Annotated in this window: 124 protein-coding genes, 1 tRNA gene and 1 riboswitch (2 of these 126 cut by a window edge); of the genes, 53 read left to right on the top strand and 72 right to left on the bottom strand. The window is 56.1% G+C overall.

Annotation, left to right across the window (positions count from 1 at the left end; translation table 11 throughout):
• Positions 1 to 349: the start of a polyphosphate kinase 2 gene (gene ppk2, locus EV681_RS03705; protein ID WP_128395997.1), read on the bottom strand. Its footprint begins 848 nt before the window's first position; the window shows 349 of its 1,197 coding nt (coding positions 1-349); it begins with the start codon at positions 347 to 349; the stop codon falls past the left edge of the window.
• Positions 350 to 472: 123 nt separating this feature from the next.
• Here ppk2 and thiD point away from each other — a divergent pair, with 123 nt between their 5' ends.
• On the top strand, positions 473 to 1,285 hold the full coding sequence (gene thiD / locus EV681_RS03700; RefSeq protein WP_014749415.1) for a bifunctional hydroxymethylpyrimidine kinase/phosphomethylpyrimidine kinase: 813 nt from the start codon (positions 473 to 475) through the stop codon (positions 1,283 to 1,285).
• A gap of 77 nt (positions 1,286 to 1,362) precedes the next feature.
• Positions 1,363 to 2,040, top strand: coding sequence for a protein-L-isoaspartate O-methyltransferase family protein (locus EV681_RS03695; protein ID WP_014749414.1), 678 nt, complete (start codon positions 1,363 to 1,365; stop codon positions 2,038 to 2,040).
• 223 nt (positions 2,041 to 2,263) lie between these two features.
• On the opposite strand, the gene EV681_RS03690 is transcribed toward EV681_RS03695, so the two are convergent.
• Entirely contained in the window at positions 2,264 to 2,830 is a 567-nt protein-coding gene (locus EV681_RS03690) for a TetR/AcrR family transcriptional regulator (RefSeq protein WP_130303300.1), read from the bottom strand.
• Positions 2,831 to 2,909: 79 nt separating this feature from the next.
• Between EV681_RS03690 and EV681_RS03685 the strand changes: the two genes are divergently transcribed.
• On the top strand, positions 2,910 to 3,542 hold the full coding sequence (locus EV681_RS03685) for a glutathione S-transferase family protein (RefSeq protein WP_165392931.1): 633 nt from the start codon (positions 2,910 to 2,912) through the stop codon (positions 3,540 to 3,542).
• A gap of 98 nt (positions 3,543 to 3,640) precedes the next feature.
• Here EV681_RS03685 and EV681_RS03680 read toward each other — a convergent pair whose 3' ends face one another.
• The 9 genes from EV681_RS03680 to ubiE form a co-directional block, all read right to left on the bottom strand.
• On the bottom strand, positions 3,641 to 4,135 hold the full coding sequence (locus tag EV681_RS03680) for an adenylyltransferase/cytidyltransferase family protein (protein WP_130303299.1): 495 nt from the start codon (positions 4,133 to 4,135) through the stop codon (positions 3,641 to 3,643).
• Positions 4,135 to 5,706 (bottom strand): ubiquinone biosynthesis regulatory protein kinase UbiB, encoded by a 1,572-nt coding sequence (gene ubiB, locus EV681_RS03675; protein ID WP_207227001.1) that lies wholly within the window; start codon positions 5,704 to 5,706, stop codon positions 4,135 to 4,137. Before ubiB ends, EV681_RS03680 begins: the two co-directional genes overlap by 1 nt.
• On the bottom strand, positions 5,703 to 6,332 hold the full coding sequence (locus EV681_RS03670; RefSeq protein WP_128395993.1) for a ubiquinone biosynthesis accessory factor UbiJ: 630 nt from the start codon (positions 6,330 to 6,332) through the stop codon (positions 5,703 to 5,705). The genes ubiB and EV681_RS03670 overlap by 4 nt, the downstream gene beginning before the upstream one ends.
• A gap of 145 nt (positions 6,333 to 6,477) precedes the next feature.
• Positions 6,478 to 7,347, bottom strand: a complete 870-nt coding sequence (locus tag EV681_RS03665) for a type 2 periplasmic-binding domain-containing protein (RefSeq protein WP_242612127.1) — start codon at positions 7,345 to 7,347, stop codon at positions 6,478 to 6,480.
• A gap of 58 nt (positions 7,348 to 7,405) precedes the next feature.
• Complete coding sequence (locus EV681_RS03660) at positions 7,406 to 8,179, bottom strand: ABC transporter permease (protein ID WP_128395992.1); 774 nt, start codon at positions 8,177 to 8,179, stop codon at positions 7,406 to 7,408.
• A complete protein-coding gene (locus EV681_RS03655; RefSeq protein ID WP_130303298.1) occupies positions 8,176 to 9,174 on the bottom strand; it encodes an ABC transporter substrate-binding protein in 999 nt (332 codons plus the stop codon). The genes EV681_RS03660 and EV681_RS03655 overlap by 4 nt, the downstream gene beginning before the upstream one ends.
• Positions 9,175 to 9,365: 191 nt before the next feature.
• Positions 9,366 to 10,142 carry an ABC transporter ATP-binding protein gene (locus EV681_RS03650; protein ID WP_128395990.1) on the bottom strand — a complete coding sequence of 259 codons (777 nt, stop codon included), beginning with the start codon at positions 10,140 to 10,142 and terminating at the stop codon, positions 9,366 to 9,368.
• Positions 10,143 to 10,347: 205 nt separating this feature from the next.
• Positions 10,348 to 11,337, bottom strand: coding sequence for a Tim44 domain-containing protein (locus tag EV681_RS03645; RefSeq protein WP_128395989.1), 990 nt, complete (start codon positions 11,335 to 11,337; stop codon positions 10,348 to 10,350).
• A 172-nt stretch (positions 11,338 to 11,509) separates the two neighbouring features.
• Entirely contained in the window at positions 11,510 to 12,277 is a 768-nt protein-coding gene (gene ubiE, locus EV681_RS03640) for a bifunctional demethylmenaquinone methyltransferase/2-methoxy-6-polyprenyl-1,4-benzoquinol methylase UbiE (RefSeq protein ID WP_128395988.1), read from the bottom strand.
• Positions 12,278 to 12,395: 118 nt separating this feature from the next.
• Between ubiE and phoB the strand changes: the two genes are divergently transcribed.
• The gene (phoB, locus tag EV681_RS03635) at positions 12,396 to 13,091 is read left to right on the top strand and encodes a phosphate regulon transcriptional regulator PhoB (RefSeq protein WP_025371273.1); all 696 of its coding nucleotides are present in this window, start codon (positions 12,396 to 12,398) and stop codon (positions 13,089 to 13,091) included.
• Positions 13,092 to 13,217: 126 nt separating this feature from the next.
• A complete protein-coding gene (gene phoR / locus EV681_RS03630) occupies positions 13,218 to 14,558 on the top strand; it encodes a phosphate regulon sensor histidine kinase PhoR (RefSeq protein ID WP_130303297.1) in 1,341 nt (446 codons plus the stop codon).
• Positions 14,559 to 14,765: 207 nt separating this feature from the next.
• On the opposite strand, the gene EV681_RS03625 is transcribed toward phoR, so the two are convergent.
• The 8 genes from EV681_RS03625 to EV681_RS03590 all read right to left on the bottom strand — a co-directional run bounded on the left by EV681_RS03625 (position 14,766) and on the right by EV681_RS03590 (position 23,755).
• On the bottom strand, positions 14,766 to 15,371 hold the full coding sequence (locus EV681_RS03625) for a TetR/AcrR family transcriptional regulator (RefSeq protein ID WP_130303296.1): 606 nt from the start codon (positions 15,369 to 15,371) through the stop codon (positions 14,766 to 14,768).
• 38 nt (positions 15,372 to 15,409) lie between these two features.
• Entirely contained in the window at positions 15,410 to 17,530 is a 2,121-nt protein-coding gene (locus EV681_RS03620; protein ID WP_242612126.1) for an acetate--CoA ligase family protein, read from the bottom strand.
• Positions 17,527 to 18,618, bottom strand: coding sequence for an acyl-CoA dehydrogenase family protein (locus EV681_RS03615; protein ID WP_130303295.1), 1,092 nt, complete (start codon positions 18,616 to 18,618; stop codon positions 17,527 to 17,529). Before EV681_RS03615 ends, EV681_RS03620 begins: the two co-directional genes overlap by 4 nt.
• A gap of 4 nt (positions 18,619 to 18,622) precedes the next feature.
• A complete protein-coding gene (locus EV681_RS03610; RefSeq protein ID WP_130303294.1) occupies positions 18,623 to 19,837 on the bottom strand; it encodes an acyl-CoA dehydrogenase family protein in 1,215 nt (404 codons plus the stop codon).
• Between the two features lies 1 nt (position 19,838).
• Positions 19,839 to 20,615 (bottom strand): enoyl-CoA hydratase/isomerase family protein, encoded by a 777-nt coding sequence (locus EV681_RS03605; RefSeq protein ID WP_130303293.1) that lies wholly within the window; start codon positions 20,613 to 20,615, stop codon positions 19,839 to 19,841.
• A 32-nt stretch (positions 20,616 to 20,647) separates the two neighbouring features.
• Positions 20,648 to 21,616, bottom strand: coding sequence for a Bug family tripartite tricarboxylate transporter substrate binding protein (locus tag EV681_RS03600; RefSeq protein WP_165392930.1), 969 nt, complete (start codon positions 21,614 to 21,616; stop codon positions 20,648 to 20,650).
• Between the two features lie 32 nt (positions 21,617 to 21,648).
• Positions 21,649 to 22,524, bottom strand: coding sequence for a Bug family tripartite tricarboxylate transporter substrate binding protein (locus tag EV681_RS03595; protein WP_242612125.1), 876 nt, complete (start codon positions 22,522 to 22,524; stop codon positions 21,649 to 21,651).
• A 310-nt stretch (positions 22,525 to 22,834) separates the two neighbouring features.
• Positions 22,835 to 23,755 (bottom strand): LysR family transcriptional regulator, encoded by a 921-nt coding sequence (locus EV681_RS03590; RefSeq protein WP_165392929.1) that lies wholly within the window; start codon positions 23,753 to 23,755, stop codon positions 22,835 to 22,837.
• Between the two features lie 167 nt (positions 23,756 to 23,922).
• On the opposite strand from EV681_RS03590, the gene EV681_RS03585 reads away from it, so the two are divergent.
• From EV681_RS03585 to EV681_RS03565, 5 genes are all read left to right on the top strand, one after another.
• Positions 23,923 to 25,428: an AMP-binding protein gene (locus EV681_RS03585; protein ID WP_130303290.1), complete on the top strand. Its 1,506-nt coding sequence runs from the start codon at positions 23,923 to 23,925 to the stop codon at positions 25,426 to 25,428.
• Positions 25,429 to 25,467: 39 nt separating this feature from the next.
• Positions 25,468 to 26,433 carry a Bug family tripartite tricarboxylate transporter substrate binding protein gene (locus EV681_RS03580; RefSeq protein WP_242612124.1) on the top strand — a complete coding sequence of 322 codons (966 nt, stop codon included), beginning with the start codon at positions 25,468 to 25,470 and terminating at the stop codon, positions 26,431 to 26,433.
• Positions 26,434 to 26,539: 106 nt separating this feature from the next.
• Entirely contained in the window at positions 26,540 to 27,292 is a 753-nt protein-coding gene (gene pxpB, locus EV681_RS03575; protein WP_130303289.1) for a 5-oxoprolinase subunit PxpB, read from the top strand.
• A gap of 9 nt (positions 27,293 to 27,301) precedes the next feature.
• On the top strand, positions 27,302 to 28,324 hold the full coding sequence (locus EV681_RS03570) for a 5-oxoprolinase subunit C family protein (protein WP_130303288.1): 1,023 nt from the start codon (positions 27,302 to 27,304) through the stop codon (positions 28,322 to 28,324).
• A 119-nt stretch (positions 28,325 to 28,443) separates the two neighbouring features.
• Positions 28,444 to 29,196 carry a LamB/YcsF family protein gene (locus EV681_RS03565; RefSeq protein ID WP_128395976.1) on the top strand — a complete coding sequence of 251 codons (753 nt, stop codon included), beginning with the start codon at positions 28,444 to 28,446 and terminating at the stop codon, positions 29,194 to 29,196.
• Positions 29,197 to 29,369: 173 nt separating this feature from the next.
• Here the strand turns inward: EV681_RS03565 and EV681_RS03560 are convergent, their stop codons facing one another.
• A complete protein-coding gene (locus EV681_RS03560; protein ID WP_165392928.1) occupies positions 29,370 to 29,969 on the bottom strand; it encodes a YqaA family protein in 600 nt (199 codons plus the stop codon).
• 116 nt (positions 29,970 to 30,085) lie between these two features.
• Between EV681_RS03560 and ilvA the strand changes: the two genes are divergently transcribed.
• Complete coding sequence (ilvA, locus tag EV681_RS03555) at positions 30,086 to 31,594, top strand: threonine ammonia-lyase, biosynthetic (RefSeq protein WP_130303287.1); 1,509 nt, start codon at positions 30,086 to 30,088, stop codon at positions 31,592 to 31,594.
• Between the two features lie 248 nt (positions 31,595 to 31,842).
• On the opposite strand, the gene EV681_RS03550 is transcribed toward ilvA, so the two are convergent.
• Together EV681_RS03550 and purT are read right to left on the bottom strand one after the other, a co-directional pair.
• On the bottom strand, positions 31,843 to 32,382 hold the full coding sequence (locus tag EV681_RS03550; protein WP_207227000.1) for an adenine phosphoribosyltransferase: 540 nt from the start codon (positions 32,380 to 32,382) through the stop codon (positions 31,843 to 31,845).
• Positions 32,383 to 32,471: 89 nt separating this feature from the next.
• Entirely contained in the window at positions 32,472 to 33,698 is a 1,227-nt protein-coding gene (gene purT / locus EV681_RS03545; RefSeq protein WP_128396128.1) for a formate-dependent phosphoribosylglycinamide formyltransferase, read from the bottom strand.
• A gap of 497 nt (positions 33,699 to 34,195) precedes the next feature.
• On the opposite strand from purT, the gene EV681_RS03540 reads away from it, so the two are divergent.
• From EV681_RS03540 to EV681_RS22805, 10 genes are all read left to right on the top strand, one after another.
• Complete coding sequence (locus EV681_RS03540; protein ID WP_128395974.1) at positions 34,196 to 35,185, top strand: KpsF/GutQ family sugar-phosphate isomerase; 990 nt, start codon at positions 34,196 to 34,198, stop codon at positions 35,183 to 35,185.
• Between the two features lie 3 nt (positions 35,186 to 35,188).
• Positions 35,189 to 35,785 (top strand): KdsC family phosphatase, encoded by a 597-nt coding sequence (locus EV681_RS03535; RefSeq protein WP_128395973.1) that lies wholly within the window; start codon positions 35,189 to 35,191, stop codon positions 35,783 to 35,785.
• A 4-nt stretch (positions 35,786 to 35,789) separates the two neighbouring features.
• On the top strand, positions 35,790 to 36,416 hold the full coding sequence (gene lptC, locus EV681_RS03530; protein ID WP_128395972.1) for an LPS export ABC transporter periplasmic protein LptC: 627 nt from the start codon (positions 35,790 to 35,792) through the stop codon (positions 36,414 to 36,416).
• Entirely contained in the window at positions 36,413 to 37,111 is a 699-nt protein-coding gene (gene lptA / locus EV681_RS03525) for a lipopolysaccharide transport periplasmic protein LptA (protein ID WP_128395971.1), read from the top strand. Before lptC ends, lptA begins: the two co-directional genes overlap by 4 nt.
• 3 nt (positions 37,112 to 37,114) lie before the next feature.
• Positions 37,115 to 37,906 (top strand): LPS export ABC transporter ATP-binding protein, encoded by a 792-nt coding sequence (gene lptB, locus EV681_RS03520; protein ID WP_128395970.1) that lies wholly within the window; start codon positions 37,115 to 37,117, stop codon positions 37,904 to 37,906.
• A 227-nt stretch (positions 37,907 to 38,133) separates the two neighbouring features.
• Positions 38,134 to 38,454, top strand: coding sequence for a ribosome hibernation-promoting factor, HPF/YfiA family (gene hpf / locus EV681_RS03515; protein WP_014749390.1), 321 nt, complete (start codon positions 38,134 to 38,136; stop codon positions 38,452 to 38,454).
• A gap of 103 nt (positions 38,455 to 38,557) precedes the next feature.
• Positions 38,558 to 39,016, top strand: coding sequence for a PTS sugar transporter subunit IIA (locus EV681_RS03510; protein WP_128395969.1), 459 nt, complete (start codon positions 38,558 to 38,560; stop codon positions 39,014 to 39,016).
• 14 nt (positions 39,017 to 39,030) lie between these two features.
• Positions 39,031 to 39,963: an HPr(Ser) kinase/phosphatase gene (hprK, locus tag EV681_RS03505; protein WP_128395968.1), complete on the top strand. Its 933-nt coding sequence runs from the start codon at positions 39,031 to 39,033 to the stop codon at positions 39,961 to 39,963.
• 251 nt (positions 39,964 to 40,214) lie between these two features.
• Positions 40,215 to 41,081 carry an RNase adapter RapZ gene (gene rapZ, locus EV681_RS03500; protein ID WP_128395967.1) on the top strand — a complete coding sequence of 289 codons (867 nt, stop codon included), beginning with the start codon at positions 40,215 to 40,217 and terminating at the stop codon, positions 41,079 to 41,081.
• A gap of 1 nt (position 41,082) precedes the next feature.
• Entirely contained in the window at positions 41,083 to 42,297 is a 1,215-nt protein-coding gene (locus tag EV681_RS22805) for a septal ring lytic transglycosylase RlpA family protein (RefSeq protein ID WP_423191190.1), read from the top strand.
• A 141-nt stretch (positions 42,298 to 42,438) separates the two neighbouring features.
• Here EV681_RS22805 and rsmI read toward each other — a convergent pair whose 3' ends face one another.
• Positions 42,439 to 43,377, bottom strand: coding sequence for a 16S rRNA (cytidine(1402)-2'-O)-methyltransferase (rsmI, locus tag EV681_RS03490; RefSeq protein ID WP_130303286.1), 939 nt, complete (start codon positions 43,375 to 43,377; stop codon positions 42,439 to 42,441).
• Positions 43,378 to 43,450: 73 nt separating this feature from the next.
• On the opposite strand from rsmI, the gene EV681_RS03485 reads away from it, so the two are divergent.
• The 6 genes from EV681_RS03485 to EV681_RS03460 all read left to right on the top strand — a co-directional run bounded on the left by EV681_RS03485 (position 43,451) and on the right by EV681_RS03460 (position 47,612).
• Complete coding sequence (locus EV681_RS03485) at positions 43,451 to 43,990, top strand: YraN family protein (protein WP_242612123.1); 540 nt, start codon at positions 43,451 to 43,453, stop codon at positions 43,988 to 43,990.
• Positions 43,991 to 44,113: 123 nt separating this feature from the next.
• Positions 44,114 to 44,707, top strand: coding sequence for a phosphoheptose isomerase (locus EV681_RS03480; protein ID WP_130303285.1), 594 nt, complete (start codon positions 44,114 to 44,116; stop codon positions 44,705 to 44,707).
• Positions 44,704 to 45,408: a BON domain-containing protein gene (locus EV681_RS03475; RefSeq protein WP_128395964.1), complete on the top strand. Its 705-nt coding sequence runs from the start codon at positions 44,704 to 44,706 to the stop codon at positions 45,406 to 45,408. The genes EV681_RS03480 and EV681_RS03475 overlap by 4 nt, the downstream gene beginning before the upstream one ends.
• Before the next feature lie 12 nt (positions 45,409 to 45,420).
• Entirely contained in the window at positions 45,421 to 45,912 is a 492-nt protein-coding gene (locus tag EV681_RS03470) for a TlpA disulfide reductase family protein (protein WP_165392927.1), read from the top strand.
• A gap of 22 nt (positions 45,913 to 45,934) precedes the next feature.
• Positions 45,935 to 46,837, top strand: a complete 903-nt coding sequence (gene argB / locus EV681_RS03465) for an acetylglutamate kinase (RefSeq protein ID WP_128395963.1) — start codon at positions 45,935 to 45,937, stop codon at positions 46,835 to 46,837.
• A 46-nt stretch (positions 46,838 to 46,883) separates the two neighbouring features.
• Entirely contained in the window at positions 46,884 to 47,612 is a 729-nt protein-coding gene (locus tag EV681_RS03460) for a pyrimidine 5'-nucleotidase (RefSeq protein WP_128395962.1), read from the top strand.
• Between the two features lie 51 nt (positions 47,613 to 47,663).
• On the opposite strand, the gene EV681_RS03455 is transcribed toward EV681_RS03460, so the two are convergent.
• The 4 genes from EV681_RS03455 to apaG all read right to left on the bottom strand — a co-directional run bounded on the left by EV681_RS03455 (position 47,664) and on the right by apaG (position 51,493).
• Complete coding sequence (locus tag EV681_RS03455) at positions 47,664 to 48,425, bottom strand: DsbC family protein (protein ID WP_128395961.1); 762 nt, start codon at positions 48,423 to 48,425, stop codon at positions 47,664 to 47,666.
• A gap of 182 nt (positions 48,426 to 48,607) precedes the next feature.
• Entirely contained in the window at positions 48,608 to 49,777 is a 1,170-nt protein-coding gene (locus tag EV681_RS03450) for an FAD-dependent monooxygenase (RefSeq protein ID WP_128395960.1), read from the bottom strand.
• A complete protein-coding gene (gene mltA / locus EV681_RS03445) occupies positions 49,774 to 51,057 on the bottom strand; it encodes a murein transglycosylase A (protein WP_128395959.1) in 1,284 nt (427 codons plus the stop codon). The genes EV681_RS03450 and mltA overlap by 4 nt, the downstream gene beginning before the upstream one ends.
• 64 nt (positions 51,058 to 51,121) lie before the next feature.
• Positions 51,122 to 51,493 (bottom strand): Co2+/Mg2+ efflux protein ApaG, encoded by a 372-nt coding sequence (gene apaG / locus EV681_RS03440; RefSeq protein ID WP_128395958.1) that lies wholly within the window; start codon positions 51,491 to 51,493, stop codon positions 51,122 to 51,124.
• Positions 51,494 to 51,587: 94 nt separating this feature from the next.
• On the opposite strand from apaG, the gene rpe reads away from it, so the two are divergent.
• The 7 genes from rpe to EV681_RS03405 all read left to right on the top strand — a co-directional run bounded on the left by rpe (position 51,588) and on the right by EV681_RS03405 (position 57,697).
• Complete coding sequence (gene rpe / locus EV681_RS03435) at positions 51,588 to 52,283, top strand: ribulose-phosphate 3-epimerase (protein WP_128395957.1); 696 nt, start codon at positions 51,588 to 51,590, stop codon at positions 52,281 to 52,283.
• On the top strand, positions 52,280 to 52,984 hold the full coding sequence (locus EV681_RS03430) for a phosphoglycolate phosphatase (RefSeq protein ID WP_128395956.1): 705 nt from the start codon (positions 52,280 to 52,282) through the stop codon (positions 52,982 to 52,984). Before rpe ends, EV681_RS03430 begins: the two co-directional genes overlap by 4 nt.
• Before the next feature lie 227 nt (positions 52,985 to 53,211).
• Positions 53,212 to 54,732 carry an anthranilate synthase component I gene (trpE, locus tag EV681_RS03425; RefSeq protein WP_128396124.1) on the top strand — a complete coding sequence of 507 codons (1,521 nt, stop codon included), beginning with the start codon at positions 53,212 to 53,214 and terminating at the stop codon, positions 54,730 to 54,732.
• Between the two features lie 9 nt (positions 54,733 to 54,741).
• Positions 54,742 to 55,311: an anthranilate synthase component II gene (locus tag EV681_RS03420; protein WP_128395955.1), complete on the top strand. Its 570-nt coding sequence runs from the start codon at positions 54,742 to 54,744 to the stop codon at positions 55,309 to 55,311.
• Complete coding sequence (gene trpD / locus EV681_RS03415; protein ID WP_128395954.1) at positions 55,308 to 56,339, top strand: anthranilate phosphoribosyltransferase; 1,032 nt, start codon at positions 55,308 to 55,310, stop codon at positions 56,337 to 56,339. Before EV681_RS03420 ends, trpD begins: the two co-directional genes overlap by 4 nt.
• Positions 56,336 to 57,130: an indole-3-glycerol phosphate synthase TrpC gene (trpC, locus tag EV681_RS03410; protein WP_128395953.1), complete on the top strand. Its 795-nt coding sequence runs from the start codon at positions 56,336 to 56,338 to the stop codon at positions 57,128 to 57,130. The genes trpD and trpC overlap by 4 nt, the downstream gene beginning before the upstream one ends.
• A gap of 36 nt (positions 57,131 to 57,166) precedes the next feature.
• On the top strand, positions 57,167 to 57,697 hold the full coding sequence (locus tag EV681_RS03405) for an HIT family protein (RefSeq protein ID WP_130303284.1): 531 nt from the start codon (positions 57,167 to 57,169) through the stop codon (positions 57,695 to 57,697).
• 272 nt (positions 57,698 to 57,969) lie between these two features.
• Here the strand turns inward: EV681_RS03405 and EV681_RS03400 are convergent, their stop codons facing one another.
• On the bottom strand, positions 57,970 to 58,203 hold the full coding sequence (locus EV681_RS03400) for a hypothetical protein (protein ID WP_128395951.1): 234 nt from the start codon (positions 58,201 to 58,203) through the stop codon (positions 57,970 to 57,972).
• Between the two features lie 48 nt (positions 58,204 to 58,251).
• Between EV681_RS03400 and EV681_RS03395 the strand changes: the two genes are divergently transcribed.
• From EV681_RS03395 to EV681_RS03385, 3 genes are all read left to right on the top strand, one after another.
• Positions 58,252 to 59,892 (top strand): DEAD/DEAH box helicase, encoded by a 1,641-nt coding sequence (locus EV681_RS03395; RefSeq protein ID WP_128395950.1) that lies wholly within the window; start codon positions 58,252 to 58,254, stop codon positions 59,890 to 59,892.
• 40 nt (positions 59,893 to 59,932) lie between these two features.
• Positions 59,933 to 61,189: a class I SAM-dependent methyltransferase gene (locus EV681_RS03390; protein WP_128395949.1), complete on the top strand. Its 1,257-nt coding sequence runs from the start codon at positions 59,933 to 59,935 to the stop codon at positions 61,187 to 61,189.
• A 382-nt stretch (positions 61,190 to 61,571) separates the two neighbouring features.
• Positions 61,572 to 62,546: a cation diffusion facilitator family transporter gene (locus tag EV681_RS03385; RefSeq protein WP_128395948.1), complete on the top strand. Its 975-nt coding sequence runs from the start codon at positions 61,572 to 61,574 to the stop codon at positions 62,544 to 62,546.
• A gap of 172 nt (positions 62,547 to 62,718) precedes the next feature.
• On the opposite strand, the gene EV681_RS03380 is transcribed toward EV681_RS03385, so the two are convergent.
• Positions 62,719 to 62,988 (bottom strand): hypothetical protein, encoded by a 270-nt coding sequence (locus tag EV681_RS03380; protein ID WP_128395947.1) that lies wholly within the window; start codon positions 62,986 to 62,988, stop codon positions 62,719 to 62,721.
• 298 nt (positions 62,989 to 63,286) lie between these two features.
• Here EV681_RS03380 and EV681_RS03375 point away from each other — a divergent pair, with 298 nt between their 5' ends.
• Positions 63,287 to 63,658, top strand: a complete 372-nt coding sequence (locus EV681_RS03375; RefSeq protein WP_014749365.1) for a DUF4870 family protein — start codon at positions 63,287 to 63,289, stop codon at positions 63,656 to 63,658.
• Between the two features lie 83 nt (positions 63,659 to 63,741).
• Here EV681_RS03375 and EV681_RS03370 read toward each other — a convergent pair whose 3' ends face one another.
• Positions 63,742 to 64,485: a TIGR02444 family protein gene (locus EV681_RS03370; RefSeq protein WP_128395946.1), complete on the bottom strand. Its 744-nt coding sequence runs from the start codon at positions 64,483 to 64,485 to the stop codon at positions 63,742 to 63,744.
• A 222-nt stretch (positions 64,486 to 64,707) separates the two neighbouring features.
• Between EV681_RS03370 and EV681_RS03365 the strand changes: the two genes are divergently transcribed.
• The gene (locus tag EV681_RS03365) at positions 64,708 to 65,298 is read left to right on the top strand and encodes a UbiX family flavin prenyltransferase (RefSeq protein WP_128395945.1); all 591 of its coding nucleotides are present in this window, start codon (positions 64,708 to 64,710) and stop codon (positions 65,296 to 65,298) included.
• 66 nt (positions 65,299 to 65,364) lie between these two features.
• Here the strand turns inward: EV681_RS03365 and EV681_RS03360 are convergent, their stop codons facing one another.
• On the bottom strand, positions 65,365 to 66,534 hold the full coding sequence (locus tag EV681_RS03360) for a tRNA nucleotidyltransferase/poly(A) polymerase-related protein (protein ID WP_128395944.1): 1,170 nt from the start codon (positions 66,532 to 66,534) through the stop codon (positions 65,365 to 65,367).
• Positions 66,534 to 68,603 (bottom strand): lytic transglycosylase domain-containing protein, encoded by a 2,070-nt coding sequence (locus tag EV681_RS03355; RefSeq protein ID WP_128395943.1) that lies wholly within the window; start codon positions 68,601 to 68,603, stop codon positions 66,534 to 66,536. The genes EV681_RS03360 and EV681_RS03355 overlap by 1 nt, the downstream gene beginning before the upstream one ends.
• A gap of 53 nt (positions 68,604 to 68,656) precedes the next feature.
• Between EV681_RS03355 and EV681_RS03350 the strand changes: the two genes are divergently transcribed.
• The gene (locus tag EV681_RS03350; RefSeq protein WP_128395942.1) at positions 68,657 to 69,280 is read left to right on the top strand and encodes a 5-formyltetrahydrofolate cyclo-ligase; all 624 of its coding nucleotides are present in this window, start codon (positions 68,657 to 68,659) and stop codon (positions 69,278 to 69,280) included.
• 296 nt (positions 69,281 to 69,576) lie between these two features.
• Here EV681_RS03350 and metF read toward each other — a convergent pair whose 3' ends face one another.
• The 4 genes from metF to metK all read right to left on the bottom strand — a co-directional run bounded on the left by metF (position 69,577) and on the right by metK (position 73,760).
• Positions 69,577 to 70,419, bottom strand: a complete 843-nt coding sequence (metF, locus tag EV681_RS03345; protein WP_128395941.1) for a methylenetetrahydrofolate reductase [NAD(P)H] — start codon at positions 70,417 to 70,419, stop codon at positions 69,577 to 69,579.
• A 4-nt stretch (positions 70,420 to 70,423) separates the two neighbouring features.
• Positions 70,424 to 70,759, bottom strand: a complete 336-nt coding sequence (locus tag EV681_RS03340) for a phage holin family protein (RefSeq protein ID WP_014749358.1) — start codon at positions 70,757 to 70,759, stop codon at positions 70,424 to 70,426.
• A gap of 275 nt (positions 70,760 to 71,034) precedes the next feature.
• Positions 71,035 to 72,429, bottom strand: a complete 1,395-nt coding sequence (gene ahcY, locus EV681_RS03335) for an adenosylhomocysteinase (RefSeq protein WP_128395940.1) — start codon at positions 72,427 to 72,429, stop codon at positions 71,035 to 71,037.
• A gap of 69 nt (positions 72,430 to 72,498) precedes the next feature.
• Positions 72,499 to 72,580, bottom strand: a riboswitch (S-adenosyl-L-homocysteine riboswitch).
• 13 nt (positions 72,581 to 72,593) lie between these two features.
• Positions 72,594 to 73,760: a methionine adenosyltransferase gene (gene metK / locus EV681_RS03330; RefSeq protein ID WP_128395939.1), complete on the bottom strand. Its 1,167-nt coding sequence runs from the start codon at positions 73,758 to 73,760 to the stop codon at positions 72,594 to 72,596.
• Positions 73,761 to 74,245: 485 nt separating this feature from the next.
• Here metK and EV681_RS03325 point away from each other — a divergent pair, with 485 nt between their 5' ends.
• On the top strand, positions 74,246 to 74,512 hold the full coding sequence (locus tag EV681_RS03325) for a hypothetical protein (protein WP_128395938.1): 267 nt from the start codon (positions 74,246 to 74,248) through the stop codon (positions 74,510 to 74,512).
• Positions 74,513 to 74,574: 62 nt separating this feature from the next.
• On the opposite strand, the gene EV681_RS03320 is transcribed toward EV681_RS03325, so the two are convergent.
• From EV681_RS03320 to EV681_RS03310, 3 genes are all read right to left on the bottom strand, one after another.
• On the bottom strand, positions 74,575 to 74,985 hold the full coding sequence (locus EV681_RS03320; protein ID WP_128395937.1) for a MarR family winged helix-turn-helix transcriptional regulator: 411 nt from the start codon (positions 74,983 to 74,985) through the stop codon (positions 74,575 to 74,577).
• 275 nt (positions 74,986 to 75,260) lie between these two features.
• Positions 75,261 to 75,632, bottom strand: a complete 372-nt coding sequence (locus EV681_RS03315; protein ID WP_128395936.1) for a DMT family transporter — start codon at positions 75,630 to 75,632, stop codon at positions 75,261 to 75,263.
• Between the two features lie 53 nt (positions 75,633 to 75,685).
• A complete protein-coding gene (locus EV681_RS03310) occupies positions 75,686 to 76,006 on the bottom strand; it encodes a DMT family transporter (RefSeq protein WP_128395935.1) in 321 nt (106 codons plus the stop codon).
• A 353-nt stretch (positions 76,007 to 76,359) separates the two neighbouring features.
• On the opposite strand from EV681_RS03310, the gene EV681_RS03305 reads away from it, so the two are divergent.
• From EV681_RS03305 to xerC, 4 genes are all read left to right on the top strand, one after another.
• On the top strand, positions 76,360 to 77,241 hold the full coding sequence (locus tag EV681_RS03305; RefSeq protein WP_128395934.1) for a lysophospholipid acyltransferase family protein: 882 nt from the start codon (positions 76,360 to 76,362) through the stop codon (positions 77,239 to 77,241).
• A 79-nt stretch (positions 77,242 to 77,320) separates the two neighbouring features.
• Positions 77,321 to 78,208, top strand: coding sequence for a diaminopimelate epimerase (dapF, locus tag EV681_RS03300; protein WP_128395933.1), 888 nt, complete (start codon positions 77,321 to 77,323; stop codon positions 78,206 to 78,208).
• Between the two features lie 12 nt (positions 78,209 to 78,220).
• Entirely contained in the window at positions 78,221 to 78,883 is a 663-nt protein-coding gene (locus EV681_RS03295; RefSeq protein ID WP_128395932.1) for a DUF484 family protein, read from the top strand.
• Positions 78,884 to 78,935: 52 nt separating this feature from the next.
• Positions 78,936 to 79,904, top strand: a complete 969-nt coding sequence (gene xerC / locus EV681_RS03290; protein WP_242612122.1) for a tyrosine recombinase XerC — start codon at positions 78,936 to 78,938, stop codon at positions 79,902 to 79,904.
• Between the two features lie 10 nt (positions 79,905 to 79,914).
• On the opposite strand, the gene EV681_RS03285 is transcribed toward xerC, so the two are convergent.
• From EV681_RS03285 to EV681_RS03275, 3 genes are read right to left on the bottom strand one after another with little or no spacing between them, the layout of a single operon-like run.
• Positions 79,915 to 80,772 carry a metal ABC transporter permease gene (locus EV681_RS03285; protein WP_128395930.1) on the bottom strand — a complete coding sequence of 286 codons (858 nt, stop codon included), beginning with the start codon at positions 80,770 to 80,772 and terminating at the stop codon, positions 79,915 to 79,917.
• Entirely contained in the window at positions 80,772 to 81,548 is a 777-nt protein-coding gene (locus EV681_RS03280; RefSeq protein ID WP_128395929.1) for a metal ABC transporter ATP-binding protein, read from the bottom strand. Before EV681_RS03280 ends, EV681_RS03285 begins: the two co-directional genes overlap by 1 nt.
• A gap of 37 nt (positions 81,549 to 81,585) precedes the next feature.
• The gene (locus EV681_RS03275; RefSeq protein ID WP_128395928.1) at positions 81,586 to 81,882 is read right to left on the bottom strand and encodes a hypothetical protein; all 297 of its coding nucleotides are present in this window, start codon (positions 81,880 to 81,882) and stop codon (positions 81,586 to 81,588) included.
• A 320-nt stretch (positions 81,883 to 82,202) separates the two neighbouring features.
• Between EV681_RS03275 and EV681_RS03270 the strand changes: the two genes are divergently transcribed.
• The 5 genes from EV681_RS03270 (at position 82,203) to hslU (ending at position 86,738) form a co-directional block, all read left to right on the top strand.
• Entirely contained in the window at positions 82,203 to 82,730 is a 528-nt protein-coding gene (locus EV681_RS03270) for a Fur family transcriptional regulator (protein WP_128395927.1), read from the top strand.
• A 385-nt stretch (positions 82,731 to 83,115) separates the two neighbouring features.
• Positions 83,116 to 84,237, top strand: coding sequence for a CobW family GTP-binding protein (locus tag EV681_RS03265; protein ID WP_128395926.1), 1,122 nt, complete (start codon positions 83,116 to 83,118; stop codon positions 84,235 to 84,237).
• A gap of 99 nt (positions 84,238 to 84,336) precedes the next feature.
• Positions 84,337 to 84,786: an RNA polymerase-binding protein DksA gene (gene dksA, locus EV681_RS03260; RefSeq protein WP_128395925.1), complete on the top strand. Its 450-nt coding sequence runs from the start codon at positions 84,337 to 84,339 to the stop codon at positions 84,784 to 84,786.
• 72 nt (positions 84,787 to 84,858) lie between these two features.
• Complete coding sequence (gene hslV, locus EV681_RS03255; protein WP_128395924.1) at positions 84,859 to 85,392, top strand: ATP-dependent protease subunit HslV; 534 nt, start codon at positions 84,859 to 84,861, stop codon at positions 85,390 to 85,392.
• A 14-nt stretch (positions 85,393 to 85,406) separates the two neighbouring features.
• Positions 85,407 to 86,738, top strand: a complete 1,332-nt coding sequence (gene hslU / locus EV681_RS03250; protein ID WP_128395923.1) for an ATP-dependent protease ATPase subunit HslU — start codon at positions 85,407 to 85,409, stop codon at positions 86,736 to 86,738.
• A 351-nt stretch (positions 86,739 to 87,089) separates the two neighbouring features.
• Here hslU and EV681_RS03245 read toward each other — a convergent pair whose 3' ends face one another.
• On the bottom strand, positions 87,090 to 87,386 hold the full coding sequence (locus EV681_RS03245; RefSeq protein WP_128395922.1) for a copper-binding protein: 297 nt from the start codon (positions 87,384 to 87,386) through the stop codon (positions 87,090 to 87,092).
• 466 nt (positions 87,387 to 87,852) lie between these two features.
• Between EV681_RS03245 and EV681_RS03240 the strand changes: the two genes are divergently transcribed.
• Complete coding sequence (locus EV681_RS03240; protein WP_128395921.1) at positions 87,853 to 88,416, top strand: cob(I)yrinic acid a,c-diamide adenosyltransferase; 564 nt, start codon at positions 87,853 to 87,855, stop codon at positions 88,414 to 88,416.
• Between the two features lie 148 nt (positions 88,417 to 88,564).
• Here the strand turns inward: EV681_RS03240 and EV681_RS03235 are convergent, their stop codons facing one another.
• The 7 genes from EV681_RS03235 to petA all read right to left on the bottom strand — a co-directional run bounded on the left by EV681_RS03235 (position 88,565) and on the right by petA (position 93,877).
• Entirely contained in the window at positions 88,565 to 89,305 is a 741-nt protein-coding gene (locus tag EV681_RS03235) for a glutathione S-transferase family protein (RefSeq protein ID WP_207226998.1), read from the bottom strand.
• A gap of 116 nt (positions 89,306 to 89,421) precedes the next feature.
• Positions 89,422 to 89,497: transfer RNA gene (locus tag EV681_RS03230), tRNA-Thr, on the bottom strand.
• Between the two features lie 201 nt (positions 89,498 to 89,698).
• The gene (locus EV681_RS03225; protein ID WP_130303283.1) at positions 89,699 to 90,124 is read right to left on the bottom strand and encodes a ClpXP protease specificity-enhancing factor; all 426 of its coding nucleotides are present in this window, start codon (positions 90,122 to 90,124) and stop codon (positions 89,699 to 89,701) included.
• A gap of 45 nt (positions 90,125 to 90,169) precedes the next feature.
• Positions 90,170 to 90,781: a glutathione S-transferase N-terminal domain-containing protein gene (locus EV681_RS03220; RefSeq protein WP_014749335.1), complete on the bottom strand. Its 612-nt coding sequence runs from the start codon at positions 90,779 to 90,781 to the stop codon at positions 90,170 to 90,172.
• A 140-nt stretch (positions 90,782 to 90,921) separates the two neighbouring features.
• Entirely contained in the window at positions 90,922 to 91,773 is an 852-nt protein-coding gene (locus tag EV681_RS03215; protein WP_128395919.1) for a cytochrome c1, read from the bottom strand.
• A 22-nt stretch (positions 91,774 to 91,795) separates the two neighbouring features.
• The gene (locus EV681_RS03210; RefSeq protein ID WP_128395918.1) at positions 91,796 to 93,181 is read right to left on the bottom strand and encodes a cytochrome b; all 1,386 of its coding nucleotides are present in this window, start codon (positions 93,179 to 93,181) and stop codon (positions 91,796 to 91,798) included.
• Between the two features lie 51 nt (positions 93,182 to 93,232).
• Complete coding sequence (petA, locus tag EV681_RS03205) at positions 93,233 to 93,877, bottom strand: ubiquinol-cytochrome c reductase iron-sulfur subunit (RefSeq protein WP_128395917.1); 645 nt, start codon at positions 93,875 to 93,877, stop codon at positions 93,233 to 93,235.
• A gap of 120 nt (positions 93,878 to 93,997) precedes the next feature.
• Between petA and mscL the strand changes: the two genes are divergently transcribed.
• The gene (gene mscL / locus EV681_RS03200) at positions 93,998 to 94,453 is read left to right on the top strand and encodes a large conductance mechanosensitive channel protein MscL (RefSeq protein WP_128395916.1); all 456 of its coding nucleotides are present in this window, start codon (positions 93,998 to 94,000) and stop codon (positions 94,451 to 94,453) included.
• A gap of 231 nt (positions 94,454 to 94,684) precedes the next feature.
• Here mscL and EV681_RS03195 read toward each other — a convergent pair whose 3' ends face one another.
• Positions 94,685 to 95,470 carry a Nif3-like dinuclear metal center hexameric protein gene (locus tag EV681_RS03195; protein WP_128395915.1) on the bottom strand — a complete coding sequence of 262 codons (786 nt, stop codon included), beginning with the start codon at positions 95,468 to 95,470 and terminating at the stop codon, positions 94,685 to 94,687.
• 11 nt (positions 95,471 to 95,481) lie between these two features.
• Between EV681_RS03195 and EV681_RS03190 the strand changes: the two genes are divergently transcribed.
• On the top strand, positions 95,482 to 96,633 hold the full coding sequence (locus EV681_RS03190) for a S1C family serine protease (RefSeq protein ID WP_130303282.1): 1,152 nt from the start codon (positions 95,482 to 95,484) through the stop codon (positions 96,631 to 96,633).
• 386 nt (positions 96,634 to 97,019) lie between these two features.
• Here the strand turns inward: EV681_RS03190 and tatC are convergent, their stop codons facing one another.
• The 21 genes from tatC to EV681_RS03085 all read right to left on the bottom strand — a co-directional run.
• The gene (tatC, locus tag EV681_RS03185; RefSeq protein WP_128393902.1) at positions 97,020 to 97,811 is read right to left on the bottom strand and encodes a twin-arginine translocase subunit TatC; all 792 of its coding nucleotides are present in this window, start codon (positions 97,809 to 97,811) and stop codon (positions 97,020 to 97,022) included.
• Complete coding sequence (tatB, locus tag EV681_RS03180) at positions 97,811 to 98,530, bottom strand: Sec-independent protein translocase protein TatB (RefSeq protein WP_128393901.1); 720 nt, start codon at positions 98,528 to 98,530, stop codon at positions 97,811 to 97,813. The genes tatC and tatB overlap by 1 nt, the downstream gene beginning before the upstream one ends.
• Positions 98,531 to 98,597: 67 nt before the next feature.
• Entirely contained in the window at positions 98,598 to 98,873 is a 276-nt protein-coding gene (gene tatA, locus EV681_RS03175; protein ID WP_128393900.1) for a Sec-independent protein translocase subunit TatA, read from the bottom strand.
• A 90-nt stretch (positions 98,874 to 98,963) separates the two neighbouring features.
• Entirely contained in the window at positions 98,964 to 99,350 is a 387-nt protein-coding gene (locus tag EV681_RS03170; protein WP_128393899.1) for a phosphoribosyl-ATP diphosphatase, read from the bottom strand.
• Entirely contained in the window at positions 99,347 to 99,739 is a 393-nt protein-coding gene (hisI, locus tag EV681_RS03165; protein WP_128393898.1) for a phosphoribosyl-AMP cyclohydrolase, read from the bottom strand. Before hisI ends, EV681_RS03170 begins: the two co-directional genes overlap by 4 nt.
• Positions 99,736 to 100,539 carry an imidazole glycerol phosphate synthase subunit HisF gene (hisF, locus tag EV681_RS03160; RefSeq protein ID WP_128393897.1) on the bottom strand — a complete coding sequence of 268 codons (804 nt, stop codon included), beginning with the start codon at positions 100,537 to 100,539 and terminating at the stop codon, positions 99,736 to 99,738. Before hisF ends, hisI begins: the two co-directional genes overlap by 4 nt.
• Entirely contained in the window at positions 100,536 to 101,288 is a 753-nt protein-coding gene (hisA, locus tag EV681_RS03155; protein WP_128393896.1) for a 1-(5-phosphoribosyl)-5-[(5-phosphoribosylamino)methylideneamino]imidazole-4-carboxamide isomerase, read from the bottom strand. Before hisA ends, hisF begins: the two co-directional genes overlap by 4 nt.
• 90 nt (positions 101,289 to 101,378) lie before the next feature.
• Positions 101,379 to 102,062: an imidazole glycerol phosphate synthase subunit HisH gene (gene hisH, locus EV681_RS03150; protein ID WP_128393895.1), complete on the bottom strand. Its 684-nt coding sequence runs from the start codon at positions 102,060 to 102,062 to the stop codon at positions 101,379 to 101,381.
• 16 nt (positions 102,063 to 102,078) lie between these two features.
• Positions 102,079 to 102,666 (bottom strand): imidazoleglycerol-phosphate dehydratase HisB, encoded by a 588-nt coding sequence (hisB, locus tag EV681_RS03145; protein WP_128393894.1) that lies wholly within the window; start codon positions 102,664 to 102,666, stop codon positions 102,079 to 102,081.
• 9 nt (positions 102,667 to 102,675) lie between these two features.
• On the bottom strand, positions 102,676 to 103,986 hold the full coding sequence (gene hisD, locus EV681_RS03140; protein ID WP_128393893.1) for a histidinol dehydrogenase: 1,311 nt from the start codon (positions 103,984 to 103,986) through the stop codon (positions 102,676 to 102,678).
• Positions 103,987 to 103,995: 9 nt separating this feature from the next.
• Complete coding sequence (gene hisG / locus EV681_RS03135) at positions 103,996 to 104,664, bottom strand: ATP phosphoribosyltransferase (protein ID WP_128393892.1); 669 nt, start codon at positions 104,662 to 104,664, stop codon at positions 103,996 to 103,998.
• A 5-nt stretch (positions 104,665 to 104,669) separates the two neighbouring features.
• A complete protein-coding gene (gene murA / locus EV681_RS03130; RefSeq protein WP_128393891.1) occupies positions 104,670 to 105,926 on the bottom strand; it encodes a UDP-N-acetylglucosamine 1-carboxyvinyltransferase in 1,257 nt (418 codons plus the stop codon).
• On the bottom strand, positions 105,919 to 106,161 hold the full coding sequence (locus EV681_RS03125; protein ID WP_165392926.1) for a BolA family protein: 243 nt from the start codon (positions 106,159 to 106,161) through the stop codon (positions 105,919 to 105,921). Before EV681_RS03125 ends, murA begins: the two co-directional genes overlap by 8 nt.
• Before the next feature lie 2 nt (positions 106,162 to 106,163).
• Positions 106,164 to 106,949, bottom strand: a complete 786-nt coding sequence (locus EV681_RS03120) for an ABC transporter permease (protein ID WP_128393889.1) — start codon at positions 106,947 to 106,949, stop codon at positions 106,164 to 106,166.
• On the bottom strand, positions 106,946 to 107,746 hold the full coding sequence (locus EV681_RS03115) for an ABC transporter ATP-binding protein (RefSeq protein ID WP_128393888.1): 801 nt from the start codon (positions 107,744 to 107,746) through the stop codon (positions 106,946 to 106,948). The genes EV681_RS03120 and EV681_RS03115 overlap by 4 nt, the downstream gene beginning before the upstream one ends.
• A gap of 67 nt (positions 107,747 to 107,813) precedes the next feature.
• Entirely contained in the window at positions 107,814 to 108,422 is a 609-nt protein-coding gene (locus EV681_RS03110; protein ID WP_128393887.1) for an MlaC/ttg2D family ABC transporter substrate-binding protein, read from the bottom strand.
• A 185-nt stretch (positions 108,423 to 108,607) separates the two neighbouring features.
• Positions 108,608 to 109,603 (bottom strand): MlaA family lipoprotein, encoded by a 996-nt coding sequence (locus EV681_RS03105; protein WP_130303281.1) that lies wholly within the window; start codon positions 109,601 to 109,603, stop codon positions 108,608 to 108,610.
• Between the two features lie 102 nt (positions 109,604 to 109,705).
• On the bottom strand, positions 109,706 to 110,251 hold the full coding sequence (gene mlaD / locus EV681_RS03100) for an outer membrane lipid asymmetry maintenance protein MlaD (RefSeq protein WP_128393885.1): 546 nt from the start codon (positions 110,249 to 110,251) through the stop codon (positions 109,706 to 109,708).
• Between the two features lie 40 nt (positions 110,252 to 110,291).
• Complete coding sequence (gene mlaE / locus EV681_RS03095; RefSeq protein WP_128393884.1) at positions 110,292 to 111,074, bottom strand: lipid asymmetry maintenance ABC transporter permease subunit MlaE; 783 nt, start codon at positions 111,072 to 111,074, stop codon at positions 110,292 to 110,294.
• A complete protein-coding gene (locus tag EV681_RS03090; protein ID WP_128393883.1) occupies positions 111,071 to 111,907 on the bottom strand; it encodes an ABC transporter ATP-binding protein in 837 nt (278 codons plus the stop codon). The genes mlaE and EV681_RS03090 overlap by 4 nt, the downstream gene beginning before the upstream one ends.
• A gap of 185 nt (positions 111,908 to 112,092) precedes the next feature.
• On the bottom strand, positions 112,093 to 112,759 hold the end of the coding sequence (locus tag EV681_RS03085; RefSeq protein ID WP_130303280.1) for a glutamate synthase subunit beta. It continues 800 nt past the right edge of the window; only the last 667 of its 1,467 coding nucleotides appear in the window; its start codon lies beyond the right edge, outside the window; it ends in the stop codon at positions 112,093 to 112,095.

Raw genomic sequence — 112,759 nt, 5'->3', positions numbered from 1 at the left:
GATCAGTTTCCGGGTGCCTGAGGTTGTCGGCGCGCAGCTTTTCCTCTCGCAGCAGCTGGAGCAATTCACGACGATCATCAGCCGCCATGCCCTCGAGCAGGAGCTTAGCCCGCTGATTGCGCGCGGCCTTGTCGGTACCGACAAGATCTGCCGTAAAGGCAGCGGCTTCGGCATTGATGTGTGCCCGCTGGCTGTCCATGACCGTATTGTCGCGGGTTTGCTCTGGGGTGCCACCAGACTGGGTATCGCCCGCGGTTACCTCTCGTGCGATGCGATCGGTATTGGCGTGCTGGCCATTGGATTTACTGCCCTGACGGCTCGTTCGATCTGTAGATTTACGGGTAGCCATTTGACATCCTTGTACTGACAAAAGCGCATTGTAAGATTGCGCCTTCAATCAATCATTAACATTAATTCAGAGGAAGACATTATCATATGCGTATGACAACAATACTGTCGACAGAGAGGCTGTATGATTTTTAATACTTTGACCATTGCCGGTGTAGATCCTTCCGGCGGTGCCGGCATTCTTGCCGACGTCAAGACCATGAGTGCCCTGGGCACCTATGCCTGCGCCGTTGTAGCGGCCCTGACCGCCCAGAATACCAAGGGAGTGAGCGGCGTGCAGCCTGTTGCACCCGAATTCGTTCGCCAGCAGATTGATACGCTGTTTGACGATGTTCATATCGATTCGGTAAAAATCGGCATGCTGGGCCAGGAGCCGGTAACCCGCATGGTGGCCGAACGCCTGGCCTACTGGATGCCTGACCACATTGTACTGGATCCGGTCATGGTCGCCAAAAGCGGCGATGTGCTACTGGACAAGCCCGCCATCGCCACGCTGCGTGAAGCACTGATACCGCTGTCGACCGTCATTACGCCAAACCTGCCCGAAGCCGGTGTGCTGCTGGGGGAACGCGAGGCCGATTCCTTAAAGCAAATGTATCGGGTGGCAGAGCGCCTGCGTAAACTGATGGATCATCACCGCACCGTTTGGGTCATGCTCAAGGGCGGCCATTTGCCTGGCAATGACACTGTCGATCTGCTGACCGACGGAGACCGCATGATCGAGCTGCCCGGCAAACGCGTTGACACTGCGAATACTCATGGCACGGGCTGCACGCTGTCTGCCGCCCTGTGTGCGCTGATCCCAGGCACGGGCGATGTGCCGCAGGCAGCCCGGCTGGCCAAAGCTTACATCGAGACCGCCATTGCCCGCTCGGGCGAGCTGAACGTTGGCCACGGGCACGGGCCCGTTCATCATTTTCATGCATTATGGTCGTGAAACCGGAAGCACCGCGCCAGTTGCGGGTAAAATGAACAAGAAATTCCAATCTCAGGACCACGTTTGATACTCTTCCTATGAATGCTCTGACTTCCCTCGCCGAACAAAGCCGTTTCAACATGATCGAACAGCAGATCCGTCCATGGCATGTGCTGGACCAGGATGTGCTGGACGCGCTGTCTGCGATTCCGCGTGAACGGTTTGTACCCATCCGCTATCAGAATATGGCCTATTCCGATATCGAAATCCCGTTGGAGGTTGAAGGCATCAACAGCTGTGAAACCATGCTGGCGCCGAAAATAGAGGCCCGGCTGGCCCAGGAATTGCGTCTGACGCCAACTGACGGCGTGCTGGAAATCGGCACTGGCTCGGGTTATCAGGCAGCGATAGTCAGTCGCCTGTGCAGCACCGTTGTCAGCGTCGAAATCGATCGCCATATTGCGGCTTTTGGCAAGGCCAATCTGGAACGCGAACAGATCGGCAACGTGAAAGTGGAAATTGGCGATGGACGCGCAGGCTGGGGTACTGGCGAGTACAGCGCCATCCTGCTGACCGGGTCCATTCCAAACATTCCCGACTCACTGAAGTACCAACTGACCATCGGTGGCCGGCTGGTCGCCATTGTGGGACAGGCGCCGGTTATGACGGCATTGCGCATTACGCGGGTCAGCGCCGCTGCATTCGAAACCGAATCGCTGTTTGACACATACGCCAAGCCATTGCGCGGCACCACTGTATCTCATTTCAAATTCTGATTCGTCTATACCGCGACTGACCACACCCGGTTGCAACCCAACACCAAAAGACCGTTACAGCGACTGCATTGAGCAGTACACCTGAACGGTCTTTTCGCTTTCAGTGCCTTTGCATGGCGTCGCTGCGATCAAGCAAAGCGCCATTGCCGCGCGCTACAGATCAATGCAACTCGGAATGCCTATCCGGCACGCCGATTTAGCGACGTGCCGCAGCGCCACCCCTTTAGGGCATATTGCGCAGTAATATCTTCACTGCCTGCTTCGCCGACGAAACAGGCGAAACCGCGCCATCCAGGTAGGATTCCGTCGCCAAACCATCGAGCATCAGCAATAGTTGGTCTGCAAGTTCATCACGAGCAAGACGTGCCTGTTCAAGCTGGTCGAAAATAAACGCACGCAGTTCACGTTTGTAAGACCGCACAATGTCATATATCTCTCCCGAGGACTCTTCAGCCTGAAGGCTGGCGTGAATCATCGGGCAGCCTCGGCCACCTTCTTTCACTGCGCCAATCTGATCGAACAATGAAAGTATTTTTTCTTCTTCGGTACGCTTTTGCGCCACCACTTCAGCCAGATTTTGCATTATTTGTTCGGCAAGTTTGCGATAAACCTCAGCGATCAAAGCCTCTTTGGAAGGAAAATTGTTGTATAGCGTCATCCGGGCGACCCCTGCAGCGGCAGTCACTTCGTTTACGCCGACGTTAGCCGCACCCCGATCTATAAACAGACGTGTCGCAGTGGACAACACCTGCGCTCGTCCTGCACCCTTGCGATTGTGACGTTCATTCATTTTCCGACCTCATATTGACACTTCCATCAAGCATATATATTATAGACCAGTCTATCTAATTAACAAAGAGATAATGAATATGCCAGATATAAAATTTTGGTACGGCCCAGGCTCCTGCTCACTCGTACCACACGTTTTACTTCATGAATCCGGTCTGCCCTTCACGGCAATAGAGGTCTCGATATCAAAGCTGGAGACGAGAACCGACGCCTTTTCACGCATCAACCCCAAGCAAAGGGTGCCCGTGATCTCTCTGGATGAGAGCGTTATCACTGAAGTACCGGCAATAGCAACCGCCATCTCTCAGCTGGTTCCTGAACTGGGCCTGATGGGTAAAACGTCTATTGAACAGGTCCGCGTTATGGAATGGATGTGCTGGCTGTCCGGAGAATTGCATGGTCAATGCTTTGGCGGCTTATTCCGCCCTGAGCGGTTTATTGATGATCCGAACCAGTTTGACGCGGTTCAAAGAAAAGCCAGAAACAGGATCATCGATTGCTTTAAAGCGATTGACAGCAAACTTTCAGGCCCCTTCGCGGTTGGCAATGGACTAACCGCAGTCGACCCTTACCTTCTGGTGTTTTATCGATGGGGAAGCCGCAATAGTTTCGATATGTCAGAGCAGTACCCGAAATTTACTGCTTATATTCAGACAATCGTAGCGTACCCCGCTATCGTGAGCGCAATGGCTGAAGACGGTTCTATTCTTTAATATGAGAGAAGAGGCCTCGCGCTGCACAAGATTGCGACGCAGGACCCAGGATTTGCGGGCGTTATCCAGACATCGCAGCGTCTGCCACAACCCGACAGTTACCGGGAGGGCGTTCCTCGGATGGTATTGACCAGGGCTGTGGTAGAGCGTTGGAAACGAAACGGAATGGCAACCGCGCGTCCGCCCCAGCTTTGCACCAGCCCGGTTTCCCTGAGCGTAGCCATATCGTAATCGCCCCCTTTGACGATCACATCCGGCCGCAATTGCTCAATCAGCTCGTAAGGGGTGTCTTCATCAAAGACGGTCGCTGCAGAAACACTGGCCAGCGCGGCCAGCATTGCCTGGCGATCCTGCTGCCCATTGAGGGGGCGATCAGGCGCCTTGCCCAGCCGCCGCACCGAATCATCGGTGTTAACTGCAACCACCAGGCTGGCGCCAAGCTGCGCAGCTTCATCCAGGTAGCTCACATGGCCACGATGCAGGATATCGAATACGCCATTGGTAAACACCAGCGGCCGGGGCAATGTGCCATTGCAAACCGCATCAATACACTGCTGGCGGGTCAGAATCTTGTTTTCGAAACGTATGCTCATTACTGCCACTCCAGCAACGTGGCCACCAGCCACAGTATCAGCCCGGCCTGCAGCGTGAGAATCAGCGTCATGACAATAAAGATACGCTCGCTGCGACGATGGCTTTTCCCCAGCTGGGACAATTCCTTGCGAATGGCCGGCAAACTATCCTGGCGCGCCAGCTGGGTATGCACCAGCCTTGGAATTTCCGGCAACAGATGCGACCACTGCGAAGCTTCCTTGCGCACCTGGGCAATAAAAGCGCGCGGGCCGATGCGATCCCACATCCAGCGCTCCAGAAACGGCTTGGCCGTTTGCCACAAGTCCAGATCGGGATCAAGCTGGCGGCCCATCCCTTCCACGTTCAACAGGGTTTTCTGCAGAAGGACAAGTTGCGGCTGGATTTCGACATTGAAGCGACGCGAAGTCTGGAACAGGCGCAACAGCACCTGACCCAGGGAAATTTCGGACAACTTGCGATCAAAGTACGGCTCGCACACCGACCGCACAGCCGCCTCAAGCTCTTCTTCGCGAGTATTGGCCGGCACCCAGCCCGATTCGATATGCAGTTGCGCTACACGACGATAATCCCGGCGGAAAAACGCCAGAAAATTCTGCGACAGGTAATTCTTGTCGAATTCGGAAAGCGATCCGACAATGCCAAAATCAAGCGCGATATAGCGCCCCAGCGTGTCGGGCTGCAGCGAGACAAAAATATTGCCCGGATGCATATCGGCATGAAAAAAACCGTCTTCAAACACCTGGGTAAAGAAAATTTCCACACCGTTACGGGCCAGTTTCTTGATATCGACACCCGCCGCTTCCAGCTTGTCGATCTGGCTGACCGGCACGCCATGCATGCGCTCCATCGTCATGACCGTCTTGCTGGTAAATTCCCAGATCACTTCAGGCACCATTAGCAAATTGGCGCGCTTCGGATTGGATTCGAAATTGCGACGCAACTGGCTGCAGTTGGCCGCCTCAACCTGCAGATCGAGTTCATCATGCAAATATTTATCGAACTCGCTGACCACTTCCCGGGGCCGCAGGCGGCGCCCATCTGGCAACAGGCGTTCGACAAAACCGGCAAACAGATTCATGAGCGAGAGGTCCCGCTCAATGACTGCCAGCATGCCGGGACGCAGCACCTTGACCGCCACTTCACGACCATCATGCAGTACGGCAAAATGCACCTGGGCTACAGAGGCCGAAGCCACCGGCTCGGTTTCAAACAACGCAAACAGTTCGGACGGATGCTTGCCAAACGCCTTCTGAATGCTTTCCATCGCCTGTTCAGACGGAAACGGTGGTACACGATCCTGCAACGCCGACAACTCATCAGCAATATCCAGGGGGATAAGATCACGTCTGGTGGACAGGACCTGGCCGAACTTGATGAAGATCGGCCCCAGCGATTCGAGCGCAAGCCGCAAGCGCTCTCCGCGCGGTTGATCAAAACTGCGGCCCAGCCGCACCACTTTGAGCAGGGAACTGGCAATGGGATGCTTGAGCCCGCTGAGCACCAGCTCATCCAGGCCATAACGCAGGCAAACCAGCAATATGCGCAACAGGCGCAAGGTAGACAGAATCATCGTCCGCTCCTGCGTTGACGCGCATCAAGCGCCCTGAGCCGGGCATCGAGCTGATCCAGCTGTACGGTAGCCGCGCGCAGGGTGTGTTCCCAAGATTGCAGCGCCGGCTTGCCCAATACCATGCCTGCCTCTTCAGACACATATTCGCTCACGTTTTCAGACAGGCGGCCAGCCACGGTGGTGGTGGTCGCAATCGCACGATGCAGCAGCAAATGAAGTTGTTTTGACAACAGGCCGCCGGTAAAGCGGGCCAATTCGTGTTCGGAATCCCAGCGCAGGTCGCGTGCCAGCTCCGAGACCAGTTGCGCCAGGCCGGCGTCGCCTTCCAGATGCAGCAGCGAGGCCAGCTGTGCAGGATCGTGCCGGTTGCGCAAGGCCCCGGGCACATCGCCCAGCCGGCTTTCGGGAATGGACAAGGTGACATCGGCGACCACGGCGGGATCGGCGCGCGCCACGCTGCCATCGTGTCCAAGCGTAAACCGAAGCACAAGACGGCTGATGCGGATGCATACGGTTTTGCCGGCATGCGCGGCAATTCGCGTCTTTGCCCAGGGTTCGCGATCCAGCAGCAGGTTCAGGGCGCGCACAATAGGCATGTTTGGATCAGGTAAGGCGGAGAGCAACATAAAAATCCGGTAGACCACGCAAGATTCTGAATCCGATAGTGTACTCTTTTCGTGCAGAATCCGACCCGTTTTACGCTTGCGGGCACTGTCGCGCCTGCATCACAGCAGCGCCTGCGGTCAAATCCCAAGGCGCTGCTGTGAGCGCTCAGCTATGGCAGTCGGGCACTTCCTGATCCAGGTAGACGTCAAAGGCCACATCGGTCGCCCACTTTTTACTGAATGCGGTCCATTGCCCTGCCCTGTCCCATTGTTGCATCCGGGCCTGCAGCCATTGCGCTTCATGCGCTTTATCGGCCGGCACCAGCCAGGTCAGTGTACGGGGGGCATCGGCCAGCTCAAGCGTGGCGGAAAATTTTTTCCATTCCGGATAATGCATCAAGGGTTGCCAGACTGTCTGGTCAATCAGCCCCAGATCACATTTGCCTTCGCGTACCGCAACCAGCGCGTCCGAAGGCACGGCAAAAGGCAGCAACGTTGCTCCCGCGCGCGTTGCTTGCTCAGCCGCGTGCTCTGCGGTACGGGCGATGCACACGGTGCGCCCCGTTAAATCGGCCGGCGAGCGGATTTGCGTATCGCTGCGGATGACCGCCTTGGGGTACGTAAGATAGCTGGTAGGAACAGGCGTCACACCAGGCCAGTTGGCTGCATCTGCCGGCAGGCTGTAAAGCGCCAGATCGACGCTGCCTTCTGCCAGGGCCTTGGCTGCCTGGTCGGGAACAAGCTGGACCAGTTGGGCCGGCAGATTCAGGGCCGCGGCAAGCGCCTTGACGGCCGGTGTATCAAGCCGGTCTTCGGTCCTGACCTTGGCGCCCGGTGCTGCGGCAGGCGTGACATGAATCACCGCCACGCGCAGCGAGCCCCGGGATGCCGCCTGGGGAAACAGGTCTGCACTGCCGCTAGCAATAGAAGCGGTGGTAGCAGTGAAAGGGGTAGTGGCAGCGGCAGGCATCAATGCCCCGGCACAGGCTAACAATAGCATTGCTCGCAGGACAGATCGGATGGGCAGCAGGGTCATGATGCATCTTCCCGTCCCGCTTAGGCAGCGGGACTTGCAGGATAGGGTATTGCGTGACTCAAACGTATTGGTAACGCAGCAGGCGGTGCTTGATACGCTCCAGGACCAGTTGATCAATAAGCGCGGCCAGAATGGCAATGACCAGAATATTAGCCATCACACCTGTCATATCACCGGTATCGCCAGAAAAACTCAGCGAACGGCCAAGGCCCTTGCCGAAGTCCACCAGCATTTCTACAGAGATCAGCGCGCGCCATGCATTGCCAAAGGCCAGTTGCGCGCCGGTAATCAGCTCGGGCATGACCGCAGGCAGATAGACCCGTCTTACCAGGCCCCAGCGACTGGCTCCCATGACGCGAGCCGCAGAAATATGCACCTTGTGCACCGATTCGGTGGCGTTCATGACGCTGAGCGCAGCCGGGAAAAACGCAGCCAGCGCCACCACGACGATCATGGGCTTGTTGCCAAACCCCCAGACGATCAGAAACAGCGGCACCCAGGCAATGCTGGGCAACGACTGCAGAATCACAATCACATTGCGCAGCACCTCGCGAAAGAAATTCAGACTGGCCGCCAGCAGGCCGAAGGCGATGCCACAGATCAGCGCGATGCCGTAACCCGAGCCAAGACGTGCCAGCGAACCTGCCAGGCCACTATAGAACTCACCGCTACGAATGCTTTCGGATAGGCGCTCGAGCACCGGCAGAATACCGGGCATGAGAAAGTCTGGCAGTGTCAGTGCGACCAGTTGCCAGACCAGAAGAATGAAAGCGATGGCCAGCACCACCGCCAGCGGCTTTTTGAAGCCGCCGATCCGGGTGTTATTGCTCACAGTTTACGTGCCTTCTGCCATTCAAGATCCAGCACCGTGTTAACCTCAAATGGCTTGCCATCCTTGGTTTTCAGGGAACCGTCACGCTCCATGATGCGAGCCAGTTCAGTCATCCGCTCAATATCCTTGTCCGTTACAGTAGGCGTAAATTCCTGGGTCTTGATTGCGTCTTCGATCACAATCTCGCGCGCCAGCTCACCCTGCTTGAGTGTCTTTAAGGTGGGTTCGGCGATAAAGTAACTGGCGATCAGCTTTGAGGCCTGGGCCGGTTGCTTTTCAAGCAGCTCGATTGCCTGTTGCTGGGCATCCAGCGCCTTCCAGATATCGTCCTTGCGGGCATCCAGCACTTTGCCGGACGTAATGACGACCATGCAGGGGAAAGGCCAGCTTTGGCCGACTTCATAGATCTGTTTGACCGGTGCAACCAGTTGTGCAATCCGGTCATACGGCTCGAAAAGGAAAGCAGCATTCACTCGATTGCCCACCAGCGACTGCACGGCGACCGCGGGGCTCACGCCCATGACGCTGACACCATCCTCAGCCAGACCGGCTTGCTTGAAGACCACGCCGCGCAAAACAGTGTCGGCGGTACTGCCCTGGCTTTGCGAAGCCAGCGTTTTACCCTTAAGGTCGGCTACAGTGTTGATACCGGCATCATCACGCACGACCAGCGAATGGTAGCCGCGCTGCGCACCGGCCACCACCTTCAGGTCTGCGCCACGAGAAGCCCAGGAGATGGCGTTGGTAAAGCCAAGTACGCCCATATCGACCTGGCCGCCAACAATGGCTTTAATCAGATCGGTGCCAGACTTGAATTCCATCAGATCGACGTCCAGACCCTGTTTTTTGTAGAATTCACCTTCGTGCGCGACGATAGCCTGCGCATCATCCATCACGCGCAGATAACCTACCTTGAGCTTGTCGGCCGCCATGGCCGCACCAGACAGCAACAGCGAAGCCACCAACGGCAATGCGGCCCATTTACGAATATTCATCTCTGACTCTCTCTAAAAATTTGAATGGTTTTTGTTATTGACTCACATGCTGCCCGCGAGCGGGCCGCCTTGCAGTCTGTCTGAATTGGAGTACTAAAACCGGTGTTCCGTATCCGCGCCTGTACCGTATCAGATACACAAACGACTTCAGCGCTGAAAAAGGATCCGCATCGGCGCCTGCAGCGCCACGCTCAGGCAGCCATTTCGATCGGCTTGGCATCCGGTTTGGTTTCATGCTTGACTGCAATACCCAGCAAGCTGAGAATTTCTCGTTTTTCCGCTGCCAGGTCCGACAGATCGTGCGAACGTTCACGGTGGCTCAGATTGAATTCCTTAAGTACCGTGGCCGGCCTTGCGCTGAACACCATGACCCGATCGGCCAGGAACAGGGCTTCATCCACATCATGCGTTACCAGCAGCACGGTCGGCCTGGCCTGCTCTACCAGATCAAGCAACACATCCTGAAGACTGAGCCGGGTCAGCGCATCCAGCGCGCCGAAGGGCTCATCCAGCAAAAGCACTTCAGGCTCGGCAATGAATGCACGGGCCAGCGCTGCGCGCTGACGCATTCCTCCTGACACCTGATGCGGATAATATTGCTCAAAACCATCCAGGCCCACGCGTTGCAACCATGTCGCAGCGCGCTCGTACGCCTGCTTGCGGGCCACTTGCTGGAACTCCAATGCCATGGCAACGTTCTGCTTGAGGGTTAGCCACGGATATAGCGCATGCTCCTGGAATACCAGTGTGCGACTGGGATCCGGCTTGGTCACAGGTTTCGAATCGGTATCGATATTGCCCGATGTGGTGCTCTCCAGGCCGGCAGCCATGTGCAACAGCGTGGATTTTCCTGAACCGGAAGGCCCTACCAGGGCAACAATCTCGCCCGAGCGAAAGTCGGCGCTGAAGTTCTCAACAACCGAAAGCGAACCGAACTGCTTATAAACATTGTTGAAGCTAAGATTCACGGTATTTTCCCTATACGATCTGACACTATAACCAAATCTTCTTAAGAGAAAAAATAATTAGTATTTATTTTTATATAACTATTAGTTATTAACAATAAGCGGCAGTCATAAGGCCCGGCGAGCCACAAACAACAAGGCGCGATCACGAAAACATGATCACGCCTTGTGTACCGCTGACATTGCCAGCAGTCGTTCTAAACTACGGTCAGGAAGCGTTTTCCACCGGAATCTGCTGAATACCCGCCAGCAACCAGCCGGAATTGTTTTCCTTGTACAGGTTCCACACTTCCTCGAAACGGAAGGCAGCTTCCTGCGCGTCTTCACGCAACATACCGGAGAAACGTACCGAAGCAAGATGGCCATCCTGAACCTGCTCGATACCAAGCAGTTCTGCATTGAGCAGCACCACTTCAGTCTGGCTTTGTCCGGCACGGCTGGTAATTTGCGGAGACAGCTCTGCAACCAGATCTTCGGTCAGATAGTTCTTGAGATCTTCAATATCGCCCTTGTCCCACAAACCCTGGATGGTCACGAACTGCTTCTTGGCCGTTTGCAGGAAGGTTGGGGTATCGAAATCGCCCGGAACAAACCAGCTTTTGTCTGCTGGCTCGGCCGCTGCCTGCGCATTGCCGGAAAAGTCTGTGGCAGACAGGCCGCTATGCTGCTGCATGGCGCCACTGGCGCTGTCCTGCCCGGTGTACTGGTGCCGTGAACCCGGCGCCGGGCTACCCGCCTGGCGCTGCATGGGCGAGGCGCCCTGGAAGGCCGGACGGGCCTGGCCACCGCGCAAGCGACGTACAATAAACATAACACCAAAAATAACGATGCCAATAAGCAATGCGCTGGACAGGAACTCAAGCATGGCGCCGCCCAAGCCCAGGCTTGACAGCAGCGCTGCAATACCCAGACCTGCGGCTATGCCGGCGATCGGGCCCAGGAAACGGGAAAAACCACTACGCTGTGCTGCCGCGCCCGCGTTGGCCGCAGCGCCGGCTGGCGCGGCTGAAGTACGATTAACGGCATTGGGAGCCTGTGCCGCTGGAGCCCGATTCGTTGTAATGTTGGAAGACTGGCGTCCGAAACTGCTGCCCCCTCCCATACGGCGGGCTTCAGCGTCATGGGTCACGGCCAGCATGCTTACAGATGACACGACAATCATCGCAGCGGCGAGAAATTTAGACCACTTTTTGAACATTGATTATTGCTCCGGTGGGATTGACCCACAATGAATAAATTAGCAAACAATTCAATCTTACAAAAACCTGAATATTTATGCAAGCTACTTTGTAATGAACGGAAAATGAAGGATTGGCATGCCCGAGCGGCATGCCTGTACCGGGCGCTGCGGCCTCAGTAAGCGCAAGGCCTCAGAACAGCTTGACGCCTTCGTGCAAGGCCACAACGCCGGCAGTCAGATTGAAATAGCTGACCCGTGGCAGACCGGCGTCGCGCATCATTTGCGCCAACGTTTCCTGATCCGGATGCATGCGTATGGATTCGGCCAGATAGCGGTAACTTTCTTCGTCATCGGCCACTTTTTTGCCAAGCCAGGGAAGAATATTGAACGAATACCAATCGTAGGCAGGCGCCAGCGGCGCCGCGATCCGCGAGAACTCCAGCACCAGCAACTTGCCACCGGGCTTGAGCACCCGTTGCATTTGTTGCAGAGCCTGGTCCTTGTGCGTCATATTGCGCAGGCCAAAGGCAACAGTGACCACATCAAAAAATTCGTCGGGAAACGGCAGGTGTTCGGCATCGCATACCACCGTAGGCAGCAACACCCCTTTATCAATCAGACGGTCCCGTCCAACCTGCAACATGGAGGAATTGATATCGGTATGCCAGACCTGACCGGTTGGCCCGACCTTGCCCGCAAAAGCCAGCGCCAGATCGCCGGTGCCCCCGGCAATATCGAGCACCCGCATGCCAGGGCGCACACCCGCCCGTCCGATCGTAAAGCTTTTCCACAAACGATGCATGCCGCCGGACATCAAGTCATTCATGACATCGTAACGTTGCGCGACCGAGTGAAACACTTGCGCCACTTTTCCGGCTTTTTCCTGTTCATCGACAGTACGGAAACCGAAATGCGTGGTACCGGATTGCCCGGCTGACGTTGGACGTTCTGAATTCATATGCAATCTTTATGAAAAGTAGGCAGGATTGTCACAAACATGACACAATCAGGCAATACCATTGAGACTAGTATTTCCGGTTAATGTCAATCAGGTGACTTTTTAATTTTACTTCATTATGGCCAGCACAATTCTCGTCGTCGAAGACGAACCCGCAATTCAAGAGCTCATCTCCGTCAACCTGTCCTTTGCCGGCCATAAAGTGCTGCGTGCGCTGGATGCCGAACAAGCAAAGGTCCTGATTAATGCGGAATTGCCCGATCTGATTCTGCTGGACTGGATGCTGCCCGGCTCCACCGGCCTGAATCTGGCGCGCAATCTGCGCAGCAGCGAGCGCACGCGTGATATCCCCATTATCATGCTCACCGCCAAGAGTTCCGAAGCCGACAAGGTGGAAGGGCTCGAAAGCGGCGCCGATGATTACATTACCAAGCCCTTTTCTCCCAAAGAACTGATGGCGCGCATCAAGGCCGTACTGCGCCGCCGCGCCCCGCAACTGACCGATGATGAAATCGAGATCTCCGGGCTCAAGCTGGATCCGGTGTCGCACCGCATCACAGGCAATGGTTCAAACCTGCCGCTGGGTCCGACCGAATTTCGCCTGCTGCATTTTTTCATGACGCACCCGGAGCGGGTCTTCACCCGAGGTCAGTTGCTCGACCAGGTCTGGGGAGACCATGTATTTCTGGAAGAACGCACCGTCGACGTGCATATTCGTCGCCTGCGCAAGGCGCTCGAGCCGAGCAATCATCATAATCTGGTTGAAACCGTACGCGGAAGCGGGTATCGTTTTACCTCTAAACTGCCGGCCTGATAGCCCAACAGGGCCGGCTTAGCGGGCCCGGTTTTCATTATTGATGCTGGCCAACTGCTGGCGCGCCGTGTTTTTCTTCAAGGTTGGGCGGCCAGCGCACGCCATTGTTCAGGAATATAATCAATCATGCCCCGCCCTTCACTCCTGCTCGCCTATCTTGCTGCCGTCGCCCTCGCGCTAGGCGTCCAGTGGCTCGTGGGCGGGTTCAGCGGCGTTCTGTTGCTGGCGGCGGGCGGCCTCGTTTATCTTGTCGGACACCAGCGTCATCACCGGCTCACGCTCAAGTGGGCCAGACAACCCACCAGCGCCCCCCCGCCCGATCTGGGCAGCTATGACGAAATCGTCACCCCGATTTATAAATACGTACGCACCCGACAGAATGAATATACCGCCCTGCGCGAACTGACCAATAACGTTCTTTCAGCGGCGCAGGCGCTACCGGCGGCAGCGGTCACGCTGGACAAGTCTTTTCAGATCGAATGGTGCAACGCTCAATCCCAGCGGCTATTGGACCTGGTCTATGAAAAAGACAAAGGCTACAACATATTCAATATCATTCGCCTGCCTGAGTTTTTCGATTACGCCCAAAGTCGTCAATGGACTCGCCCTTTGCGCAGTCGCAGGGAAATCGGCGGACAGGTATGTTCCCTGCAATTTCAACTGACCCAGCACGCCAATGAAGGTTACCTGCTGCTGTGCCAGGACATCACCCAGCTGGAAAAACTGCAAACCACGCAACGGGACTTTGTCGCCAACGTTTCGCATGAAATCCGCACCCCCCTGACCGTATTGATCGGCTTTCTCGAAACCATGCGCGACCTGCCACATGAAGCGCTGACCAAAGAACAGCGCAAACAATACGAAGAATTGATGCACGAACAGGCACAACGGATGCTGGCCATCGTGGCCGATCTGCTGACCCTGTCCACCCTGGAGTCGACCGAAATCGTCGACGGCACCAACGTGCAATTGGCCCCCATTATTGACAAGGCTGCCGTACAGGCTCAGTCCATCTCGCGCGAATCGCACGCTTTTGAATTCGACGTGGATCCTGCGTTAGCAGTGGTCGGGCAGATGAACGAGCTGGCATCGGCCGTCACCAACCTGCTGACCAATGCCGTACGCTACACACCGGAAGGCGGCAAAATAACCATCCGCTGGGCTCGCAACGAGCATGGCGAAGCCATCTTCAGCGTGACCGACACGGGTCTGGGCATTGAAAAGAAAGATATTCCACGCATTACCGAGCGCTTTTACCGGGTAGACAAAAGCCGTTCTCGCGCTTCCGGCGGAACCGGCCTGGGCCTGGCCATTACCAAGCACATTGTCATCCGGCACAATGCCAAGCTGGTTGTGGACAGCGAAATCAACAAGGGTAGTACCTTCAGGATTGTTTTTCCGGTCGAAACCGTGGTGTACGAACAAAAGGACGGCAGCACCAAAGCAACTGAGGCGGCAGGCGCCTGAGAAGTCGCCGCGCCCGTGTTGCCAAACGGCACCCGATAAATTATCAGACAGCAATAGTGCCGGATCAAACCTGTCGCTGCAATTTTTATCTGCCATTTTGCCACTTGTGCAGATCGCTGGATTTGTCAGTAAATCGGGCCGGGATCAGCCAGCAAGACACATTAACTTCCCTACCAGGCCCATATCATTGCCATGCTTATGCGAACATTATTCGGCAGGCACCTGATGGCTACGCACGCCGTTTAAGTAAGTATCCAGATAAATGTCTATGATTTGCGTGGCACTATATTTGCCGTCGCTGCGATACCATTTTGGCAATTGATTGATAATCGAAAGCAGGAATTTGCTGGAAAGCCGCGGCTCCAGGTCACTTCTGAAAACGCCCGCGTTCATCCCGTCACGGAGAATCTGCTTTAGCAAGCCCTCGTACGCATCCCTGACTTCCAGAATCTGCTCCCGGGCCTCATCGGAAGCCGCGCCCCAAAATAGAGCAGACCCCGACATCCAGCTGTCCTGGTTTTTTTCGTAATGTTCAATAGAAGCGTGCATGTATGCGTGTAAACGCGCCTCTGCCCCACCTTGCGCCTGACTGACCGCGTTCTCCACTTCATGCAGCAATTGGTCCATGCCGGTCCTGGAACTGGCGCGATAGATGGCCTCTTTGCTTGGAAAGTGGTGATACAGCGCTGCTTTGGTCAAGCCTGTTTCAGCCGCGATCATGCTGATCGACGCCCCACCATACCCATATCGCGCAAATAGACGTCGCGACGCTTCCAAAATTTTTTGTCTTCGGTCCGGATCTCTGGATGCCATGCAATAGTCTCGTTATAGGGTTCAGCCGTGAATTATAGCTAAGTTCCCTTTCTAAACGAGATCACTGCGTCCAGACAAGCCGCCCCGGATTCCATTACAACGAACGGATTGATATCAACGCCTTCGAGCACCGGTGCCCAGTCTTGGGCAAAATCTGACAGGCGCAGTAGCGCAGATTCCAATTGTTCGATATCGAGTCTTTTCTGGCCTCGCCATCCGGTAAGCAGCCGGCAAGCGCGTACCGACCGGACCAGTTGGCCAGCCCGTGCCTTGGACAACGGCACAGAGGCGAAAGCGACATCGTCGTATAATTCAACCGCCACGCCCCCCAGACCGAACATCACCATTGGGCCAAAGGTCGGATCTATATGTATGCCCAATATTGTCTCGACGCCGCCTTTTATCATCGGAGCGATAAGCACGCCCTCAATTGACGGCTTGTCACTCAATTTTCCGGCTGCGTCCAGTAACGCCTCGAATGCCTCCCGGACTTGTTTGGCATTTTGCAAATTCAGTAGAACCCCTCCAAATTCGGTCTTGTGCTGAATGTCCGAAGAGACGATTTTCGCCACTACTGGATAACCTATCTCGGACGCTGCGGTCACTGCTTGAGCTGCGCTTTCACACAATGCTTCTGTCGGCACCGGCAGGCCGTACTGCGCGAGCAGGCGTTTGGCCTGCCACTCGTTCAGTGCAGGCTTAGCGGCATCAGGCCGATGTCGGCCGGGTCGAACGGGGTCAGGTAAACCGGGATGCAGCGCCAACCAACGCCGTTTGAGTTCGCACAACGCAGCCACGGCTCGCATTGCCCGCCCAGGATCGGCGAAAATCACCAGGCCTTGCTGCTCCAGTTGCTTGCGCAACGACTCCTCGGACGGCCCCACCAGTACTAACAGACGGTCCGGATAATTGGTCCTGATCGCGGTCAATTGCTCAAGCAGCGGAAGAAATCTGCCCGGATCGCAAGGGATCTGGGCTAAATAGATAAAATGGGTGGAGAACTCGGTACCGCCAATGACAAGGTCTATCAGATCCGATAGCCCTTGCTTGATGGCACCAATCTGCGCGGTCGTATCCAGAGGATTGACGCCGACAAGAAATGGCACTACCTGGCGGGCCTGCTGCTGCAGCTCTTCGCTTACAGCAGGAACCTTTACGCCATAACGCTCGGCATCGTCGGCCATCAGCACACCAATACCACCCGAGACGGTAATAATACTGGCACTATCATTCGCAGGCAGCGGCAGTTGCGTACACACGTACGCAATGTCCAGCATTTCTTCAATTGAATAGGCGCGCCATGCCCCGCATTCCTGGCATACCACGTCAAAAATCCTGTCGTTGCCGGCGATCGCTCCCGTATGGGTCGCTACCGCCTGCTGGCCGGTAACAGAACTGCCGACTTTCATCAAGATTACCGGCTTGCCGGCCGCTGCCGCTTTGAGCAAGGCTGTGCGCAATCGATTGCCGTCACGACACCCTTCGATAGCCGCACAGATGACCTTCGTCTGCGTATCCGAGGCCAGAAAATCAATGCATTCGGTGACATCAATATCAGCCTCGTTGCCGGTAGCAACGATGCGCGCAATACCCAATCCACGTTGGATGGCCTGCGCATATGCACACGAGCCAAACGCCCCGCTTTGGGTCGCAAAACTGATGCCGCCGGGCGAAGGTGTAAGCGCCTCCAGCGCTGTAGAGAAGGTTGCAAAATAGCGATTTCGCACACTGACGATGCCCAGGCAATTGGGGCCAAGCAGTCGCACGCCATGACGCTTGGCCAGCTCGACCAATTGGTTCTGACGCACGAGACCTTCCGCGCTTTCTTCTGAAAAACCCGAACTCAACACCTGAACCGCTTTGATGTTTTTTGCGATGCAATCCTGCAAAGCCTCTAGTGCTGCCGACGCTGGCACAATAATGAGTGCCTGATCAACATCACCGGGGATATCTGCCAGACAAGCATAGGCTTTCAACCCTTGCACTGTTTCGGCACGTTTGTTAATAGGGTAAATGGTCCCTTCATAGCCTGCTTCGAGCAAAAACCGAATCGGCCTGCCTCCCAGTTTTGCTGGGTCTGACGACGCTCCGATGATCGCAACCGAGCGTGGATTGAATAGTTGATCCAATGAATGACCATTCATCTGTGCTGACTTCATTTTTCGCCCGCCTGCAATTGAGTCAGTGCTTTGGCGTGACTGTGCACATCGCCAAAACGAAACGCATTGGCCACGAGTCGTGAAGCCATACGCGCCGCCATTGTCTCCTGGGTCATGCCCATGCCGCCATGCAGTTGAATGACCGATTGTGCAAACGCGATCGCCTCTTCCCGTGTATATACACCAAGCAAATCCAAAGCAGCCAGATCATCGCTGCCACCTGCTTCATCCAGTGAACGCAATGATGCCATTAACAGATTCTTGCAGGTTTCATAACTAACGTAGAGTTTGGCAACATCATGCCTGAGCACCTGAAACCGGGCCAGTGGCTGCCCAAACTGCTTCCGTTCCTGCAAGTAGTTCACGGTCTCGGACAGCATATAGTTCATGGTGCACACAATATCTGCGGCAACCGACACCTGCGCCAATTTCCAGCCTGCCTGGCACATTGCCGACGCGTCATCACCCTGAACCAAAACGCTATCGTTGGATATTTTCAACGAACCCATGTCAACCCGCTTGATGCGTCGCCGCTCGACGGTGACAAAACTGCTGGCGTGGTCCGGCAATTGCCCTGCCTCGATAATGACAATACTGATTTTCTGGCTGGCCGTATCAAGCGCGCAAAATAATACGTGTGTACAACCTTCGGTCCACTCAAAATCCTCCAGCCGACCATTAACAGTCCAGCCATCCGTGACGGGCGACAGTTGGGGGAGCGCATGCGTTTGCCGCCAGCTGAGTGGTCCAGCCAGTTCAATACACGCCACGCCTTCGGCAATCTGCGACAGTAGGGCACTGACCGTTTCCCGCTCGGGCGCTGCCTCAAGCATGCCAGGCACAATACAGCACCGGGTCATGATAGGCAGGTTAATCGCCCGTGAAGCCATGCCCTCCAGCAAAGAGCCGATATCTGCAAAAGAACCGCCATAGCCGCCATTGCTCTCGGAAATCAACGTGCTGCTCCATCCCATTTCCTGGATCATACGTGGATATAGTGCTGCCTCGTATGAGGAAGCATTTTTTGCTACACGTTCAGCGCCTTCCAACAGAACGCCTGGAAAAATAGTTGCTACTTCAAATCCCATCAAGTCATGCTCCTAACAATTGACGTGCCACCACATTGCGCTGAACTTCTGTCGTTCCGCCAGCAATCGTCTTGGACCGGGTAAACATATAGTTCTGCAACCAGATCCCGGACTCAGTTGGGTCCGCTGCCTCAGATATGAATTGTTGGCTGCCGGCCGGGCCGATAAGCCGCAATGCCAGTTCGCTAAGCCCTTGCGCTACCAGGCTGCATCTTAATTTCAGCGCCGAGGGTTTTGCACCCAACGGTTTTTTCTCCATCATGTCGTCAATAGCGTCAGCCAACATCTCCCGGGCACCTTTTATCTGCGCTGCCAACATGAACATGCTCTGATTCAGCGCAGAATAGTCATGACTCGCTTGTTGCTCATGCTGACTTGTCCATAACAGTTGTGCCACCCTGCGCCATTGTCGGACTAACTGACCAACGCTGGCCGGCGGTAATCGTTCGCGCTCAAGCAGATATTTGGCGCACTGCCACCCCTGCCCCTCCTGCCCCACTCGTTGGGTCAGCGGCACATGAACATTTTCGAAAAACACTTCGTTAACGTGGTGCCAGCCATCGATGGTTTCTATCGGTTTCACCGTTATCCCCGGCGTGTCCATTTGCACCAGTAGCAGCGTAATACCCTCCTGTTTTTTGTCTTCGCGCGAGGTTCTCACCAGCATATAAATCATGTTCGCTTCGTGAGCATGAGAAGTCCATATTTTCTGTCCATTCACAATGTAATGGTCGCCATCCAGCTCTGCGCGGGTTTGCAGGGATGCCAGATCAGAGCCCGAATTTGGCTCCGAGTACCCCTGACACCACCAGTCAGCGCCACTGATAATTCGGGGAAGATAAAGTTGTTTTTGTTCGGACGTCCCAAACTGCATAATGACCGGCCCAATGTGGCCCAGCCCATGATGGTAGAGCGGTGGGCAATCAAAATCTGCGATGGCCTCTTCAAATATCATGCGCTGGCGCAGGTCCCAGCCGGTACCGCCATGCTCAAGCGGCCAGCCCGGCGCTGCCCAGCCATGTGCGTGCAGGATTTGCTGCCACCGGCTATATACCGTACGCGTCAGTTTTTCTCCGGCCCGCACCTTTTTGCGGATATCTTCGGGGCAATTGTGCCGAACGAAATGACGCACTTCATGCTGAAACGCCAGATAATGCCCCTGTTCATTGTTTGCACTTGATGGCAAGGAAAGATAATGGTCATTCAGTTGCGCGGTCATATTACCTGCCTTTGTACAGCGGTGACCGTTTTTCCAGAAAAGCCTGCTGCGCCTCGGCGGCGTCTTCTGTCCTGGACAATGCAACAGTAATGTTTTGTTCGTAACGATAACCCTCGCGCTGCGGCATATTGAGCGTCACTTGCGCAGCCTGCTTGGCATACTGTAAAGACAAGGGCGCTTTTGTTGCGATCTCTTTAGCCAAATTCAAGGCATAAGGCAACAGCTCTTGTCGCGGCAGGCTGGCCTCTATCAACCCCAGGCGGTAGAGTTCATCGGCGGTCACTTTCATTCCAGTATAAAACATGCGCCGGGCCCTGGATTTTCCGAAGATTCGCTGCAATAATGCCGTCCCGCCGGCCAGCCCAACGTTAATCTCTGGCATGGCCACATAAGCATTATCCGAAGCAATCCAAATATCGCAGGCGGCCATCAAACCAAAGCCGGCCCCAAGCGCGGGACCGTTTACCGCTGCAATCACCGGTTTGCTGCAGTCAGCAATGGAAAGGGCCGCTTCGCGCACCAGACGATTGTGGCTCCAGTAAGCGCCTGGACCGCGTTGCTTGATAGCAGGGCGCTCTGTGATATCCGCACCCGCAGAAAATATATCGCCATGCGCAGTCAGTACAACACATCGTATTTCCTCATCATCATTGAAAGAATCGAAAACGCCAATCAACTCTTCACGCAGCGCAGCACTTTGCGCATTGACGGGGGGGCGATTCAAATAAACAATAGCAACGCCGTCTAGACGTTCAACTTCGATAAACTTCAGTGTCATTGGTTTGGATTCCATTGATAGTATTCTGCTCATTACTGAACGATAAATTTCACACCGCTATCGACCAGGCCTTGCAGCTTTCGGGCCTCTGCGTCAAGGAAGCTGGCAAACTCTGCTGGCGTGCCACCGACAACAAACAATCCGGCACTCTCGAGCACTTTTCGAACCTTCGGATCTTGAAGGGAGGTATTTAAACCCTTATTCAACTTATCGATAACGGGTTTTGGCGTATTGGCCGGCGCCATGAAACCGAACCAGCTACCGAAGACCATATCGATGCCCTGTTCCTTGAAAGTCGGCACTTCAGGTGCGGCGGGATGCCTGGATTCATTCGCAATGCCGAGCGCTCGTAGCCGCCCTGCTCGTACATTGGCGATGGAACTTGGTCCGTCAAAAATGCCATCGACCAGGCCGGCCAACAGGTCATTCATGGCCGGCCCAGTGCCTTTGTATGGAACATGAGTAAAACTCACTCCCACTTGCTTGGCCCACAACTCAGCAGCAACATGGGGACTTGAGGCATTGCCGGACGAAGCAAACTTCAGGTTACCCGGCGCTTTTTTCCCTTTCTTGATCACATCATCAAGTGTGCGCAGATCACTCTTGGCGGGCACAACCAACATACTGCGGCTGTTGCCCAGCAACATGAGCGGTGTCAGCGCAGCCGGCTCGTACGGCAGATCTTTTCTCAGGATCGGGTTGGATGTATACGCATAACTGGTCAGCAGCAGTGTGTAGCCATCGGGTTTGGCTCTGGCAACCTGCTGCGTGCCGATAATCGTGGCTGCGCCGCCTTTGTTTTCCACTACGACCTGCGTATTCCACAGGCGTCCCAGATAATCACCAATCGAACGGGCATATGCATCCGTGATGCCACCTGCGGCATAAGGCACAACAAGTGTAATGGGGCGATCGGGAAAGGTCTGCGCATGCGCCGAAAATGCGCATGCTGCACATAACGACGCAATCGCCATTTTCAATTTCGTTTGGAGTTTTCTCATGCTTTTAATCTCGGGAAGACATTGAACATTCATTATTTTTTATGCATCACCGCAATGGCGGCACTATCGATGACAGCTTTCCAGCGCTTTTGCTCGCTGCGGACCAGCGCCTGCATTTGCTCAGGCGTACTGCCACCAAGCACGGAGCCGGTTGAGGCAAACGTTGCCTGTAATGTCTTGTCGGATGCGACCTTATTGATTAACGCGTTGAGCTTTTCAATAACGGCTTCGGGCGTTGCGCCAGGCGCCGTAATGTAATTGATCGGAGAAGCTTCGAAACCGGTCAGTACATCGGCGATTGGTCGGATCCCCGGCTCAATGGCAGCCGGCTGCAATGTAGACACGCCCAGAGCCCGTACTTTGCCCGAACGGATATGCGGCAGGTATACGCTGAGCGTATCGATCGTCATCTGCACCCGCCCCCCCACAATATCGGCCGCGGCAACAGAAGAGCCCCTGTATGGCACGTGGGTGATGTTGATGCCAGCCATTTTCTTGAACAGTTCTCCTGCCAGGTGACTGGTCGACCCAATGCCCGAGCTGGCAAAATTTACCTTGGCCGGGTTTTGCTTCGCGTAGTCAATCAATTGCTGTATCGAGACCGCCGGAAAGTCTCTGGTGACAACCAGTACATTGACGCCCGCTGTCAGTTTGCTGACGGCGCGCAAGTCCTTGAGTGCATCGTAGGGCAAATTATCTATTAGATAAGGTGCTGTCATTTGCTGGCCGGGCGTGGTGTACAAAAGCGTATAGCCATCGGGAGCAGCATGCGCTACTCTGGCGGCACCCAGCGTGCCGCCTGCACCCGGTACGTTCTCGACGACAACGCTTTGCCCGACCAAGTCGGACAGCGCCTTTGCAAACCTGCGCGCGCCGATATCCGCTCCGCCGCCAGGGGCAAAAGGCACAACCAGGTGGATTGCTTTATTTGGAAAAGCTATTTCGCCAGCGCGGACCGCTGGCTGTGAACCGATAAACGCGAAGAATGCCAAGCACACCGGTAACCAAATCCTCACCTTGCCTCCTTATTTTTATAAGCCGCTCGGGTCGAGCCATTTGAACTTACCGAACGATCGTTAAGTTCAAACTATACAGATAGCCAGGTATCGGACAAATTAGGACAAACCCGGACAACCCGGAGAATCTGACCGCAAGGTCATAGGCACAGCACAGGAGGAGCAAGCATTTGCGCTACTGATGTCAGCAGCACGACGCGCGCTACGCAAACATCCATCGTAGTTTGCGGATGACAAAATCAATAAACCTTCGTTGCAATTGAGTCATATGAAAAGTCTGCGTGGATATCACATACAGACGATCACCAAACCCTTTTATTTGGCAATCCGGCAGCAGGCGGAGCAAAGATGCATCATCCAGTTCTTTTTTTATCGAATAAACCGGCAGCAAGCCAATACCCTGGCCCCCGATCACGTTATCCCTGAGAAACGGCAACGATTCGGACTGCACCCGTAAACTGAGCGGAATATGGACCGTGCTATTTTCATTTGTGATAACAGTAAGTTTGGGGCTGGGCACGGTGTAGGTAGGCGCAATAAATGGCAAGCCGGCCAGTTGCCCTGGCAGCGTAATCGCCTCAACCGTTTCCAGAAAACCAGGGGCCGCACATATACACCAGGGCACAGCGCCTATTTCACGGGCGACATAGTCCTGGGGAATGTTGTCAATCGTTGTTATCTGCAAGGCGACATCAATTTCGGAAGACAGGAAATTTTTGATCCTGTTGCTGAAAATGATTGTGAATGAAATATTCGGATTTTCTTTGATGAAATCGATAAGGACCGTGTTGAAATAGTCCTGCCCCAGGCTGGTGGGCACGCACAGGCGTATGTGCCCCTGCATTTCATTTTTCAGGCCTGATAACTGACGCTCGGCAGTGTCTAGTTGTTCAAAGATACCAACGCAATGGTCATACAGGCACTGGCCTGACCCTGTCAGGTCAATATCGCGCGTAGAGCGCCGGATCAGTTGCGAGCCAATATTGTTTTCCAGCGCCTTGAGTTTCTGGCTGACCCCTGAGCGACTGATGCGCAATTTTCTGCCGGCCGCAGACAGCGAGCCTGTACGCACAATTTCATGGAAAACGTATAACAGATTCAAATCGTATTCATAAGGCTTCATATGAAATTTACCCTGCCTTGTGCGTGCCATCATTGGTCATCGATTTGTATTGTAGGTGTTTTCCTTTATATTGTTCATAATTAATAAACAATCTGTTGAGAGCAACGACGTTGTATCTGCCGGGCAGATTCGGTAAGCTTTTTCTGATAACGAAAGGACACGAGACAATGATCAAGGCAAATCTGATTTTCAATGATGCCGTGGTGAGCAATGAAGCGTTAAATCGGCAAACAGACTTGCTGATGAGCGCATTAGAACAAGCGGGCATGACAGACACAGATGTGATTGCCATTTATCTGCCCAATTGCCCGTCGCTCATTGAAGCTATTGCCGCTTCGATGGTATACGGCAATAATTATTGTCCGATCAATTACCGGCTGACGCCGGTCGAAGTCAGCTATCTGTTGCGCGACAGTGAAGCCAAAGTGATTGTGACCAGCAACGAAGGCTATGAAAAGATCAAGGCAGTTGTGCCCAATGAAATGAGCGTCATTCTTGCAGATCAAGAACGTGGCCAAATCACCCGCGCACACACCTACTACAAACTGGATCATTCCGAAGCTGTTGCTCGCACGGCTGCAGCATCGCCACGTTCCAGATATCTTGGCACCCATATGCCGTATACATCGGGCACCACAGGCAAGCCAAAAGGGATCGTACGGGCAAAAAAACAGCTGAACGACATATCCACCAAACCCGGCCTTATCGCCGGCGCGCTGGGCATTGAAGACACGGGTGTGGCCTTAATGCCTGCGCCACTGCATCACAGCGCAACCAACAGTTATGTCCAGCAGGCGCTGTTATACGGCAGCACCCTTATCCTGATGGACCGGTTCGATTCCGAACAAGTCCTGCAGTTGATTGAAAAATACGGCGTAACAACGGCCTATCTTGTGCCCACGATGTACAAAAGAATGCTCGATTTGCCACGGGAGACCAAAGCGCAATACGATTTGTCCAGTCTGCAGTTCGTTGCCTCTACCGGTTCGGCCTGCCCTGCTGCTGTCAAACGCCAGATGATCGAGTGGGTAGGACCGGTCATCCATGAAAGCTACGCCTCCAGCGAAATGGGCCTGGTCACACTGATCAGTGCTGCCGAATCCATGAAAAAACCAGGCAGCGCCGGCAAACCGCTGGGCCATGCCCAAATCAGAATCCGGGCAAACGGGACCTGGGCGCAAGCGGGCCAAAGCGGACTGATATACGCGCGACAACCCGCCTATGCCGACTTTACCTACAAAAACAATCATGATGCGCGCCAATCCATGGAATGCGATGGTTTGTTGACCGTCGGCGACATTGGATATCTGGATGACGAAGGATATTTGTATGTGACCGACAGACAATCGGATATGGTTATTTCTGGCGGCGCCAATATCTATCCGGCCGAAATAGAACAGCTCATTCATCAGCGGCAGGACATTGAAGACACCGCCGTGTTCGGCATCCCGGACGATGAGTTTGGAGAAAGCCTGATCTGCCTGCTACAAATGAAGGCCGGGCGCACATTGGACAAAGACGAATTCGTCCAGTTTCTCAGGGCGCATCTGGCGGGCTACAAGATCCCCAAAAAAATCGGCCTGATTGACAAGCTGCCCCGCGAAGAGACCGGCAAGTTATTCAAAAAGAAATTACAACATTCGCTGGCCGATAAAGCAGTCACCTACCTGTAAACCATTTTTATAACAATCAGCAAACAGAGAGACAATAAAATGAAACGACTAACCGGATGCCTGGTGCTTGCGGCATTGACCATGAATACGGTAGCCCTGGCCGCCGACTACCCGACCAAGCCAATTACGCTGGTTGTTCCTTATACAGCCGGCGGCCCGACAGACCAGATGGCGCGATCGCTGGCCCAGGGACTTGCCGAGCAATTGAAGACACCGGTGGTGGTCGATAACAAGCCAGGCGCGCATACATCGATTGGCACCGGCTACGTAGCCAATGCGGCTGCCGACGGCTATACGCTATTGATGGCAAGCAACGGCAGCATGATACTGAACCCGTTACTGTACAAAAAAACACCCTACAAACTGACCGACTTCAGGGTCTTTGCCATCGCAACCGAAGCGCCCCTGGTCGTTGTGGTCAATCCAAAGCTCAAGGTGCACAATATCCAGGAGCTAATCAGCTATTCCAAGTCTGTGCCGAAGGGACTGAACTATTCGTCCGTGGGCCAGGGCAGCCCGTTGCACCTGGCGACCGAAATATTGAATGAAGAAGCAAAAATGAATATGACGCATGTGCCCTACAACGGCACGGCGCAGGCGCTCACAGCCGTGGCCGCCGGGGACGTGGATTTGATGAGTGACGTAGTGAGTACGTCTATGCCACTGATATCGGCAAACAAAGTGCGGCCCATCGCCGTCACAACATCGCAGCGACTCAAGGTGCTTGCCGACGTACCTACGGTTGCAGAATCGGGCTTCCCGGGTTTTCATGTTGCCACCTGGTTCGGGCTGGCCGTGCAAAAGGACGTCCCCGCAGCAGTCACAGAAAAACTGCACAAAGCTGCATACCAGGTTATTACCTCCGACAGCTTCAGGAAACGCTTCGAAGCCTTGGGCCTGATCGTACAAGAAAATCAGAATCAGCAGCAGGTGGATCAATTCGTCCAGACTGATCTGGCCAGTTGGAAACGGATTGTCGACTTGAAACAGCTTTCGCTGGATTGACGGACTCAGGTTTTACCCCTAGCCGTCGTCGCTTCTTTCGGATTACTGATAAACTGTACGGCACACCCGTTCGCAGGCCCCGATTTCCGACTGCATTGCACAACGCATGAGTTCACACCCGGTCAATTCCTCCGCCCCCTGGACCTTTACCGCTGAAGGCGATCATTGTCTGATCATCCGTTTCGGTGATCGCATTGATCCGGCGATCAACGCCCGGGCGCGCCAGGCCGCGGAACTCATCCATAACGCAGGTATGCCTTATATCAGCGATCTGGTTCCCACCTTCACTACCTTGGGGGTGTATCTGCATCCCCTATATGCCGATCCGCCTGCACACACAACGCTGATCGACACCCTTACCGCCGTGCTTGCACCGCTGGCCCAGCAGCAAGAGAACGCCACCGGCGCCGTTACCGAAGCCACCCGACTGATCCGTATCCCGGTCTGCTATGACCCGGAACTGGGCATCGATCTGGCACAGATTGCCCGGCACTGCAAACTCACGGTAGATGAGGTGGTTCAATTGCATACGGCAGCGCCGGTTCGCGTTTTCATGCTTGGCTTTGCCCCTGGCATGGGTTATATGGGTTTATCCGACAACCGTCTTGCCATCGGCCGACGCAGCACGCCACGCAATCGCCTGCCTGCCGGTTCGGTCGCCATCGCCAACCGCCAGACTGTCATCTATCCCAATGAATCGCCGGGCGGCTGGAATATTGTCGGCGCCACGCCGTTGCGCCTGTTTGACCCAAGCACGCCGCCCTATGCGCTGTATGCCCCGGGCGACCAAGTACAGTTCGAAGCCATCGGCCGCCAGCAGTATGAACAGATCAAGGCGCAACAGCATGCCACGGGTTGAGGGGAAAACATGAGTCTGCTGGCACTCAAACCTGGCCCCCTGTCCCTGTTTCAGGATGCTGGACGGCATGGCTATCAGGCCTACGGCGCGCCGGTCTGCGGCGTCATGGACCAGGTGGCATACAGGCTGGCCAATGCCCTGGTGGGTAACCGCGAGCCCTTGCCCGTGCTGGAGATGACGCTGTCCGGCCCGCAGATCAAATTCCAGCAGGATGCCTGCATCGCCGTATGCGGCGCCCCTTTTTCCCTGCGATGCGACAAAAGACCGCTGGCGGTCAACCGCCCTCATCTGATCCGCGCCGGGCAGGTACTGGATATTGGCGCGGCGCCCATGCTCAATGGTCGGCCGCAGGGGCATGCGCGTGCCAGCCTGGCCATTGCCGGCGGCATACAACTGTCCACCAGCATGGAGAGCGCCAGCACGGACATCAAAAGCCGCATGGGCGGCGTCCAGGGACGCGCACTGGCCAAAGACGACAGGCTTGTTCTTAACCGGACGATCAATGCCACGGCAGTTGACGCGCTCGACCACTTTCTGGATGATTTTCGGATCTATTTGCCAGCAGGGCTCGGGTTGGCGGCTCGACAGCATATCCGAATTACCCGGGGTGCGCACTGGACGCTGTTTGACACCCGACAGCAAGACCTGTTTCTGAACTCATCCTACAGCATTACCTCGAACTCGGATCGAATGGGCTACCGCCTTGACGGCCCGTCCCTGGAACCCGAACCCGGCCTGCAAATTCTATCGGAGCCCACTGCTTTTGGTACCATCCAGGTCCCGCCTGATGGCCTGCCGATTATTCTGATGGCAGACCGCCAGACCACAGGCGGGTATCCCAAGATTGCCAATGTCGCCAGCGTTGACCTGCCAGTGCTGGCGCGCTGTTTACCCGGCGAGCGCCTTGAGCTGACACTGATCAGCCTGGACGAAGCACACCAGCTCTTCCGGCAGCGCGAAGCGCTGTTTGCACCGTTGCTGCAAGCCCTGGCGCCGCTGGCCATAAGCATTGACGCTGCATTCTCCCGATGAGAAGGCAAGACCGATAGCGGCATTATTTGGCGGGCACCGTTTGTTGTCCGACCGTTACGGTATAGAATGCCGATATGACTGCCGTGTTTTCATCTGCATGCGGCAGAGGGAAGAATCCTATGAAAAAAATTGATCTCAATTGTGATATGGGTGAAAGTTTCGGCGCCTGGACCATGGGTGACGACGCCGCCATCATGCCTTATGTTACGTCGGCCAATATCGCCTGTGGCTTTCATGCGGGGGATGCACATACCATGCGGCACACCATGCAGCTGGCACTGCAACAGGGTGTCAAGCCAGGCGCACATCCTGGCCTGGATGATATACGCGGCTTCGGGCGTCGCCCCTTTACCCTCACACCCATCGAAGCCTACGACCTGGTCGTGGTGCAGATCGGCGCGCTTGCCGCGGTCGCCCGCGCTCAGGGCGGCAGGCTTTATCATGTGAAAGCGCACGGCGCCTTGTATAACATGTCGGCCAATCATGCCGAGCTGGCGGCGGCCATTGCGCAGGCGGTATTAGACGTGGATTCGCAACTGACGCTATTTGCGCTGGCCGGCAGCAGACAGGTAGAGATCGCCCGTGGCCTGGGCCTGAACGTCATGCAGGAAGTCTTTGCCGATCGCTCCTATCAGGATGATGGCACCCTGACGCCACGCAGCCAGCCAGGCGCCCTGATCGAAGACGTTGAGACATCCGTGTCTCAGGCGCTAACGATGGTACGCGAGGGTTATGTGATCGCCCAGTCAGGCAAAAAAGTGGAGATTCAAGCCGATACACTGTGCCTGCATGGCGATGGCGCGCATGCGCTGGCGTTTGCACGCCAGATTCACGCTGTTTTTGCAAAGGAAGGGCTGCTGATGGCCCATTGAGGCGATGGCTGTGATGCGCGGTTACATAGTCATCACGCCTCCATGCTTGCCGATCCCGCTATTGCTTATTATGTGGCCCGCCGGCAAACGATTGTTATTGAATCTGCCGCGAGGCGATCAAGGCTCGGGCATTGCCCCGCCAGCCCAACCACACAGCCAGGGCCCGCCGCTATTTACCAGAGCCACAATACGGCGGAGGTCATCAGCAGATAGCGCAGGAACTTGCCGATGGTCATAAAGATAATACACGGCAACAGGGGCAGGCGCATCCAGCCGGCGACACCGCAAAGGGGATCGCCCACCACAGGCAGCCAGGAAAACAACAACGCTGCGGGACCAAAGCGGTCAAAATAATAGGTCATCTTGCCGTGCCAGCGCCCCCCTTCTTTGCCCGGAGCGGCAGGCGCCGGCGCAGCGTCATCGCCTTCGGACAGGTATTTTTCTTCGGCCGCCACCGCCCGGCCGGTCTCGTCGACCACTTCACCGGCAGCCAGCGCCTGCTTGTGCTGGAACTTTTCATAGGCGACCTTTGCCGCCTTGCCCATATAGTAGGTGATTACCCCGCCAATGGTATTGCCCACAGTGGCGATCACCATGGCAGGCCAGAACATGTCGGGCGCTATTTTCAGATAGGCGATGACCACAGGCTCCGAGCCCAATGGCAGCAACGTGGCCGAGACAAGTGCAACGACGAAAATGCCGGGCAAACCGACAGTCGGAAGGGATAACACAGTCAGCATTTCCCTGACCCACAGCATTACTTCATGTTCCATAACTTCCCTATTGGACCGACTTTTTGAAAACGACGGTTCCGGCTTTAATCCCAAAATCAGATCCGCTATGTTAACCTTAAGCGCTTATCTGTATCCTCTTTTCTTTCAAAAATAACATGTCAACCGACTACCTCAAACGCATACTCACATCCCGTGTTTACGATGTCGCAATCGAAACAGCCCTGGAACCGGCCACCCTGCTCTCGCAGCGGATTCAGAATACTGTACTGCTCAAGCGTGAGGACACCCAGCCGGTTTTCAGCTTCAAAATACGCGGGGCCTATAACAAAATGGCCAACTTGCCCCCCGAAGCGCTCAAGCGCGGGGTCATTGCCGCCTCGGCCGGCAACCATGCCCAGGGCGTGGCCATGTCGGCCAAGCGACTGGGCTGCCGTGCCGTGATTGTCATGCCTACCTCCACGCCCGCGGTAAAAGTGGATGCGGTCAAGCGCCTGGGCGGCGAAGCGGTGCTGCACGGCGACTCGTACAGCGACGCCTATGAATTTGCCTGCACCCTTGAGAAAAAGGAAAAACTCACGTTCGTGCATCCATTTGACGATCCCGACGTGATTGCAGGACAAGGCACCGTTGCCATGGAAATGCTGCATCAGCATCCCGGCAAACTGGACGCCGTTTTTGTACCTATCGGCGGCGGCGGGTTGCTTGCCGGCATTGCCGCTTACATTAAACAGCTGCGTCCGGATATTGCCGTCATTGGCGTGCAGACAGAAGACTCCGATGCCATGGCGCGCAGCTTCCGCGCCGGACGTCGCATCCATCTGAACGACGTGGGTTTGTTTTCCGATGGTACTGCAGTCAAACAGGTCGGCAGCGAAACCTTCCGCCTGATTCATAAATATGCCGACGATATCATCACCGTCAATACCGACGAGTTATGCGCGGCCATCAAGGATGTGTTCCAGGATACGCGCAACGTGGTAGAACCGGCCGGCGCGCTGGGCCTGGCCGGCGCCAAGCGCTACCTGGCCGAGCACGGCTGGAAAAACAAGACTGTCATTGCCATTGCCTCGGGCGCCAACATGAACTTTGACCGGCTGCGCTTTGTTGCAGAACGGGCCGATATGGGTGAAGCCCGCGAAGCCATCTTTGCGGTTACCATGCCCGAAGAGCGCGGCAGCTTCCGCCAATTATGCACGCTGCTGGGTAACCGCAGTGTGACCGAATTCAACTATCGCATTTCCGACGCGCAAAAGGCGCATGTTTTTGTCGGGATTCAGATCAGCTCGCATGCTGAGGCCGAAAAGCTGGCCAACACCCTGCGCCGCAAAAAATTCGAAACCCTGGATTTGACCCACGATGATCTGGCCAAATCACATTTGAGATACATGGTCGGCGGCCATTCGCCGCTGGCAGATAACGAAGAATTGTACCGCTTTGAGTTTCCGGAACGCCCCGGGGCGCTGATGCGTTTCCTGGATACCATGAATCCCGAATGGAATATCAGCCTGTTTCATTACCGCAACCAGGGCTCGGATTACGGCCGGGTGCTGATCGGCATACAGGTTCCACCTGCCGACAAAAAGGCGTTCAAGCTGTTCCTCTCGCAAATTGGCTACCCTTACGAGAACGAAAGCAAGAATCCGGCGTACAAGCTGTTCCTGTAAAAACAACCGTGACTGCAGTCAGTATAGAAGCAGCATATTGATTGGGCATTGCAGAAGAAACCGACGGTTTCCTCTGATGCCTTCCCCTGGTCAGCGTTACATCAAGCCAGATCCGGACCTGGCATCTTCACTCAAACCCAGCATCTTCACTCAATCCTGATAGCCTGTTATCCCTGCGGGCGCATAGAACGCGGCGCCTGGCTGTCGGCCAGGCTTGCAGCAAGAGCAATTGATGGCCTTGAACGGCCTCAGAACTCACAGACGGTAAAGACTGACGCGCCATTTTCCCGCAATAATTTCGACCCACCCAACTCGGGCAGATCAATAATAGCCGCCGCTTCCACAACATTGGCGCCCAGACGCTGCAACAGTTTGGCTGCCGCCAGCATGGTGCCGCCGGTCGCAATCAGATCATCCACCAGCAGCACGCGCTGGCCGGGACGAACTGCGTCGGTATGCATTTCGACACTGGCATTGCCATATTCCAGAGAGTATTCTTCGGCCAGTGTCTGAAAAGGCAGCTTGCCTTTCTTGCGTACCGGCACAAATCCCAGTTTGAGCTCATAGGCCAGCACACTGCCCACGATAAAGCCGCGCGCATCAATGCCGGCGATCAGATCCAGCCGTTCACGCATATATCGATAAACAAAAATATCGAGCAGGACCCGGAACGTACGCGGGTCTTGTAACACAGGTGTGATATCACGAAATGTAATGCCCGGCTTCGGCCAGTCAGGCACGCTGCGGATGGCGTTGGTCACCATTTGATGCGGGTCAATCATGGTCATGATGTCAGAAACTCCTGTGACGGTGAAAATCAAACAACGACACTATAGCCGATTCACGAACGCCAATACCGGCGATTCGCTTTGTGTCCTTAATCGACGGCCGACACCTTGATGGCCGACGACACCCGCAGTGCTTTTTCACGGGCCAGGTCGGTGGTTTCCGCTGCGGCCAGCGCTACCCCCATGCGTCGACGCACGAAGGACTGCGGCTTGCCAAAAAGCCGTACGTCGGTATCAGGTTCAGCCAGCGCTTCGGCCACGTGACTGAAGCTGACGGCATCTGCATCCACGCCGCCATAAATCACACTACTGGCCCCGGTTGCGCGCAACGCCGTGTTAACCGGCAGTCCGAGCAGCGCCCGCGCGTGCAGTTCGAATTCATTCTGAGTCTGGGTGATCATGGTGACCATCCCGGTATCGTGCGGCCGTGGGCTGACTTCGGAAAACCAGACCTGATCGCCTGCCACAAACAGTTCTACGCCAAAGACGCCTTGCCCCTGCAAGGCGCCGGTAACCGCCAGGGAGATCTCTTTGGCCCGCTGCAGCGCTGCGGCCGACATGGCCTGCGGCTGCCAGCTTTCCACATAGTCTCCGGCTTCCTGGCGATGACCGATGGGCTCACAAAAGTGCGTAACGATCTCACCGCTTTTCGGATCACGGGCCCGCACGGTCAACAAGGTGATTTCATAGTCGAAACGGATAAATCCCTCGACAATGATTCTGCCTTTGCCAACGCGCCCGCCTTCCTGCGAGTACTGCCAGGCGTGCTGCACATCATCGGCGTTGCGAATGAGCGACTGGCCTTTGCCTGAAGAGGACATGACCGGCTTGACGACGCAGGGGTAGCCGATTTGTTCGTCAATGGCCTGCTGCAGTGCCTGCTGGGTATCAACAAAACGATAGGGCGACGTAGGCAGGCCCAGTGTTTCTGCGGCCAGCCTGCGAATACCTTCACGGTCCATGGTCAGTCTTGCGGCCAGTGCCGTCGGCGTGACCCGAACCTGACCCTGCGCTTCCAGCTCGACCAGCAGATCGGTGGCGATGGCCTCGATTTCGGGCACGATCACATGCGGTTGTTCTGCCTCGATAATGCGACGCAGCGCTTCCCTGTCTGTCATGTTCACCACATGGGCGCGATGGGCCACCTGATGGGCCGGCGCATTCTCGTAGCGGTCCACGGCGATCACTTCGACACCCAGGCGCTGCAGGGCGATCACGACCTCTTTGCCCAATTCACCTGAGCCAAGCAGCATGACGCGGGTGGCCGCGCTGGAAAAAGGGGTACTCAAAACAGGAGAAGCAGGATTGGCGGTCATGATGGTAGTGGTGATCAAGAAGATTGTACGGTTGCCATACAGGCCGGCAACGGCAAAAAATACCCTGTTGTTTCTGCTGGCACTTTAAAGCACGCTGAAGGGACGCTATAAATGGACACTATAAACGGACACTAAAGGGGCACTCACGGGATGTTCATGGACACCACAGGCAGGCTGCAGACTACACTGGCCGGGGCAAAACACGCTTGCGCCGGTTCAGCTTCGCAGCAACACCATCACGTGATCGATAACAGGCAAACAGGGTACGGACAGCGTCGATTATAAAACGCCTGCATGACAAAAACAGCGTTGGGCCTGCGACGGCCGATTTCCCCTGTGCGCCGCAGCCTGTATCGGACAAACTGCGCCGGGGTCGGCCGGCTAGCGCTGCGCCGCTCGTCGGGCGCCAGTTCCCGTTGCAACCCGCTGCAATGCGCATTTTGACGCAAGCTTGAAATTTATCCATCTTGCACTCGCGTTGCGATTAAAATCGCCGGATGGTCAATGAAATTGCATTTACTTCTGATGATGCCCTTGCCTCTGCGCACCGTACGCTGCAAACCGAGATAGCCGAGTTGCAGCACCTGGACGCACGCCTGGATGAACGCTTCGCCCAGGCGGTAGCGCTGCTGCTTGCCAACAAGGGACGCGTCGCGGTCACGGGCATCGGCAAATCGGGACATATCGCCCGAAAAATATCGGCCACCTTCGCCTCCACCGGCTCGCCCAGCTATTTTGTACACGCTGCCGAAGCCGCACACGGCGATCTGGGCATGATTACCGGTGACGATATTATTATTGCCGTATCCTATTCCGGGTCATCGCCCGAATTGGCTACCATTTTACCGATAGCACGGCGGCTGGGCTCGAAAATCATCGGCATTTGCGGCAACCGCTATTCCGAACTGGCCAGCCTGTCTGATGTTTTCCTGGACGTTGGCGTCACGCGCGAAGCCTGCCCGCTTAATCTGGCGCCCACCTCCAGCACCACCGTCACGCTCGCATTGGGCGATGCACTGGCCATTGCGTGCCTGGAAGCGCGCGGCTTTGGCACTTCCGATTTTGCCCGCTCGCACCCCGGCGGCGCGCTGGGCCGCCGCCTGCTCACCCACGTGCGCGATGTCATGCGCCAGGGCGAGGAACTGCCCATTGTCGGCCCGGACACCCCCATGCAAAAAGTACTCGAAGAAATGACAGGCAAACGCATGGGCATGACAGTGATTGCCGACGAGGCACGCAAGCCCCTGGGTATCTTCACCGATGGCGATCTGCGCCGTCTGATCATGCAAAAGGGGGACATCCGCCCGGCTACGGCAGGACAGGTCATGACTCCCCATCCACGTACGATCGGCCCCGATGCGCTGGCTGCAGAAGCGGCTGCCGTCATGGAGCAACAAAAACTCTCGACCATGCTGGTGGTCAATCAGGAACAAACGCTGGTCGGCGCCCTGCACATGCACGACCTGATGGATGCAAAAGTAATCTGACGTATGAAACCAATCACTCCCCCCCATCCGGCCGAAGCGCTGGTTCTTTCCAAAATCAGCCAGCCCGTGCGCGAGCTGGCGGCACAAGTCAAGCTCATCGCCTTTGATGTAGACGGCATTCTGACCGACGGCAGCCTGTGGTATGGCGAGCACGGCGAACTGATGAAGCGCTTTTGCGCGCTGGACGGGCACGGCATGAAAATGCTGCATCAGGCAGGCGTGCGCGTGGTCCTGATTACCGGTCGCGAAGGAGAAATCCTTACACGCCGCGCTGCCGACCTGGGACTGTCGGATGTCTTTCAAAATGTGCGCGACAAGGTTGCCGTACTTAGCCAACTAGCCGGCGACATGGGGCTGGGATTCGAAAACGTTGCATTCATGGGCGACGATGTCATCGACCTGCCGGCCATGCAAAAGTGCGGTTTTGCCATCAGCGTACCCAACGCACCCCTGTATGTGCAGCAGACGGCCCATTGGACCACCACGTTGCCGGGCGGCAGCGGCGCCGTACGCGAGTGTACCGACTTGATCCTGGCAGCCCAGGGCACCCTTTCCGGCTTTTTCACGCCGGGCCGGATTACCGGCGACGTCATCCAGTAATGCGATGAAAGAACGTTTCCCCGCCCTTATCGCGCTGTTCATGCTTATCACACTGGTTATCTCAACCTGGTGGGCAGCCGATTACGCGCAGCGGGCAATTGATGTAGACCCGCCAGCACGCAAAACGCAGGAACCCGATTCGTGGTCGGAAAAATTCGTGATGCTCAGCTCCGATGCCAACGGCGTGCCCATCAACCGGCTCGAAGGCTCGCAAATGCAGCACTTCCCTTATAACGACAGTTACCTGGTTACCGACGCCACCGCTACCGGCCAGCGCCCGGACTCGCCCCGTACCGTGGGCACTGCGGCTACGGCCACGCTACTTGATAACGGCAACAAAATTATCATGCAGGGCAACGCCCATCTGCACCGCTTCCCGCATGGCGAAGACAAGGCATTGGACGTCACCAGCGAGCAATTGATCATCTATCCCAATGAAGATATCATAACGACTGACAAACCGGCGCTCGTCATTAACGGCAATTCCCGTATGAACGGCAACGGAATGATGTATAACAACAAAACCAGAAAACTCGACGTGTACTCCTCTTCCGACGTCTCCATCTCAGGGCAGGACAGTCAACGGCGTCGCACCGTCATCCCCAACAAGCAAGGAAACTCCCCGCAATGAATGCGTCCTCTTTCAGAATCACGACACACGCGCTGTGCCTTGGCGTTTGTGCCCTGCTGGCCGGCACCGCGGCGCTGGCCCAGGCGCCTGCCGGCTCCAACACCCCGGCAAACAAAGAAGAGCCCGACACCCAGGTCTTGTCTGATACCCTGAGCTACGATGACGCAAACAAAACCAGCCTTTTTACCGGCAATGTCATTCTCACGCGCGGCCTGATGAAACTGACCGCCGACAAGCTCAGCCTGCGCGAAGATGCGCAGGGCTTCCAGCATGGCGTGGCCACGGTCAGCAAATCACGTTTTGTATTCATCCGCCAGGAACGACCCGAGAACTATGAAGTCGTCGAAGCACGCGGGGATCGCGGCGAGTACGATGGCAAACTGAACACGGTCAAGATGATTGGCCACGCCACGGTGACCCGGTTTGTTTGCGGCAAGCCCTTCGATACGGTCAATGGTGAAGTCGTCACTTTCAACAACCAGAACAATACCTACTCTGCAGCCGGAGGTCCGACCTCAGCGACCCAACCTGGTCGGGTGCGCTCAATTGCACAGCCACGAGCCAAAACAGACCAGGCCGTCGCCGAATGCCGCAAGCTGTATAACAACAAGCCAATGCCCAGCACCATCCAGGCGCCTGCCCAGGATGGCGGTTCGGCCGCAACCGGCAAAGCCGGCAAAGCAACCCAGAATTAATGCATGAATACCTCATCCAGCTCTAGCCTGCAGACCAACACCATTGACAGTCTGGGGCAGCTCAAAGCCATTGGCCTGCAAAAAATATACAATGGCCGCAGCGTTGTCCAGGACGTCTCCATTTCCGTGTCCAGCGGCGAAGTCGTCGGCCTGCTCGGCCCCAATGGCGCCGGCAAAACCACCAGTTTTTACATGATCGTGGGATTGGTGCCGGCCGATTTCGGGCGAATTGAAATTGACGGGCGCGACATTACCGCCCTGCCCATCCACAAGCGCGCCCACCTGGGCCTGTCCTATCTACCCCAGGATGCTTCGGTCTTCCGGCGCCTGAGCGTAGAACACAACATTCAGGCCGTGCTGGAACTGCAGAATGACCCTGATACCGGCAAGACGCTGACGCGCAAGCGGGTCCAGGAACAACTGGAACTGCTGCTCGAAGAGCTGCAAATTACACACATTCGCAAGAACGCTGCCATCTCCCTTTCAGGCGGTGAACGGCGTCGGGTTGAAATTGCCCGGGCGCTGGCCACCAATCCTCGCTTCATTCTGCTGGACGAACCGTTCGCAGGCGTTGACCCGATCGCAGTAATCGAAATTCAGCGCATCGTGCGCTTTCTAAAAAGCCGCAATATCGGGGTCCTCATTACCGATCACAATGTGCGCGAAACCCTGGGCATTTGCGATCGCGCCTACATTATCAGCGCCGGCAAGGTGCTCACTGACGGCGAACCCGCCTCCATTATTACCAACCCGGAAGTGCGCAAGGTCTATCTGGGCGAACACTTTAAAATGTAACTTTGTGCATGCCCCTGCCGCGCCCTGCCACAGGGGCGCAGGCAAGCAGGCCGCGGCTTGCGGGGGGGCTTGTATAAGTCCAAATAAGGTTTAAACTATCCATACAGACTGAAAATTCAGCTTTTCATCAACCTGTCAAAAAAGGAGTTACGCCTCTCTCATCTTTTTGTACTGACGCCTTGTCCTGTATCGGCGTCTGCCTATTCAACTTTCAAAAGGAGCACACTATGAATCTTAATATCAGTGGCCATCATGTGGAAATCACCCCTGCCATTAAAGAATACGTAGTGACCAAATTCGCCAAAGTCCTCAGGCACTTCGATCATGTCATTGATACCCAGGTTATCCTGTCCAGGGAACCACTCAAGCACAGCGCAGAAGTTACGCTACGCGTGCCGGGCAAAGACATCCACTGCGAAGTCACGGACGAAAACCTGTATGCGGCCATTGATTTGCTTTCGGACAAAACCGACAGACAAGTCATCAAATACAAAACGAAAGCGTCAAATCACTCCAATGAATCGGCAAAAAGAATGAGTATCGGGTAGATACGTTGTACTTTTTTCCCGTTTTTCGCCTAAACCCGGCCGGATGGCCGGGTTTTAGCTTACCCTTCTATTTCTTATTGTAAGAACATCCTATAATTGCGGCATGAATCAACTATCCCGTATACTCCCGCCGGAAAATATCCTGCTGGATGTCAACGTCACCAGCAAAAAGCGCGCCTTCGAACAGGCTGCGTTGCTGTTCGAGAACAATCAGGGCATTGCCCGCTCCACGGTTTTCGACAGCCTGTTCTCGCGTGAGCGACTGGGCTCCACTGCCCTGGGTCATGGCGTAGCGGTGCCTCACGGCCGCATCGCCAACCTGAAGCAGGCCGTCGCTGCCGTCATGCGATTGAGCACGGCCATCCCCTTCGACGCCCCAGATGGCCAGCATGTGCAACTGCTGGTCATCCTGCTGGTACCCGAAAGCGCAACCCAGCAGCATCTGGAAATACTGGCCGAACTGGCGCAATTGCTCTCCAGCGCAGAAACACGCAAGCAATTGCTGGGCAGCCCCAATGCAGAAGGCATTCATCAACTGCTGGCCAATTCCGCCGGCAATTAATCGGGGGCGCGCTCATGCTCAGTATTCAGGATCTGGCAGCCGACAATGACGAAACGCTGCGTTTCACCTGGATCGCCGGCAAGGAAGGCCGTACCCGTCATATCCAGGATTCAGCAGCCAATACGTCTGCGGCGGACCTGATCGGGCACCTGAACGTTGTGCACCCTTCGCGAATTCAGGTATTCGGCAAGGAAGAGCTGATTTTTTATAACCGTATTTCTGCCGTTCAGCGTGAAAAAATCCTGATCGAACTGGCCGAAGGCGGTGTTCCGGCCATGATTCTGGCCGAAAGCCTGGACTCTCCCGCCGATCTGGTCAGCTTTTGCTCCCGCAGCAAAATCCCCCTTCTTTCCACCCCGGTGGATGCTGCGCATCTGATTGACGTACTGCGCATTTACCTGAACAAGCGTTTTGCCCCTAAAACCACGGTACATGGCGTTTTTATGGACGTGCTGGGGCTGGGCGTGCTGATTACGGGCGAGTCGGGGCTGGGCAAGAGCGAGCTTGCGCTTGAATTGATTTCTCGCGGACATGGCCTGGTGGCAGACGACGCCGTCGATTTTTCCCGCACCTCGCCCACGCTGATCGAAGGCCAATGCCCCGACCTGCTGCGCAATATGCTCGAGGTGCGCGGACTGGGCCTGCTGGATATCCGCACCATTTTCGGGGAAACCTCGGTGCGCCGCAAAATGCGCCTGAAGCTGATTGTGCATCTGGTGCGTGCCAACAGTGAAAAGTTCGAGCGCCTGCCCATTCAGGACCAGACCCAGGACTTGCTGGGCATCCCTATCCGCCGCGTCATGCTGCAGGTGGCAGCAGGACGCAACCTTGCCGTGCTGGTCGAGGCCGCCGTGCGCAATACCATCCTCAAATTGCGCGGCATTGACACCCTTGGCGAATTCATGGAGCGCCAGGCAGCCGCTATCATGGAAAACAGCAACCTCTGACAGGCCTCCACGGGGTCGAGCCGGCCCGTGCCTGTCGCCGGAGTGCCAACCGGAGCATGTAAACAAAAGAGACGACCCACAGGTTTTACCGACACAAATCCCGGCCAGAGACCGATCTGTTATATGTTGTCACGTGTCTATGGTTAAATAGAGTCAAGAGACATACATTTCGGCCACCAAGACTGTACAAGAACGAACGAAAGGCCATTTTTCCGACCATCCATACGTTTTGTCCAGGATTAATACCCATTATGCTTCATGTTGTACTTATTACCGGCATTTCAGGATCAGGAAAATCCGTTGCTTTGCGTCAGTTGGAAGACCTCGGATACTCCTGTATCGATAACCTGCCCGTCAGCCTGCTGCACGACCTGGTTGCCAACGCCAGGGAAAACCGTCTCAAGTCGGTAGCTGTTGCAATTGATGTCAGAACGCCGGGCGAACTGGCCGGCCTGCCGGGGGTTATTACCGCCCTTCGCAGCATGGGTCTGCCCATGCAAGTTATCTTTCTGGACTCCGATGACGAGACCCTGATTCATCGTTATTCCGAGTCGCGCCGCAAGCACCCGCTGAGCAACCGCATGCGTGAAACCACAGGAATTACGCCGTCTCTGGAGGATTGCATCACACACGAACGCAATCTTTTGGCGCCGTTGCGCGAGCAGGAACACGTGATAGACACCTCGGGTCTGACGCCCGGACAATTGCGCGCATGGGTCAAAGATGTGGTCGATCATGAAGAGCCGGAAGTCCTTTTGACCTTCGAATCCTTCGCCTACAAAAAAGGCGTCCCTAATGACGCAGACCTCGTTTTTGATGTAAGATGCTTGCCTAATCCTCATTACGACAGCAACTTACGCCCGCTTACGGGCCGTGATGAACCCGTGGCGACATGGCTGGCTCAATTTGACAGCGTGCCCGCCTTAATCAACGATATTGCCGCATATATTGAAAAATGGCTCCCATTGTATATGCAGGATACGCGTAGTTATCTCACCGTTGCCATTGGTTGCACCGGTGGTCAGCATCGATCGGTCTACGTGGCCGAAGAACTGGCCAAGCGCTTCAGTTCCTACAAACCCTTACGCGTTAGGCATCGTGCCCAGTTGACACTATGACATGATGAAACGAACAACTTTAATACGCAGCACCTTAACCACACTTGTAACCGGCCTCTTTCTTGCGCCGGTCGTCCATGCCGCCGGGATCGAAATCCGCGAGAACCAGGATTTTTCCGAGCACATGGTTGCGCCGGCCAACGCCGCAGCGCCAGGAGCAAAAGCCCAAAAACCGGCAGCTCCTGTGCAAAAAATGCGCATCACCGCCAACGGGGTCGTACCCGAAGCGGCCGATGATGCGGCGGTACCTGCCAAACCAGCGGTAACAGACAAAAAGTCTGCCAAAGCTGAGGTTGCGGTGGCAACGCCTCCAGCCAAGCCTGATTCACGCTCACAGACAGTCAAGAGCGACGATAGCGATGCTGCCAAGCCTACCCAAGTGGTCAAAACAGGCAATACACTGGCCAGCCGCACAGGCACCCCGGTAAAACCGGCTGCGACCACGGGTGAGCGCCCTAAACAACAGATCAAAGCGGGTTCGCGCCTGACGCAAAAAGACAGCGGTCGTGCCGTCGAAAAACCACTGACTGCCAAGGCTGATGCAGAAAAAACCACAGATGCAGTCAAACAGGCAAACGTTACTGCAGCCCCGGTAACGATAGCGCCCGCCGCTACCGCTGAAAGCGGAAAACCGCAACTGGTTGACGGCCTGACAATGCGCATCACGGAAAATGGCATTATTCCCGAAAGCGAATACGAGATCCAGGTGCCCAAAGATGACGTCAGCCTGGCCGAACGGGACGATACGCAACCGGCAGACGAGGATATTGCCACCAAGGCACGCAAGGCGCTCTCGGGCACCAGCAAGTCCTACCGGGTCAACGGAATTCGTTACAAACCCATGAGCATAGACGAGACCGACAGCTTTTCCCAGGAAGGCATTGCCTCCTGGTACGGTCCGGGCTTCCATGGTCGCAAGACCGCCAATGGCGAGACCTTCAATCAGAACGCAATGACAGCTGCTCACAAGCGCCTGCCCATTTCGTCCTACGTCCGGGTAACGCGTGTCTCCACCGGCAAAAGCATCGTGGTGCGCATCAATGATCGCGGACCATTCGTCGGCAACCGGGTCATTGATTTGTCTTATGGCGCCGCAAAACGCCTGGGTATTGTCAACCGCGGCAGCGACAAGGTGAAGATCGAGCCCATTTCCAAGGCAGCGGCAGCGGGCGAACGCAGCACCGAAACGCAGGTCAAAGCCAAGAAAATGCTGTAATCACGCTCCTCGTCGATATAACGCCGACATAAACACAAAGGCCGTTTCCTTACCGGGAACGGCCTTTGTGTTTTTGCGCTTATCCTGTTTTTGCCGCTTGCTTACAAGGCACCGTGCAGGGCCATCGCAGTCACACAGCACTTAGTCTTGCGCTTCATTGTCCTGCTGCTTTATCTGCAGCGCTTTGGCGTACAGTACGTCCCGCGGCAGACCGCTGAAGGCGGCAAGCAGTCTGGCCGTATCTTTCACCGAATAAGACCGGAGCATGGCGGCCACAATCTGCTCGGCGTCCTGGCCCAGCGCCGCCACCTCTTTTTTTGCTGCCTCATGCACAATCAGGACAAATTCGCCCATCGTCCGCTGACTATCCTGCGCGAACCAGTCGGCAAGCTCCCCTGCCGGTACGGTGGCAATTTGCTCGAACCGCTTGGTCAATTCCCGCGCAACGGTCACCGGACGATCAGCGCCTGCGATTGCAGCAATGTCGGTCGCCGTGCTGCGCACCCGATGCGGCGATTCAAAAAGAATAATGGCCGCCGGCACCGCACACCAGGTCTTCAGCCAAGTCTGCCGCGCCACGGCTTTTTGCGGTGCAAAGCCGGCAAAGACAAAGGCCGGGTTTTCATCGCTGGTGGCACCGCTACCCATCAGGGCGGCAATCACGGCCGAGGGACCGGGAATGACCCGCACCTGGTGCCCGGCAGCGCGCACTTCACTCACAATGCGCCCCCCGGGATCGCTGACCGCTGGCGCACCGGCATCGGAAATCAACGCAACCCGCTGCCCCTGGCCCAGATGGCGCAACAGGGTAGCCGCCGCCTGGGCTTCATTATGCCGGTGCGCGGCCATCATTGGCGTCTCTATGCCCCAGGCATTGAGCAGCACACGGGAAGAACGCGTGTCTTCGGCCGCGATCAGATCGGCCTTCTGCAACGCATATAAGGCGCGCGGCGACAGGTCGGCCAGGTTGCCAATCGGCGTGGCAACCACATACAGGCACCCGGCCGGCCAGTCCTGGTTGGCCAGGTCATGCAGCACACGCTGCCATCGGGCATCAAATTGTCCGCTTTCGCTAGTCATGGACTTCTCTGTGTGAAAAAATCATATTCGGACATTATCCCCGATAGCTATCACACCTCTGTGGATCCATGCCGTGACCGGAAAAAAACCTGTCGAACTCGCCTGCGACAAATCCCAGACACCCGCGACCATGCAAAGCCACCAGCACATCGCATTCATGCTGGCTGCGGCCGCGCAAGTCAAGCAGCGGGCGCGGCGCCGCCGTCGGGCAGCAACAGGCACCAGCGCTTGTCGCAATGCGCATGAGCATCGATTATCACCCACCCAGCAACGCGGCCTGCAGGCCGAAAGCCATGCCATCGCCTGGCTTTGTGAGCATGGCCTGCAATTGCTGGGCACCAATCTGCGCTGCCGGTACGGAGAACTGGATGCGGTTTTTCGCGCCGATGCCCAGACCATGGTCATCGTTGAAATCCGCCATCGCAATAACGCGCGTCATGGGGGCGCGGCCGCCAGTATCACCTACGCCAAGCAGCAGCGACTGCGCAGAACGGCGGCCTGGTTCCTGCCCCAACTGGCTGCAAGCGGGTTTGGCGGTAGAACACCACGCTGCCGCTTCGATGCCGTCTGCATCGAAGGCGATACCCTGAACTGGCTGCCTGCCGTCTTCTGACGATCACAAAACCGTTACAATCGGTTTTGCTGACGCCTCAAACGCGCCTTTTGCAGCCCGTTGCCTGCTTGCATAGCAACAGCTGCCCATGCGGTTTTTTTTAACACGTGCGATAATATCGATATGGACATCTCTTCCCGTATTTCTTTTCATTTCGATGATTCGGCCCGCGTCGTCGCCCAAAGCCACCAGGTGTTGGCCGAACCGCTGGCTGTCGCCATCGATATGCTGGTCAACGCCATCAGCAATAATGGTAAAGTGCTCGCCTGCGGCAATGGCGGCTCGGCTGCCGATGCCCAGCATTTCATCGCCGAACTGGTCGGCCGGTTCGAACGCGACCGCATCCCGTTTGCCGGCATTACGCTGAACGCCGACACCTCTATCCTTACTGCCGTCGGCAATGACTACGGTTTCGACAATATATTTGAACGCCAGGTACAGGCGCTGGGTCAGCCGGGCGACGTGCTGGTCGCCTTCACCACCAGTGGCAATTCGGCCAACGTGATCAAGGCGATCCGCGCCGCCCATGAACGCGAGATGCATGTCATCGCCCTTACCGGCAAGAAAGGCGGCAGTGTGACCGGCCTGCTGACCAATCAGGATGTCCATCTTTGTGTGCCGCATGACCGTACCATGCGTATCCAGGAAGTCCACTCGCTGGCACTTCACGTTCTGTGTGATGGCATTGACGCCATGTTACTTGGAGATTCCGAATGAGTGTATCGCGCCCATTTACCCTGTCCCGCCCTGCCACTGCCCTGGTTGCCATTTCACTGTCGTGCTCGCTGCTGGCCGGTTGCGTACCCCTGATTGTCGGGGCTGCCGCGGGCGGCACCGCCATCGTGGCCGTGGACCGGCGCTCAGCCGGCATGCAACTGGTAGACAAGAACATTGAACGACGCACTCAGAACACCATCAACGAAAGCGTTGGCGAAGCCGGCCGTGTCATTGTTTCATCCTTTAATCAGCGCGTCCTGCTAACCGGTGAAGTGCCCACCGAGGCCGCCAAGCAGTCGGCCGAAACCATGGCGCGCAGCGCCACCGACGTCAAGCGCGTCGACAACCAGCTGACCGTGGGTCCCCGTGCCTCTTTCAGCACTCGCAGCAATGAAACCTGGATTACTTCGCGCGTCAAGGCGGAACTTCTGGCCACCAAACAGGTCCCATCAGGGTCCATCAATGTGATTACCACCCGCGGTGTTGTCTATCTGATGGGCCAGGTCACCGACCTTGAAGGACAGCGTGCAGCCTCGGCTGCTGCCGGCGTCAGCGGCGTAAGCCGGGTTGTTAAGGTATTTGATATTGTTTCGGGCAGCAGCCTGAACGCGACAACCGGCGGCACGGGCGCGCCCGCAACGGTGCCCGGCACCGGAACCGATCCCTCTTCGGGTGCGGTGCAAACTTTCCCTCTGGAATAGAATCGAATATCCATGAAAAAAATCGTTCTTCCTGCTGTACTAGCCGTGGCCGCCATAGCGGGCGGATTTATGATGACCTCATCCAAGGCTGCGCCCGATGTCACGTTTACCACGCTGGACGGGCGCCAGTTCCAGACCGCCGACCTCAAAGGCAAGGTGGTGCTGGTCAAATTCTGGGCTACCAGTTGCGTGACCTGTATCGCGCAAATGCCCGATACCATCGGCTACTACAATACCTATCACGACAAGGGCTATGAGACCGTTGCCGTGGCCATGGCCTACGATCCGCCCAATTTTGTGAAAAACTACACGGCTGACAAAAAGCTGCCGTTTACCGTTACCCTCGATAGCGATGGCAGCGCTGCCAAAGCATTTGACGATATCAAATTTACGCCGGTGGCATTCTTGCTGGATCGTCAGGGCAATATCGTTAAACGCTATATTGGCAATTACGATAAAAAAGATTTCATCAAAACGCTGGAAAATACTCTGGCACAAAACTAACTTTCAGCAAACGCGAGCTAGCATGTCTGACACCCCCCTGGATATCAACGCTGTTTCACCGGCAATCAAGGCCGACATTATTTCGGAGTCTTTGCCGTATATCCGGAAGTTCCACGGCAAGACCGTCGTGATCAAATACGGCGGCAACGCCATGATTGAAGAACGGCTGCAACGCAGTTTCGCCAGAGATGTCGTCTTGCTCAAGCTGATCGGCCTGAACCCGGTGGTGATTCACGGCGGCGGCCCGCAAATCGACAGCGCACTCAAGCGTCTTGGCAAGGAAGGCAACTTCATCCAGGGCATGCGTGTTACTGACGCCGACACCATGGAAGTGGTCGAGTGGGTACTGGGCGGCCAGGTCCAGCAGGATATCGTCATGATGATCAACGAGGCCGGCGGCAAGGCCGTGGGCCTCACCGGCAAAGATGGCGGACTGATCCAGGCTCGCAAGAAATTGATGCCCAACAAGGAAAATCCCGACGCGCCACTGGATATCGGTTTCGTAGGAGATATTTCCAGCATTGATCCGTCTGTGGTCAAGGCCCTGCAGGACGATCAGTTCATTCCCGTTATTTCCCCCATCGGTTACGATGCTGAAGAAGGCGACGTCTATAACATCAACGCCGATGTAGTCGCCGGCAAAATGGCCGAAGTCCTTCAGGCAGAGAAACTGCTGATGATGACCAACACCCCAGGCGTACTGGATAAATCGGGCCAGTTGTTGCGCAAGCTGTCGGCCAAGACCATTGATGAATTGTTTGCTGACGGCACCATCTCTGGCGGCATGCTGCCGAAAATCTCATCGGCCCTGGATGCCGCCCGCAACGGTGTGAATTCCGTGCATATCGTCGATGGCCGGGTTGCTCACTGCCTGTTGCTGGAAATCCTGACCGATAAGGGTGTCGGCACCATGATCACCTCATGATCACGTTTGCGGCGTTGTTACGCGTCGCAGGCGTTGCTGTTGCTGCATGATCTGCACCCCCCTTATCAAACCCCTGCAACCACTGGTTCGCCATACTCGCACACCGCGCGTATGGCTGTTCGATCTGGACAACACGCTGCACGACGCCTCGCACGCCATCTTCGGACACATCAACCAGAGTATGACGCGGGCCGTCATGCAATCGCTGGATATTGGCCAAGACGAGGCAACGGTTTTGCGCAAGACCTACTGGGCACGCTATGGCGCCACGCTGATCGGGATGGTGCGGCATCACAATGTGAAAGCGGCCGATTTCCTGCATTTGAGCCATGACTTTGACATTGCCGGCAACACCAAAATCGAAAAAAATCTGTCTGCCATGCTCAATGCAGTACCAGGCATCAAATATGTGGTCACGAATGCGCCCATGCATTACGCCAGAATCGTTCTGGACCGCCTGGATATACGTCACTGTTTCGCGGGCATCTGTTCCATCAACGAAATGTGCCTGCAGGGCCGGTTTCGGCCCAAACCTTCACCGGCGCTGATGCAGCAGCTGCTAGTGCAGTTGCAGTGTGAACCCACTCGCACCATTCTGGTCGAAGACACGCTAAAGAACCTGAAAACGGCCAAGCAGCTGCATATGAAAACCGTGCACATCTTTCATCGAGGCACGCCGTTCAGTTCCATGCAGCGCATGCGACCCGCCTATGTGGACCTGCGCGTCAACTCTGTACAGCAGCTGCTGACCCATCCATTTGCCCTGTCGGGCTGACGAGCACATTAACCGGCACGCGGCCGGCCTGCCAGGGCCGGCCGCAATAAATCACTTGCGATCCAGTTCCTGATTGAGCCTGGCGGCCGGTACATAACCGTTGACGCGGCTGCCGCTTTCAAAGAAGATGGCCGGCGTACCCTGGACAGCCAATTTCTGGCCCAAGGCGAGATTTTTCTCGATGGGTGTCTCGCAGGTGGCTGCAGGTGGTTCAATCCCCTTGTTCATCCAATCTGTCCATACGGTGGCCTGATCTTTGGCGCACCACACGTTATTGGCCTTGGTCACTGAATCGGGCGCCAGGATCGGAAACAGGAAGGTGTACACGGTGACGTTATCCAGCGTCGTCAGTTCCTTATGCAGTTTTTTACAATAGCCGCAGTTGGGATCTTCGAAGACGGCCATTTTGCGCGCGCCATTACCCTTGACCAGCTTGACTGCCTGGGCCAGTGGCAAGGTGGAAAAATCCACCTTGGAGATTTCTTCGATCCGTTCGGTGGTTACATCGCGTTTTGTTTTGGCGTCAACCAGATTGCCGGCCAGCACAAACTCGGCCTTTTCGTTGGTATACACGATATTGCCGCCCAGCTGCACTTCATACAGATTGGCATAATCGGTCGGCTGAACCCGGGTCACTTCAACATCGAACGCCTTTTTTACCGCGTCCCGAACGCTTTCCAGCTTTGCATTATCGGCTGTCTGAGCCAGCACTGGCGGCACGGTAAAGGCGCCCGCTACCAGCATCAGCAAGCCTGCCATCGCCGCCCGTCGGTACTGCTGTCCTGTGCGTGCTGTTATCCAATTCAATCCCATTACCTTACATCCTTTTACGACAGAAACCTATTGAGTGGCGTTGCCGCCAACGAAGCCTTGCACGAGACGTGAAAGGCGCTACTGTGGCCGGTGGCTGTCACCGGCACTGTTTTGTACTGACCTCGATCTTGCACAGGTTCCGGTACCGCGCTCCCGCTGCGATATCCCTTATTGCAAGACGATCACAACCCCGATGCCCCGGCAATCAGTTGCCGCTTGACCCAAGGCAGCTGCTGCACCAGATTCATGCCTGCATTGCGTAGAAACGGCAGCGCAGGCAGGTCCCGGGAAAACAGCTGGTACAGGCCATCGGTCGCCACACGCATGGCCATGACATCGGCCGCACGCGTGCGGGCATAACGCTCGAGCACACGCAGATCCCCATAGGACCGGAATGCCTCTTTTTCGTTCAATACTTGCGTGAGCGCCTTAACGTCGCCCAGCCCAAGATTGAGCCCCTGTCCGGCCAGCGGATGGACCCGATGCGCGGCATCGCCCACCAGCGCCACACCCTGGGCGGCCATTTGCGCCTTTTCCAGCGTCAAGGGAAAGCCATGCAGGCGTGCACGCGTCTTGAGCGTACCCAGGCAACCCTGCGCCACCTCATTGAGGGCCTCCGGCAGCGCACGGCCCAGCGTCGCCTCGTCCATTTGCAGGAACCGGTCGGCCGTTGCATCGTCGACCGACCAGACCAGTGATACCTGATGCCCTTCACTGGTATCGGGCATGGGCAGAAAAGCCAGCACATGATGATTGTTAAACCACTGGTACGCCGTGTTCATATGGGGCTTTTCGCAAGTCAGATGCGTGACCAGCCCCTGATCGCCATAGTCTTTTTTCTGGTGCGCCATTGCAGCAGCGCTGCGCAGCGGTGACCGGGCCCCGTCGGCACCAATAAACAACTGCGCCTGTAGCGTCACGCCACCTGCCGTAGTCACTTGCCCTGGCTGCCAGACCTGCATCGTATCGTCAATCCACGGCACTCCGTAAATGGTGAGCGCCTGGAACAGGGCGCGCTCAATTTCACCCGATTCGACAATCCATGCCAGATGGGATTTGGCCGCCTGCCAGGCATCCAGCACCACTTGCCCGTCACGATCGCCATTGACCTGCATGGCATCGACCGGCGTAATCCGTTCTTGCGGCATGGCATCCCAGATGCCCAGCGAGGCCAGCAATGCCTGGCTGGCTTCGGAGATGGCATAAACGCGAGGGTGATACTGCTCGCCCTGCATGGGCGCCGGTGCCCGCCTGGGTGCCAACACCGCCACATTCACGCCGGCCCGGGTCAGCGCCAGCGCGCTGGCCATTCCCGCAATACCGGCACCACAGACAATCACATCGTGTTTCATCGCGCCTCCGGAACTCCTGCGCTGCGCGGCCAGAGAATCCATACCCGGCCGGTCTGTTTCATACGACCAGCCAGCTCGCCCGCCGCATCACCCGATCCCCAGAAAAAGTCGGTTCGCGCCACCCCTTTGATGGCAGCCCCTGTGTCCTGTGCAAAGACAACACGTTGCATAGGCTGGGTCGAGTGGGGTCGGGTGGTTGCCAGATACAGCGGGCTGCCCAATGGCACATAATTGGGATCGACGGCCACTGACCGTTCCGCGACTAGCGGTATGCCATAGGCGCCCTTGGGACCGGCGGCATCATCAGACAGCGCCTCTTCACGGAAGAACACCATGGCCTGATTGGCGTTAAGCATTTCATCAACCCGATCCGGGTGGGCTTTGGCCCAGGCCTTGATATTTTGCATATTGGCCTGCGCCAGCGGCAATTCGCCCTTGTCGGCCAGCCACTTGCCGATCGAACTATAAGGACGGCCATTATGGTTGGCGTAGGCCAGGCGAATCGTTGTGCCATCTTCCAGCTGCACCCGACCCGATCCCTGCACCTGCAGGAAAAACGCCTCGACCGGGTCATTCAGCCAAACAATGACCGGCGGCTTGGTGTCGCGTTGGCCAATTTGTGCACGCGTGTCGTAGGGCACAATCGTCTTGCCCGAGAGCTTGCCGCGAATACGCTTGCCCGCCAGTTCAGGATATTGCTGGCCCAGATCGATGGTCAGAAGATCATCGGGAGCGGCATACATTGGCCACTGATACTCACCGTTCTGTGAACGCGAACCATGCACCACAGGCTCATAATAGCCCGTAACGGTATTGGTTGACTTGCCGTTCTCAGTCACCTGCCAGGGCTGCAGATGTTGCTCCAGGAAGGCCTTGACCGCGGTTGCGTCATTGCTGCGCGGATCAATACCCGACTGTGCCGCGGCCTGGCACACCGGCTGCCAGACAGCAGGGGCAGCACGCGCCGGCATGGCCTTGGAGCCGCTGACCGGACGCATCAGGCCACGACAATTATTGTAGAAAGTCAGCCATAAATGGCGGGCATCATCCGCATTCCAGCCGGGCAGCGATGACCAGGCCACCTGGCTATACTGGCCCGCCAGCGGCCGCGGTGGCGTAGGTGCAAAGGCCGACTGGTCCGGCACTGACAGAGGCGCAGTCATGGAGAACGACGACTCCGACGGCTGCATCCCCGCCTCCTGCGTCGAACAACTTGCCAACAGGACAAGCGCAGCCACGGCGGCAGGCAATAGCCTATTTGGTGCTTGCGGATTTTTCATATTTATTTATCCAGACAAATAATGGAAGACATAAGCCCAATGACATCGCAACAGTGGCGCACGATCAATGCAGCGTTCGCGGTAGCGTCAAGATGAATTCGGGAATGTCCACGTCAAACGGAACACCGTTTTCACCCACACAGTGGTAGCTGCCCTTCATGGTGCCAAAAGGGGTATTTAGCGGACACCCGCTGGTGTATTCGTACATATCGCCAGCAGCAATCAGGGGCTGCTCGCCGACAATGCCCAATCCCCGCACTTCCTGGGTTTTCTCGTCGCCATCGGTAATGACCCAGTGGCGGCTGATGACCTGCGCGGCTGCTGTACCGGTGTTGCGAATTCTCACAGTATAGGCAAAGACATATTGCGAGCGAGACGGGTCAGACTGTTCTTCGAGATAACGCGGTGTGACTTCCACAGTCATTGTATTTACCATTCGTGCCGGATCCTCGGAAAGCTAAACGTGTTTGTATGGAATAATAGAGCTTCATTGTACTTCGTGCGCCCCCTTACAGGAGAAAAACGCTGTCATGGAATTACAACCCGTTACCCGCATCGCCCCCAGTATTCTGTCAGCAGATTTTTCCCGACTCGGAGAAGAAGTCAGAAATGTGATCAGCGCCGGTGCCGACTGGATTCATTTTGATGTGATGGATAACCATTACGTACCCAATCTGACCATCGGGCCCATGGTGTGCAAGGCTATTCGCCCCTGTACGGATGCACCCATTGATGTGCACCTGATGTGTGAACCGGTAGATGACCTGATTCCGCAATTTGCCCAGGCCGGCGCCAACATCATCTCCTTTCATCCGGAAGCATCGCGTCATGTGGACCGGTCGCTTTCCCTGATCCGTGACAATGGCTGCAAGGCCGGGCTGGTGCTCAATCCGGCAACCCCGCTGTCGGTGCTCGATCATGTCATGGACCGCCTGGATCTGATCCTGCTCATGTCGGTTAACCCGGGTTTCGGCGGACAGTCATTCATTCCGTCTACGCTGGACAAACTGCGCGCCACCCGCCAGCGTATTGATGCCTGGCAGGAAAAAACCGGCAACACCATTCTGCTTGAAGTCGATGGCGGCGTCAAAACAGACAATATCGCGCAAATTTACGAAGCCGGCGCAGATACTTTCGTCGCTGGCTCAGCCATCTTCGGCCAGCAGGACTACGCTACAGTGATCGCGAACATGCGCGAACAAATTGCCGGAGTACGCCGCTCATGAGTATCCGCGCTGCACTACTCGACCTGGACGGCACCCTGGTCGACTCCATTCCCGACCTGGCCCAGGCAGCCAACGCCATGCGCATCAAACTGGGGCTGCCGCAACTGCACCAGGAGCTGATTGCCCAGTTTGTCGGCAAAGGCATCGACAACCTGGTGCGTCGCGCCATGACCGGCGGTGACGATGAAGCTGTTGTCCCGGCCGAAGCATTCATTGTTGCCCGCGAACATTTCGTTGACGCGTACCATCAGGTCAATGGCGATCGGGCCACGGTATTCGAAGGCGTGATCGACGGGCTCAAAGCCATGAAGGCTGCCGGTATTCGCCTGGCTGTTGTCACCAACAAGCCCACGGTATTTACCGAACAATTGCTGATTCAAACCGGGCTGCGTTCGTTTTTTGACGCAGTGGTATCGGGCGACACCTGCCCGACCCGCAAGCCGGATGCCGGCCCCGTGCTGCATGCCTGCTTCCTGCTGGAAGCGGCGCCAACAGACTGCGTTTTTATCGGCGACTCGATCAACGACGCCCAGGCGGCGCAAGCGGCCGGCATGCCGGTACTCATTGTTCCTTATGGTTACAACGAAGGAAACAGTGTACAAAACCTGAAAGTCAATGATATAGTAGAGACTATCGTCGAAGCGGCTCAGTGGATTGAACGCCACAACGCATCGGCAGACCAACCTGATTTATTAACGTAATGACTGCACACTCCCTTTATGCTCGCTCTGCTCTGGTTGCCATGTATTGGCGCTGGTGGCGTTCGTTTGCCGGGAGTGTCACTCAATAGACTGTTCCGGATGCCGCTTTTTTTCCGCATCCGAAAATTGTAGTCAGTACGCACAATACCCGGTAATCCCTTAAAACAGGACCGGGTATTTTTGTATCTGCCCGGTCATTCAGGAAAACACAAACAGAGACCGTCATGATGACTGAAATTGAATTTAATGCACTCGCAGCACAGGGTTTCAACCGCATCCCGATCATCAAGGAAACCTACGCCGATCTTGATACCACGCTTGGCATCTACCTGAAACTGGCCCACACCGGCAAAGAAGCCGGTCGCATGACTTGCCTGCTTGAATCGGTGGTCGGGGGCGAGCAGTTCGGCCGCTATTCCTTTATCGGCCTGCCAGCCAAAACAGTCATCCGTGCCACGGGCGATCTGACCGAAGTGTTGACCAACGGCCAAGTGACCGAAACCTATCGGGGCGACCCGCTGACCTTCATTCAGGAATTCAAAAAACGCATCAAGGTGGCCCTGCGCCCTGGCATCCCCCGCTTTGCCGGCGGCCTGGCGGGCTATTTCGGCTACGACACCATTCGCCACATCGAACCGTCCCTGGGCCCCAACGTCAAACCCTTTCCTCATGGCCAGAAGGAAGGCGTACCCGATATCATGCTGATGCAGGTCGATGAACTGGTCATTGTCGACAATGTGATCGGCCGCACCTACCTCATGATCTACGCCGATCCGAACGAGCCCGAAAGCTACAGCAAGGCCCAGAAACGACTGCTTGAACTGCGCGCCCGCCTGCGCCATCCGGTTGAAATTCCCTACAGCCTGCCCAGTCTGCAAACGACAGAAATCCGCGACTTCAAGAAAGAAGACTATTTGAAGGCTGTGCTCAAGGCCAAGGAATATATCGCCGCGGGCGATTTGATGCAGGTCCAGGTCGGACAGGTTATTGCCAAGCCATTCCGGGATTCGCCATTATCCCTATACCGCGCCCTGCGCTCCCTGAACCCCTCCCCCTACATGTATTTCTGGAACTTCGGCGACTTTCATGTCGTGGGTTCATCACCGGAAATCCTGGTACGCCAGGAAACTTTCACTGAAAACGCCGAAGAGAAAACGGCCATCACCATCCGTCCGCTGGCCGGCACGCGCAAGCGCGGCGAAACACCGGAAGAAGATGCCGCGCTGGCCGATGAATTGCGCGCCGATCCCAAGGAAATCGCCGAACACGTCATGCTGATTGACCTGGCTCGCAACGATGTGGGCCGTGTGGCCGAAACCGGCTCGGTGCAAGTGAGCGACCAGATGGCCATTGAACGCTATTCACACGTGATGCATCTGGTATCGAACGTCAAGGGTATCCTCAAGCCTGGCATGGATGCCATCGATGTGCTGCGCGCCAGCTTTCCCGCAGGCACCCTTACCGGTGCGCCCAAAGTGCGCGCCATGGAACTGATCGATGAACTGGAACCCGTGCGACGCGGCATCTATGGCGGCGCCGCCGGCTATCTGAGTTACAACGGCACAATGGATGTGGCCATCGCGATCCGCACTGGCGTCATCAAAAACGGCATGCTCTATGTGCAGGCCGCAGCCGGCATCGTGGCCGATTCCGACCCTGAAAAAGAATGGCAGGAAACCGAGGCCAAGGCCCGCGCGGTGCTGCGCGCCGCCGAACAGGTGCAATACGGTCTGGATCAACCCATCTGAGGAACTGTCATGCTGCTCATGCTCGATAATTACGATTCGTTTACCTACAATCTGGTGCAATATTTTGGCGAACTGGGCCTGGACGTCCATGTGGTACGTAACGACCAGATGACAGTCGCACAAATTGCCGCGCTCAACCCCGAACGGCTTTGTGTCTCGCCCGGCCCCTGCTCGCCTGCCCAGGCCGGTGTATCGGTTGAACTGATCCAACACTTCGCAGGAAAGATTCCGGTCCTGGGCGTGTGCCTGGGACACCAGTCCATCGGCGCCGCATTCGGCGGTAAAATCATCCGTGCCAAGCAGATCATGCACGGCAAGACTTCGGAAATTACCCATGATGGATCAGTACTGTTTCGCGACATTCCTTCACCCCATACCGTGACCCGCTACCATTCACTGGCCATCGAACGCGATTCATTGCCCGCCTGCCTGCGCATTACGGCAGAAACCGCCGATGGGGAAATCATGGCGGTGGAGCATACCAGCCTGCCCGTTTATGGCGTACAGTACCATCCTGAATCCATTCTCAGCGAACACGGCCATGCCCTGTTGCAAAACTTTCTGGACATTGAACCATGAGCATTTCCTACACAGATGCCCTGACGCGCTGTATTGAACACCGAGAAATCTTTCATGACGAAATGCTGTACCTGATGCGCCAGCTGATGCGCGGCGAAGTGCCGCCGCCCATTGCCAGCGCCCTGCTCATGGGATTGCGCGTCAAAAAAGAGACCATCGGCGAAATTACCGCAGCCGCCACCGTCATGCGCGAATTTGCCACGCCGGTCAGCATCAGCGACCCCGATAATCTGCTGGATATGTGCGGCACCGGCGGAGATGCGAGCCATACCTTCAATATTTCCACCACCGCCATGTTCGTGGCGGCAGCCGGCGGGGTGCGCATTGCCAAGCATGGCAACCGCAGCTCGTCTTCCTCGTCGGGCAGCGCCGATGTCCTGGAAGCGCTGGGCATCAATGTCATGCTCTCGCCAGAACAGGTTGCCGAATGCGTGGAACAAACCGGCATCGGCTTCATGTTCGCGCCGGCGCATCATGGCAGCATGAAAAACGTCGCCGAGATACGCAAAATGCTGGCCGTACGCACCATATTCAATATCCTGGGGCCCCTGACCAACCCGGCCAAAGCCGGCAACCAGCTCATGGGGGTTTTTCACCCGGATCTGGTCGGCATCCAGGTGCGTGTACTACAGCAACTGGGCTCCAAGCACGTGCTGATCGTGCACGGCAAGGACAATCTGGACGAAGCCTCGCTGGGCGCAGCTACACTGGTGGGCGAGCTCAAGGACGGCAAAGTCAGCGAATACGAGATTCATCCGGAAGACTTCGGCATGCAGATGGTCTCCATTCGCAATATTACGGTCAGTAACAAAGAAGAGTCACGTGATCTGGTCATGAGCGCACTGAACAATGAAGCGGGTACAGCCCGCGATATCGTCGTGCTCAATGCCGGTCTGGCACTCTACGCAGGCAATCAGGCCGCCACCATGCAGGATGGGATCAATAAAGCACGCGAACTGATCCAATCCGGGGCTGCACGTGATAAATTAGAGACATTCCGTGCCTATACCAGGAAGCTCACGACATGAACGATATTCTTGAACAGATTCTCAGCGTAAAAAAAGAAGAAGTCGCCATGCAGCGCCAGTTTCGCAGCGAAGCAGATCTGCTGCGCGAAGCTCAGGCGCGCAAGGATGTTCGCGGTTTTGCCAATGCGCTGCGCGAAAAAATCAGACAGAAAAAAACAGCTGTCATCGCAGAAGTCAAAAAAGCGTCGCCATCAAAGGGCGTGATCCGGCCCAATTTCAACCCCGCCGAAATCGCCCACACCTATGCCGCACATGGCGCGACCTGCCTGTCGGTACTGACCGACGTGCAGTTTTTCCAGGGGTCCAGCGATTACCTGCGCCAGGCGCGCGCCGCCTGCCCGCTACCGGTTCTACGCAAAGACTTCATGATCGACCCGTACCAGATCATCAATGCCCGTGCACTGGGTGCCGACTGCATCCTGCTGATCGTCGCCGCTTTGCCGCCCGACCAGCTCAAGGAAATGGAAGCGGTTGCGCAGGAACTGGACATGGATGTCCTGATCGAAGTGCACGACCGAGCCGAACTGGATATCGCCCTGGAGATGAAATCGTCTCTGATCGGCATCAATAACCGCAATCTGCGAACCTTCGAGACCACGCTGCAGACCACGCTGGACCTGCTCCCGCATATTCCCGAGGGTCGCTTTGTCATTACCGAAAGCGGCATCCACTCGTCCGAAGACGTACGCAGCATGCATGAAAATGGTGTCTATGGGTTTCTGATCGGCGAAGCGTTCATGCGGGAAACCGATCCAGGCATCACACTTGAATCATTTATCGTGAATCATTGATTCACCTATACGATTTTTTTTGGGAGAACCGCAGCAGTGACCGCGCCTACTGAGTGCCCGTTGTGTCATGGCGATGGCGGAGCCGTGCTGTTTCGCAACGCATTCCTGCGCGTCATCGATGCGCAGGAGGCCGATTACCCGGCATTTACGCGAGTGATCCTCAATCGCCATGCACAGGAAATGACCGACCTGAATCAGGCCGAGCGTAGCGGCCTGATGAGCGCCGTGTATCTCGTAGAAGCCCTGCAAAGGCGCCATTTTCAGCCCGATAAAATCAATCTGGCGCAATTGGGCAATATGGTTCCCCATGTGCACTGGCACATCATTGCCCGCTTTGCCGACGATAAACATTTTCCCAACCCGATCTGGGGCATGCCGCGCGAGGCGGCAGATGCGCCAGACGGCAGCCATGAGACCGCCCGCAGAAACGCGCATATCCGGCAGCTGCTGCCCGCCTACCACCAGGACATCACGCAATCGTTTACCGCCCTGTTTGATGAAGTGGCAGGTACAGTGCCAGAGCAGACCCGCTTTGAGCAAACCCTGCAACGCATCACGGATGGATGAACCTGACGGCGCCCGGGCCCGCAAAGCCCTTAGCCTGTGACGATCTGCGCCGGCGCTGCGACTGTGTGACTAAAACGATAGTGCCGAATACGTGGTTTTACCGTATACACAACACGGCGGTATGGATATTGCAATAATAATGCTTGCATTCTAGGGAAAACACTTATATAATCATTTTCTTTGCAGCAAATTCTCTTTATTTTTGCTGCCTGGCTTATTAATCAAAAGCCGTCATCGCTCCTACCTCCAGACCCGCATGCGTATTTCCTCTGTCATGCAACGGTTGATCCGGTCGGCTCGATGCTCCGATCAACGATTCGTCTGGCTATTTTCCCATTCGTTTGTTCATCCTGATCAGTAAAGTGCAGATGTGCATTGTGCATATCAGCAAGACTTTGCTGCGTGACAGAATTGTCGTTTTGTCCTGTTTGCCGATGGCCTGCCCATCGTGCGGCCTGGGGTTGCTTATGCAATCGTCCAGCATCACAACCGGAATCAACGGCCATCTGCGCTCCTGATGAACAGGCTTGCCTGACACCTACTTAGGATTACAAATGTCATTTGATTCTCTGGGTCTATCACCCATTCTTCTTGCTGCCCTGAACAAGGCCGGCTTCACTCAGCCCACTCCTGTGCAAACCGAAGCGATCCCCAAAGCCCTCGAAGGCAAGGATCTGATCGTCTCTGCACAAACTGGCAGCGGCAAAACCGCGGCATTCATGCTGCCCTCTTTGCACCGTATTGCCGGCATGCCTGGCAACAAAGGCGTGGGCGTACAAGTATTGGTCCTGACGCCAACCCGCGAACTGGCCCTGCAGGTTGCAGAAGCCACCAAATCATACGGCGTTGGCATTGACGATCTGCGTATCGCCACTGTAGTGGGCGGCATGCCTTACGGCGCACAGATTAAAGCGCTGTCGCGTCGTGTTGACGTGCTGGTTGCCACCCCCGGTCGTCTTATTGACCACCTGAACGCACGTCGCGTCAATCTGTCACGCGTTCACACGCTGGTGCTGGACGAAGCCGACCGCATGCTGGATATGGGCTTCATCGAAGACATCGAAAGCATTGTTGCGCAAACACCAGGTGATCGTCAGACACTGATGTTCTCTGCCACGTTCGAAGGCACTGTTGCCCGTCTGGCCGCTGACATGCTGAACAATCCGCTGCGTATCGATATCGCCGGACAGAAACAGAAACACGCCAATATTACCCAAACCCTGCTTTACGCAGATGACAGCGGCCACAAACTGCGCCTGCTGGGTCACCTGCTGCGTGATGCTTCCATGGATCAGGCCATTGTCTTTACTTCTACCAAACGGGGCGCCGATGCACTGGCCGAACGCCTGGAAGATGAAGGTTTTGCCGCTTCTGCCCTGCATGGCGATATGAATCAGCGTCAGCGTACACGCACACTGGGTATGCTGCAAAAAGGTCGCCTGCGCGTGCTGGTTGCAACCGATGTTGCCGCCCGCGGTATTGACGTGCAAGGCATCAGCCATGCCATCAACTTCGACCTGCCCATGCAGGCTGAAGACTACGTTCACCGTATCGGTCGTACCGGCCGTGCCGGTCGCAACGGTCAGGCATTTACACTGGCCACCCATGGCGAACGTCATAAAATCCGCCGTATCGAACAATTCACCGGCCAGCCTATGCCTGCCGAAGTGATTGCTGGCCTGGAGCCGGTCAAGTCCGCCGAGAGTGGTCGCGGTGCTGGCGGCGGTAAGGGTCGTGGCGGCAAGCCAAATAGTTCACGCCAGGGTCGCCCAGGTGGCGGTTCGCGCGAAAAAGATCAAGCCCGCACCGGTTTTGGTCATCGCAAAGGCGGCAGCGCACCTTCTTACGGCGCCCGTGAAGATTCACGTTCTGCCGAAGGCCGTTCCGAGCGCGCTCGTCCGGCACGCTCTTATGACGCACCTCGTGAATCGCTGATTGACCGTGCAGCCACTTCGCTGTCACGCAATCCGTTTTCATCTGATCGTCCGCGTACCGAAAAAAGCGGTTTTGTCAAAGCCGACGCAGCACCGGCACCACGCAAGCCACGCACCGAGTTCGCTCCTGCACCGGCCCGCAAGCCTCGCCCAAGCACCCGTTCCGACGGTGGCTTCGGTGGCGATCGTCCCGCACGTTCAGACAAGCCCGCTTTTGCTCGCAGCAAAAAGAAACCGAGTTCATCACGCACCTGGGCGTAAGCCTTTATAATGATCTTTCCCGAAGTAACGTTGGAAAGATATGCGTGCAGACCCAACTGGCCCTGCGCTGCCCCAAATCCAGGAAGCAGCGCAGCGCTATAGCGAAAACGCCCGGCACAAGCTTGCCGGGCTTATTCATGAAGCCGGCCCCCAGGGGCTGTCCTTCGCGCGCTGGATGCATGCAGCGCTGTACGACCCTCAAACCGGCTATTATGCCGGTGCCCCCCTCAAATTCGGCGATACAGCCGCTGCCGCAGGCACCGCACTGCAAGGCGACTTTGTCACGGCACCGGAACTGACACCGTGGTTTGGCCGCAGCCTGGCCAGGCAAATCAGCCCCATCCTCACCCATATCGGCACCCCTCATATTCTGGAATTTGGCGCCGGCTCGGGCGCGCTTGCCGAGCATATATTGCAGGCCCTGCTGCCCGAATTTCCCCAGCTACAATATTACATTCTTGATATTTCACCCGACCTGACGCAACGGCAACGACAACGGCTTGCCCCTTTCGGGGACAGTGTGCAATGGCTGCACAGCCTGCCATCGGGCTTTACCGGCTGCGTCATTGCCAATGAAGTGCTCGATGCAATGCCCGTCTCGCTGTTCGAATGGGGCGAGGATGGCAATGTCTATGAGCTGCACGTCATAAACAAACCAAGTGAAGCATCAGCGGCCGCGGACCCGCAAGCAGATCCGCATGTAGACGCGGATACCCAGGCCCCATCACATTTTGACTTTCTGCGCGTTCCTGCCAGCGCCCTGCTGGAGCAGGCAGTACGGGCGCGCATGCCTGCACTGCCCGGCTATCGATCCGAAATAAACCTGCAAGGCGAATCCTGGGTATCGGGCCTGGGACAGTGGCTGGATCAAGGCATCGCCCTGCTGATCGACTATGGCTTTCCTCAGCACGAGTACTATCACCCACAACGCAACCAGGGCACGCTCATGTGCCATTTGCTGCATCATGCGCACAGTCAGGTGCTGCATTTTCCCGGAATCCAGGACATTACCGCGCACGTAGACTTTACCGCCATGGCCGATGCAGCGCTGGCCGCAGACCTGGAAGTGCTCGGCTACACCTCGCAGGCCCGCTTTCTGCTCAACTGCGGACTGCTGCAGATGCTAAGCGACCTGGATCCCGACGACACGGCACGCTACGCACGCGAAATCGGCCCCGTGCAAAAACTGCTGTCAGAAGCCGAAATGGGAGAACTGTTCAAGGTGCTGGCCATCGGCAAAAATGTGGATATGGATCTGACCGGATTTGCCACGGGTGATCGCCGCCATCGCCTCTGAACGCATGTGAACGCACGGCACTGTCCTGTGGTTAGCGGACAGACGCCATGACCCGGGGAGGCGGCGCGGGTGCGCCATTGGACCTGCTGGAGGATCAGATCGTGTGAACTGTCGGGACGGATGTGTTTGGCCGAACAACCGCTGCCTTGGCGGCGCCAGCGCACGACAGATGAGCAACAAGAGTGGCGTTGGCAACGCAAGCGCGCCTCGCCTGGTAGCACGAGTGCAGCGCCACCTGGCACGCCAGGGATGACCCTTTCCCGGTCCGGGCTGAATTGGCATCAATGGTATAAAGTGTGTTGGTGGCAAATCGTCCTGCCATTGCGACAGCAAACCGAAACTGCGCAGCGGAAAAATGCGCGATACACAGGGGGGACACCCAATGACCCGAAGCACGCCGCAAACGGATCACGCATCGAATATGGTCATTTATATTGCCCTGGCGGGCAATATTCTGGTGGCCATCAGCAAATTTATCGCTGCCGCCATTACTGGCAGTTCGGCCATGCTCAGCGAGGGTGTGCACTCGGTGGTCGACTGCACCAATGAAATCCTGCTGCTGTACGGTGTCCATCGCAGCCGCAACCGGCCTGACAAAGATCACCCGATCGGCTATGGCCGCGAAGTCTACTTCTGGAGTTTCGTTGTCGGCCTGCTGATTCTGACCTTCGGCGCCGGTGTCTCGGTCTATGAGGGCATCATCCACATCCGCGAACCGCACCCGATCGAATCACCTCATGTCACCTACATCGTTCTGGCATTAGCTTTCCTGTTCGAAGGCTTCTCCTGGCTCTTTACCCTGAGAAAATTCAGGGGCAATCGCCCTTACTCCGAGCTGTTCCGCATGATCGTCCATAGCAAAGACCCACCTACATTCATCGTATTGCTGGAGGATTCGGCGGCCCTGCTGGGGCTGCTCATCGCCTTTGCCGGCGTCTACCTGTCTGTGGCGCTGGATAATCCGGCGCTCGATGGCGTTGCATCGATATTGATCGGCCTTACCCTGGCGCTGACTGCACTGCTGGTGGCGCGTGAAACCAAGGGGTTACTGATAGGCGAAGCTGCCGGCGCCGACATTCGCGATTCTATCGTAACGCTGGCCGAAAGCACTGCCGGCGTAGCACGCGTCAATGGATTGATCACGGTGCAGACAGCGCCGCAGCAGATCACGGTTGCAATGAGCCTGGAATTTGCCGATGAGCTGCGCGTGCCGGAACTGGAAGCGATCGTCATTGCACTTGAGAGCAAGATCCGCAAGGCCCACCCAGAGGTTGCAACGCTGTTTATCAAGCCTCAATCGCACGAACAGTATGAAAGACACAAGCCGGAAGATGACCCCGGTTATATCGAACCCTGACCAGCCGGCTATGACTACTGGGGGAGCCACCCGCCCTTTTTTTCGGGTGAGTCGGCTGGCAGGCGCATGCCATGAAAGCGTGCGCCGGGTACAAAACATGGAACTTTGCACGGATTTGCGCCGGCAGTGCAAAAGATAGTCGGATGCTACGCCTCAGGTAACAGCTTAGCCGTCAGCCCTTGAGCGCCTGTTCCAGCAATTGCCCGATAATGTCGTTGGTGCTTTTGTCCTGCTGTACAGCGCGCTCACGAATCTGGTCGATCACATCCTGCCTGAGTTTGACCGGAAAAGAGACCAGCCCCTGGGCCTGGTCCAGTTTGCGCTGAGCACGGCGATCAAGCGCGGCATCGGCAGCGCCGCCGAATTGACCCGGCACACCTTCCTGTTTCATTTTTCCCACTGTTTTTTGCGCTTTGGCTTTTTCAAGGTCGAATTTTTTCATTGTTATAGTCCATATAGTAGGAAGGATAAGAGATAGGGCGATGCCAGAATAGACTCAATCGCCCCTGATCCGAGTAACTCTGGCAAAAGGGGCATATTGCAGCACACGCCGCGCGAGTCTACAGTATCCACTGCCTGGAAGCAAACACTTCGTTGCCAAATACCAGTCTGCTACATTTTTACACGAATGCAATATCGGTTTATTAAACTGGCAATCTATATTAAAGTGGTTATTACTTAAAGTTTACAGTGGCTAGACTTAAAGTGGCTATGACGACTGAACCCAAGGGGATACTGCAATGAACGAAGAAACCAGCCAGAGCCAGACACCGGTTCCCGCGCCGGATAACGCCGCCCGCAATTTCACCTGGATTACCTATGCAATGTACGCATTGGGGCTATTTACCGGGCTGTTTTCAGTGGTGGGCGTCATCATGGCCTACGCCAAACGGGGCGAGTTCGCCAATACGGTCTATGCCGACCATATGCAATACCTGATTCGTACGTTCTGGATCGGTCTGATCGGCGCGATTGCAGGCTTTTTGCTGATGATCATCCTGATCGGCTGGATCGTGCTTATCGCGGTTACCGTATGGTACATCTATCGCATCGTCATGGGCGCCATTCGCCTGAACGATGGTCAGGGCGTATCCACCACATCCTGGTTCTGATCCCAATCGCCAGACCTTCTTGCTGCAGCAAGGATATAACGACAATACTGTTATTCTTGCAGCAGCAGGTGCCCGCGTCACCTTCAGGCTGATGCAAACACAGCCACGGCAGCCAGCACGACCTGGTGCGCATGTTGCAACGCCAGCCACGGGTCCGCCGCAGTGTGCTCGTCGGCCACAAGTCCCGCCGCGCCTCTTTTGACAGCAGCAGACTGCGCTACCCCATCATTCTGTGCCTCATAGTGAGCAACCACCCTTACGGCAGTCTGCTCCAGTACGGCCAGTTGCCGGGCGTTCTCTGCCGTATCGGCCAGCACTGCTTGCGAGCCGTGTGTTGCAGAAAACCCTTCTTGCGTGACAGCGTCGGACCACACATCGTCCGGTGCCTGCGACACCACCATCTTCTCCTGAACCACAGCGCCATGCGCTGCTGCAGTGTTCGCCTGCGTCTGCTCCCTCACCCATCGCGCCAGCACCTCCTGCTCCATGCGCTCGGCATCCAGTTCCAGACGCTTGATGTCTTGCCTTAACACATCTGTCATTGCATCGGGCGCCGGCAAAGGTCCGCTCTTGAGCCGCCCGCGCAACTGACGCAAGGGGATAACAATCTCGTGCCGCCACGCACGGATCCTGCCATCGGCATCGGCAATCTGCTCTGCCGTAGGTGCATCACCCCACTGCCTGGCCGCCCACAACATCAGCAACAGGACATTAACATCCAGTCCCAGCCTGTGTTGCAGCGCGAGACAGTGCTCGGCCACGCCATCACGGGTATAAACGGCCAGCGAAAACTGCCAATGATCCGCTGCGCTTTTATCCTGATCCATTTGTGCTCCCTGTTGCCTGCCACGCCTGCCCGAAATACCAACTGGCCTGCATACCAGTTACCCATACCGCCGGGCTTGCGCCGTCCTGTTAACCACAAACCGCCGGCCCGCGTCGCTTTGAGCCCCTGCGGGTATAATACCCCTTCAAGCCGGGGGTTTTGCCCCGGCAAGGCTGCCAATATCAGCCAGCCCATTCACTCTCACCGAAACAGCCATCTGCCCATGCCAAGCTCCGCTCCCACGCCTGCGCGTATTATTGTCGGTATCACCGGCGCCTCTGGCGCCATTTATGGTGTCCGTGCACTTGAGCTGCTTGCCCAGGCCGGCTTCGAAACCCATTTGGTCATGAGCCGCTCGGCCAGCCTGACCTTGTCACAAGAGCTGCAAATGCATCCCGGTGAACTGGCTGATCGGGCTACGGTGGTGCATGCGATCCAGGATGTAGGGGCCACCATATCCAGTGGCTCCTTCAAAACCTGCGGCATGCTCATTGCGCCTTGCTCCATTCGTACCCTCTCGGAAATTGCCAGCGGCGTCACCTCGTCCCTGCTGACCCGTGCTGCAGATGTGGTGCTCAAGGAAAGACGCAAGCTGGTGCTTATGGTCCGGGAAACGCCGCTGCACTTGGGCCATTTGCGCAACATGGTAGCAGTAACCGAAATGGGCGCCATCGTCATGCCGCCGGTCCCGGCCTTTTATGCGCGCCCGGAAAGCATCCAGGCAATGGTAGACCATAGTGTCGGACGGGCCCTGGATCTATTTGGCATCGATACCGGTTCGGTCACCCGCTGGGACGGAATGAGCAGTCCCTGATATTACAATTGAAATAACCGCACTTATCACTAGCGCAAAAAGGGCTCAGCGCAACAGGATCCGGGCCTAGCCAGGTGCAATTTTCTCCAGGCAGGCCACAATGGCGTCCAGTCTTGCCGAGCGCACCGCCACTTTGATCGCGTTGGCGCCCCCCTCGGTCTGCCGGGCGATCGCACCCGCATCCACCCGCAAATAACAATCCAGTATTTCATGCCAGGATTCAATGCGCGTCATTTCCGACAGCAGATTTTCCGCTACAAAATGTCGGGTACATAGCACCACACCCAGCAAATCGCGAAATCTCGCCGGCTTTCGCAAACTGTCCGTCACTTCCAGTGTTTCCAGCACATATTGGGCCCGGTTCAACAAGTGCGCCTGCGCTGTGGGACTCGGCGGCAATGGCAACATATCAAAGCGTTCCGATAGCACCTGCGTCAGGCGGGCATAATCAGCACATTCCGCAGGCACTTTAAGGTGCGCGCTCAGGGAGGCATGCTCATGAGTCTGCGACAGCGCCACCGCGTAGCGGGAAGGCAGCGACAGGATCCTGGCGGCCGACAAATCGGTCGCCTGCGCCACCTCTGTATTCCAGTGCAATTGCGGCATCACGATAGCGAGCGCATTGGTATCCTGCAAAACAGTAAACATGCGCGACGGCTTTTCGTTCATGAGCCCGCGCGAGACTTCTTTCCAGACCCGCTCGGGCACCAGCGCGTCTATCTCACCGCTGCCGACCATGTCCCGACACAGCTGTAGCGTATCGCCGGCCAGTGTGAATTCTGTGAATCGCGCAGCAAATCGCGCCACGCGCAATATGCGCACCGGATCTTCGGCAAACGCTTGGCTGGCATGCCGGAACACACGGCGTTCAAGGTCCTCGCGACCACGCAGGGGATCGACCAGCGTGCCATCGGTACGCAGCGCCATGGCATTGATGGTCAGGTCGCGGCGCTTCAAGTCCTCTTCGAGGGTCACTTCCGGACCGGTATGAAAGGTGAAACCCTTGTAGCCACGTCCCGCTTTTCTTTCGGTACGCGCCAGCGCATATTCCTCTTTGGTCTGCGGATGCAGAAAAACCGGGAAGTCGTCGCCTACCGGCTGAAACCCGCGCCGAACCATTTCCTGCGGACTGGCACCCACCACGACCCAGTCCCGATCACCCTGCGGCAGCCCCAGCAACTGGTCGCGTACGGCGCCGCCCACCACATACACATCAAGGCCGTCAGTAACGGACATCAGGGTCTCACCTGTCCCAGCCGATTCACAAGCGATTGCGGTCGGCCGCTGAACTGGGCATCGTACCAGGTCGCATTGGACATGACATATTTCACATAAAGGCGAGTTTCCGTAAAGGGAATGGTTTCCGCAAAAATCGCGCCTTCCAGTGGCTGGCTAAGCGAATCACGCCAGCGCTTGGCGCGGTTCGGCCCGGCATTGTAGCCGGCAGTGGCCAGCACCTCGGAGCCGTTCAGGTCATCCAGAATCATCTTCAAATAGGATGTTCCCAACAACGTGTTGGTGTCAAAATCGTGTGCGCTCGCAGCAGAATAACTCAGACCCAGCTTGCGCGCCACCAGTTGCGCCGTTCCCGGCATGACCTGCATCAGCCCGGCCGCGCCGACCGATGATCGGGCAACCGTCACAAAACGCGATTCCTGGCGGATCAGACCGTACACCCAGGCAGGGTCTACGCCCACAGCACGTGCCTGCTGACTGACCCGCCCTTCGAACGGGGCCAGGTAACGCTGGCGGAAATTGAAATCGTTTTTGGTCAACATGGACGTATTGATGGCGCGATCATAAACCTGCTCGCGCAAGGCCCATTCTGCTGCCGCCATCAGCTCGCGATCGTTCATACCACGAATCGCAAAATTCCATTCACCCACCGCTTCCGGGCGCCAGCCCAGGCGGAACAAGGCAATGGCGCGCTGCAAGCCTTCGTGCGTCATCATTTTGTTGATTTCGGCAGCACTGGGTTCTGCTGGCTGCGCTGGAACGGAAATCTTGTTTCCCAATGCCTCGGTCGCAAGTTGCCCATAAAAGCCGTGATCATACAAAATAGAATGCCAGGCGCTGGAGGCGCCGCTGGTGTCGCCCTGCCCCGCACGGGCGCGGCCATACCAGTAAACCCAGACCGGTTCTTTCTGCTGCTCGGGTCCCATCATGCGGATGGTCTGCTCTACCCATTTCCAGTCAATGGTGGGCTGGCGCAGCGCCATGCGGGTGCGCCAGGCATTGTTGTAGTCGCTCAGACGAAAACCCTGGCCAGCCTTGCGATACCAGCCGTCAGCCCGGGCCTCCAGATTCAGCGCGGCGATCAGGCCGAACTGCGTCCAGGCCCATTGACGATTGCGCTCGTTCAGCAATGCGCCACCCTGCGTTTCCAGAAACACCGCCCCGCCATCTCTGTCCTGCCGCGCCAGGCGACTGAAGGCCAGTGCCCGCAACTGCTGCAGTTCGCCATTGGCCGAACCGTTCTGGGTTGCCAGCCAGCCCATCGGGTTGGCCATGAGCGCATCATAGGAAGACAGCCCGGCCGGTGAGAACGCCAGCGCCGCATAGCGGCGAGCACTGTCCTTGCTATCATATTCGACGGCATCGCGCAGCAACGGTTCCAGATGTTCATGGGTAATGATCTTGGCCGCCGTCAGTTGCCCCAGCATGTTCCAGCAGGCATCGCCCGGCTTGAATACATCCAGCGCCTGTGCGGCAGAGACCTGCCCATTGCCAAGAAAGCGTGCCTGCAGGATGGCGCAATCGACTTCCGAAGTCCGGCTGGCCACCGTACCAATACGCCGCACCGTATCAAAGTCTCCCCGCTTGGCCGATGTCAGGATCCAGTCCGATTTCAGCCTGTTTTCCAGATAGGGATTCTTGTTCTGCTGCAAAAAGGCATAGATCTGCTGCGTGGGCACCGGCTGCGCTGGGTCGCTCAACAACTGGCGCAGGTACCAGTACATGGGATAGCTACCCAGCTCATGATCATCCCGGGCCTGCTCTGCGTAACCGGGCAGCGCCTCCCACTGACGACGCTGCATGGCCTCCCGGGCCGACACCACCGCCGAGCGTGCCGTCTGCGGCACCGCACGCGGCGCCTGTCCGTAAATGACTGCCGATGAGGTCACCGCCAGATTCTGTGGCGTAAACGACTGCCTGGCAGCCTGGGTATTTTGTACCGATTCGGCGCAGCCGGCCAGCAGCACGCCCGAACCGAGCACCCCCCAGATGGCTTGCACTGACCGTCGACGCAGACTGCCTGCAACACCTTTGTTGAACCCGCTTTTTGCTCCTGCCTGCTGTTGCATATGCTGTCCTGTTATAGTCATGCTTTGTACTACATTCTATATCGTCACAGGTCATGACATCCGCCGATACCCCGACTTTGCGTCAATCCCTGCTTGCGGCCAGATCGGCCATCCCCGACTCGCGTCGCCAGATGCTAAGTGTACAAATAAAACAGCATATTTTGGACTGGCTGCAAGGCAGCCATCAAGATTGCCGCTTGCCGGATCGCACAACCATCGGTTCCATCGCCGGTTTCTGGCCCATACGGGAAGAACCCGACATGATTTCGCTGCTGCATGATTTGCATACGCTCGGCCACGACATCAGTCTGCCGGTCATTGAACAGCGGGACGCGCCACTGCACTTTTATCGCTGGTCGCCCGATACCCCCTTGCGGCGCGGCGCGTTTAATATTCCAGAACCGCAAGTGGATACACCGGCAATACTGCCATCCCTGATTCTTGTACCCACGCTCGGTTATACACGTGACGGGCATCGGCTGGGCTATGGCAAAGGATACTATGACCGTACGCTGCACGCACTGGCGCAACAAGGCCACAATGCGGTGAGCGTAGGCATCGGCTGGGAGGAAGGGCTGATCGACGGATCCTATCTGCCCGCAGCCCATGATATGCAGCTGGACGCGATTGTGACCCCTGGCGGCTGGATCGTACCAGCCAGAAACGGCGCGGATTAAGTCGCACCCGGACCTGCGGGGACGGTGCCCCTGCCTGCCGGACATGCCGAGCAACCCATCACAGATGTGCTCCGGCAAGCGGCACCGAGCTTTGCTCGTCATGACTGCTGCCAAACAAAAAAAGGCCCGGCAGCGACCGGACCTTCTTTACTCATGGGTTTGTTAGATCATGAGTTTATGCTTCATTCATCACAGATCAGTGGCAGCGCACAGGAGCGTGCAAGACGCTTTACCGTCGCTGCTCCAGACACTGCTGCATGAACGGCACCGGCCAGGCCACTGCCGTTTCACGCACTCTAATAGCGCAGATTTTTCCAGATCGCCAGCGTGGCTTCGGCATTATTGAGCGTGTAAAAATGAATGCCCGGCACGCCACCGTCAATCAGCTTCTGACACAATTGCGTAACCACATCGGCGCCAAAGGCACGAATGGACGCCTTGTCATCGCCAAATTGCGCCAGGCGCAGGCGAATCCAGCGCGGCACTTCGGCTCCGCACATTTGCGAAAACCGCAGCAGCTGCGTATGGTTGGTAATGGGCATAATTCCAGGCACGATCGGAATACTCACGCCACGCTGCACGGCACGATCAACAAAATCGAAATAAGCATCGGCATTGAAAAAATACTGCGTGATCGCACTGTTTGCACCGGCATTGACCTTGGTGACAAAATTATTCAGGTCATGCTCGGGGCTATCGGCCTGTGGATGCACTTCCGGATACGCGGCCACTTCGACATGAAACCAGTCACCCGAATGTTCACGAATAAGCCTGACCAGCTCAGAGGCGTATGGCAACTCTGAATCATTGCCGCCCATGCCCGAAGGCAGATCGCCGCGCAACGCCACAATACGTCGAATGCCGTTGGCCTTGTACTGGTCCAGCAATTGAATCAGCGATGCTCTGCTGGCGCCAATACAGGAAAGGTGCGGGGCAGCCTCGCAACCGAGTTGCGAGAACATGGAAACGGTCTCGGCCGTTCCATCCCGGGTCGAGCCGCCTGCCCCGAAAGTCACACTAATATAACGAGGGTGCATTGCCATCAACTGCTTGGCGGTGCCTACCAGCCGCTCGCGCGATGCCTGATCGCGCGGCGGGAAAAACTCCAGGCTGAATGCCTCGTCGGAAAAAGAACTCATAACGTTAATTCAGAATACTCAGCAAAATTGCAGAAATAATGGAATACAGCACGGCGCCAATCACGGCCCACCAGAAACCATCCACCTTGAAACCATTGAATACCGATCCGGCCAGCCAGAACATCAGCACGTTAAGCACCAGCAGGAAAAGCCCCAGCGTAACAATGGTAATGGGCAGAGTGAGAATGGCAAGAATGGGATAAATCACCGTATTGACCAGCCCCAGAATGACAGCTGCGATAAGCGCAGATACAAAGCTGGTTACAGTAATGCCAGGCAGAATATAGGCAACAATCATGAGGGCCAGCGCTTGCAGAACCCAGGTTAACAGCAATGTCATATCACTTCTCCTTTAAATTCCCTAATAAAACACCAACACCAAAAGAACACCAACACCAGAACAACGTGCGCCCAAGCTCACGCTGCCATTGTGCATCCATCCCGCTGCAACACCTTGCATGACAGTTGAACAGCAGCACAATGATCGAGAGTTACCACACCGCGGCAAGCTGCGGCTATCAACCGCAGAACGGACTGCTGTCGGCAAAATCATCACATATGCAATAATCACATTTGTGATGATCGCGCGAGCCGACAGCAGCCCGCTGCGATGGATCAATAGCGATAATGATCGGGCTTGAATGGTCCCTGCGCAGGCACGCTGATGTAATCGGCCTGTTTCTGCGACAGCGTAGTCAGGTTCACACCCAGTTTTTTCAGATGCAGGCGCGCCACCTTCTCATCAAGATGCTTGGGCAGCACGTACACCTGGCCTTTCTTGTACTGTTCGGTACGGGTAAACAATTCGATCTGCGCAATAGTCTGATTGGTAAACGAGGCAGACATCACAAATGACGGATGACCGGTAGCGCAACCCAGATTGACCAGGCGTCCCTTGGCCAGCAGAATAATACGTTTGCCGTCGGGGAAAATAATATGGTCAACCTGCGGCTTGATTTCTTCCCACTGCAAATCTTCAACGGCAGCCACATCAATCTCATTGTCAAAGTGACCAATATTGCAGACGATGGCTTCGTTTTTCATGCGTTCCATATGATCACGTGTAATCACATGGTAGTTGCCGGTAGCCGTAACAAAGATATCCGCCTTGTCGGCCGCCTCTTCCATGGTGACCACTTTGTAGCCTTCCATGGATGCCTGCAGGGCGCAGATCGGATCGATTTCGGTGACCCATACCTGGGCGCGCAGAGCCGATAGCGCCTGGGCGCAACCCTTGCCCACATCGCCAAAGCCAGCCACAACCGCAATCTTGCCGGCAACCATCACGTCGGTCGCGCGCTTGATGCCATCGACCAGCGACTCACGGCAGCCATACAGATTATCGAATTTGGATTTGGTCACAGAGTCGTTGACATTGATGGCAGGGATATGCAATTCACCCTTCTGTGCCATCTGATACAGGCGATGCACGCCGGTCGTGGTCTCTTCGGTAACACCAATGATATTGGCCAGCCTTGTGGAGTACCAGGTGGCATCTTTGGCCAGGCGCTCGCGAATGGCGGCAAACAGCACCGTTTCCTCTTCGCTGCCCGGATTATCCAGCACGGAAATGTCTTTTTCCGCTTTGGCGCCCAGATGCAACAGGGTGGTGGCGTCGCCGCCATCGTCCAGGATCATATTGGCCTGTTCACCCGGCCAGTCGAAAATGCGGTGTGTATATTCCCAGTAATCGGCCAGCGTTTCGCCCTTGATGGCAAACACCGGTACGCCACTGGCAGCAATGGCAGCCGCAGCGTGATCCTGGGTAGAGAAAATATTGCAGGAAGCCCAACGGACCTCGGCACCCAGCGCTGTGAGCGTTTCGATCAGCACACCGGTCTGGATGGTCATGTGCAGGCTGCCGGCAATGCGGGCGCCCTTGAGTGGTTGGGATTTGGCGAACTCTTCGCGCGTGGCCATCAGGCCCGGCATTTCGGTTTCGGCAATAGATAGTTCACGCCGGCCCCAGTCGGCCAGTGCAATATCGGCAATTTTATAATCAGCAGTCATAGTTTTCATCCTGAAACATACTGCGATGCCGACTGTGAGTTACGTCTCACCATAGACCAGCAACGCAGTATATGATGAGCGCGGTTCGTTACCTGATCGTATCCTGAGCCTGGCATGACGGGTAAGTCATGTCGCAACGCCCCTCAGGACACGACGATTATACCTTAAGCGATGGCTTTTTTCAGAACCGCCGCCTTGTCCAGCGCTTCCCAGCTGAACTCGGGCTCCGAGCGGCCAAAGTGCCCATAGGCGGCAGATTTGGCATAGATCGGACGCAGCAGATCCAGCATCTGCACGATACCGCGCGGACGCAGGTCAAAATGCTCGCGTACCAGTTTGGCAATGTCGTCGTCAGGGATGACGCCGGTGCCTTCCGTGTACACGGTAATGTTGATCGGCTCGGCCACACCGATGGCGTAGCTGACCTGAATCTGGCACTGGCGCGCCAGGCCAGCAGCAACAATATTCTTGGCCACATAACGTGCCGCATAGGCAGCAGAACGGTCAACCTTGGACGGATCCTTGCCTGAAAACGCGCCACCGCCGTGCGGGCAGGCACCGCCATAGGTATCGACAATGATCTTGCGTCCGGTCAGGCCGCAATCGCCCTGGGGGCCGCCAATAATGAACTTGCCCGTCGGGTTGATCAGGAACTTGGTATCGGACGTGATCAGGCCTTCGGCGAAAGTCGGCTTGATGATGTCTTCGATGACCGCTTCGCGGATCGCTTCCTGAGAAATGTCCGGGGCGTGCTGGGTAGAGAGCACAACGGTATGGACCTCTACCGGCTTACCGTCGACATAGCGGAATGTGACCTGGGATTTAGCATCGGGACGCAGCCAGGGCAGCCGGCCATCCTTGCGCAGTTCGCTCTGACGCTGCACCAGACGGTGGGCATACCAGATGGGTGCAGGCATGAGATCCGGGGTTTCGTCGCACGCGAAACCAAACATCAGGCCCTGATCTCCAGCGCCCTGGTTCAGAATATCTTCTTCGCTGCGATCAACGCCCTGGGCAATGTCCGGAGACTGCTTGTCATAGGCGACCAGGACGGCGCAACCCTTGTAGTCAATACCATATTCGGTATTGTCATAGCCAATGCGCTTGATCGTATCGCGCGCGATCTGAATATAGTCGATGTTGGCTTTGGTGCTGATTTCTCCGGCCAGGACAACCAGACCGGTATTGCATAGGGTTTCGGCAGCCACGCGGGACTGGGGGTCCTGCTCTAGCAGCGCATCAAGAATGGCGTCGGAAATCTGGTCAGCAACCTTATCGGGGTGACCTTCGGAAACGGATTCGGAAGTAAAGAGAAAATCGTTGTGGGCCATGTTGCGTCCAATTAATAGTGTCAAAACAAAACCGACATTCTTAAAAAGAACACGCAGCACCGAATGGGATTAATACTGGCGCGACGCTTTAGCGGAATGTATCTGAACACGACCCCACGCCAAGCCTGGCATGTGCACCGTGTATTCAGCTGTCGCCCCGCAAGTTGTCGGTTAACTCAGCGACCGGAAATCATTTTATGACAATTTGACTGCGAAGGCCTGAAAAACCCTGATAGCAGTAGATAAAAGGCAGCCCGGCGCAACGACACGGCGTGCATGGGCACGGTGATTGCCGTTAAGGACTGCAAACGGGAACAGGCTGCCTCCGTAGAAAACGAGGCAGATAAATACGACGCAACGGCTGACTGCAAGAACATGGATTTGCAGAAAATATCGCCGTGGCAGGCGCCAGGCGCTTTTGCCACAGTGCTGATGAGCAGCAGACGGTAAAAGGCCCGACCGAAGCCGGGCCAATCTGATAAGGAGTGTACGATGAAACAGATCGTATTTCTACTTATCCTGATCGTATTGATGCTGGTGTTTATGACGCCAGCCTATTGATCAGGGACCGGTACGGTACGGGCCGTACCGGTTCAGGTGTTAATGTACTGAATAGTCCGGGATTGTGTCAATTGTGGAAAACCGATGGCGGGCTGGCCATACCTGTAAACCATCCAGGGTACGCCACCATCCAGAATGGTGCATTGGAACAGGCCGACGCCAAGTGCCGGCGACATGGCGCGCCGACATAACTTGGCGCCTGACACCCTCACCCCTTCCAAGCGGCGCAGCCATAACGATAGCGCCAGGCAAGTTATCCTGCATTGATAAATTTCATGAGCAGCAGCTTTTCACACCCGCATTCTTTGAGTGCATCATCCAGCGTATTTTCGTAATCGACTCGCGCGCCATCCAGATGCGCTCGCCCTTTATCGGTGATCACGGTATAAACCCCCCGTTTGTCGTCCGGGCACAGATCGCGAATAGTGAACCCGACACGTTCCAGGCGCTCAGCCATCCGCGAGACTGAACTCTGGTTCAAGCGCAGATGCGACGCAAGCTCCTGCATGCGCAATTCGGCGTTGGGCGAACGCGCCAATACCTCAAGCGCGCGATACTCTGAAAGGCCAAGCCCATGCTGCGCCTGCAGCACCGCCCCAAGCCGGGTCTCGACATTGGCGATCACCTGAATCAGCTTGAGCCACGTATCACTTTTCTTTGACATTGAAGATCACCACGTCCTTAATCGTTCAGCAGAATATCTTATCATATGCATGTCCATGCAAAATCATGCCGAGGCAGACCGGTGCGAAACGCCAGAAACGGCTGCAAACCTTCGCACGCAGGCAGTGTTCTGACCTCGGGCAAATGCCAGCCAAAGGGATCGCCGGCCAAAACCGTGTAGCCGCCACGATAGTCAAAACCATTTTTTCCTCCTGAATATGCCTGTCCGTTTGTTTCAGCATCGCAGCAAACAGTCGGTCAGAATGGCTCGCTGCTTTACTCAGCCTGCAGTTTGACACTATCGGCCAGTTTGAGCCAGACGACCCCTGCGATGATGACGACCAGCCAAAATACCTGCACTGCCGTCAGCGGTTGATCAAGCAGGATGCTGCCAAAAGCAGCCGCGCCGACCGCGCCAATGCCCGCCCAGACTGCGTAGCCTATCCCCACGTCAATCGTCCTCAGGGCGGCACTGAGAAAATACAGCGTGAGCAAAAAGAACACGATGGCAGCAAGCGACCAGCTCAATACGGTAAAGGCTTTGCTTCCACCCACACTGAGCGCGTAACCGATTTCGAACGCGCCGGCCAGCAGCAGCATCATCCATGCCTGCCCACTGCCCGGATTTTTTTTGTTTGTTGTCGACATATCTATTTCCTTCAAAATTATATAAATTAAATTAACCAATACCTGTCAATGCGTTATGCCGCAGCACTGAGCTGCAAACCAACAACGCCCCCGATAACCAGAACAATTCCCAGGACCTTTTGCCAGTTGAGTCGCTGCCCAAAGAACAGTGCGCCCAGAATAACGATGCCCACGCCTGCAACCGAAGTCCAGATTGCGTAGCCAATGCCTACATCGAAAGTCAGCAGCGCAAGGCTGAGAAAATAGGTAGCAATGACGCCACTGACAAGGGTGGCGATCGTCCACCCTGCCCGGGTGAACCCCTTGGCATTGCCTGCCGATATTGCAACCGCGACCTCAAAGACCACGGCGATTCCAAGATATAACCAGCTCATCATTTTTCCTTTAATAGAGTGTTCAACAGCTTGCTTTCATGCCCGGTAATAGCGCTCATCTGAATTCATCTATTATTTGCATGTGCATGCATATTATAAGAAACAAAAATATCTGTCAAACTATTTGTCTGCGCATGCATATAAAAATATCCGTGTTTTTTGCCAAGTAGCCCGTCTTGCTGCTTGAGGCAACTGCCTGGACAACGCCTTGCCTTTCTCCATTACAATCGAAAAAATCCAGGATCGCCTCCCGTCTGCCGGCAACGCCAACAGACCGGCAGACAGCGACGTGCTCGTCACATTGCACTGCCAGCACATATTGTCATGACGCACTCCGCTTATCTTCAAACATTATGAAATCCGCATTACTTGTTTTTCTTTTCCGCACCATCAATCTATTGCCGGACAGCCTGCGTCTGGGCCTGGGCAGCATCTGCGCAATCTTAATGCGTACGCTGATGAAGCGCCGCCGCTTCATCGTGAGCACCAATCTGCAATTGTGTTTCCCCGAGGCGACGCCGGCGCAGCGCCAGCACTGGCTGCGGGAACATTTCCGCGCCCTGGCCCAGACCATGATTGATCGCGCCGTGCTGTGGTACGGCTCGGAAGATAAAATCCGTCGCATGGTGCACCTGAGCGGCTACGAACACATCCAGAACAGCATCGACTCGCCCCGACCCACCTTGATGTTTGCCCCGCACTTTGTCGGACTGGACGCCGCAGCCACTATTTTGTCCATGCATCTGGTCAAATCGGCCACCATGTACACGCCCGCATCCGATCCGCAGGTTGACGCCATCATGATCAAAGGCCGCGGTCGCTTCAACAAAGTGACCCAGATACCCCGCAAGGAAGGCATCCGCGGTCTCATCCGGCAACTGCGCCAGGGCACACCAGTGTATTACCTGCCGGACATGGACTTTGGTCGTGAAGGAGCCCTCTTTGTACCTTTCTTCGGCATACCTGCCGCAACCCTGCCGGCAACCGCTCAAATTGCCCGGGCCTGGAAGGCCGACGTGATCCCCATCGTGACCCGCTGGGACAGCGCCACCGGTCACTATCACACCCAGGTGTTGCCGCCCTTTGCCGACTTCCCGGGCCAGATGAGCCTGGAACAGGCCACGCTTTTCGGCAATCAACAGCTGGAAGCGTGGGTGCGCGCCGATCCGCCCCAGTATTATTGGGTGCACCGACGCTTCAAAACCCGCCCCGAAGGGGAAAAGAAATTCTACTGATGGCGCATGGTCATGGTGCTGCCGCGCGGGATCGGCGATAATAATGTCCAATACAGCGGTTCAATCAGGAAAACGTTCAATGATCTGGTCTTTCTCGAAAATGCACGGTGCCGGCAACGACTTTGTTGTGCTCGATGGCGTACGTCAGTCCATCGACATGACGCCCGAACGTGCGCGCGCTCTGGCGCACCGGCAATTTGGCATCGGCGCAGATCAGATCCTGCTGGTCGAAGCACCAAGCCACCCTGAAGCTGATTTCCGCTATCGCATTTTCAACGCCGATGGCACTGAAGTAGAGCATTGCGGCAACGGCGCCCGCTGTTTTGTCCGCTTTGTGCATGAACAGAAACTGTCTTCGCGCAATCCGCTGAAGGCCGAAATTGCCACCGGCCTGATCACGCTTGAAGAAGCTGATGATGCAACAGTCACGGTCAATATGGGACAAACCCGCTTTGAACCCGAGGCTGTTGCATTTGACACAAGCGATCTGCAAAGTACGCGCGATCATGACGACACACTATGGCCCTTGCCGCTGAGCAATGGCGATACGGTCACGCTCTCGCTGGTTGCCATTTCCAACCCGCATGCCGTGCAGATCATAAATGATGTGGCCAGCGCACCTGTCGCCGTGCAAGGTCCTTTGATCGAAGGGCACCCGCGCTTTGGCAATCGCGTCAATGCCGGGTTTATGCAAATCGTCGATCCGCATACGATCAACTTGCGGGTTTATGAACGCGGGGCTGGTGAAACGCTGGCCTGCGGGACCGGCGCCTGCGCTGCCGTAGTCGCGGGCATTCGTCGCGGGCGCCTGCAATCGCCGGTGACCGTCCATACGCGCGGCGGCGATCTGAACATCGCCTGGGACGGCACGCAAATTACCATGCGCGGCCCGGCCGTAACGGTATTTTCAAGTGAAATAAACATTGATCGCCTGGTTGCGCAGTATCGCAACAGCACTGCTTTATAAAGGAACGTACTCATGTCTGAAGCTGCCACACTGACAGCAGAAACCGTCGCACAATTTCTGCAGGACAATCCTGCTTTTTTTGATGAGCACGCCGATATTTTTTCGTCTCTGAAAGTGCCCCACCCTCATGCACGCAATACACTGTCATTGGGTGAACGCCAGATCCTGACGCTGCGCACGCGCAACAAGGAACTGGAGTGGAAGCTGTCTGAACTGCTGCACAATGCCAATTCCAATGAAGCCATCAGCGATCATGTCACGCTCTGGTGTACGCACATGCTGGCAGAGCAAGATCCCCAGCGGCTGCCGCAACGCGTGGTAGACGGGTTGCGCCAGGAATTCGATATGCTGGAAGTGGCCCTGCGCCTGTGGAATCTCCCGGCCCTCAAAGACGAACGCTTCCAAGGGACCGACGATATGCTCCAGGCCTTTGTAACCGGGCTGCAAAAACCCTATTGCGGCCAGGAAGGCTATCTGCCGGCGCACGGGTGGTTCGACAGCAAGCCTGGCTCAGTCGCCATGGTGCCGTTAACACATGAGGGGCGCACGATTGGCGTGCTGGTCTTCGCCGCAGAAGGCGCCGAGCATTTCAAGCCGGACATGGGTACGACATTTCTTGAAATTCTCGGCAAGCTGGCCAGCGCCTGCTTAAGCCGCCTGAATTACACAGCCTGACACCTGCCACACCGTCTATTGGCCAGGTGCAGCAGTACTTATGGGAAGCACCATGACACGCATTCTGCCCGATTCAATGGAAAAATGGCTGGCCTACCTGCAAACCAACCAACGGTATGCCAGCCACACGCTGTCTGCCTATCGACGTGATCTGGTGCTGTTGCTGGGCTTCTACCCGGACACCCCCGCCGAGAATCTGAGCAATGCGCAGATACGACACGCCATCGCACGGCTGCATGCCCAGGACTACAGTCCGCGCAGCCTGGCGCGGATTCTGTCGGCCTGGCGCGGCTTTTATCAATGGTGGATTCCTCAAACCACGGTCAAAGTCAATCCTGCCCTGGATGTAAAGACGCCCAAGATCGCCCGCTCGCTGCCCAAGGCACTATCGGTGGAGCAGACCCAGGCGCTGCTGGACCATCCGACGGTAGCCACCGGCACGGAGCCGGCCGACCTGAGGGATCAGGCCATGTTCGAAGTACTCTACTCCAGCGGCTTGCGTCTGGCAGAGCTGGTCAGTCTGGACATTCATTACACCCGCAAGGACGGCTATGAATCGGTCAGTTGGCTCAACCTGGACGAAGGCGAGGTCACGGTCACCGGCAAAGGCGGCAAAACGCGCAGTGTGCCGCTGGGCCGCACCGCCATCGGCGCCCTGACGCAATGGCTGGCCGTCAGGCATAAACTGCTACCGCCGGGCAGCACGACAGACGATCAGTCTGCGGTGTTTCTGGGCACCCGCGGTCGCCGCGTTGCCCCGCGGGTCGTTCAATTGCAATTGAAAAAACTGAGTCTGCGCAGCGGCATTCCCGCGCAGATTCATCCGCATGTCCTGCGTCACAGTTTTGCCAGCCATGTCCTGCAATCGGCGCAGGATTTGCGTGCGGTGCAGGAAATGCTGGGACACGCCAATATTGCCACCACGCAAATTTATACGAGGCTCGATTTTCAGCATCTGGCCCAGGTTTACGACAAGGCGCATCCCCGAGCCAAAATGGACGAAACGGATAAAGAAAAATAAGGATTTTTTGCTAGCGGCCGGATCGCAGCAAGCCGTGCTGATTGCCAAATAGCATTGACAAAATATACAAGGCGCCGGCCGACAGAATGATGGCGCTGGAAGCCGGCAAGCCAAAGTGATAGGACAGCACCAGGCCGATATAAGAGGCCACAACGCCCAGACACACAGCCAACACCAGTTGCCAGCCCAGCGTACGCCCCCAGAAGCGCGCAGCAGCGGCCGGCAGCATCATCATCCCCACCACCAACAGGGTGCCCATGACCTGGTAGCCGGCTACCAGATTGACCACCAGCAGAATCAGAAAGCCGCCGTGAACCAGCGACCCGCCACCGCCTTCCATTTTCAGAAAAGCCGGATCAAGACACTCGATGACCAGCGGCCGGTACATCAGGGCAAGCACAACCAGCGTCACACTGGAGACGCACATGATGAAAACCAGATGACTGTCATCGAGCCCCAGCACAGTGCCGAACAGCACGTGCAACAGATCCAGATTGGAGCCTTTGAGCGAAATCAACAACACGCCAAGGCCCAGCGATATCAGGTAAAACGCAGCAAAACTGGCATCCTCTTTCAGCCCGGTTGAGCGGGCCACGCTACCGGCAAGTACGGCAACCAGCAAACCGGTGGCCAGGCCGCCGACCAGCATTGCTGTCATGGAAACGCCAGCCAGCAGGAATGCCACTGCCACACCGGGCAAAATGGCGTGCGACATGGAATCTGCCATCAGGCTCATGCGCCGCAAAATCAAAAATACGCCCAGCGGTCCTGCGGCCAGCGACACGAATATCGAACCGAACAGGGCCCGGCTCATAAACGCAAATTCAGTAAAAGGCGTAAGCAGCGCCGCAACAACCGCCTCGATCATCAAAACCCTCCCAGCGCCAGCGAGCGGGCCTGCTCCAGATTGGCATCGGTCAGAACACTGGCTGTGTCGCCCCAGGCCACAACCTGTCGCGCCAGCAGCAGCGTTTGGGGAAAGCACTGACGCACCAGCGCAGCATCATGCAGCACCACCAGCACGGTGCGCCCTTGGCGGTGCCAGTCAAGAAGAATCTGCAGCAGCAAGTCGCAGGTTCCCTCATCGACAGCAGTAAAAGGCTCATCCAGGATCATGACCGGCGCATCGCACACAATAAGACGGGCAAACAGCGCACGCTGCATTTGTCCGCCGGACAGATTGGAAATCAGATCGCGGGATTTGTCTGTCAGTCCGACGGTGGCCAGCGCCTCATGAATGCGCTGGCGCTCGCCTTTGTCATAGCGCCGGAAGGCACCCACGCGGCGCCAGGCCCCCATGGAGACCAGATCGTAGGTGGTAATTGGAAAGCTGCGATCAATTTCGCTAATTTGCGGCAACAGGGAGATTCCACCCAGGAAAGGGTCGTGAATCGTCACCCTGCCGGTACGCGCCGTCAACTGCCCTGTTACAGTCTTGAGCAGCGTCGATTTACCGGCGCCATTGGGGCCCAGGATCGCGGTCAGCGAGCCCTCAAGAAAAGTGCCCGTCACGCCACTGAGCGCCGGCACCCCATTCCAGCCTACAGTCACATCGTCAAGCTGGATCACCGGCCTGGCCACTGCTGACGCCGCTGCAGCGAGACGGTCAACACAGGCACTATTTGTCGCAGAGGGCATGGGCATGGGTGTCAGTAAGAATCAGAAAGGCAGCTGCGGGCAATCAGCTGACCATCGCGCTCAGCCAGCCGGCCGACCAGGCGATCAGGCCCCATAGCAGCAGAATTACGCCCAGCACGGGCCCCAGCCTGCCAACGGCAGATGCCAGAAAAACCGTGGAGGTTGAATCGGCCTGCATGTGCAATGCGTCGCCGGCGCAAGAAAACGAACCACGTTGGCCAGCGGCGGATGCCGCCGCTGCGGTATCCGCAGTTTTGGCACGCGCCTGCTCGACAAAAGGCGTCCCTGCTACTGTGGGATAGACACGCCGTAAAGCCGGGAACAGGGTATCATTGTGCATAATTGTCTGATTTAACGAATATGTTAATGGATGTAGCTGCGTGGGTCAGGAGCCGTCATTTGCCTGATTAAGCGCTGCGCGAGTGCGCCTTAAACTGCGCCAAGTACGCTGCGTTAAAACAGCCTGAACACATGGTGCCCGCAGCTCGAATTGCGTGCCGCGGCCTTGGTTATTTCCAGCCATGCCACCCTTCCAAAATGATATGTTATATCATAATACACAAATCAGGTACTGAAATGGCCTAAAATAGGTGAAAGTTTCCTCCTTGCGGACGATGGCGGTATCATTCCAACCATCCCCGCCAAATGATTGCCTGTCATATGACCCTCAGAACGCCACCCGATACAGCTCAACCGGAACAGACGCACCAGCATGGCGCCCATGGCCACTCTGTAGCCTATCAGTTGCTGGAAGCCATTCGCCATTGCGAGCAACGCGGCACCCGCCTGACGCCGATTCGCCAGCACGTACTCACCCTGTTGCTGGAAGCCGGCCGCAGCCTGAAAGCCTACGAACTGCTTGAGGCAATGAAGCAGCTCTATCCGCAGGCCAAGCCTCCCACCGTCTACCGCGCCCTGGATTTCCTGGTTGAAGAAGGCCTGATCCACCGGCTGGATGCTGTCAATGCCTGGACCGCCTGCCAGGACGTATCGGGTCACCACCACGACCTGTTGATTGTCTGCACGCGTTGCGGCAAGGTCGCCGAACTGAGCGCCCCGCTAATCAGCCACCAGTTGCAGGACATGATACATGCGGCCGGTTTTATTCAGACAACCAGCGAAACCGAATTGCGCGCCATGTGCAAAGACTGCAGCCAGAAACAGGAAGAAACGGCCGCGGCCCCCTGACTGAATACAGCCGAGCGGCAACGCAAGTCCGCCGCACACAGGCGCCCAGGCTGAAATGCTCGCCAAGCCTGCCTTGGCAGGATAAACAGGCGGACGACCAAGAACAGGCATTCGAAAAAAAAAGCGCTCGTCAGACACAATACCGCCGCCCTTTTGCTCAAGGCGGCCGACAAACATCCGTTATCCTGGCCAGGCATACCAGAATGTAAATTTCATTACACAAATCAAGATCTTAGGGTTTATCCCCAGTATTTGGGTTTATTTTCCTCGAGAAACAATTAACGTTTGCGACTTTCGCAAAGCTATGATGTAATCCTGCGATTGACTTTAGGAACGTCTTTTTGGAACCGGCCGGTTTCTGTTGCCGGTAGGACGTTTAAACGCTATGACAAAAACGCAAGCACAAGCAGATAAAATGATCCCTGTCACCGTTCTTACCGGTTTTCTGGGGGCAGGTAAAACCACACTCCTGAAACGCATCCTGACCGAATATCACGGCAACCGCATCGCCGTCATCGAAAATGAATTCGGACCGGAAAGCATAGATAACGAACTTCTGGTGCAGGATAGCGACGAGCAGATTATCGAGCTGTCCAACGGGTGCGTTTGCTGCACAATTCGCGGCGACCTGCTGAACACGCTGACCGATCTGAAAAATCGCCATCAGAAAGGCGAGTTGAAATTCGAACGCGTGGTGATCGAAACCACCGGTGTGGCCAACCCTGGTCCTGTTTGCCAGACATTCTTCATGGACGACAGCGTCGCCGCCTTCTATCGGCTCGATGCCGTGATTACGGTGGTCGATGCCAAACACGGCATGGAAACGCTGGATACCCAGCCTGAAGCCCAAAAACAGGTTGGGTTTGCAGATCGCATCCTGGTGTCCAAGAAAGACCTGGTCACTGACCAGGAATACGGAGCCCTGCGCCATCGGTTGCTGCATATGAATCCGCGCGCAGAAATCATGCCTGTTCATTTTGGCGAAATCGACATCAATAAGGTATTGGACATCAGCGGCTTTAACCTGAATACCATACTTGACATTGATCCGGAGTTTCTGAAAGAAGAACACCCCGATGCGGCGCACGATCACGACCACGGACACGGACATGATCACGGACACGATCATGATCACGCCCACGCACATGGTGAGCATCACGATCATGACCACCACCATCACGATCATCATCACGCTCATCACGATGACGAAATCGGCGCCTTCGTTTTCAAGTCCGAAAAACCGTTCATACCAGAACGTCTTGAAGAGTTCTTAAGCGGTGTAGTGCAGGTATTCGGTCCCGACCTGTATCGTTACAAAGGGATTCTCTACATGAAAGGTATGCGCCAGCGCATGATCTTCCAGGGTGTGCACATGCTAATGGGTGCAGAACCCGGTAAACCATGGGGGCCTAAGGAAAAGCCCTCCAACACCATGGTGTTTATTGGCCGCAAGTTGCCCAAGGATGTCATCCTTAACGGGCTGAACCAGTGTCTGGTACAAAAATAGTGGGCACTGAAGCATCATATTGCGCACAAATGTGATCACGCAATTTCAATCCATTGTGCGCTATGTTCAACATTATTGAAGTGATATATGGAGTGTTCTATGGCTAAGGCAGCTAAAAAAACAGATGCAACAACGCAAGCCCCTCTTCTGACCGAAGAGCAACTGCTCGCCATGCCCGAATCTGACTATATGAACGATGAGCAACTGGCGTTTTTCCGCGACCGCTTAAAGCGTCTGGAAGACGAGATCATCAATAATGCAGGCGTTACTACCGAAAATCTGCGTGAAACCCAGTTCGTTCCTGATCCGGCCGATCGCGCCACGATTGAAGAGGAACATGCTCTGGAATTGCGCACCCGGGATCGTGAGCGCAAGCTGCTCAAGAAAGTACAGCAATCGCTTGCCCATATCGAATCGCGTGACTACGGCTGGTGCGAAGAAACTGGCGAACCTATCGGCCTGCGTCGTCTGCTGGCCCGCCCCACCGCCACGTTGTCACTGGAAGCCCAGGAACGGCGTGAAAAACGCCAGAAAATGTACGGTGATTAATTAATTGATCCGGGTTCCTTGAAATCTTTCTGTCCCGTCCCTATCTAACTAGGGAAACAACAGGAAGGCTCTATGGAACAATTTCACGCTACTACCATCGTCTGCGCCCGGCGCGGCAATCAGGTCGCGCTCGGCGGCGATGGTCAGGTCACTCTGGGCAATATTGTCATCAAAGGCACTGCCCGCAAAATCCGTCGCTTGTACCACGATAAAATTCTGGCCGGCTTTGCTGGCGCCACTGCAGACGCCTTTACCCTGCAGGAACGCTTCGAAGCCAAGCTCGAAAAACACCAAGGCAACCTGATGCGCTCTGCGGTCGAACTGACCCGCGACTGGCGCACCGATCGCGTATTGCGCCGACTGGAAGCCATGCTGATCGTGGCCGATGCCGAACACACCCTTATATTGACCGGAAACGGCGACGTACTGGAACCCGAAAACGGCATTGCTGCCATCGGCTCCGGTGGCGCCTACGCACAGTCAGCGGCCCTGGCGCTATTGCAAAATACCGACCTGGCGCCTGATGTGGTCGTAAAAAAGTCCCTGGAAATTGCAGGCGATCTGTGCATTTACACCAACAGCAACCATATTGTTGAAACACTCTAATCGGAAATATCAGTATGTCAGCCAGTGTAATGACCCCAAAAGAAATTGTCTCTGAACTGGACAAAAATATTGTCGGACAGAACAAGGCAAAAAAATCTGTCGCCGTTGCCCTGCGCAACCGCTGGCGTCGCCAGCAGGTGCCCGAACCCTTGCGCAACGAAATCCACCCCAAGAATATTCTCATGATTGGCCCCACCGGGGTCGGCAAAACAGAGATCGCACGGCGCCTGGCCAAGCTGGCCAATGCCCCGTTTATCAAGATCGAGGCAACCAAATTCACTGAAGTGGGTTATGTCGGCCGCGATGTCGACACCATTATTCGTGATCTGCTCGAGATCTCCATCAAGCAGACCCGTGAGCTGGAAACACGCCGGGTGCGAACCCAGGCCGAAGATGCCGCCGAAGATCGTATCCTGGACGTTCTGGTAGCGCCGCCACGCGACAGCAACGGCGAACCCCTGCGTCAGGAAAATACTGCCCGCCAGACCTTTCGCAAGAAACTGCGCGAAGGACAGCTGGATGACACAGAGATTGAAATCGAAGTGAACCAGGCCATGCCGCAAATGGAAATCATGGCGCCACCGGGCATGGAAGACATGACCGAGCAGCTCAAGGGCATGTTTGCTGGCCTGAGTCGTGAGAAGAAAAAGACCACGAAAATGACCATCAAAAACGCCTTCAAGCTACTGGTTGACGAAGAAGCCGCCAAACGGGTCAATGAAGAGGAAATTCGCACCGCTGCGGTAAAAAACGCCGAACAGCAGGGCATCGTCTTTCTCGATGAAATCGACAAAATTGCGACCCGTCAGGAAAACGGCGGTGGTGATGTTTCCCGCCAGGGTGTGCAGCGCGACCTGCTGCCATTGGTAGAAGGCACAACCGTCAATACAAAATACGGCATGGTGCGTACAGATCACATTCTGTTCATCGCCTCGGGTGCATTTCACTTGTCCCGCCCCTCGGACCTGATCCCCGAATTGCAGGGCCGGTTCCCCATCCGGGTCGAGCTCGATTCGCTAACGACCGATGATTTCGTTCGGATTTTGTCAGACACCGATGCATCACTGACCAAGCAGTACACCGCACTGATGGCCACAGAAGACGTTGCGCTGGAGTTTTCTGACGAGGGCATCCATCGCCTGGCAGAACTGGCTTTTGACGTCAACGAACGCACCGAAAACATTGGCGCGCGTCGACTTTATACAGTCATGGAAAAACTGTTGGAAGATCTGTCATTCGATGCGACAACCAGCAGCGGCAAAGTCGTCAAAATCGACGCCGACTATGTCAACAGCAAGCTGGAAGAAGCCGCCAGCAGCCAGGATCTGGCACGCTACGTACTGTAAGCAATTGCAGTAGGAAATTCGGCTGAGTAGGAACGTCGGCTGAAAACGAAAAAGGTGCAGGCACTCATATAAGTCCTGCACCTTTTTTACATCAACCGCTGGTTCGCTTAAATTGGCCCGATGGTCTGCACATCACGCAGGCCTCGCGCCAGACTGGCTATTGAAGAAGACGCCGATAGAGGGCTTTACTCGGGCCTGCGGGCACGAGGACACGCGTCCACACCCAAAACACTTCTGTGCCTGCCCGGCACCGCCTGCAGCGCTTTAAACTGCGGTGTCAGTCGGGATGGACAGCACTCGCGCGCAACAACGAACCATTGTCACGACTCACGCCCCTACAAAGCCTTCAGGTTAGTTGCTGATTTCCTTGATGACGTAGTCCTTGCCAACCCGCTCGGCCGTAAAGCTGACCGAATCACCGGGCTTGATATCCTTGAGCAGTGCGGCATCGATCTTGTAGGACAGGGTCATGGCCGGCAACTTCAGATCGCTGATGGCCTCTTGCTTGATGGCAATCTTGCCCTGGTCAGGTTGAATGCGGCGCACTTCTCCACTACCCCGCCCCGTCGTTTCCTGGGCGTGAGCGACGCTGGTGACAGCCATGGCTGCGGCCAGCCCCAACATCACAGTTGCAATTGACTTTTTCATGCGCATCTCCGGTGTTTGCATTTCAATCTTCATTTTAGGACAAAAGACAGCATCCGACGAAACGGGCGCGTTTCAGTCGTTACATAGCGCTTCAGGCTGTGGCGAGTTTAAGCTACGCCATACGTGCTTATTCCAGCCCTTGTATCATGGTCATGAGCATGATCACGATACAATGTATAACTCGTTTATGAATCGGCAAGATTCGTATCAACCAAACACAAAGGCCTGGCTATCACCACAGCGCCAACCCAACTTCGCGTGCCCCGGCTAACATTATCACGGCTGGTCGACGATTACCCTGGCGCGAGTCCTGATATGGCGTTGCGCCTGGCAAGAGCTGGCGCAGGCACCGCGCAATTGCGGATGCAGCAGCAAATGAACGACAAACGATCAACGAACGATCACCATTACGTGACAGGGATGCAGGCAATGTGTATCTACTATTCAAAAGGAGCTTCTGAGCACCATGGACGACCGACTGACTTCAATCATTACCAAAACCGGTGACGATGGCACCACTGGCCTGGGTGACGGCTCCCGTATTTCCAAAAACAGTCTCCGTATTCAGGCGATCGGTGATGTAGACGAACTCAATAGCCAGCTTGGGCTGCTCCTGACTGAACCGTCCCTGCAGCAAGATATCATCCAGTTGCTGCAACAGGTGCAGCACCGGCTGTTCGATCTGGGCGCAGAGCTTAGCGTGCCTGGCTACACCGCGCTGGTCGAAGATCACATCACGATGCTGGAGCAGGCGGTGCAAACGTATCATACGACCCTGCCCCCATTACGCGAATTCATTCTACCCGGCGGTTGTGTGGCGGCGGCGCAGGCACATGTATGCCGCAGTGTCTGCCGGCGCGCCGAACGCAGTGTGGTCGCCATCAATGCGGCCGAACCGGTCAGCGATACTGCCCGACATTATCTAAACCGGCTATCCGATTGTCTGTTCGTGATCGCCCGCGTTCTGAATCAGCGTGCCGAACAAAGCGATATTTTCTGGCAGGCGGCAAATAAAAAATCAGCGCCATAGCTCTTTTAGCTCCAGGCCTGGCACTGGCTATCGATCTCTTGTGCTGCCCCTGCGCCATGGCCGGACGCCAGAGCGCAGGTCACCCATTGAGACGCATGACGTCAAGGCGAGCGTTGTGGCCATCTATTTGGGAAGAATGCAGCCATTGTTATGGCACGCGCAGTTCTTCATACGACACCATGACATGCTCCACATAAGCGGGCCTGCACTTGAGCTTTTCATAATAAGCTTTGATCGCCGGCAAAGACGGCCTGACAATATCAATATCAAAATACCGATATAACACATGACCGAACTGTATATCTGCCATCGAAAAAGCATCTCCGGCGACAAAGGCGTTCCTGGACAGCCGGGCTTCTGCAATCGCCATTTTCCGGTGCAGGTCTGATAACGCCGCGTCGATGGCCGGCCTGTCCTGCTGCGACTTTGCCGTTCTGACGAGTTTGCCAAAAACCGGGCCCGTAAAGTTAAGCGCGATATTCAGCTTGGCCCATTCCGCCCATTGGTCGATCTGCGCACGCCTTGCGCAATCGGCGGGCCAGAAATCCTCATCCCCGTAACAACCTGCCAGATAGCGGACAATTGCGCCGGTTTCCCATATCGGATCACCGTCAGCGTCACGAATGACGGGGACAGTGCCGTTCGGATTCATCGCCAGGAACGCCGGCGTATCAGTACCGCCAAACTTATGACCAACGTCGTAGCGCTCATAAGCGAGCGCCAGCTCCCCGATGCACCACATCAATGCCTGCACATTCGAAGAGGTCTTTCTCCCCCAAACCTGTAGCGGCACCTTATTTTTTCTCAAAGCGGCATGTCTTTGATTGTTCATTGCCAACCCGATATGGAAGTAGAAAAATGCTTGGACGGTTGTTGTCTGACGCAACATCTGCTATTGCCCTGGCACCCACTCACAATACTTAAAAAAGCAGATGCAGCACCCAAAACAAAAGCCCCGCAATCAACATACCTGAAGTATGACCGAAGACGGGGCGTTTGAAATTCTGGTGCCGGTTAAAGGAGTTGAACCCTCGACCTTCTGATTACAAATCAGCTGCTCTACCAACTGAGCTAAACCGGCGAAAGAAAGATTATATGTGAAGCTGGCGGAAAAAGTCCAGTTTTACGGCATACAGGGTCAAAAAAGCCACGATCGTGTCTTGTTTTAGCTGCAAAAAGCGCCACGCAAACCGCTGTCCGCCCGAATTACATGGACCTGGCCATGACATGGCGCCGGCGCCACTGCCGGCCATCTTCGATCATCTGCGGCCAGGGTCATCGGTTACTTGACCACCTTGAGCCAAGGCGCCTTTTCTTTTGGCGTAGGCGAAGGTGGTGGATCGTCGTCTGGCAATGAGGTATCGTGGGTATCGGAACCCGCGTCTGTCAAATCGTACTCTTCGACCTCAAACTGCATCCCTTCCTGTGTCTCGCGTGCATAAATCGCTTCGACGCGCGCCACGGGAACGGAAATTTGTCGCGAAGCTCCGCCGAATCTTGCCTGAAACTCAATCCAGTCATTGCCCATGACCAGACGATTGGTTGCCATTGCGCCTACATTCAACGTAATGCGTTCGTCACGGACAAACTCCCTGGGTACCTGGCAGGCCGCATCAACATGGACCACCAGATGAGGGGTGTAGCCGGCATCGGTACACCACTCATGCCAGGCACGCAACAGATATGGTTTGGTAGATGGTTTTTCCATTCACTTTCCTTTAGTCTGTGGCTGTGCTAACTGTCCCGGAACGGATCAGCGACGCATTACCTTTTCTGACGGCGTCAATGCCTCGATATAGGCCGGGCGCGAGAAGATCCGCTCAGCATATTTCTGGATCGGCGCTGCATTTTTGGGCAACTCGATACCGTAATGGTCCAGACGCCACAGCAGCGGCGCCATGGTCACGTCAAGCATGGAGAACTCTTCACCCAGCATGTAGCGATTTTTGATCAGCAAGGGCGCCAACTGTGACAGGCGGTCGCGGATCATGCGGCGGGCATTTTCCAGTTTCTTCTCGTCGGAACGGGCAGAACGATCTTCCAGCACCCCAACGTGAACAAACAGCTCTTTTTCAAAATTATGCAGGAACAAGCGGGTGCGCGCACGCATGACCGGATCGGCAGGCATCAGTTGAGGATGCGGAAAACGCTCGTCAATGTACTCATTGATAATATTGGATTCATACAGAATCAGGTCACGCTCTACCAGGATGGGGACGCGACCGTAGGGGTTCATGACCGAGATATCCTCGGGCTTGTTGAACAGGTCAATATCACGAACCTCAAAGTCCATGCCTTTTTCGTACAGGACGAAACGGCAGCGTTGAGAAAATGGACACGTGGTTCCAGAATAAAGCACCATCATGGTGTGCAGTCTCCCGCAAAAAATAAAAAAAAGAAAAGGTCAGTGCCCATCATACAACAAGCACTGACCCGAATCACAGTAGTTCTGACATCGGCAGCAAAGGAAGGGTTTTGCATCCCCCCGACTGCTGCCGACAACGCTTACTTAACGTGTTTCCAGTAAGACGCGTTCAGTCTCCAGACAACGATAAAGAACAGCCCGAGGAACAACAGCACCCATACGCCCAACTTCTTGCGCAGCAGTTGTTCTGGTTCGGACATCCAGCCCAGAAAGGCGGTCAGGTCAGCAACGTCGTTGTCAAACTGTGCCTGTCTGGATGGATCCAGATACTTCAGTGTCGAGTGTGACGATGCACTGCCATGATACTCGGGCAGGGGCTCATCACTCACGACAGACTTGAAGCCTTCGGAGTCCACTTTCGTGGTGATCTTGCGCCATTCCTGTTTGCCGTCTTTGTCCACAGGGTGGATGTCGACGGTTTCCAGTTCACGCGGGCCTTGCAGGTTCCACATGGCATGCGGCATACCTACGTTCGGGAACAGCAGATTGTTCCAGCCCAGAGGACGGGACGCATCGCGGTAGAACGTACGCAGGTAAGTGTAGATATAGTCTGTACCGTCCTGCCCCATATTGGCAGCCTTGGCGCGCGCCATGACAGACAGGTCGGGCGGTGCTGCCCCGAACCAGGCCTTGGCGTCAGCCGGGCTCATGGCAACGTGCATGAGTTCGCCGACCTTATCGCCGGTAAACAGCAGGTTTTCCTTGATCTGCTCTTCGGTCAGGCCAAGTTCCGTGAGCTTGTTGTAGCGCATGGAATTGGCACTGTGACAGTTCAGACAGTAGTTGACGAAAAGCTTCGCACCATTTTGCAAGGAAGCCAGATGATTGACACGGTTGGGGGCACGATCCCACTCCATGCCGCCTTCGGCGGCCAGGACAGGAGTGGCAAAAGTGACGGCCAGTAACAATGCGCCTATTAACTTTTTAAACATGTTCATTCCTGTATTTTTCAACTTAGTGGGGATGGAAGGTCACACGATCAGGGACTTTCTTGAACGTACCCAGCCGGCTCCAGATTGGCATGAACAGGAAGAAAGCCAGGTAAATCAGTGTACCCACTTGAGAAATAATATTCAGGACAGGACTTGGCGCCTTTGTACCAATGATGCCCAGGATCACGAAGTTGATCAGGAAGACGGCATACACCAGCTTGTGCCAACCTGGACGGTAGCGGATGGATTTGACCGGAGAATGGTCAAGCCAGGGCATAAAACCCAGGATGACCACGGTGCCGCCCATAATGACCACACCCCAGAATTTCGCATCGTAAACACGCAGGGCAACCGCAACCAGCACCAGAATGACCGGGAAAATGATTTTCCAGATGCCCTTGAGGTTTTTGCTGAACAGCAGGCCTACGGCAAAGATCAGCGCCAGGGCAACCAGCACCCAGGTAAATTCATCTGTTGTTGCACGCAGCATGGAGTAGAACGGCGTGAAATACCAGACAGGCGCAATATGCGGCGGTGTCTTGAACGCATCGGCCGGCAGGAAGTTATTGGCTTCCAGGAAGTAACCACCCATGGTTGGCGCAAAGAACATGATCGCGGCAAAAACAATGAGAAAGCCGACTACGCCCATCAAATCGTGTACCGAATAGTACGGATGGAAGGGGATGCCGTCCAGGGGGCGGCCATTGGCATCTTTTTTCTCTTTGATTTCAACGCCATCGGGATTGTTCGAGCCAACTTCATGCAGAGCAATAAGGTGGGCAGCGACCAGACCAATGAGCACCAATGGAATGGCGATCACGTGGAAGGCAAAGAAGCGGTTGAGTGTGGCATCGGATACGACGAAGTCGCCGCGAATCCAGATGGACAGGTCAGGACCGACATAAGGAATGGCGGAGAACAGGTTCACAATCACCTGGGCGCCCCAAAAGGACATTTGACCCCATGGCAGCAGATAGCCGAAGAAGGCTTCGGCCATCAGACAGAGGAAAATGGCCACGCCGAAGATCCAGACCAGTTCACGCGGCTTGCGGTAGGAACCGTAGAACAGGCCACGCAACATGTGCAGATACACGACCACAAAGAACATGGAAGCGCCGGTAGAGTGCATATAGCGGATGATCCAGCCATAGGGCACTTCGCGCATGATGTATTCTACCGATGTGAACGCCAGCGCGGCATCGGGTTTGTAGTGCATGACCATGAAAATACCGGTCACAATCTGGATAACCAGAACCAGCAGAGCCAGTGATCCGAAGAAATACCAGAAATTGAAATTCTTGGGTGCGTAATACTCGGACAGATGGGCTTTCCACAGACTTGTCAGTGGGAAACGCCGATCAACCCAACCCAACAATCCTGTCGTTTCGACAACTTTTTCGCCAGCCATTTTACAGGGCTCCTTTTCTAACTAGGCAAGAGATCAGACGGATCATTGGGATCAGCCTTCCGCTTTTTCTAAACCGACCATAACTGTGTTATCGTCGATAAAGTAATAAGGGGGAATAAGAAGATTGTCAGGTGCGGGCTGATTTTTGAAAACCCGGCCGGCCAGATCAAAATGGGAACCATGGCAAGGGCAAAGAAAGCCGCCTTCCCAGTCGGCGCCCATACCCTCGGAACCGCCGATGGCGAAACGGGGTGACGGAGAACAGCCCAGGTGTGTACAGATACCAACGCAAATAAACCATTCCGGCTTGCGTGAACGGCCTTCGTTCTTGGCAAAATCGGGAGTGTAGTCAGGACGCTCGGACTTCGGATCGGCAAGATGCGAATCGTTTTTTGTCAGACCCTCAATCATGGCCGGTGTACGGTGGATGATCCATACCGGCTTGCCCTGCCATTCGGCGGTGATCATGTTGCCTGGGGCAATACCACCCAGCGCGATTTCCACTGGCGCGCCGGCTGCCTTGGCCCGATCGGACGGGTTCATTGATGCTACAAAAGGAACGGCCGTTGCCACTCCTGCTACACCACCGACCGCACAGGCTGTACCCAGCCAGAAGCGTCTTTGCGGATCAGAGGGAAGCACCGCTGGCGTGGCGGGCCCCTGATTATCATACTGCTGTATAGAATCCTGACTCATTATCCATCCTTGTTGATACACTCAAGGTACTAAAATTTACTATATTTTATGTGTACATAATTTGGCAACCGTTTATTATATACCGGTGCCCGAGCCGGGCGTGGAAAAAAGGACATAATCATGAGTAAAGGTTTTATAAACGAGTTCAAAGAGTTTGCAATCAAAGGCAACATGATTGACCTGGCGGTTGGTGTGATTATCGGCGCCGCTTTCGGAAAGATCATTGACTCTTTAGTCAAAGACGTCATCATGCCCATGATCAATTTCATCCTCGGTGGATCTGTTGATTTTGCCAATAAGTTCATTGTCTTATCCGAACCCGAAGGCTATGCCGGAGCACGTACCTACGAAGCCATGAGCAAAGCCGGTGCCAACCTGCTGGCCTATGGTAACTTTCTCACAATCTTCATTAATTTCATCCTGCTGGCGCTGGTTATCTTCTGCCTGGTCAAAGCCGTCGCCAAAGCGCGCGCCACCTTTGAACGGGAAAAAGAAGCCGAAGCTGCCGCCGATCCGGCCGATGTCGCCCTGCTCAAGGAGATCCGCGATCTGCTGCGTCAGAAACCTACGGTCTGACCTGCTACGCTCCTTGTCACCGCTGGCCCCGAGTCCTGTGGCCAGACTCTGACGACAAGGCCTGGAGTAAAAAAACAACATCTGTGATAAATTGCAGATGTTGTTTTTTTTCGTCCGACTGCGGCTCATTGAGCTCACCGTGGCGGGCATCAGCGTAGCGCTACGGCTGCATTCTGTCGCGCAAGCGATGCCTGGCGATAGGCGCGCCCTGGCCAGCGCGGCCACGTCGCATTACACCGGATTGGGCAGATCCACGAACTCCACATCCAGGCCAAAGTGTTCTGCCACGGCCTGCCCCAGCGCCTGAACTCCATAGCGCTCGGTCGCGTGATGGCCGGCGCCAATATAGGCCACGCCCGACTCCATCGCCTGATGATAGACCTGCTCCGACGCCTCTCCGGTCAGGTAAACATCCACGCCACGCGCAATCGCCTCTTCAAACATGCCCTGGGCGCCGCCGGTACACCAGGCGATACGCTGCAAGGGCCGCTCACTGTTGCCTATAAGCAACGGACACCGACCCAGGGCCGTTTCAATCTGCGCACCCAAATCGCCCAGCGTGCGCAGCCCGGGCGGCAAGGTACCCGACCAGATCAACCCGCCTTTGCCGAATACGACCGGCTGCCCGCTGCCGTCGTCGGCCCGATCAGGGACCAGGCCCAGGACCCTCGCCAATTGCGCATTGTTGCCCCATTCCGGGTGCGCATCCAGAGGCAAATGGTAGCCAATGATGTTCAGGCCATGCCGTATCGCCAGTTCCATGCGATGATATTTGCTGCCGACCACACACGGATTCTCGCCTTTCCAGAACCAGCCGTGATGCACAAGAACGGCATCGGCACCTTTGTCTGCGGCAATTTGCAACAGCCGCGCCGAAGCGGTCACGCCCGTAATCACCTTTTTTATTTCGGCCTTACCCTGCACCTGCAGCCCGTTTGGTGCATAATCTTGAAAGAGGGCTGGTTTTAGTTGCTGGTCCAGCCAGCCCAGCAAATCCTGCACGAAAATTTTATTCACGACGTCTTCCTATGTATCGTTTTTGGTTACTGTTATCTCAGGCGGTCACCGTCTGCCTGGCGTTGGTTTTCACCATTACAACATTGCGCCCGGGCTGGCTAACGCCTAGCGCCAGCGACAATCCGCGCGTTCTGCCTGCCACAACGCTCACATCAGCCAATGAGAGCCTGAGCTTTGCCTCGGCCGTTGCCGCTGCCACGCCGTCCGTTGTGAATATCTATACCACAAAGAACATCGACTCGCCTTTCAAGAACCTGCCGGATGTTCCTGCGCTCAAACCCTTTATCAAGGATAACAAGGAACAGAACACAATGGGGCCCACCAATCTGGGTTCCGGTGTGATCGCCTCGGACCAGGGCTATATCCTGACCAACTATCACGTGATCGAAGCGGCCGATTCCATTGAAGTGGGCCTGTCAGACGGGCGCAAGGCCCCGGCCAAACTCATCGGCTCCGATCCCGATACAGACCTGGCCGTACTCAAGGCCGATCTTCCCGACCTGCCGGTGATCCATTACAACGCCGGCAATACGCCACGAATTGGCGATATGGTCCTGGCAATCGGCAACCCGTTCGGCGTGGGCCAGACAACCACCATGGGTATTGTATCGGCGCTGGGTCGTACCGGCCTGGGAATCAATACCTATGAAAATTTCATTCAGACCGATGCGGCCATCAATCCGGGCAACTCCGGCGGTGCATTGATCAATACCCGAGGCGATCTGATCGGCATTAACACCGCCATCTACACCGAATCGGCTGCCGGCGGCTCACTGGGCATCGGCTTTGCCACGCCCGCCGATACCGCCATGCGCATCATGTACGAAATCATCAAAACCGGCAGCGTCTCGCGCGGCTGGCTTGGCATAGAGCCACAGGACATCACTACCGATCTGGCCAGGGCGTTCAATCTGAAAAACACCAATGGGGTGATTATTGCCACGCTGGCCCCGAATGGTCCGGCCAGCCAGGCTGGCCTGCTGGTTGGCGACATCCTGCTCGCGGCCAATGGGGAAGATATTACCGGAACCGACCATTTACTGAACAAAATTGCCGAGTTTGCTCCTCAATCGAAAGTGACCTTCACCGTTTTGCGCGGCGGCAAAAAGCATGACTTCATCGTAACACTGGGTAAACGGCCCCAGGTGACCACCACCAACTGACCGCGACAGAAATGGCAGGCAGGCGGTTCTGCCGCATCCTTCTGCCGCGCTCCCGGCCACATCGCCTTCATCCTGTCCGGCCGCATCCGAACAATAACAGCGCGCGAATCGCAGTCACCGCCCCTCGTAGACTCACTTGACCAAGCCCGCGTATTGCACTCATGACGCCTGCAACGCCTCTACCTTGCGCCAACACAGCAATACGGATGACATTGCTAGCACAACATTTAATAAATAGTAAGAGATGGGAGACAGCGGAGTCAGTGAATGACGCAGCAATAGCGAGTGAACTGCTTGCCGGACAAGACAATAGCGCAGAAACTGCAGGCCACAGCCGACGCGCCGCTATAGGCCCTCACGCCCAGGCAAGTGCGGACAAGACCGCCCTACTCTTCAGATTCTGATTCTTGCTGATCCAGCTTGCTGACCTTGACAAAGCGCGCGGCAAACAAGCCCAGTTCAAACAACAGGCACAGGGGAACGGCCAGCAGAAATTGCGACATCACATCAGGAGGCGTTACCACTGCCGCCACCACAAAGGCCCCGACGATGACATAGCCGCGCATTGACTTGAGTTTGGCCACTGAAATCATGCCGGTGCTGACAAGCACGACAACAACAATAGGCACTTCAAACGTGACCCCAAAGGCCAGGAACATGGTCATCACAAAGCCAAGATACGCCTCGATATCCGGTGCGAAATTGATAGACTCGGGCGAGACCATGGCGATGAAATGAAAGATAGTATGGAAAACAATGTAGTAGCAGAATGCCATTCCGAAAAAAAACAGCAACGTACTGGAGACCACCAGCGGCATGGCCAGTTGTTTTTCATGACGGTACAGGCCCGGCGCAATAAAAGCCCAGGCCTGGTACAGCACGTAAGGCAAGGCGATCATGAACGCAAGCAACAGCGTTACCTTCAGGGGCACCAGAAACGGCGTGATCACGCCGGTGGCGATCATTCGGTTGCCGGCCGGCAACGACGCAATCATGGGCTGCGCAATAAAATCGTAGACCGCACCCGTACCAGGATAGATACACAGAATAGCAAAGAGCCCGATCACAGCCAGCAGCGCCCTGATCAGGCGGGTGCGCAATTCGATCAGATGGGAAAAAAAGCTGTCTTCAGGCAGACTTTCCTGCGCGTTGTCGGGAGGAAGAATTGGATTGGCCATCAGGAATGCTTATCGGAACGGGTAACGGCAGAGGCCGGCGCATCGGCTTGCGTGGATTTGACATCGGGCCGATCAGCCGCGGCAGGCGGGTTTGAAGCAGTCTGCGACGCAACCTGTGGGGCAGCTTTGTCAACAGACGAGGAGTCGACAGGTGCAGCGGTCGCCGCTGTTTTGCCAGCAGTTACCGCATCCGAGGGCACGACAGGCTCAACCGGAGGTTCTGCCAGGGGTGCCATCAGGTCTGCAACCCCTGCCGTGGTCGATTGCGCACCGGTAGTCGTAGACGCGGCGGCCGGCGCAATCATTTTCGATGCATCGGCATCGGCCTGCGCGTCTGCCGCAAGATTGCCTGCACCAGCAGCGTCTGAATCGCCTTGCCGTGTTGTCGTGGTGTTTGTGCTGACGCTATCGCGCAGCGTATTGCCGGTGCGTTCCAAATCATCCCGCAGGGCATTGACCGGGTTGCGCAAGGCACTGGCAGTGTCTTCTACCGACGATTTGACATCACTGACGGCAGACTGCATTTCTTCTTTTATCTTGGCAATTTCCTGGATATCCACTTCCCGCTGAATATCGCTTTTTACGTCGTTCACGTAGCGTTGCGCGCGACCCACCAGGTGGCCCAGCGTACGGGCGACCGTAGGCAGGCGTTCGGGGCCGATCACAATAAGCCCCACAACACCGATAACGAACAGCTCTCCGAAACTTAAACCAAACATACTTGCTACTTTTCAAGAAGATCGGCGGGGTATGCCGCAGCTTATGCCGACCGTCGGCACGACGTATTTACTCGGACTTGTCGCGAGCCTGCACGTCGATCGCATCCGGATTGGAGCGAGCCGTCGTGCCGGGTCGGGCCGGATCCTGCGTGTCGGCGACCTTGCGATTGAGGCCATCATCTTTTGATGAATCAGCTTCTTCGTTGGCGTCCTTGATGCCTTTTTTGAACCCCTTGACTGCACCACCCAGATCTTCGCCTACGTTGCGCAGCTTTTTGGTACCGAAAATGAGGGCGATAATGACCAGTACGATCAACCAGTGCCAGATACTTAGACTGCCCATGTGTTACTCCTGAAATCAGATTGCGTGAATACGCATACTATACCAATTAATTGGCGAATCAATAGGGAAATATCATGAACGTAATCGCAGTTATGCACTGCGATCCGGCGCACTGTCCGCGCCCTCATGATTGCGCGCTGCCTTTTCCGCCAACCCGGACAGGCCTTCACGACGGGCCAGCTCGGCAAGCACATCTTCAGGCCGCAACCCATAATGGGTCAGCGCGACCAGACAGTGAAACCACAGATCAGCCGTTTCAGACACAATTCGCTCGGGTACGCCGTCTTTTGCCGCCATCACCAGTTCGGTTGCTTCCTCGCCGATTTTCTTGAGAAAAGCGTCGGGGCCACGCGCCAGCAATTTGGCCGTATATGACGATTGTGAATCACCGCCGGCCTGTGGCCTGCGGGTTTCCAGTACATCGGCCAAACGAACCAGAATATCGGCAGTGGGCGCCGGAAGATTATCTTGCGTCATTTGTACATACTCTGCGGATCCTTGAGCACCTCATCGGTTATCTGCCATTGCTGCGCCGGTGCAGCGCCGGTGAGCTCGCGAAAAAAACAACTCTCGCGCCCAGTATGGCAGGCTACACCGCCCTGCTGCTCGACGGTAAGCAATATCACGTCGCCGTCGCAATCCAGACGCAGCGAACACACCCGCTGGGTATTGCCCGACTCTTCACCCTTGCGCCAGAGCCGCTTGCGCGACCGCGACCAATAGACGGCTCTGCCGGTTGCCGCAGTTTCCTCAAGCGCCTCGCGGGTCATCCACGCAACCATCAGGATCCGGCCACTTTGCCAGTCCTGCGCGATAGCAGGCACCAGGCCGTCCGCGTCGAATACTACGTCATCTATCCAGTTCATTGAGTGTTCCTGACCTGTATCCCGTGTTCAGCCATATACGCCTTGGCCTGCGCGATACTGTAATCGCCGTAATGGAATATGCTGGCAGCCAGCACCGCACTGGCGCGGCCTTCGTTAACGCCGTCGCAAAGATGTTGCAAATTGCCGACCCCGCCGGAGGCGATGACCGGCACAGCCACGGCATCGGAAATGGTCCGGGTCAGCTGCAGGTCAAACCCCGCTTGCGTGCCGTCCTGATCCATGCTGGTAATCAATAATTCACCGGCGCCGTAGCGGGCCATGCGTACGGCCCAGGCAACAGCATCGATGCCAGTGGGCTTGCGCCCGCCGTGGGTAAACACTTCCCAGCGCAGCGGTTCGCCCGGCGCCGAGACCCGTCGCGCATCCACAGCCACCACAATGCACTGTGAACCGTAATAATCGGCGCAGGCGCGCACCAATTCGGGTTCATTCACAGCCGCACTATTGATGGACACCTTGTCGGCGCCCGCATTGAGCAAGCGCTGCACGTCGGGCAGCGCCCGCACGCCGCCGCCAACTGTAAGCGGGATAAACACTTCTGATGCTACCTGCTCTATCATGGACAAGGTCAGATCCTTGCCATCACTGGTCGCAGTAATATCCAGAAAAGTGAGCTCATCGGCCCCCTGTTCATTGTAGCGCCTTGCAATTTCCACCGGATCACCGGCATCGCGCAACTGGACAAAATTCACACCCTTGACGACGCGTCCGGCCGTTACATCAAGGCACGGTATGACGCGAGTGGTCAGCGTGTGCGTCGCAGCCGTAGAATGTGTCACTCCTGCTCGTCCCCGTTTAGCTCGTCAGCCATTTCCTGAGCCGCCTGAAAATCCAGCGTGCCTTCGTAGATGCTGCGGCCCAGTATGACGCCTTCGACGCCTTCGGACTCAACCTCGCACAACGCTTCGATATCTGTCAGGTCCGTTACGCCGCCAGAGGCAATGACCGGGATCCTGACGTGCTGGGCCAGACGCACCGTGGCTTCGATATTGACGCCAGTCAGCATGCCGTCGCGGCCGATATCTGTGTAGATAATGGACTCAACGCCGTAGTCTTCGAACTTGCGGCCAAGATCGAGCACATCATGCTTGGTCAGTTTGCTCCACCCGTCCGTTGCCACCTTGCCATCCCTGGCATCGAGCCCGACAATGATGTTACCGGGGAAAGCGCTGCAGGCATCCTGCAGAAAGCCAGGGTCCTTCACGGCCGCCGTCCCGATAATGACATACTCGATGCCGAAATCCAGGTACCGTTCGATGGTATCCAGATCGCGGATGCCACCGCCGATCTGCACCGGGATGTCGTCTCCGACAGCCCGCACGATGGCCCTGATCACATCTTCGTTTTTGGGTTTGCCAGCGACGGCCCCGTTCAGGTCGACCAGATGCAGGCGTCTTGCGCCCTGGTCATACCATTGTTCCGCGACGGTAACCGGGTCTTCGGAAAAAATGGTGGCATCCTGCAAGTCCCCCTGGCGCAGGCGGACACAACGTCCGTCCTTCAAATCAATGGCTGGTATGAGCAGCATAACAATCAGATCATCAAAATAAGAATAAAATTAAAATCATGAACGCATGATGCGGCTTCACAATCCCCCCAACTGCCATGACCTTAATGGTCAGATATCCCAGTTTACAAAATTCCGATAAAGACGCAAGCCATATTGTGCACTTTTCTCGGGATGGAACTGTACTGCAAAGATATTGTCCCGCGCCACAGCACAGGTAAAATTGTGTCCGTATACGGTTTCTCCCACCGAAATGGCGGTTTCTGCCGGATCGACGTAATAACTATGGACGAAATAAAAATAGCTGTCGTCCGGAATGCCATCCCACAATGCATGCGGTTTCGCCTGCCTTACGCGGCTCCAGCCCATGTGCGGCACCTTGAGCAGGCGCGCCTCGTGTTGTACCTGCGCAGCAGACGTATCAGACTGCTCCTGCAAGTTCACGGCAAATTGCGCGCCGGCAAACTTGCGCACCGTGCCGGGAAAAATACCCAGACATGGCACATCGCCTTCCTCACTGTGCTGCATCAGCATCTGCTCACCAACACAGACGCCCAGCAGGGGCTTGCTGTCGGCAGCACGAAGCACTGCTTCCATGAGACCGGAACGTTGCAGGTTGCGCATGCAATCGGGCATGGCCCCCTGCCCCGGAAAAACAATCCGGTCTGCCTTCTCGAGCGCCGCTACATCGGAGGCCAGATAGACATCCGCTTCGCTTGCCGCATGACGCAAGGCGCGCTCTACCGAATGCAGATTTCCCATGCCATAGTCGACAATGGCAATTTTGCTGCTCATGAACGCATTCCCGCCATTACAGCACGCCTTTGGTCGAAGGAATCACGCCTTCGCTGCGCGCATCGGGGGTCAGCGCCATGCGCAGCGCCCGTCCAAATGCCTTGAAAACGGTCTCGGCCTGATGATGCGAATTGGTGCCGCGCAAATTGTCGATATGTATGGTCACCAGCGCATGATTGACAAAACCCTGGAAAAACTCGCGCATCAGATCGACGTCAAAGCGCCCGACATGCGAGCGGGTAAAGGGAATGTGATATTCCAGGCCGGGACGACCGGAAAAATCAATGACTACGCGCGATAAGGCTTCATCCAGCGGCACATAGGAATGACCATAACGGGTTATACCCTTTTTGTCGCCCACGGCCTTGGCCACAGCCTGGCCCAACGTAATGCCGACATCTTCCACGGTGTGGTGATCATCGATATGCACATCGCCTTCACATTTGATGTCAAGGTCAATGAGGCCATGGCGCGCAATCTGGTCGATCATGTGATCAAGAAAAGGCACGCCGGTATTAATGGACTGTTTGCCTGTGCCATCCAGGTTCAGTGAAACCGCAATACGGGTTTCATTGGTATTTCGGGTAATGTCAGCGGTTCGCATAACTTGTCGTCAGGTTGTAGTGTTCAGGCGGTAACGCGCACTCTGCGCGTGCGCAGCAAGGCCCTCGCCATCGGCCAGTTCGGCGGCAATCGCCCCTAGTGTAATCGCTCCTGCCTCGGACACCTGGATAATACTGCTGCGTTTCTGAAAATCATAGACGCCCAGCGGCGAGGAAAAGCGGGCGGTACGTGCAGTGGGCAGCACGTGGTTGGGTCCGGCGCAATAGTCGCCCAGCGCTTCGGACGAAAACCGTCCCAGAAAAATCGCTCCGGCGTGGCGGATTTTCTCGGCAAGCGCAGGCGCATTTGCGGTGGAAATCTCAAGATGCTCGGGTGCAATTTCATTTGCAATAGACACCGCTTCATCAAGGTTTTGCACCAGAATCAATGCGCCGCGATCAGACAGGCTTTTGGCAAGGATCTGGGCACGCGGCATGGTTGGCAGCAGGCGCACGATCGCCTCCTGCACTTTTTCCAGGAAATCGGCATCGGGGCACAGCAAAATAGCCTGGGCCAGTTCGTCATGTTCGGCCTGGGAAAACAGATCCATGGCGATCCAGTCTGCTGGCGTGGTGCCATCACAGATAATCAGGATCTCACTGGGGCCGGCGACCATATCAATGCCTACCGTACCGAAAACCCGGCGCTTGGCCGCAGCCACATAGGCATTGCCAGGGCCGACAATTTTATCGACGGCGGCAATACTGTCGGTGCCGTACGCCAGCGCCCCTACCGCCTGGGCGCCACCGATGGCAACCACGCGATCAACCCCGGCTACCGCAGCAGCGGCCAGCACCAGCGGATTGCGTACGCCATCGGGCGTTGGCGTGACCATAATGACTTCGCCCACCCCAGCCACCTTGGCCGGAATCGCGTTCATCAACACAGAAGAAGGATAGGCCGCCTTGCCACCCGGGACGTAAAGACCAACGCGATCCATGGGCGTGATTTTCTGGCCCAGCACCGTACCGTCTGCTTCCTGGTACTGCCAGGATTCGGTTTTCTGTCGGTCGTGATATATGCGCACACGGTGCGCCGCCTGCTCCAGCGCCTGGCGACGTGCCGGCGCCAGCGCATCCAGCGCAGCCTGGCACTCAGCCTGCGAAATTTCCAGATCGGCCATCGCGCTAACCGGCAAACGGTCGAATTTGGCGGTGTATTGCAGAACGGCAGCATCGCCCCGCTGCCGGACGTCCTGCAAAATGCCGGCAACAGCCTGTTCGATATGGGCGTCTTCGCCGGCCTCAAAAGCCAGCAACTGGCGCAGCTTGCCCGCAAACCCATCGGCACGGGAGTCCAGTCGATTAATTACAGGTTTCATAGCGTCAGATTATCCCTGCGAGGGGGTTGCGTGTTCAAAGGCATCCAGAATGGGCTGCAAAACCGCGGCACGGGTCTTAAGCGCCGCCTGGTTGACAATCAGCCGGGAAGACACGGGCATGACATCTTCGACGGCGACCAGGCCATTGGCGCGCAGGGTACCCCCGGTAGAGACGACATCGACAATGGCGTCGGCCAGTCCGACCAGCGGCGCCAGCTCCATGGAGCCATACAGCTTAATAATATCAACATACACGCCCTTGCGGGCAAAATGCTCACGCGCCACGTTAACGTACTTGGTGGCCACACGCAGTCGTGCGCCCTGGCGCACCGCTGCTTCGTAATCGAATCCTTCACGCACCGCAACGGCCAGACGACAGCGTGCGATATTCAGGTCGATAGGCTGATACAGGCCACCCGGATGTTCTTTGCTGTATTCGTACAGCACGTCTTTGCCGGCGATGCCGAAATCGGCCGCACCATATTGCACATAGGTGGGTACATCAGAAGCGCGCACAATCAAAATCCGCAGATCATCGCGACTGGTAGGCAGTATCAGCTTGCGTGACTGGTCGGGATGCTCGGTCACGACGATGCCTGCCTGCTCCAGCAGCGGCAGCGTTTCTTCAAAGATACGCCCTTTTGACAGGGCCATGGTCAGTTGGGGATTCTGTGTCATGAGTATCAGCTCCGCAGTCGCTGGATGTCGGCGCCCACTGCCTGCAGCTTGTCTTCCATTCTTTCGTAACCACGATCCAGATGATAGATCCGATCAATGATGGTTTCACCCGTCGCTGCCAGGCCAGCAATGACCAGGCTGGCAGAGGCTCGCAGATCGGTCGCCATGACCTGGGCACCCATGAGCTGCGGCACGCCGTTGATCACTGCCGTGTGGCCATCCAGTTCAATGTCAGCGCCCATGCGCATCAGTTCGGGCACGTGCATGTAACGGTTTTCGAAAATGTTTTCGACAACGAATGCAGTACCGACAGCCACTGTATTGAGCGCCAGCAACTGGGCCTGCATATCTGTCGGAAAGCCCGGATATTCACGGGTGCGAAAGCCCACGGCTTTGGGCCGAGTCTGCATCGAAGCGCGAATCCAGTCCGCGCCGGTCTCAATTGTCAGCCCGGCATCGATCAGTTTGTCCAGCGTCGCGCCCATGGTATCGGGCGCGGCATTGCGCAACATGATGTCGCCGCCGGTTGCGCCGACTGCGCACAGGAAAGAACCGGCTTCGATACGGTCGGGCACGACCGTATAGTCTGTACCGTGCAGGCGCTCAACGCCGTCAATCACGATCCGGTCCGTGCCATGCCCGGAAATGCGCGCCCCCATGGAGATGAGCATTTCGGCCAGATCTACTACTTCCGGTTCACGTGCCGCATTCTCCAGCACCGTCTGGCCTTCGGCCAGTGCCGCAGCCATCAGAAACTGCTCGGTACCGCCCACCGTCACCATATCGGTCACAATGGATGCACCCTTCAGGCGCGTAGCGCTTGCCACGACAAAACCGTGTTCTACGGCAATGTCCGCACCCAGCGCTGTCAGACCCTTGATATGCTGGTCAACCGGGCGTTGGCCGATGGAGCAGCCGCCAGGCAGGCTGACCTTGGCCTGCCCGAACCGCGTCAGCAGGGGGCCAAGGACCAGAATGGACGCGCGCATGGTTTTCACCAGCTCGTATGAGGCTTGCAGATTGGTGATCTGGTCAGCCTGCAAATGCACAATGCCGCCGGCTTCCTGGGTGATTTTAACGCCCAGGTCGGCCAGCAGCCGCACCGTGGTGCTGATGTCATTGAGCTGCGGCACATTGCGCAGTGTCACGGGCTCTGCCGTGAGCAGCGCAGCGCACAGAATCGGCAAGGCCGCGTTCTTGGCGCCAGAAATGCTGATTTCGCCGTTCAGGCGTTGCCCGCCGACAATTCTGAGTTTATCCATGCTTGCGGTACTCTTCGGGGGTCAGGGTTTTCATTGAAAGCGCGTGAATTTCGGCTTTCATTCTTTCGCCCAGCGCTGCATACACCGCCTGGTGCCGTGCAATGGGGCGCTTTCCTTCAAAAACAGCGCTAACGATGAGCGCTTCGAAGTGCGAGCCATCGCCGCGCACTTCAATGTGCTCACAGGGCAGGTGCGATTCGATGTATTGCTGAATCTGTTCGGGGGTAGGTAACATAGTCATGTCCGGAGTTTATATCCCTGCGCAAGCAAACGCAGGGCGTAGGCAGAGAGCAACACGAAAAAGGCTGCCACCACGGCAACACTATGCCATGGCGAGACATCCGATACTTCAAAAAATCCGTAACGGAACCCGTCAATCATATAGAAAACCGGATTCCAGTGCGATACCGACTGCCAGAATGGGGGCAGCGAGTGAATAGAATAAAACACACCCGACAAAAAAGTAGCGGGCATGATCAGAAAATTCTGGAATGCCGCCAACTGGTCAAATTTTTCCGACCACAGCCCCGCGACAATACCCAGCACAGCCAGAATACAACAGGACAGCACCGCAAACACCAGCACCCACAGAATGCTGGCCGGCCATATAGGCACGAAGAACGACGCCATGATCCAGATGCCCAGACCGACCACCAGGCCGCGCAGGACCGCCGCAATCACATAGGCGGAGAAAAACTCGTAATGGGACAGCGGCGGCAGCAGCACGAAAACCAGGTTACCGGTAATCCGACTCTGAATGAGCGAAGACGATGGGTTGGCAAAGGCATTCTGCAGCATGCTCATCATCATGAGCCCGGGAATCAGGAAGGCCGTATAGGGAACCGAATCGTACATTCGGACCCGGTCTTCCAGCACATGGGCAAAGACCAGCAGGTACAGCATGGCCGTCATGACCGGTGCGGCAACCGTCTGGAATGCGACTTTCCAGAAGCGCAGCAGTTCCTTGTAGAGCAGGGTCGGAAAGCCCGAACCGAACTTAATGTCTTTTTGCAGGGGGTTCACGACGCAATCTCCTGCTGCAGGCCGTTATGCATGATATGCACGAAAGCTTCTTCAAGATCGCGGCCGCCCACGCGCGCCATCAGCGCTTGCGTGGTATCGAGCGCAACAATCTGCCCCCGCTTGAGCAGCGCAATGCGGTTGCACAGGGCCTCGGCCTCTTCCAGATAGTGTGTGGTAAGCATGATGGTGTGGCCACTCTTATTCAGCCGCACGATAAAGTCCCACAAGCTGCGGCGCAGATCCACGTCAACGCCGGCAGTGGGTTCGTCCAGAATGATCACGGGCGGACGGTGCACCAGCGCCTGGGCCACCAGCACGCGCCGCTTCATGCCGCCAGATAACGCGCGCATATTGGCATCTGCCTTGTCGGTCAGGCCCAGGTTATGCAAAATTTCATCGATCCAGTCGTCGTTGCGGTGAATACCGAAATAACCCGATTGCAAACGCAGGGTTTCGCGTACGGTGAAAAACGGGTCGTACACCAGCTCCTGCGGCACCACACCCAGCGAGCGACGGGCCTGTTTGTACTGCGCCGCAACGTCAAAACCGCAAATACTGGCAGTGCCTGCGGAGGGCTGAGACAGCCCGGCCAGCAGGGAAATCAGCGTTGTTTTGCCGGCCCCATTAGGACCCAGCAGGCCGAAAAACTCACCTTCTTCAACGGTAAAGCTCACATTATCGAGCGCACGAAACGGCGCGCTCGCAGGATCCACCCGGGACGGCAGAAAACGCCGCCAACCCGCGTCGCGGGCACTGTTATAGACTTTGGAAAGATGTTGTACTTGGACGGCGGACATGAATATAAAAAAATGCTTGCCTCACCAATGAAGCAAGCATTCCATTATAGCTCATACGCCCGTAGAATCAGCGATTGAGTGCCTTGATCAGGCCATCAATGCCGCCCTGCGAGATCTGACCGGCAAACTGATTGCGGTAATTCTGGATAAGCCAGATGTTTTCAACGTTCAGATCATAGATTTTCCAGCCGCTGCCAGCCTTTTCCAGGCGATAATCGACCGAAACAGGTCCCTGGCCGGCCGTAATGGTCGAGCGCACGACCACATCACTGGCGTTTGCATCACCACGGAATGGCTGCATGGTAATGGTGGTGCTTGGCGTCACATTGCGAAAAGCGCCGCTATAGGTCCGCAGCAAAGTCTGCTTGAATCCGTTAACCAGCGCCGAACGCTGCTGCGCAGTGGCCTGACGCCACGGCTGACCCACCGCCAGACGGGTGGTCTTCTCCATGTTGATGTGCGGCATCAGGTACTGCGTGACAATGCCGTTGATGGCGCTAACATCGCCGCCTTTGGCCGCTTCATTCTGGTTCACGGCCTGCAAAGTGTTATTGGCGATCTGCTCGACGAACTGATTCGGATCCTGGGCAGCCACAGCAGCCTGCATGGCACCTGCCGAAAGGAACCCGGCGATCATGGCGGCCTGGGTGGTCCTGAGAATACCTGCGAATTTCATACGTGATCTCCTTTCTGATCTGTGACGTGACAGTCCGGACTGGCCGGTGCCTGCCCAATTGACTCATTGTATTTCCGAGGATACATGGGAAATGTCAGCAAGAGTAAAAGAACCTGCCGAATGAAACAGCCTGAAAGGAATGGGTCAACTATCCCATTTCAGGCTGTTGTATTCATGCGCGCGAATTACTTGCCTTCCGGGTCCGTATAAACGGGAACCGATGGATCCGCATTGGCGGGAGCACTCGCAGGCGCTCCTGCAGGTTTTTGCCCAACGGCTGCAGACGGCTCAGTGGCCGGCCTGGATGCACTTTGGGCAGCGTCCCCTGCCGGGGCCGCTTCCGGATCATCGTACACCGGCACATTGGGATTGGCAGCAACGCCAGCGGCACCTGCACTGCCCGCCTCAGGGTCATCGTATGACGGCAGATTGCTGCTACCGGCCTTATTCTGCCCGTCTGGCTGATCCAGCACGACCGGACCCAATTTCTGATTGAGCAAGGCCTGGCGACGTTGCAAATAGGCATCGCGCAGGAAGCTGTATCGGTCCAGCGCGACATCATTCATGAGATCGCTGGCATTGAGCAGATTGGCTCGAGAGTTGACAATACTGATACCCCAGACCGTGTTGCGCACCGGCACATCACTGATGGCGCCGGGCGAAGCATAGACCGCAGATCCACCGAAGCCGTCGCCTACCGTGCCTGCGGTATCGCGAATCGTTGACGGGCCCAGCAACGGCAGAACAAAATAAGGTCCCTGGCCTATGCCCCAGACCCCAAGGGTGGTGCCAAAATCGTTCTGGATGCGCGGCGCGCCTTTCATGGAGGCAACGTCGATACACCCGCCCAGGCCCATGGTGGAGTTAAACAGCACCCGGCCGAAGGTATTGACCGAATCAAGGCCGCGGCCCTGCAAAAAGCTGTTCACCCCCGACCAGATGTCGCCGAAGTTATTGAAAATATTGGTAACGCAGGTACGCACAGGGCTTGGCACCACCGCCTGGTAGCCCTTGGCCACAGGTGTGAGCAAATTGCGATCTACCGCGTCGTTGAACGCGAACATGTTGCGGTTATAGCCTTCCAGCGGATCGCCGGGCGTCGGATTTTTGACCGAAGCACAACCGGCGAGCACCACCAGCGCGGAAGCCAGACCAACCAGACGTATTTGAGTTTGTTTCATAGGAGACTCGTTATTTTATGTCGACAGGCCCGTTCCGGACGGTGATTTACCACTCGGACTGCACCGCCTTGCGTTAACCTAAATATACCAGTATTTGAGCAGTTATTGCACAGGCGCCGGCGCAGAGGCAGGCGGCGTCAGCGCTGGTGCATTTTGCTGCTGGCCCGCATCGCCACTACCCGATGCGCTGGAGCCTTCCGATTCTGCCTTGGAAAACAGGAATTTACTAATCAGCTCTTCCAGCACCACCGCACTCTGTGTATAGATAATTTCACTGTTGTCTGCCAGGTTTTTCTCTTCAGCGCCCGGCGTCAGGCCCACATATTGCTCACCGAGCAATCCCGAGGTCATGATGGAAGCCGAACTGTCTTCGGGAAATTGATAGCCGTCCTCGATATCCATACCCACCACCGCCTTAAACACTTTATTGTCAAAGTCGATGCTGCTGACCCGGCCAACCACCACGCCATTGCTTTTGACCGGAGAACGCACCTTGAGCGCGCCGATATTCTCGAACTTACCGGTGACATGATAGGTTTGCCCGATAGAAAAGGTTCTGAGGTTACCTGCCTGCAACATCATAAACACCGCAGCCAGAATACCCAGCAACACGAACAACCCGACCAGAAAATCTGTTTTCTTACTCATTTGAATTTAACCTTTTTCGTGTGCACGTCACAAAACGCGACTAACCACCGAACATCACTGCTGTGAGCAGGAAATCGAGCGCCAGCACCAGCAGCGAACTGACCACCACCGTGCGCGTTGTGGCGCGCGCCACACCTTCCGGCGTGGGTCGCGACATCCAGCCCTCATAGACTGAAACTAGCATGACTGCCAGACCGAACACCACGCTTTTGATGAATCCCGCCAGAATATCGTCCCGAATATCGACAGCGCTTTGCATTTGCGACCAGAATGAACCGCCATCTACGCCAATGAGCACCACCGCAACCAGCCAGCCGCCAATAATACCGACAGCTGAAAAAATCAGCGCGAGAATCGGCATGGCGATCACGCCACCCCAAAACCGCGGAACCACAATGCGTCGCAACGGGTTAATGCCCATTACTTCGATGGCCGCGATCTGCTCGCCGGCCTTCATCAAGCCGATTTCCGCAGTAATGGACGTACCGGCCCGGCCGGCAAACAGCAGCGCGGTTACCACCGGCCCCAGTTCGCGCACCAGACCAAGGGCCACCATGACGCCCAGCGCCTCTTCGGAACCATAACGGGTGAGCGTGTAATAGCCCTGCAAACCCAGCACAAAGCCGACAAACAGGCCCGATACCGCGATAATGATCAGCGAATAATTGCCGATAAAATGAATTTGCTCAATCACCAGCCGAGGGCGCTTGAACACCACGCTGCTACGCGCCAGGATGTCCAGAAAAAACCGGAAGCAGACGCCCAGGGTCAGAATGGGACGCGTAACACGCGCGCCCAGCGCGGTAATAAAATTGACGATCATTTGACGCCCTCACGATGACGGCTGAGCCAGCGGTCGAAATCGTCAGACGGCGGATACTCAAACACCACCGGTCCGCTGGAAGCGCCCTTGAGAAACTGCCGTGCCAGCGAATTGTCAGACTGGCGCACTTCGTCTGGCGTGCCCGACACCACCAGGCTGCCATCGCCAACCATGTAAACCTGGTCAGCAATCAGGAAAGACTCTTCCAGATCATGCGTGATGAGCACTGTGGCGCAGCCCAGCTTGTCGGTCAGGCTGCGGATCAGACGGGCCGTCATGCCAAGCGAGATCGGATCCAGCCCGGCAAAGGGCTCGTCAAACAAAATAATCTCGGGCTCCAGCACAATGGCCCGGGCCAGTGCCACCCGGCGCGCCATGCCCCCTGAAATTTCGGAAACACTCAAATGCGCAGCGCGTTTGAGCCCGACCTGGTCCAGTTTATCGAGCACCTTTTCCAGAATAACGGCTTCGCTATCCTTGCTCAGTTCGCGCAAGGGGAAGGCCACGTTGCCAAATACGCTCAGGTCTGTAAACAAGGCACCTTGCTGGAACAACACGCCCATGCGACGACGCACGGCACCCAGTTGCTGGGGCGTCATGCGATTGACATCGTGGTCAAAGACCGTGACGGTCCCTTTCTGGGCGCGAAGCTGGCCGGTTGCTGCACGCAACAAGGTGGTCTTACCGGAACCGGAACCACCAATAAGTGCAACGACTTCGCCTTTGTATACTTCGAGATTCAGATCCCGCAAAATGACGCGTGTATCGTAACCAAGGGTGACGTCCGCAAACCGGATAACCGGCGGGGAGGAGTGACGTGACTCTACTGTCATCAAAGAAATTTCTTGAAAAAGAGACCCTATTGTATCTGTTTAACGGGAGTTGGTAAAAACAAAACGCAAAAATGCGCAAGTACCTGTTCAACGTATAAACAGACACTTGCGCATATGCAAGACAAAATGATGCAGCTATTGTGTAATGCAGCGTAACAATTGCTTCACTCTGCCCGAGGGGACAATCAGCGTGGCAGCAGTGAGGCGCCCATCAGAAATTCATCGACTGCGCGCGCGCACTGACGACCTTCGCGGATGGCCCAGACCACCAGCGACTGGCCACGTCGCATATCGCCCGCCGTGAACACTTTGTCCCGGGAGGTGCGATAGTTTTCAACGTTGGCCTTCACATTGCCGCGCTGGTCTTTCTCTACTCCGAATGCGTCCAGTACTGCTGCGACGGGAGACACAAAGCCCATGGCCAGAAATACCAGATCCGCTTTCAGCTCAAATTCCGACCCTTCGATTTCCTGCATTTTCATCTGCCCGGTCGCTTCGTCCTTGACCCATTCCACCCGTGCGCAGACCACTTTTTTGAGCTTGCCCTTGTCACCCGTAAAGCATTTGGTGGTAATGGCCCAGTCACGCTCACACCCTTCGAGATGCGAAGACGAGGTACGCAGCTTGGCAGGCCAGTAGGGCCAGCTCAGCGCCTTGTTTTCGTGCTCTGGCGGCCGGGGCATCAGCTCAATCTGCGTGACCGATGCCGCCCCCTGGCGGTTACTTGTACCGACACAGTCCGAACCCGTATCGCCGCCACCAATCACAATAACGTGCTTGCCGGCAGCCGAGATCTGGTTGGCGATACGGTCGCCCGCATTGCGCTTGTTTTGCTGACGCAGAAAATCCATG

It is taken from the genome of Advenella incenata (assembly GCF_004217095.1).
GTDB classification, from domain to species: domain Bacteria; phylum Pseudomonadota; class Gammaproteobacteria; order Burkholderiales; family Burkholderiaceae_B; genus Advenella; species Advenella incenata.
This window is presented reverse-complemented; position numbering and strand designations above follow the sequence as displayed.

Coding starts and splice junctions, on each gene's coding strand:
- ubiE (WP_128395988.1), bottom strand. CDS start 12,277: ATGAATTCAGAACGTCCAACGTCAGCCGGGCAATCCGGTACCACGCAT.
- EV681_RS03615 (WP_130303295.1), bottom strand. CDS start 18,618: ATGGGATTTGAAGTAGCAACTATTTTTCCAGGCGTTCTGTTGGAAGGC.
- metK (WP_128395939.1), bottom strand. CDS start 73,760: ATGGCCCACAACGATTTTCTCTTTACTTCCGAATCCGTTTCCGAAGGT.
- dapF (WP_128395933.1), top strand. CDS start 77,321: ATGATCTGGTCTTTCTCGAAAATGCACGGTGCCGGCAACGACTTTGTT.
- EV681_RS03305 (WP_128395934.1), top strand. CDS start 76,360: ATGAAATCCGCATTACTTGTTTTTCTTTTCCGCACCATCAATCTATTG.
- EV681_RS03090 (WP_128393883.1), bottom strand. CDS start 111,907: ATGACAGTAGAGTCACGTCACTCCTCCCCGCCGGTTATCCGGTTTGCG.
- EV681_RS03450 (WP_128395960.1), bottom strand. CDS start 49,777: ATGAAACACGATGTGATTGTCTGTGGTGCCGGTATTGCGGGAATGGCC.
- mlaE (WP_128393884.1), bottom strand. CDS start 111,074: ATGATCGTCAATTTTATTACCGCGCTGGGCGCGCGTGTTACGCGTCCC.
- hpf (WP_014749390.1), top strand. CDS start 38,134: ATGAATCTTAATATCAGTGGCCATCATGTGGAAATCACCCCTGCCATT.
- tatA (WP_128393900.1), bottom strand. CDS start 98,873: ATGGGCAGTCTAAGTATCTGGCACTGGTTGATCGTACTGGTCATTATC.
- murA (WP_128393891.1), bottom strand. CDS start 105,926: ATGGATAAACTCAGAATTGTCGGCGGGCAACGCCTGAACGGCGAAATC.
- metF (WP_128395941.1), bottom strand. CDS start 70,419: ATGAGTTCTTTTTCCGACGAGGCATTCAGCCTGGAGTTTTTCCCGCCG.
- apaG (WP_128395958.1), bottom strand. CDS start 51,493: ATGGTAAATACAATGACTGTGGAAGTCACACCGCGTTATCTCGAAGAA.
- EV681_RS03625 (WP_130303296.1), bottom strand. CDS start 15,371: ATGGCATCCAGAGATCCGGACCGAAGACAAAAAATTTTGGAAGCGTCG.
- EV681_RS03670 (WP_128395993.1), bottom strand. CDS start 6,332: ATGTTGCTCTCCGCCTTACCTGATCCAAACATGCCTATTGTGCGCGCC.
- EV681_RS03455 (WP_128395961.1), bottom strand. CDS start 48,425: ATGGGATTGAATTGGATAACAGCACGCACAGGACAGCAGTACCGACGG.
- phoB (WP_025371273.1), top strand. CDS start 12,396: ATGGCCAGCACAATTCTCGTCGTCGAAGACGAACCCGCAATTCAAGAG.
- EV681_RS03360 (WP_128395944.1), bottom strand. CDS start 66,534: ATGTCCGTTACTGACGGCCTTGATGTGTATGTGGTGGGCGGCGCCGTA.
- EV681_RS03685 (WP_165392931.1), top strand. CDS start 2,910: ATGCCAGATATAAAATTTTGGTACGGCCCAGGCTCCTGCTCACTCGTA.
- EV681_RS03395 (WP_128395950.1), top strand. CDS start 58,252: ATGTCATTTGATTCTCTGGGTCTATCACCCATTCTTCTTGCTGCCCTG.
- hisA (WP_128393896.1), bottom strand. CDS start 101,288: ATGCTGCTCATACCAGCCATTGATTTGAAGGACGGACGTTGTGTCCGC.
- lptB (WP_128395970.1), top strand. CDS start 37,115: ATGAATACCTCATCCAGCTCTAGCCTGCAGACCAACACCATTGACAGT.
- trpE (WP_128396124.1), top strand. CDS start 53,212: ATGACTGAAATTGAATTTAATGCACTCGCAGCACAGGGTTTCAACCGC.
- EV681_RS03655 (WP_130303298.1), bottom strand. CDS start 9,174: ATGAATATTCGTAAATGGGCCGCATTGCCGTTGGTGGCTTCGCTGTTG.
- hisG (WP_128393892.1), bottom strand. CDS start 104,664: ATGACACAGAATCCCCAACTGACCATGGCCCTGTCAAAAGGGCGTATC.
- EV681_RS03690 (WP_130303300.1), bottom strand. CDS start 2,830: ATGAATGAACGTCACAATCGCAAGGGTGCAGGACGAGCGCAGGTGTTG.
- EV681_RS03470 (WP_165392927.1), top strand. CDS start 45,421: ATGAAAAAAATCGTTCTTCCTGCTGTACTAGCCGTGGCCGCCATAGCG.
- EV681_RS03225 (WP_130303283.1), bottom strand. CDS start 90,124: ATGGAAAAACCATCTACCAAACCATATCTGTTGCGTGCCTGGCATGAG.
- lptA (WP_128395971.1), top strand. CDS start 36,413: ATGAATGCGTCCTCTTTCAGAATCACGACACACGCGCTGTGCCTTGGC.
- trpC (WP_128395953.1), top strand. CDS start 56,336: ATGAACGATATTCTTGAACAGATTCTCAGCGTAAAAAAAGAAGAAGTC.
- EV681_RS03420 (WP_128395955.1), top strand. CDS start 54,742: ATGCTGCTCATGCTCGATAATTACGATTCGTTTACCTACAATCTGGTG.
- hisB (WP_128393894.1), bottom strand. CDS start 102,666: ATGCGAACCGCTGACATTACCCGAAATACCAATGAAACCCGTATTGCG.
- EV681_RS03600 (WP_165392930.1), bottom strand. CDS start 21,616: ATGAGAAAACTCCAAACGAAATTGAAAATGGCGATTGCGTCGTTATGT.
- EV681_RS03580 (WP_242612124.1), top strand. CDS start 25,468: ATGAAACGACTAACCGGATGCCTGGTGCTTGCGGCATTGACCATGAAT.
- ilvA (WP_130303287.1), top strand. CDS start 30,086: ATGTCAACCGACTACCTCAAACGCATACTCACATCCCGTGTTTACGAT.
- phoR (WP_130303297.1), top strand. CDS start 13,218: ATGCCCCGCCCTTCACTCCTGCTCGCCTATCTTGCTGCCGTCGCCCTC.
- EV681_RS03350 (WP_128395942.1), top strand. CDS start 68,657: ATGACATCCGCCGATACCCCGACTTTGCGTCAATCCCTGCTTGCGGCC.
- EV681_RS03535 (WP_128395973.1), top strand. CDS start 35,189: ATGAAACCAATCACTCCCCCCCATCCGGCCGAAGCGCTGGTTCTTTCC.
- EV681_RS03480 (WP_130303285.1), top strand. CDS start 44,114: ATGGACATCTCTTCCCGTATTTCTTTTCATTTCGATGATTCGGCCCGC.
- EV681_RS03240 (WP_128395921.1), top strand. CDS start 87,853: ATGGACGACCGACTGACTTCAATCATTACCAAAACCGGTGACGATGGC.
- EV681_RS03315 (WP_128395936.1), bottom strand. CDS start 75,632: ATGTCGACAACAAACAAAAAAAATCCGGGCAGTGGGCAGGCATGGATG.
- lptC (WP_128395972.1), top strand. CDS start 35,790: ATGAAAGAACGTTTCCCCGCCCTTATCGCGCTGTTCATGCTTATCACA.
- EV681_RS03310 (WP_128395935.1), bottom strand. CDS start 76,006: ATGAGCTGGTTATATCTTGGAATCGCCGTGGTCTTTGAGGTCGCGGTT.
- EV681_RS03620 (WP_242612126.1), bottom strand. CDS start 17,530: ATGAAGTCAGCACAGATGAATGGTCATTCATTGGATCAACTATTCAAT.
- rapZ (WP_128395967.1), top strand. CDS start 40,215: ATGCTTCATGTTGTACTTATTACCGGCATTTCAGGATCAGGAAAATCC.
- EV681_RS22805 (WP_423191190.1), top strand. CDS start 41,083: ATGATGAAACGAACAACTTTAATACGCAGCACCTTAACCACACTTGTA.
- EV681_RS03270 (WP_128395927.1), top strand. CDS start 82,203: ATGACCCTCAGAACGCCACCCGATACAGCTCAACCGGAACAGACGCAC.
- EV681_RS03695 (WP_014749414.1), top strand. CDS start 1,363: ATGAATGCTCTGACTTCCCTCGCCGAACAAAGCCGTTTCAACATGATC.
- hisD (WP_128393893.1), bottom strand. CDS start 103,986: ATGAAACCTGTAATTAATCGACTGGACTCCCGTGCCGATGGGTTTGCG.
- ahcY (WP_128395940.1), bottom strand. CDS start 72,429: ATGACTGCTGATTATAAAATTGCCGATATTGCACTGGCCGACTGGGGC.
- dksA (WP_128395925.1), top strand. CDS start 84,337: ATGGCTAAGGCAGCTAAAAAAACAGATGCAACAACGCAAGCCCCTCTT.
- EV681_RS03460 (WP_128395962.1), top strand. CDS start 46,884: ATGATCTGCACCCCCCTTATCAAACCCCTGCAACCACTGGTTCGCCAT.
- EV681_RS03285 (WP_128395930.1), bottom strand. CDS start 80,772: ATGATCGAGGCGGTTGTTGCGGCGCTGCTTACGCCTTTTACTGAATTT.
- EV681_RS03665 (WP_242612127.1), bottom strand. CDS start 7,347: ATGACCCTGCTGCCCATCCGATCTGTCCTGCGAGCAATGCTATTGTTA.
- rpe (WP_128395957.1), top strand. CDS start 51,588: ATGGAATTACAACCCGTTACCCGCATCGCCCCCAGTATTCTGTCAGCA.
- EV681_RS03210 (WP_128395918.1), bottom strand. CDS start 93,181: ATGGCTGGCGAAAAAGTTGTCGAAACGACAGGATTGTTGGGTTGGGTT.
- EV681_RS03245 (WP_128395922.1), bottom strand. CDS start 87,386: ATGAAAAAGTCAATTGCAACTGTGATGTTGGGGCTGGCCGCAGCCATG.
- argB (WP_128395963.1), top strand. CDS start 45,935: ATGTCTGACACCCCCCTGGATATCAACGCTGTTTCACCGGCAATCAAG.
- mscL (WP_128395916.1), top strand. CDS start 93,998: ATGAGTAAAGGTTTTATAAACGAGTTCAAAGAGTTTGCAATCAAAGGC.
- EV681_RS03355 (WP_128395943.1), bottom strand. CDS start 68,603: ATGCAACAGCAGGCAGGAGCAAAAAGCGGGTTCAACAAAGGTGTTGCA.
- xerC (WP_242612122.1), top strand. CDS start 78,936: ATGACACGCATTCTGCCCGATTCAATGGAAAAATGGCTGGCCTACCTG.
- hisI (WP_128393898.1), bottom strand. CDS start 99,739: ATGAACTGGATAGATGACGTAGTATTCGACGCGGACGGCCTGGTGCCT.
- EV681_RS03215 (WP_128395919.1), bottom strand. CDS start 91,773: ATGTTTAAAAAGTTAATAGGCGCATTGTTACTGGCCGTCACTTTTGCC.
- EV681_RS03275 (WP_128395928.1), bottom strand. CDS start 81,882: ATGCACAATGATACCCTGTTCCCGGCTTTACGGCGTGTCTATCCCACA.
- EV681_RS03220 (WP_014749335.1), bottom strand. CDS start 90,781: ATGATGGTGCTTTATTCTGGAACCACGTGTCCATTTTCTCAACGCTGC.
- EV681_RS03235 (WP_207226998.1), bottom strand. CDS start 89,305: ATGTTGCGTCAGACAACAACCGTCCAAGCATTTTTCTACTTCCATATC.
- petA (WP_128395917.1), bottom strand. CDS start 93,877: ATGAGTCAGGATTCTATACAGCAGTATGATAATCAGGGGCCCGCCACG.
- EV681_RS03605 (WP_130303293.1), bottom strand. CDS start 20,615: ATGACACTGAAGTTTATCGAAGTTGAACGTCTAGACGGCGTTGCTATT.
- thiD (WP_014749415.1), top strand. CDS start 473: ATGATTTTTAATACTTTGACCATTGCCGGTGTAGATCCTTCCGGCGGT.
- EV681_RS03370 (WP_128395946.1), bottom strand. CDS start 64,485: ATGGATCAGGATAAAAGCGCAGCGGATCATTGGCAGTTTTCGCTGGCC.
- EV681_RS03610 (WP_130303294.1), bottom strand. CDS start 19,837: ATGACCGCGCAACTGAATGACCATTATCTTTCCTTGCCATCAAGTGCA.
- EV681_RS03365 (WP_128395945.1), top strand. CDS start 64,708: ATGCCAAGCTCCGCTCCCACGCCTGCGCGTATTATTGTCGGTATCACC.
- EV681_RS03680 (WP_130303299.1), bottom strand. CDS start 4,135: ATGAGCATACGTTTCGAAAACAAGATTCTGACCCGCCAGCAGTGTATT.
- hslU (WP_128395923.1), top strand. CDS start 85,407: ATGTCAGCCAGTGTAATGACCCCAAAAGAAATTGTCTCTGAACTGGAC.
- hisH (WP_128393895.1), bottom strand. CDS start 102,062: ATGAGCAGCAAAATTGCCATTGTCGACTATGGCATGGGAAATCTGCAT.
- EV681_RS03590 (WP_165392929.1), bottom strand. CDS start 23,755: ATGAAGCCTTATGAATACGATTTGAATCTGTTATACGTTTTCCATGAA.
- hprK (WP_128395968.1), top strand. CDS start 39,031: ATGCTCAGTATTCAGGATCTGGCAGCCGACAATGACGAAACGCTGCGT.
- EV681_RS03475 (WP_128395964.1), top strand. CDS start 44,704: ATGAGTGTATCGCGCCCATTTACCCTGTCCCGCCCTGCCACTGCCCTG.
- EV681_RS03190 (WP_130303282.1), top strand. CDS start 95,482: ATGTATCGTTTTTGGTTACTGTTATCTCAGGCGGTCACCGTCTGCCTG.
- EV681_RS03320 (WP_128395937.1), bottom strand. CDS start 74,985: ATGTCAAAGAAAAGTGATACGTGGCTCAAGCTGATTCAGGTGATCGCC.
- tatC (WP_128393902.1), bottom strand. CDS start 97,811: ATGGCCAATCCAATTCTTCCTCCCGACAACGCGCAGGAAAGTCTGCCT.
- EV681_RS03105 (WP_130303281.1), bottom strand. CDS start 109,603: ATGAAACAAACTCAAATACGTCTGGTTGGTCTGGCTTCCGCGCTGGTG.
- EV681_RS03510 (WP_128395969.1), top strand. CDS start 38,558: ATGAATCAACTATCCCGTATACTCCCGCCGGAAAATATCCTGCTGGAT.
- trpD (WP_128395954.1), top strand. CDS start 55,308: ATGAGCATTTCCTACACAGATGCCCTGACGCGCTGTATTGAACACCGA.
- EV681_RS03390 (WP_128395949.1), top strand. CDS start 59,933: ATGCGTGCAGACCCAACTGGCCCTGCGCTGCCCCAAATCCAGGAAGCA.
- EV681_RS03295 (WP_128395932.1), top strand. CDS start 78,221: ATGTCTGAAGCTGCCACACTGACAGCAGAAACCGTCGCACAATTTCTG.
- tatB (WP_128393901.1), bottom strand. CDS start 98,530: ATGTTTGGTTTAAGTTTCGGAGAGCTGTTCGTTATCGGTGTTGTGGGG.
- EV681_RS03560 (WP_165392928.1), bottom strand. CDS start 29,969: ATGGAACATGAAGTAATGCTGTGGGTCAGGGAAATGCTGACTGTGTTA.
- ubiB (WP_207227001.1), bottom strand. CDS start 5,706: ATGATTCTGTCTACCTTGCGCCTGTTGCGCATATTGCTGGTTTGCCTG.
- EV681_RS03645 (WP_128395989.1), bottom strand. CDS start 11,337: ATGTTCAAAAAGTGGTCTAAATTTCTCGCCGCTGCGATGATTGTCGTG.
- purT (WP_128396128.1), bottom strand. CDS start 33,698: ATGACCGCCAATCCTGCTTCTCCTGTTTTGAGTACCCCTTTTTCCAGC.
- hslV (WP_128395924.1), top strand. CDS start 84,859: ATGGAACAATTTCACGCTACTACCATCGTCTGCGCCCGGCGCGGCAAT.
- EV681_RS03280 (WP_128395929.1), bottom strand. CDS start 81,548: ATGCCCATGCCCTCTGCGACAAATAGTGCCTGTGTTGACCGTCTCGCT.
- EV681_RS03170 (WP_128393899.1), bottom strand. CDS start 99,350: ATGACGCAAGATAATCTTCCGGCGCCCACTGCCGATATTCTGGTTCGT.
- EV681_RS03550 (WP_207227000.1), bottom strand. CDS start 32,382: ATGACCATGATTGACCCGCATCAAATGGTGACCAACGCCATCCGCAGC.
- EV681_RS03570 (WP_130303288.1), top strand. CDS start 27,302: ATGAGTCTGCTGGCACTCAAACCTGGCCCCCTGTCCCTGTTTCAGGAT.
- rsmI (WP_130303286.1), bottom strand. CDS start 43,377: ATGACTAGCGAAAGCGGACAATTTGATGCCCGATGGCAGCGTGTGCTG.
- EV681_RS03585 (WP_130303290.1), top strand. CDS start 23,923: ATGATCAAGGCAAATCTGATTTTCAATGATGCCGTGGTGAGCAATGAA.
- EV681_RS03380 (WP_128395947.1), bottom strand. CDS start 62,988: ATGAAAAAATTCGACCTTGAAAAAGCCAAAGCGCAAAAAACAGTGGGA.
- EV681_RS03385 (WP_128395948.1), top strand. CDS start 61,572: ATGACCCGAAGCACGCCGCAAACGGATCACGCATCGAATATGGTCATT.
- EV681_RS03265 (WP_128395926.1), top strand. CDS start 83,116: ATGACAAAAACGCAAGCACAAGCAGATAAAATGATCCCTGTCACCGTT.
- mltA (WP_128395959.1), bottom strand. CDS start 51,057: ATGAAAAATCCGCAAGCACCAAATAGGCTATTGCCTGCCGCCGTGGCT.
- EV681_RS03565 (WP_128395976.1), top strand. CDS start 28,444: ATGAAAAAAATTGATCTCAATTGTGATATGGGTGAAAGTTTCGGCGCC.
- EV681_RS03340 (WP_014749358.1), bottom strand. CDS start 70,759: ATGACATTGCTGTTAACCTGGGTTCTGCAAGCGCTGGCCCTCATGATT.
- EV681_RS03540 (WP_128395974.1), top strand. CDS start 34,196: ATGGTCAATGAAATTGCATTTACTTCTGATGATGCCCTTGCCTCTGCG.
- EV681_RS03110 (WP_128393887.1), bottom strand. CDS start 108,422: ATGAAATTCGCAGGTATTCTCAGGACCACCCAGGCCGCCATGATCGCC.
- EV681_RS03400 (WP_128395951.1), bottom strand. CDS start 58,203: ATGGCCGTTGATTCCGGTTGTGATGCTGGACGATTGCATAAGCAACCC.
- EV681_RS03115 (WP_128393888.1), bottom strand. CDS start 107,746: ATGTCCGCCGTCCAAGTACAACATCTTTCCAAAGTCTATAACAGTGCC.
- EV681_RS03375 (WP_014749365.1), top strand. CDS start 63,287: ATGAACGAAGAAACCAGCCAGAGCCAGACACCGGTTCCCGCGCCGGAT.
- mlaD (WP_128393885.1), bottom strand. CDS start 110,251: ATGAGTAAGAAAACAGATTTTCTGGTCGGGTTGTTCGTGTTGCTGGGT.
- EV681_RS03125 (WP_165392926.1), bottom strand. CDS start 106,161: ATGTTACCTACCCCCGAACAGATTCAGCAATACATCGAATCGCACCTG.
- EV681_RS03430 (WP_128395956.1), top strand. CDS start 52,280: ATGAGTATCCGCGCTGCACTACTCGACCTGGACGGCACCCTGGTCGAC.
- pxpB (WP_130303289.1), top strand. CDS start 26,540: ATGAGTTCACACCCGGTCAATTCCTCCGCCCCCTGGACCTTTACCGCT.